A 115,343-nucleotide genomic window follows, 5' to 3' on the forward strand; every position below is an offset into this window, starting at 1 on the left:
ATGGTACAATAGGAAAAGAAGACATTCGGCACTTGATTACAGAACCCCAGTTCAGGTTGAAAGAGCAATGCTGAAAAATAAAACAGAAGCGGCATAAAATGTCTCCACTTTTATATTGCAATTCCAGATCGCAGAAATAGGGCGTTCGACATCTCCGGAAAGTATGGTATTGAAGCCAGCCGAAAATCCATGCGATCTTTTGACCGGAATGATCTTCCTGCTTTTGGCTTCTGCTTCGGCCAGTTTCAGAGCCCGTTCTTTTTCAATATTCTCCTTTACAGCGGGATCATTAGCTTTCCCCATACTGTCGACAAGAGCCATCTGCGCCCGAAAAAGCTGCATGGGATCGGATGGGTTTTTAGAGTTATCAACCTCCTTAGTTACCCTGTTCTCCTGCATTTTTATCTTCGAGAGTGCCGAGGCGAGTGCGATGTCCTGCTCAGTTCTGGAAGGATTCCGCGACTTTACAAAGCTCTGTCCTGCCGCAGAATATCCATGGTTTACATTTTCCGGTCTGCCTGGCAGACCATATTTTGCCTTCATTACCTGGTCAATGGAATCTAGCATATGCTTTTCCCTCAAATTGTAGGATGAGCTTATCTCTGCCAGCTGTTGGTTTTCTTCACCAATACTACCAACAGCAGTGTATCCATCGGCCTGCTTGAATTTATTTCTAAAGGCATCCAGCTTTCCCGAAAGCTCCTGGTTCCTCACCTGCTCGGAAACATTTGCCACGTTGGTCTGTAGCGAATCTCTTCCCAGGACTATTTTACCTTCTTTTCCAAAACTGCTTTTATAGACATAAAAGAAGAGAAAAAGAAAAGGCAGACAGATTATGGGAAGAGCGTACCTGGGCTTTTTTAAATCTATTTTTTTCATATAATTTAATTAATTCTTCGTGTGGCCGGCACGCTCAAGCTCGGCTACCATACTGACCATGAGCAGGCTGTCCTGGCTATTTAGCGTTTCCTTGGCCAATAAAACTTTCAGCGCTTCCCTAATTTCCAGAGTTCTTTTAAGCTTACTTACAGTTGTTCCTATTTCGCTAAGCCCACTCTCAACTTTTAGCAGTGCTTTTTTTTCTAAAGGGGCTTTTTTTGAATCCATTCTCAGCAGCGTAAAGCACAAGAGAAAGGAACTGGCTAGTAGCAGCACCATAGATGAGAAGATAACCTTCGGATATTTTTTGAAAAAACCTGATATGGAGGCCAGGAGGCGTTCGATCAGATCAGAGAACTCATTTCTGAGTTCTGAAAACACAGTTGTCTTTTTCATTGGAATGCATTTTTATCTATAGTTGAAATATCCCTGTTCTCTAATGTCTTCCATCTGGTAATTAAGACCGCGTGGGGATTATTGTCAGATCTTGTTTCAAGATCGACCAGGCTTCCCTCCGTGATAAGCGAGCGGGTGACGCTTGAACTTCTCCTGTCTATTTTCTGTGTACCATAATACCGGAAATACATTCTTTTTTCATCTAAAAAAATAGAATCGGTACGGAGCGTGAGTACAGCAGAGGAGGAGAGAATAGAGGTGAAAAAACCTTTTTCCTTCAGATTATTATACTGAAGGGCACCACTTTCATCAATAAGGTACATGGCCTGTTTCATCTGATATTCTATGAACTTATCATCTGGTACCAGCGAAAAGAAAAGAGAATGGAATTTTGCAATATGTGCGCGATATTCTGCTGCTCTGTTTAGCTGCACATCGGTCTGTTTTGCCAGGATTGGTATTCCCGAGGGGTCAAGAATATAAATACTTTTACGAGAATCCCTAACATATCCATAGGCAAAAAAAGAAACAACAGCGACTACCGATAGACAGAGCAAAAAACTTCCCAGCGAAAGGAATGTGGCTAGACGGATTTTGGATTCGATACTTTTTATCATCATCTCTCTATCCTCCCATTATCTGTCCAGCAACCCTGGTCATGCTTGATGCACCTCTTCCCATAGAACTTGCGGCAGAAGATACACCCGATGTGGATACTATCCATGTTGAAATGCTCGGCACGGTAAGCATGGTTAGTGCACCGATGATAAAGGTTACGATTACCATTCCAAAGGAGAGAACTCCATTGCTGGCAAACCAGCCGAGCTTTTCAAGGCTTGCCCCGCCAGTCCCAACAAGCTCCTGATAACGGGTAATTTCCGCCTCAAGTGCATAATGCTGGAAAAGGGACGCTACATACATCACCAGATATGCAATCCCTGAATAAAGGTTTACGGAAATGAACCTGGCGACCCATGTCGAAAAGGAATCCCTGAAAGCTGGCAGAATAGAGACGGCTACTGAAAAGGGGCCTAAAATAATCAGTATCGTGGAAAAGATGATCTGAATGATAAAAATAATGTAGGTGCAGACCCTGAGTATCCATATAGCGAGTGTTTCCAAAAGAGAGGTAGCCAAAAGTTGCAGACCAACCTCCAGCCGGTTTCTCATTTCCACTATCGGGTTCCAGACTTCGGAAAACCCTTCCTTTACCGAAGACTTAACAGATTCCCATGCATTTTCATACCAGGTATCCGCTTCTGTTTTTGCTGTCTGCGTCTCGGCCTGAATTTTATAGAGCTGATCAGAAACCTCTACCATGAGCTTCGCCCGCTGTAGCCTGAGATCATTGATCTCTGCCTGGCTGCCATCGAACATTGCTGAGGTCTTCTGTTCTACAACATCGGTTGGATACGCAAGGACCCGGGTAAAGATGCTCCACCATAGAATCACCATGGTCAGACCGAAAGGACGGAGCAGCGGCATAATTTCAAGCTGTTTATCCCCGGAGATCATTTCATAGCTTTTGATAGCAAAAAAGATGAGCATAAAAATTGCCGCCAGTGCCTGCGCATCTGCAATAAAGGCATCATAATGAGTCCAGATCGTACTTTTCATCTCATGCAGAAAATGCATCATCCCCTCTTCATACACGCCGTTGCCCTGAAGAAAATTAAAAGTGTCCTTGAACGAATCGGGCACTGCCTGCACAAAAAAACCGGCTGTGCCGGTTATAACATTTAAAATATCCATTGCTTATAGTTTTGATTTTTTAAGAATATCATTGGCAATCTGGATATCGCTCTTTGGGGATGCTGGTCTTTGAACTTCACCGGCCCGTAACTTCTGGACAGATGAGCGGATAGAGAGATAGGTTTTTGCCCTGGATTTCTTGGTTTCCCAGCTTGCCGAGAGTTTTCTGAATTCAGATAGCATCCTGTGGTAGGCCATTATCCTTGATCCCCGGTCTAAGGTAGTCGACCTCGCGATTTCCAGCCTTTCAAGAAGTGCACTGCTTTCCTCCCTGTACCAGTCAAACAGACCCACAGATATTATGTATTTCTGTTCTGCAAGCGAAAGGCCTGCAAGCATATCGGCATCTGCCTGATTTAATAATCCTTCAAACTCGTTGCGATAGTACATTAGCCAAAGGGGATCGGCAAAAGAAAGTGCCGAAGAATAATTGGAGGCCTCGCTCAGCGCAGTATTGCGAAGGGTATCCGCATGCAGTTTGTAGAGATTATCTGTGTTCTGCATGGCTGCTGCCAACATCAGCCGTTGCGTTTGTGGACCGAGCGGGCCAAGGGGTCTTAGATCCGTTTTGGGATAATTGGGGTGAAGCGCCCAAGTAATCCAGTAATCAGGGTTGAGCCCTAAAAATCCTGGTTTGGGCGTAAACTTATCCGCATCCCATTGCTTGAAGACCATTCGTTCCTGCTGGTAGGTAATGTGTTTGTCGGTAATTTTCTTCTGTGACCAGAGGAGCGTTGAGAGCAAACAGAGGAAAAGAAGCAAAAAAGGTTTTTTCATGGTTTTAAAAGTTTTGATTTGAATAAAATATCACTCCCGAGACGCAGATCCTGATTGATAAAGCCCTGATAGGGATTAAGCGAACGGAAGACTCCATTCATTTTTGTCCAGTACATGGATTTTTTCATGCTGAATACCAGGGCACGGATGACGCGGAGCTCTAGGGCAATTTTCTTAAGCAGCGCATCGCGCTTTTCGAAATCCATGAGGACGTTTTCGCCTTCCTTCAATACAAAAGCAGAGACTTCTGAAAATAGGTTTACCCCCCTATCTTTTACCTGGCGGGAAACGTCTTCTGCAAAAAGCAGCAGATGGGGATCTGATTTGGCGATATCAATCATCCCGGCACTTTCCGATGAAATCTCGGCAACCAGTGAGCCGATCTGTCTGACCGCGATTGCTGTTTTGAGCCCCTGATCAACTTCTCTTAAGGAAGACAGGATTAATGACTGAACCATAACGACCGCGCCCAGATTGAGATTAATATCCGAAAGGCGGTTGTTGATCGTATTTAAATAACTGTTATACGTATTTTCAGCTGCCAGACGTACTGCTCCATTTTCATTTACGATATTAAAATGCCCGCGGTCAAAAACTAGCCTTTGAGCTTTACTACAATAATGACCAATCAGCATTAAAAAAATTAAAATAAGCAATTTCATAACATCAGTTTTTTAGGATATCTTTTTTTCGCAGGATTTCATCTACCAATTTTTTATCGGTATTGATAAATTCTGAGAAAGGGTTTAGCTGATTGAAGACCTTTTTTCTTGAAGAATATTGAAGGGTTACCGCCAGTCCTCTGGATGCCCCGGCTATCAGGCGGAGTTCAGTGAGCACATGGGAAAAAAGCATTTTGCGGTCGCTCTGCTTCATCTGGTTGATGTCCTGCATAGAAAGAGCAAGTCCGTACAAAAAATTCAGCAGTGCATGTGCCCGATCCCCCATATCCAGCTCTGCCTGTATGGCCAGAACGGAAAGTATAGAATCGTCCTTGCATAAATCAAAAATCATCCCCTGGCTTTCGGTAATATCAGCAATCAATGGATAGGCTTCGATTCCGATCTGCACCGCATCAATGGCAAGTCCCAAAGTCTTGAACCGGGACTGGATATCCCTGTATTTATTCTTTAATCTTACCATCAGGGTTTTGTTTGCCTCCTCATTTGCAGTGGATCCCGCCTGCCTGTCCCTCGCATCAGACTGTTTTCCGTGTTCTGTTTTGCTATTACCCACAAGCTGGTGCAAAAGCCCGACATTCAACTGCGCATGAGCAGCTATTGATATGAAAATCATAGCCGTGAAAAATGCTGCGCTTTTCATTGCTTGAGCATCTTGGCATTCCTGATAATATCGTCCGCTATGCGTTTATCAATATTGATATATCCTGCATAAGGGTTTAGGGAATTTAAGATTCCGCGCTGCTTTGCCCAGTACATCGTACGGTACATGCCATAGGCCACTCCCCGGAGGATGGTAAGTTCTGTGACGATCCTATTGAGAAGCTTTGCCCGTTCACCGGAATCCATCAGCGCGTCCCTCCCGTCTTTTAATACAAAAGAGCTAACCTCGGTAGCAAGGTTGATCGAACGGGTTTTGAACTCCCTAGCACCTCCTTCGGCAAACAGCAGTAATACCGGGTCACCAGAGGCTAGATTAATCGCCTTATTCACATCAATGACAATATCCTGAGAAATCGCATAAATATCCTTAACAGAAAGCAGAGACCTCATTACTCCTGAAACCTCAGATAAGCCTCTGTAAATAGTGGATTGAAGGTCATTTACAATTCCAAGCTGACCAGTTACCGCGAGCTGTGCCCTTTGCACAAGAGTAAGGTTGTCGCTGGTTCGGGACAGACCGCTGTTCATCACCCCTGCATGGGCAGCCGTGGCCGCAGCGGTTGTTGGGTCAACGTATATTTGTGCGGAGGCCGATTGCACGAAGATTCCAAATAAAAAATAGATGAATATTTTTCGCATAAAAATAGAATTTAACTTGTGATGGATGAATTGACTTTCTTGACAAATTCGGGAAGAGAGATTGCGCTCATTTTCATATCGGCAACGAAATGTTCCAGTCCCAGAGGATAAGAACCGTAACGCTTGACATAAGATTCGACAGCAGTCTTTTCGGGTTTTTCGGTTGTGAAGGTTAAATACTGAAAAAGCGACACTTCAACGCCATAGACCTCCCCTATACTTCCGCGCTTAATGTAAACCTCCTTGAATTTCCCGCGTCCGGCCTTATTTTCAAGCGCATTGATGGTAAATATCTTTCGCTGCTCTACCTCACTGAGCGCCAGGAGCTTTGCTACCTCTGCATAATTCCCCCTGAACTTGGATTGATCGAGCAGGCAGATGGTGTCGGAACTGGCCAGAATGGAATCCTTTATTACAGCATTTCCGATAATATCGCCCAGTTCCTGCGTCACCACAATTGGCTCTCCCCAGAATTTCCTCATCGTTTTATAGAGGTAAAGAATGTAGTTAGCCATTAGCGGAGATGCGATTGCCTTCCACGCTTCTTCCAAAATCATCGCTTTTCGCTGGCCTGTACGGTGCCTCATTTTCTGCAGTACCAAATCCATAATCACCAGCGTCACGATTGGAAAAAGAACCCTATTTTCCTTGATTGAATCAATTTCGTAGACAATAAAACGCTCTGTAAAATCTGAAAGATCAGCGCTTTCGTTGAGCAGCCTACCGTACTCTCCGCCAAGACAGAATTTTTTAAGTACATAACGGTACTCATCAAGATCGAAACTGATCTTCTCATTTTCCTTGATCTCCGAAATCTTAACGATCGAATAATGGTAGAAAGAATCAAAACACAGCGCATAATCAGCCTCTCCTAAAAAGAAGTCTGAATAGTAGGCCGAGAGTACATTTGAGAAAACCGTATCCTCAATCTGCGATACGCTTCCCTCTGCACCCTTTAAAAGAAGTCCGATAAGTGTTTTGAGGAAATCCTTCTTTTCGATGTTATATTCTGCTTCAGAAATAAGAAAGGGATTCATCGTGATCGGATTCTCCTCGGTATAGGTGTAATACTTTCCTCCAAAATAATTGCATAGCCCGGAATAGGAATGTCCTACATCAACGATCACGATGTCGTAATTATAAAGCATATACTGTTCAAGCAGGCTGTTCATAAAAAAGGATTTACCAGTACCAGAGCTGCCCAGAACAAATTTTGAACGGTTGGTAATCCTGCCAGATTCCATAGGAAGATCTGCTGGATCTATGCCTACAGGGATTCCTCTCCTATCGGTAAAGCGCATGAGAAACTTGGAGGGCTCATCCCGCATCAGCCGTTCCTTGTAGAACAGGCAAAGGGCCGCATCCGAAGTGGTGAGGAACCAGTCGTATTTTTTCAGTTCCACTGCATTTCCAGGCAAGGCACTCCTAAAGAGTTCCATCTGGTTATAGGCATTCTTGGAGGGGATAATCCCCTGCTGAAATAGGGAAGCTTCAATAAAGTTACAGCTGGTATCCAGAAGTGGAAGTTCGCAGCAGACCAATAAAGAATAGTGCGCATTGACGAGCAACTGGTTTTCCCTTGCCACATCTATGAGCAACTTATCAATATCCTCCACACACATCTGATTGGCTGGATCAGGAACTCCGGAATGCCGCTTGCGTTTCAGCTGCAGTTTGTTCAGGGTAATGCCCTGGGAAGGAATTTCAATTAATTGGTTATAAACAAGACTTTCAATACCCGGAACTGATGACAGGAAAGAAAGGTTGTCCATCGGAAATTCCTGTAGTCCTTTCCCGTCGTTCGCCATTAAATATGGCCCAATGGATTCAGGCATGTCAATGGAATCGATATTGACCAGGCTCATGCAGCGGATCACCTTTTTCCCAATACCTATTTCAGTATCCCCGGCCCTTAAGTTATTGAGCGAAAAATGGTCTGAGGAGAAATCCATGGCAAGCATCCGCGAAATATAGCGTTCTATCTCACCCTGGGGCAGTACTTTTGGTGATACCGATGCTCCTTTCAATAGTTCACAGACCTTGGCAATATTGGATACAAAATCCAAAAGGGCTTTCCTGTCATAAACGTACATTGCCCTTCGTTTGACCTGACGGGTTATAACCAGATAACTAGAGTGCTCAATATATTCCCTCCCTGAAAAATGCTCATCGTATTTTTGCTGAAGGGGTTCACTTTGCACTTTCGCCTGATAAGTTCTTTTAGAGAACACATCCTGTTTCTGAATGATATACCCTTCACTCAATATCTTGATCACATTGAGAAGCAGAAGATGAAAGGCCTGGTAGCCTGCCGGATCAGCGGAATAAATAAGCACCGGATTTTCGATAGAAAGAATTACTGAAAAATCGCCTGACTCACCATAAAGAACGGAAAGTCCGCCTATCTCTTCTATTCCGGCATATGGCAGTTTAAATTCCTGTTTTCCCATAACCTCGCCTTAAATAAATACGATGAATGAATATCTCCCTGGATCTGGTCTTATCATGAAGACCGGATGCCTGCTTGGAATATGTGTAGAGGAGCCCACCGGCTATTGAAAGAATGGTTAAGAGGCCACCGATATACATATTGAGGAGCGGACCGGCTAGGCCTCCTGTGACCAGCCCAAGACCTAAGGAAGAAATTCCATAAGCAATAAACTTCCCTTTGAAACCGCGATAAACAAGGGGCTTTTGAAGCCCCTTGTAAACTGGATACATCCTCATGCTATACGCCAAAGAAAGCCTTGATCACTACCGATACCAGAACCAGAAAAAGGCAGGAACCTCCCCAGCCCATAATTTCTTTGTTGATGTCCTGATCTCCGGAATTCCATTTGATGTAGACACGTACCCCGCCGATAATACCTACCACGGCACCAATCGCAAGGGTGAGTGTAGAAACTGGATCTACATAAGAGGTCAGCGAGGAAGTCGCCGCATTGATTCCTGTTGTTCCTCCCCCAGTCTGGGCGGAAACTGCCTGCACTAAACCCAATAGCGCGGCCAATGACAAAAGTCTTTTGCTTTTTCTTGTCATAAAAAAATTGATTTAAATTGAATAAAATTGTATTTACAGTCCGAAAAGACCGCGGAGGAATACACCGATGAGAGATAAAAAGAGGCATGAAAAGAACCATCCCATAACCTGCGCATCGATGTGGTGCTTGCCCATCTGCCAATTGGCATAAACCCTAAGTCCACCTAGGATTCCTGCGATTGCGCCAATAACCAGTACCAGATCCGAGAGCGAAAAATACCAGCCTTTCACCTCTGCCGAGGCGGAATAAAACTCTGAGATTCCTGGTTGAGCATTAGCGGAAAAAGTAGAGAGCAAAAAAAAAGAAGCTGACGCTGCCCTTAAAAAGAATAAAGAAAACCTCATGGAGTTTAGTAAGGTATTGCCCGCGTATGTTCGATGAGGTTGTCTTTCGCAAGGGAAAAAAGCTGTTTTAGTCCAATGCCTCCACTTGAGCTAATTGGACCTGTTGGCAAATAAGGGGCTGGTTTTTCCTTTTTTTGTGAATCCGTAGGCACAGCCTCCTCTGCTTTCTCTTCCAGGGTAATCAGCTCAGGGGTAAATGTTTGTGCAAAGAAAAGCTCGTCTACCGCAGTTTCATCTACAGTGCCTCTTTGAGATAGAAAAAGATCAAAAAATAAGTTCAGTAAATAATAAACCAGATATACAATAAAGATTATGGTCAAGAAATTAGTCCAGCTCATGGGTCATTTTTTTTAGGGTTTGTGAAATATATTCATTTAGCCAGGGGTGGCTTTTTAAAAACTGGTGGAGGGAAAAAACAATGACCCGCGTCATATCTATATTGGATGCGGCCTTTAATTGCCTCAGCTTGCTCATTGTACGATTATCAATCCGGATAAGGATTTTCTCCTGCCCATCCATATTAAAGTCCCGCAGGGATGAGAGAAAACTAGCTAGACGCTTGGCGTTCACGGCCGTTTCTTTGGATTCAGTTTTTTTTACACCAATCTTTTCAGCGCCATGACTGGCCTGGGATTTTTCCGGCAATCCCTTTTCTTCTTGGATCCTTGATTTCAATTGATCGGCAAGGGACTTGATTTCGCTCATGTCGATATACCTTTCTTCATAAAGCTGCCATAGATAAAGTCCATTGCCGGCATAAAAACTGGAATTAAAGAGGCCGGGACATGGATGGTTCCTACCCGCTGAAAATCGATGCGGTCAGAAATACCGGGAGAAATCTTTCCAAATCTGGATAGTACCTTGTCTACCTCTTCCCTGGTTTCATACTTTACGGTTGTTTTAATCCTATTTGGCACATACACCATGGGTGATAAATTATTGATCTCCCGACATACAAGCGAAAAGAGCACTGTACTGTCTACAGAAAATTCATCATAATTAAACGGGCAGATAATGAGTTCCGCGGAACTGATAATGGGAATCAATAGGTCATCGTCCATTTTACCCGGAAGATCAATGAGTACAAACTCATCCCTATTTTGGTTAAGCAGTTCCAGCAGAGCCGGGAAGTACTTAAGATCAGAGGGAATAACCTCGTAGAGGGGATCGTTCTCCAGAATTTTTGCCTTTTCAAACTTGCCTGAAATCGAAGCCTGGTAGTCCATATCCAGAACGGTAACCTTCTTTTTTTTAAGCATTGAGAGGAAATAGGCCAGTAACAGGCAGAGTGTACTTTTACCGGCTCCCCCTTTCTGATTTCCAATTAATATAACCATAAGCATAAAAATTTAACGTGTATTGGTTCTTGCTTTTTTTTGCCTGCGCCTATTCCGTCCGAGGATCTGCTCATCATCAATATCATCAGAGATGTCTATATCCAAAGAGAATTCGCCAATGGATATACAATCATGCATTTCAACCTCGTCAGCAGGAAATATTGACTCTGATGGATTTTCAAGGAGCATCTCTTCCTTTGGAGAAAACTGATTTTCATAAATACCCTCCGAAATGGGTATTAACGTTTTTAAGTCTTCGGTTTGGCGTAAAGTCTCCATAAACTTAGTTAGAGACATAATATCGCCACCTTTAAAAACTTCCTTGGTGGAATGGTCTAAAATGGTATAGCCATATGGCGGCTTGTCACCTTTAAAATGAAATACAAACTTAAGGCCGAATGAAGAAGATAGTTTTTCGCTTAACTCAGAGGTATAGCCTATTACTTTTCCCTTCTCGCCACCTGGAAGATCTTCCCTGATCGCTTGGATTCTGGAATCGGTAATTGGCCTATATTTTTCAAAAACCTGTTTTAACTGTTCCTTTCTTTTCTGGTCAGGTGAAAACCGGGCAATTTTTTGTTCTATTTTATCTAAGCTTACACTGCCCACTTTTTCACCATATTTTGAGAGATCAAGCGTATCCTCCAGAACTTTTAATGCATATCCCTGTCTTTCAAGCAACATCATAAACTGCGCCTTATTGGAGAAGCTGTATTGAAGTGCCCTCGTCAAAGCTTTTTCAGCAGCATGTTTCTCATCATTACCGATAAGTTTATTCAGTACCTTATAAGCCCTGATCTTCTCAAAGCTGTCCGAAATCTTTTTCCCTTCCAGGTCTATTCTTGAAGAGACCATGTGGATGTGATTATTCTGCGTGTCCTTGTGGAAAATGAGAAGATACGGCTGATTTCCATAACCCATGCCCTCTAGCCAGCCTTCGGCCAGCGTAACTAGTTCCCCCTTGTCCAAGCTTCTGCCCTTTGAAGATATCATTGCATGAAATTGCGGATATACAACCCTGCGGTTTCTGCTCGCTAGGGATGAGAGGTAGTTTATATAATCTCCAGGCCTGATCTCAGATAGCCCTTGCAGCGCCCCAAAACCGGACACCTTTACCAGTTCTCCCTTATTTTTTTCAACTTTATTGGTATTATACCTAATTGCCCTAAAAGTCTTTGATTTCCAAAGAATTTTTACAATCATAAATTAAGCCTTTAATAACCTGAGTAATTCCCTGGTTGCTCTCTCCATTCCTCTAAATATTGAAATGTAATCAGTAAAAATCGTGTTGAACTGAAGTACAATTTCAGCAGAGAGCATTCCTCGTTTATTTAAAAAGTTCGCATGCCGGGCAAGCTGGTTAATGTTGTTTCCTGACCTACCGATCTCTGCACCGATCTGGTTCAGGTGTTTTAAAACTTCAACAGCATTGATTTTATTTGAAACCGCAGAGGAGATTAAAAGCCTTTGCCGCAAGAAATCACTTTCTTTCAATCCAAGGGAAAGCCAAAGGTTTCGGAGTAAAGCATATTCTTCCTCGGTAAATCTGGCCTTAATGAACCTGGTTCTTTTACCATCTAATTTTAAAGGCCTCCCATTCTTTTTCTTGGTCATATTCAACAATTAAGGGACATCCTCCGAAGAAGAAAAAACTAGTTGCGACGTTTTTTCCATCCCGCTACGCCCCCAAGGCGAAAAAAAGCGGGCAAGTTATAGGGTTTTTGAGCAACAAAAACACAACTTGCAGGCTAAAAAACCAAAATACACCTACAATAACGAAAGGATAAAAACCAAAAAATTTAAGCTTGGTTTATTAGGATTTTGTTAAAAAGTATTCCGGCAAAAGAGGAAGCCTAAAGCTATCTTTGCCAGATGGAGCTGCAGGAATTAGAAGAGTTTTTCAAGAATTGCCAGAGACCGGAAATGCCGGTGTTTTTAAATGAGGCAACAAAAGTAACTGACTTTGATTTATTTCTAGAGAGCCATTTCGGGCCACTTAGAGCTAATCCGGAAAGTAAAATCAATAAGCCACTATTAGTAAGACTAAAAATGATGAAACTTATCATTGAGTCTAACTAGCTAAATCTATATCCACATATTTCTATATAAGAATATCCACATATACCGATAGAGGCATATGCTCAATATTTACAATAGTTATATATTCATATATCAACGTGTTATACCAAAACCATTCTCTACACTAAAAGGCATAGGCTTAACAATAGATTTTTCAATTTGCCTTAGATCAGCCACAAGCTTTTCATTATAATCCTTAAACCCTGCATATTTGAACGAACAGTCTATACTTCCATGTACATCTCGGATAAATTCCTGCGCAGCAGATTTTCCTGCTTTATCATGGTCAAAATAAAGTTCAATAGAACCAAACTGGTTTGACCTACCCTTGGCAGCCTGTAGAAACGAAAGGGAATTTAACACCAATATGGATGCAGGATCCTGTGGATGTTCGACTTTCCAGCTCAGAAAATCAAAGTAACCTTCAAAGACACCTAGCCTGTCAACAGCCCCCTGCAAAAAACTCATTCCCTTGTGCCCCAGGCAACCCTTAAAATATTTGTTGCGTACCTCCCAGCCACCATTCTCATTTGGCCATGCAGAAGCAAAGTAATTCCTGCGCTTATTGCTGCTGTCCATGACCGAATAATAAAGTTCATATAAATAACCACCTGCAACGCTGTGTACTCCCCTGCCTTTAAGATATGAGCTGATGACATCGTTGCCGATTGATTCATTTACTACTTCTACTTCATATCTTGGAACTTTGAAGGGCAAGGGCCTTCGGGAATTATCAACAGGCACATCCGCGGTTTTCTCAAGGTTTATTTTTGCATACTCTACGATTTTTTTAAGAACCTCAGGAAAGCTTGAGGGATACCAATATGCAAGGCCAAAATCGATTATGCTTCCGCTTTTTATTCCCGATACTCCTGCACCGCCATGGTCAAACCAGACCCCCAGATTATCATTTACACAAAGTGAGGCAGTATATTCTTCACGCAACATACTTAGAAAAAAATACTCTCCCCCCGATACTTTCTGGGGACTGAACCCCAAGTTCTTCAAAAGATCGAGGAGCGATACTTTCTCCTTGATCTCATTAACGTTTAAAAAAGCTGACATACCGATTTAGTTTTAGAATTTTCAGAAACAAAAAAGGGGCTTATCGCCCCTTTAAAATAGAACCCAAAAAGAAGGGCCTCTATATATTGTAATTTTGGAACTACTCGCGTCGATTTCTACAAACCGGACTTATCGTCTGCCAATGCGCTTTCACCTTTTTGACGTCATCTCAAAGCTTCGCAAAATTCCCTTCAATTCAAAGGGTAATGTTTCATTCCTGAATGTCAAAGACCAACTCTTTTGTTGGCTCAAAATTCAGTATGTGCAAGACGATTTATTGACACTATGAAAATAGTGTGAGCGATTTTTATAAGGCTATTTTTGCCTTGATCTGAAAGTTATTTAATGGAGATCAGATTTGTTATAAATTTTACATTCATCAGTTTAGTTGATTACTGTTCCATTTTTATTAAACAGAAGAGAATTTTCATTAAATCACTAGCATTTTATTTACAAAAACTATAACACTTTTATTTAGGTGTGTAATTTTTTTAATCTGGATTATTTTGAGGATATCCTGCGATATGAGAAAAATTATACAAAGTGAAATTGGCAATTTGGTTGATTATCAATTAAACTTAAGTTTTCTGGCAATATGATCGTTTATGGCATTTCTCATACTGTCTAAATAAACAGTATATCCCTTGCTTTTCCTTCTAGAAATATCAATGAACTTGCGATAAGCGACACCCAGATCTACATTTAAGCTCTTTTCAAGAATATCAACGACCTGGGATATATCTGCTTTTCCATTATTCAATGACCCCATAAAATATATGCCATAGGCAAGTTCTACAAGCTTCACTTTATCGTCTGTCCATCTCAGGTTTGAGTTTTTTGACAACAATTGAAATATTGAGGATTCTGGATTGCTGTATACCAGTCTGATGCGTGTCAATATAAACTCCCGCAAATGTTCATACGCACGGAATTTAGCAAAGGTATAATCTCCCTTTGTCTCGAATTCACCAAAATTCATTGCGGGAAGTATTTTCTGCCTATTGCGCCTTAAAAAGTATTCTTCATCTAGTGCGCTCTGGTCATTGAGATAATATTGGTAAAGAAATTGATTTTGTTCAAAATATCTTCTTAAGAAATCCATTTCTCTTATGTAATAAGTTCGGATTGCCTCATCCGTATCTACTGGAATATTCGAGACAATATTGAACTGTTCTACAATAAAAATTTTCCAACTGTAAAACTTGGGCTTGATCTGTTTAAAGAAAAAAATCTCTTCTGCTTCCGAGGAAAAACCTAATCGGTTTGCCAGGGAATTTAAACGGATTGTGCTGCTTTCTATCATTTCAAGGGAGGAGGATAACCTAAGCAGATCACTTATAAGTTCATTTTTTCCAGCATGAAGCTTAGAGGTCATTTCCAGGTACAGGTGTTCGGATTGGGGGATTAACATACACAAAGGATTTAGATGAAAAATAGGTTTATTTTAGGCAGCTAAAATTCAGCCTGCGTTGCTGCAAATTGAATTATTGCAGGCATAGAATCAAGTTGCCTATCGGTTGCACAAATTCTCAACCCCCTGAAAAAATAGTATTTACAAAGAATCCGATTACTATTTCCTTCTTGAAATTAAGGCCTGAAAATATCTTCGTCCTTGTTAAAAGCCTATTGGTGTAACTCCAATAGGCCCCGGTGTAAAAACCTTTAACAGCAACATTATTGAACCTAAATTGTAGATAAAAATCACGTATGAACTATCAATTTACTTTTTTTGAGGAGCATTTTCAGAGCTTACAGACCAAGACCAGCTTTGCAAAAAACTATACCGTAGAATCGAAGAAAAACCTCGAAAGAGAATATGCCAGACTGATCAGATTTTTTAAGGATATTGCTATAGATCTAAACAATAGGGAAAAAGTTAAGACATATTTTAATTTCCACCAGCAGAATATCACCTTATTGATGGATAAGGTCAGTGCTGAAATTTCGGAACAGGGAGCCAAAACGAATAAAAAAATAATAGTGGGCTCACTGGAAATTCTGTTGGACAAATTGGAAAGTCTTATAAACTGGATGAGAGAAATTTTTCCCGGAATTTTCGATCACAAAGGTAAAGTGCCCAAAAGAATTATTTATTCAGAGGAATCTGGAATAAAAGAGGTGTTGAGTCTAATTCTCGACGAGCTTCAGCAACGGTGTTTCACCAAAGAAGTATTGAAATTGACCAGCGCTATATTAGACGTGGGGCAAATAGTTAGTTTTAGGGATCTGGGATTTTGGAAGAGTAGTTTTAGAGAAATACATAGAAAAATTATTGAAACCAATTCTACCAATGAATTTGGATTAGTAAAAATCTTTCTAGAAAACGGTATAAATCATAGCCAATTGTACAATCATGCAAAACTCTTAATATCAAAGGAGATCGAAAACAAAACAACATTAGGTGAGCAAATCTCATCAGTTTGCCTTTTTCGAAAAGAAATGCGCGTTTTATTCATTCAGGATCATAAGCTTCAATTTGAGAATAGCCCTGATGTTAAAAGGGCAATCAAGAGATTCTTGAGGGAAGAACTGCTTTTACTTAGAGCGATGGAGTTTGTCAATCATGAAGTTGAGGAAGCCGGAATTATGAATGCCAACTATAAGGTATCATTCTCAGTAAAACAATTGGCATTTTTTGTCCATCTGCAGATGGAAACTGGAATAATTATATGGCAAAGGGCAAAATTTGCGCACCAGTATATAGCTCGACATTTTAGCACTGTAGAACGCGAATCAATCTCAGAAAAGAGCGCAAGAAACGCGCATTATAATCATGCGAGTGAAGATATCAAAAAAGTTATCGCAAAACTAAGCGAAATGTTGGCTCTGGCCCAGGAGCGATATTAAGGCTAATAGAGGAAAACTGGTGTATTGATATGTGCAGTGGGGGTTGCACTCGGCTAAAAATTCTGCAACTTGACAAAATATTAAAATCACCGTTCTTTATCCCAAAAAGATTATGAACGGTGAAGATTACACATTGAAACTAAGTGCTTTCAATCCCCTCTCAGCAGGTCTCAAAGCATACATTGCTACTATCGCACAAAAAATACCTTATTTAAAAGGTCAAGCGCTTTTTATATCGCGGGAGAAGAATCTGTTTTTTCCCCTAATTGAAAAAGGGACACTGCACATAATTGCCATTGATAAAGACACGGATGAGGAGATTATTATTGGTACTAACCGCACAAACGATTTTTTGTATCACTTTGCTAAAATAATTCCTGGATCAAGGTATGAGCTTTATGTAGAATTTTTAGAAGATTGTTCTATAATCGCAATAAGCGAAAAGCACTTCTCCAATCTGATGAAATTGTTCTTCGATGCATACTTGCTTGACCTAAACTTCACATCATTTCATTTCAACAGACTATTTACAATCCTGTTTAAAATTAATAAAACTGAGTAGCCGGTTCAAAAAAAGTATCACGTCCGCTAAAACTTATTAATTATCATTTTATCGCACCCACAAAAGGTTCACTAAAAATCATTTATCAAATGAAACGACTCATCGAAAAACTTCAAAGCCTTCAAAATGCCAACGTAAATCTTGCAATGCAGATTGCCGAAATGTTTGTTCCCAAGTTTTTTAACAAGGGTCTACTACTTAGCACACCCGACCACTCCTATCCGGAACTTTATTTTATAGAAGATGGTTTAGCCCGAGGGTACTTTATACATGAGGGGCAGGAACATACATCATGGATACTAGAGCATGGATTCATACTACCCACAACTTCTTTTTTTTCGTTTAGCCAATCAATTGAATATATAAATTTTCTAAAAGATAGTTCAGGTTACGCTTTAAATCTTATCCAATGGAATGAGCATGCAAAAGTAAATCCCAAATTTTCACTAATACTACTAGAAATATACGAGGAAAACATACAGAATGTAAAGCAGAGAGAGCAAATGCTAAGGATCAGGCATGCAGAAACAAGATTTCTGCATTTCCGAAATCTACATCCAGAGCTAATCAACCTCCCCATCCATAAAATACTGGCCTCGTTACTTGCTATAGAGTCAAAATACCTCTTTAAGATTAAACGCAAATACAGAAAGCAATGAATTGACAATCATATAAATACACAAATAACAATATCATTATTACACTTACTATGGGGTGCAAAAAGAGCAAAAATCACCGAATTCGGGTAGCGATTCATACTTCTATTGTTTCGAACTTTAATCGACAATCTGATGGTTGTTAGAAAGGATAAAGAAAAATGGAAAATACTTATTTAAATAGAGGGGCGCAAACGAACAACGCAAGATTAGTTTCATACCTGAATTCAAGCGGGTTATTTCTTTTAACATTACTTTGGTCGTATGCTGTATTTGCAAAACTGGCAGATTTGCAACTTTATCAGCGCCAGATGGAGGAGCAGCCTTTCTCTAATGTTATTACTATTGCACTGACATACCTAATTCCAACCCTTGAGTTAATTTCTGCTACCCTACTAATTTTAAATAGACACAGATTGGGGTTATGGATTTCACTTTCCCTTCTCTTAGGATTTACAATCTATATAATTCTGATCTTAAGTCACGTTTTCCCAAAAGTACCCTGTAGTTGTGGCGGTCTTATTTCCAAGATGAGCTGGAAAAACCATCTATATTTTAATCTGCTATTAATTTCCATAAATGTACTCTGTTTAGTTCATACCGAGAAGAGAGAAAGGAGGTTAACCGGCAAAGAAAAAAATAAAAGTACCTAAACTAATTAACACAATTAACCAGGGCATAGTGCCCAAATCTTAAACTAACTTTTTCGCTTGTTTTTTCAAAGTAAAAAGCATCCTTAAATTATGCAAACATTAGTAAAAAATTTAAGCAAAGGCCTAATGGCCGCCGCTTTAGGATTAGTATTAGTAGTTGGTGGTTCTGCGTTCAAATCGGACTCAATTGGTAAAAGAGTTCAGTACCAATTCCGTTATAACGCAATTCCTCATGCTGAAGGTGATGTAGAAACGTTAAGCAACTGGACTTATGATCCTTCGGCTCCCAGCTGTGAAGAAGATCTACAAGCACCATGTACTATCAAGGTAGATCAGGCGTTTGTCAACACAGGAGGTACGCCCACTCTTAAATCAACCTTAAACCTTAATGCGTCTCCATACACAACCAGTTCAGCCTACGTAATTGGAAGTGCTGATGAAGACATGGAAATTATCAATCGCGCAGATCAATAATTTTTCTGTCTAGTGAATTTAACATGGGGCAGAAAAAGATCCTCCCCATGTTAAACAATTAGTTTTGAGTCATACCAGACAATTCGATTACGTCTGTGGGAAGCGGCAAAGCATAATACCGCGAATCTGGCGGAAGGCTGTAAACTTTGCCGTCGATAATCCGTCTTAAAATTATATTCGCCCCTTCTTTGTTATATCGCTTGATATCTGCAAAACGAAGCCCCCTCATTAACAGTTCTTTTCTTCTTTCCAATCGGATTTTGGACAAAGCATCCTGCTTATCGCTTGCAACAATTGGAGAATATATAGTCGTACTTTTCCAGCGTGACTTTAGCAATTTATTTAAATCATCCATTGCTCCAGGTAAATCGTTTAGCCAGGCCTTGCATTCCGCACTTGTGAGGTAGAGTTCATCGGTCGCTAGGCCAGAAAAATAAACCGTTGCGTTCGCCGTATAGTTCCCTTTAAACTGCTGATACGGCGCAGCGGATTTGAAAAATGCAACTTTTCTAAGGTCGTTTGCGGAATAAGATGAATACAGGTTAGAGTCGATACGTGATCTCGACACAGTATTTACACCAAAATTGCTTGAAAGTTCCGCATACCAGATGGTTTCCTTATTGAACTTTTTCACTGGTACTGCACTGGTAAGAGCCAGTAAATCAGCGTCACCATTGAAGTCCATGAGCTTATTATTTAATGCCAGCGCTTCAATAGTGTATTTCATCGCAAGATCATACTTCCGCATATACAGAAAGCATCGTGAGAGCAAAGCCGCAGTCGCAACTTTAGATGGCCTCATGACATGCTGAGGGTAATCTGGCAATAATCTAAGTGCCTGACTCGCATCTTCTATAATTCGGCTATAACAATCACTGACTGAGGATCTAATTGAGGGAATATTAAAATCTGAATTTAGGCGAAGCGCTATTCCCAAATCGGTTTTAGATGACTGCTCATCATATGCCAATCCAAATTGATTCGTCAGCATTAAGAAATAATACGCTCTGAAAAACAATGCACTACCCTTCACATTGTCCCAGGCGGCAGAATTAGAAGATGTCCTGTCTATCTTTTCCAGTAATTCTAAACTTAAATTACAGTTGAAAACTGCCGTGTAAGCCAAACTCCAGTCATTTTGAAATCTATAGGGTGTTGGCTGCCAGGTGTAGGCCTCCTGCCCCCTTGTGATCAGTGATTTATAATTCTCCGAGGGGAGAAAAAAATCATCGCTCGAAGCCTCTCCGAAAGAGGGTGATGTACGGATGTTCATCAAATTTGCATCATCCAATAGTCCTTGAATGTCTACAAGGGTATTTGGAACGACAAGCTGCTTATCTGACTTCACATCGAGAAATTTTTTACAACCTGAGAATATGGCAAGAATACCAATACCTGTAATAAATATTCTCAAAACTTTTAATCTTTTCATCTCTTTTTATTTTTTATAACAGATCTATTAAAATGCGCCCTTTATACCGAAAGAAAATTGAAGTGAAGGGGAAATTACATTTGCATAATCGGGATCATAACCATCCTTATTTGCTCTCCATAAGATTCCTATATTCTGCATACCTGAATAGAGTTCAAGGTTTCGGAACGGGGATTTCCATTGCGAGGTATTCAAGGTATACCCTATGCGCAAATAATCCATTCTAACATGGTCTCCACGCATTACATTAGGTTCTGATGAATAGAAAAATGCATCCCTTAATGATGAATTAGGATATATGAATGAAGGGACATTGGTTTTTTGCTCATCCCCAGGATTCTGCCATCGGTTGGAAAACTGAGCATTACCAATTCCATTACTAATCAACTGTGAATAACTTATCGTTGGCTTTTTGACCCTGTAACCCAATTTATAATTGAGATTGAAAGAGAAGCTTAGCCCCTTGAATCTGAAAGTATTGATTATCGATCCAAAATAAGCTGGACTTGAAGCTCCAAGGTAGACTAAATTGCTTCCCGTGTTGCTAGCTTCATTTAACATAGCTGCGTAATCGGTACTTAAGGATCCATTCAGATACCCTTGCGGGTTTCCTTTATTGTCGAGTCCTCCCCACTTATATGCCGCAACAGCATATAGCGGATATCCCTCTAAAGGCGTTATATAATTACCACCAGATATCATCGAATAAATACTTGCCATAGTTTTAGAGTAATATTTTTTTGTCTTGCTTAGGTTATAGCTAAAGAAAAGATCGCTGTTCCAGCTAAAATTTTTACCCTGGATATTGCGGCTATGAAAATCGGCATCAAAACCATGTCCAACCATATCCGCTACGTTCCTAACAATTTCGTCATTCGCCCCCCAAGATGTATAATCGTAAGAATCCCTTCCATATAGATCAGATCCCCTTTTGACATACCATGCCAGAGATCCACTTAGAACTTGTTTTTTTAGCTCGAAATCTATCTTTAGGTTAAGCTGTGAGAGCTGTTCCCAGCGCAAATCAGGATTGTTTATAGTATTGATCCTTGTAATTGGAAAACGGGTAATTGAATTCGTTCCATATCCGGCAATTGGTAGCGCTGTTTTGCTTAGATCGACATTTCCACTATAGCCAAATGTACCTGTTAGGCGGAGAACAGGTAGCCAGTCGATGTTATAAAAACTCTCATCAGAGACCTTCCAGCCCAAACCAGCTGACCATAACGGTTTCCATTTATCATTTGTATTTGCACCAAAAATATTGGAACCATCTCTACGGACACTTCCAGAAATCAGGTATTTCCCTTTATAACTGTATGCAACATTGCTGTACATACTTAAAAAACGATAGGCAGTTTCAAGTAAAGTGTTTACTCCACCAATCTGGTTAGTATTGCCTGTAAGATATTCAGGGTAATATCCAACTTCGTCGACGGGACTAAAATAAAGGGGATCGGATTGATATCCAAGCCGCCTGTTTCCCATTGCAGAAGTATTTGAGGATCTTACCTCACTCCCAGCAATGGCGGTAATACTGTGCACTCCAAAAATCCTGTTATAATTGAACTGTGCTCGCCCAGTCTGTGAATTCACAACTGATGTATTAGCTAACAGAATTCCTCCTTTCGGAACGGGATAAGTCACTATCCCAGTTGCCCTATTGAATTGGCTAAAAGTGTTTACCAGGTTTCTGGCAGCATAACTTTCAGCGTCTGAGGTTCTTTCATCACTTGAGTTTTGCCGCTGGTATTGGTAATTTAACTGTAGGTTTAACCCATCTAAAATTTGATACTTTAGACCGAAATTTGCATAAAGTTCTTGAGTTTTACGCCTATTGTAATCATGTTTATAATCTTCAGTTGGATAGTATTTCCAGTCTAAAAATTTTCCAGAGGCTAAAGTATCCGTGTAAATGCTACGATAGCTCGTCGCCATACCGCCCAGCGAACTAAAGTCCATATAGGTTGGGTAACGACTTCCAATGTTTAGCGAATTGAAACTTGGCCTTCCTGTTTTGCTATCAACATTTGTGAAATAGATATTTGTATTAAGGTCAAGTTTTTTTATAAGTTTGAAATCATTCGCAAGATGCAGATTTAACTTATCGGTATTACTATAAGTCTCTCCTTTAACATGATCGTAAGCTGCAGAAAATAAATAGCTATTTCTTTCTCCCCCACCTTTAATGTTAAGATTGTATTGCTGGGTTAGGGCACGAGTGTAAAAGTTATCCAAATAGGATTGCTGAGTATTATTCTTCAGCAAATTTTGTACTTGTTCATCGGCAGTCGATTGCGAAATTTTGCCATCCCGCTGGGCTAACAAAATTTCCACAACTGGAGTAATGGCTGCCCACGGTGTGGAGGTTATCCTGTCATTAAAATAGCCTGCATTAAAGAGCTGTTTTTCTACCGCGATATAATCACTGTTTTCCATTTGTCCTACCGCAGTAAGTTTTGGAAGATCCTGTAAAAGAAAGTTAGCGTTAAATGAAAGCTGCATGGCTTGGTTTAGTTTACCTTTCTTAGTTGTAATAATGATGACCCCATTTCCAGCTCTTGCACCCCAAATAGAAGCTGAGGCCGCATCCTTTAATATCGAGACGTTCTCAACATCATTTGGATTTATGTTGGCAATATCGCCCTCATAAATAAAACCGTCTAAAACAATAAGGGGATCTAGGGGACCATTAATCGTTCCAAGCCCCCTTATACTGATATTAGTATTGTTTTGAGGATTGTTATTACTTTTCCCTACTTGCAACATCAACCCGCTACTCTGTCCTATGAGGCGGTCAAGTATACTGGTACCGGATCGAGCATTCAGAGCTTTTTCATCGATTAAGGAAATTGTTCCATTTATTTCATTTGGCTTCGCACTCTGATAACCAGTCTGCACTAAAACTTCCTCCAGTTGCTGGATTTCCTCTGTCATTTTGATGGACATAAAAGAGCCAGGTTTCTCATTGGTCCTGGTCACACTTTTGAATCCTGTGGCAGTAAAACGAATAGTATCACCAAGTTTTAACCCTTTTATAGCAAAGCTTCCGTCTCTATCAGCAAGGGTTACCCCCCCCTTAAAACGAATTGAAACGATAATAGACTTGCCGTCAAGATCAGTCACCTTCCCACGAACTTCTTGGTTATCTTGCGCGCAGGCAGTAAATGCAGAAAGCATGATAAGTAATATTGCCACAACTAATAGGAAGAAATTCCATTTCATTTTTCTGGCGTTAAAATTATTTATTTTCATTTTTAATCTGTTTTGATTTTTAAGTTGAGGGACAGTCCTGCAATCAACCGTTCAATATTTGGAGCAGTAACCTGTTCGGCTCGAGTGATTGCTTTGATTCTTCCGTCAGATCCTACCCATATATAATGAGGCATGCTTTTGATGGGGAAGATCTCGCGTAGTGTACTATCACTTTGAGCAATCGGCAAAGAAAAACCCGACAATTTAGACTTTTGGTGTACCAGAAAATCGCCAAGTACTTTTTCGGTATCTTTCGAATAAGTATTGATCAATATCACCTGTAGGTTTTTGTTATACTGCTTTTGGAAGCTATCCATTTTAGGAAATTCTATCAAACAAGCGGAGCAAAACGTAGCCCAAAAATCGAGAATTACCGCTTTACCTTTTAAGTCTGAAAGACGGATTCCGGTCGCTGAATAGTTAATAACCTTCGAGAGAAACACATTAGGGATCTTTTTATCTATACCTATGGAATAATTCTGACTTTTTTCTTGTGCTTGGATCGAAATACTGTTGATTAAAAGAAAAACTAAAACGAGAATTTTTTTTCTTTTTAACCGTTCGAGCTTAATTTCGTTAAAGGAAAGGGCTGCTACACTTTTGATCAGCTTTTCGCTTTCTGTAAAATCGAGGACGTGTTTAGAAAACTTATTCAGTGCATTTTCAGAAAAATTAGTCTCTATGCTAATTTTAGGTTTAAAAAAATTACATAGCAATGCCTTAGCGATAAAATATATCGTTTTTTTCATCATGGTTGGTTTAGTTAGTTGATTCGGAAATTAAATGAGGAAACTCAAATATTGAAGAAAACTAAGGCAGGTGCATTATTAAAGAACCTATTTTTTATCATTAACCACTAAGGTGACCTGCCCTAGCCTGGTATCCTATTCAGGAGAACAAATTACCAAGCTGATAAGAATTATGAACGCTACACCAATAACAACAACCCTTCTACCACGAAAATTTTGAAAACGGTAGTTTCCACCTTTCTCGTAAGATAGGGATGTTAGAAGAAATGAATTTTCAACTTGGTCTTTCACGTTTCTTGGTTTGCACCAAAAAACCTTTAGAAAATAAAAAGGGCCGCCCTTAGCTTTTCTGAGACGAAGGTGTAGGACCACCACCGCTTTACAGCGGTCGAACACAGAATAGCAGGCGACCCAAGTCCTTATGCTATGCAAAGATAGCACAGGATTTGAGTTTTCACCTACTGCTTGTGTTCAAACGTCCTACTTTTCGTCACAAGGTTTTTCAGTAATAAAAAAATCAAATCTTGTAGTTAAATGTCTTTTAACCAACAATAAATTTATTAAGCTAATATAAATAAAAACTTTCACTTCCACATGCACCTGTGATAAAATTTTCATTTTATTGTTCCTTGCAAAACAATGCAGAACCGGAATTCCAACCCAGAAATTGTAACTATTGAAATTTCTCATTTGGATTATTTAATTATTGTCAATGTCAAGAACTTAAGATTAGAGTTAGGTCTTTCTCAAGTTTCACTCACACAAAAGATGGGTTTATCTGAAGGTTTTGTAGGAAAAGTTGAACTTTATACCGAAAGGGCCAAATACAGTATAAGGCACATTCACTTGTTAGCTATCGCTCTCAATTGCAAGATTCAAGATGTCCTTCCACTAGAGCAACCGCAATATGATATGGTTAGATTAACTCTAAAAAGGACAAATAAAATTAACAGAGACGGTTCCATCTCCCAGAAGAAAACTACTGAGGTAATAAAAATCGAACCAAAAGAAGAATCAGAACGTTAATTTGAAAATGCAAAGTAATTGAGAGGTCAAGAAGGACTGAACAATTTAAACTTTGACATATGGAACAATTACGTTGCGTCGTTATCGATGATGAAAAACATTCTATTTCTATCTTATCAGATTATATAGAAACAAATCAAAATCTTACTTTAGTCAAGACCTACACAGATCCGCTGGTAGCCCTATCCGAAATTAGCATAAAGGATAAGATCGACTTTATCTTTCTAGATATAGACATGCCTGATATTACTGGCATTGAACTTGCAAAAAAATTGGTGAATAGAGCTAGGTTTATAGTATTTACTACGGCATTTACTAAATATGCAGTAGAAGCTTTTGAGGTGGATGCATCCCGTTATTTAGTCAAACCCATATCTAAACCCAAGTTTATAAAAACTGTCTGGGACATCCTCGAATCGGAAACAAAAAAAATAGAAAAGTCTAAACAGTCAGGAAGAAAATTTTTCTTCGTAAGTATTGGCGACAGGGGGCAGAGGCTTAAAATCAAAAAATCCAAAATACTGTTTTTTGAAAGCGAAAAGAATTATATCAACATCGTCACAGAGGATACTAAATACATGGTTTATCTGACCATGAAGGAGGTAGAAAAGGATTTTTGGGGAACACTTTTTTATAGGGTGCATCGATCATTTTTTGTCAATGCAGAGAAGGTGGAGAAAGTCATTGGAAATACGTTAAAAATGGGTTCTTATGTTGTTCCAATGGGCAATAGTTACAAAGATAGCTTTAATGAATTTTTAGAACGAAAAACCTTAAGATCCGGCCGGTAGTCTTATTGTCTTCAGTCTACTTTTTCAATGCAACGAAAGTTTCAGTTGCAATAATCGTAATACTGGAATTGGTTGGATCGGTTGATGACAACCTCTGGTTTTTCTGTGATTTAAAAACAAATGCTGTTTTTTTAATCAGTTTTTGAGGGATGTGTTTCATGTTTTTTATTTTGAAACTAGCCCAATTGGATATGGTAAAAAAAGTTATTACACCGTGATAATATGGAGTTACACCAATACAGTTTATAGCATGACAAAGAAAATTTTTGAGTGGTCAAAAACCCAGAGAATCCATTTAATCGGATGGGCGCTTTTTATCTTTTTTGAAATAACGCTTATAGGTCTTGCGGCGGGAGCATTTGGCAAACCATTAAATTATTTGCTCCATTACGTGCTAAATATCATCCTCTTTTATACAAATGCACATTTGGTCCTCGGGAAAAGCTTTAAGATGAGAAACTCGTGGACAAGGGTATGTTTTCTGATGGTGGTTCAGATTGGCTTATATATATTTTTAAGATCCATTCTTAATTATATTTTATCAGATTCGAGTAAGGAGTTTAATGTGGTTACCATTGTTGAAAATTATCGAAGCTTCTTCCAATCGCTATGGAGAGGATTGTTCTTTATTGGGCTTTCCTGCTTTTACTTTTTATTTATAGAATATAAGGAAGAGCGAAACAAACGTGAGCAGGCAGAAAAGCAAGAATACTTAAATAATATTCGAACGAAGGAAATACAGAACGAATTGAATGTTGCTCAATATGAATATCTCCGGGCTCAGATTAACCCGCACCTTTTGTTCAATACATTGAGTTTTTTATATGATAGTGTGCGAAAGTTCAACGAGGATGCAGGTGAGGCTGTCCTTAATCTTGCTGAACTTATGCGGTTCAGTTTAGATACAAGAGAATCAAACGACAACTTTCCAAAGTTGGAAGAAGAGCTCAATCAGATCTACAACTTAATTTCACTGAATAAAATCAGAAAAGATAAGGAACAGTACATTGATTTTTCATTTCCCGAGGAAGTGAAAAACCTTCGCTTTATTCCACTGGTCATAATAACACTGGTCGAAAATATGCTTAAACATGGGAATTTACAAAAACCTAGCAACCCTGGAATACTAACTATTAATTTAAGCAAAGGGAAGCTGTTAATAGAAACATCGAATCTTATTAACACCAAAATCCACCAATCAGGTTTCAATAAGGGGATGGAGAATATTGAGAAGCGACTTAGTCTAGCATATGGTGATAAATTCTCATTTATGTTTGGCAAAAGAGATAAAAATTACTTTGATGTGAAGCTGATGTTGAATCTGTAAGTTTTAAAGAAGGAACCCTAGAAGTGTTGTTGAGTCAATAGATAAATTGAAAGAAACTAGCGATCTATTTTCAGGAGTACTTGGTAAGGGAATGGATATTATCCATGTGCTTTCTATTGCACAACAGCATTTCATCTAATAGTTAATTGTATGGCAACTTCACTTTTGCAAACTTAACTTCAAAATGCATTGTTTATTTAGAAAAAACCATTGAGAGATATGGATAAATCTTTTAAATTCGACAAAAAGACATTTATCATTGGCACACTAGCTGGGCTAGCTAGGAGTTGCATTGTATTGGATAATTGCTAAAAGAAAGTTGGAGCCCAGGGAGCGTCTTCACAAAATCATAACTCAGAAAATTTAGGAATGGAACGATATGAATTTATCCTGGCGAGCGATGAGGGAACCATCGAAGCCGTTGTAGAACAGGCTGGCGATTGTTATAGCGTAAACCTGAACGGTAAATATGCCGGCACGATGTGGCAGGATGAATCCAAGGGCATGCAATGGAAAACTGAAGATAAAAATTTAGAGCCTAACATGTGGGAAATTTCTGTGCATCTTTCTGAAGCGTTTTCGCGGAAAGGGTTTCCTTCACTTCTGATGGGTACCTATCCAGAAATACTTGCGACGGACTGGAAGACAAGTGAAACTCTTGAAGTAATTCTCAAGGAGAATACGGATATGGAAGTATTCACTGCCTTTTTAAAAGATGAGGTTCTGAATCTTGTAACGTTTGAAGAACATCTAGACCTCATTATTAAGAAAGAAAACGACGCCTACTTTGTAATTGTTGGTATAAATTAACCTGTCAATACCAGCGCTGTAAAATAGACTCCGTTTTCATGCATTAAAGAAGACTTTTAATTTCCAAACAGAAAATTTCTCATAGTTGCTTTTTCGAAAAAGAATCCCTTACTAATTTAAAGTATTCTAATCCTGTTTCTAGATTTTCAATAATGTTATTTGCGAGATCTTCTGGATCATCAAAAAGTTCGAGAGAATTTTCATCATCTGAAAGCCATTGAATATCTAAATTTGTTTTTTCTCTTGATATTATCTCATCATAGCTGAACTTTCTCCATCTACCCTCTGGATTTGTAATCGCATCATATTCCTGAACACGTCTCTTTATATCCCCTGGACAGAATTTTTTCACAAAATCTGACAAATCATCATTTCTCAGAGGGTTCTTCTTAAGTGTATGATGAATATTAGTTCTATAATCATAAATCCAGATTGCGTCGGTCGACGGTTTGGCCGAAACAGGTACTTTTGTAAAAAACAATACGTTTGCCTTAACACCCTGCGCGTAAAATAAACCGGTGGGTAACCTTAAAATTGTGTGAAGGTTAGTATCCGATAACAACCTCTTTCTGATAGTTTCCCCAGCTCCGCCTTCAAAAAGAACATTATCAGGAAGTACAACAGCGGCTTCACCATTTTCCTTCAACATTGTAAAAATGTGCTGTAGGAATGCCAGTTGTTTGTTACCAGTTGTTATCCAAAAGTCATTCCGAAATGTATATCCACTTTGCTTAGCTTTCTTCTCATCATTTGTTGCAATATCGCTACTGCTTTTCCCAAATGGAGGATTTGCAAGAATAATATCAAACTGTTTCGATGGAACCTTTTTAAGACTATCAACTATTTCAATTTCGGGAGTAGTTTTTAGATCTCCAATTCCATGAAGAAACAGATTCATCAAGCAAAGTCTGGCTGTTGAAGGGACTATTTCCCATCCATGAAAAGTATCAAATTTGAGAAATCTTTTTTCTTCCTCTGTAAACTTCTTCTTATGCTTTGTAATATAATTTAGCGCCCCAAGAAAAAAACCACCAGTTCCACAAGACGGATCTGCAATAGTCTGTAAGGGTTCTGGTTGCAAACACTCCACCATCGTTTGTATTACTGCTCGAGGAGTGAAATACTGGCCAGCACCACTACTCTCGGCATTTTTTTGTAAAAGTGATTCATATATTTCGCCTTTTACGTCAAAGGTTTCGTCTACCCAGTTTTCTGCATTAATTAATTCTATTAATTTTTTTAATTTATTCTGATCGTGAATTTTATTTTGAGCCCCATCAAAGATTTTTGTTAACATACCACCAGCAAAAGAAAGTATTTTAAGATTAGCGCTATAAAAGCTAATGAGCTGATCTTCCTCTTTAATTAAAAGTGAATTCCAATCACATCCTTCAGGTAAATTGAATTCCTTTAGGAAGTTTGGACCAGAATACTCGTCCACCATTTTTAAAAATAACAAATAAGTAATTTGTTCGAGGTAGTCCCCATAACTTACTCCGTCATCTCTAAGGGTATCACAAAAATTCCAAACTTTTTGAACTATATTATTATTGTTTGTCATAAATATTCTAACTGTTTAACTGAGCTAAAATGGTGTTGTAATAAATGGCATCACCACAAGCTGCAAGATACGTAAATAGTGCGCTTTTAATAATATGAGCTTCGATTAAGGGCTGTTTAGAAAACAGGTCTGCTTCGTCGTTAAGATGTGCTATCAACTGTTGATGAGTAGTAATCACAACGTTATTTCTCTTCTTAACATCTATAAAATATCCCAGCCAATCATCGAAATATCGCATTAACATTGTTTCGGAATATCGTTTCTTGATATCAAAAACTTGATCCCAGGTTGACGTGAATTTATTTGCGGGACTTAGGGTAATGCTCCAGTTTCCATAAGCTGCAGTGGTTCTGTTTGGTAATATGCTGCCATTTAAATCAATGCTTATATTAGCAAATGTTTTGTACGGATTTGCAAATGCTCTGCGAGTTGCCCCATCATATATCGAATCTTTTCTACCTTTAAAAATTTGGTTGCAATCTCTTCCCATAGGAACCAAATTCTTCATATTTAATGACGCAAATGGATAGGTTTCTTGCTTTAGGATGTGATCATAATCCTGTCGTCTTATCTTAGGCGGATATAATGGCTCTATACTACAAAAAGGGCAAACTTTTAACTTCCTAACCCCGAATATTTCACCATAAATTTGTTGCCAGTGATCACTTAAATTCCCAATGCTATTTAAAGTACTTGGGTACATGTGCGCAAATAGTTCCTTAATCGATTTGCGAATAGAAGCAGGCATTGCACTAATTTTTAAGTGGCTTGCATCGAAGAGTTCATCCTCTATTATTTTGGAAATCGACTGGCAATCAAAAAAACATTTAATAACAATGCCTTTGTTTGTTGCAGAAAGATTTCTAAATGCATTGAAAAAACTTTGAAACTTCTCTACCAACGTTGGAGAGTTGTCTAGATGTAGAACAAAGTCTGGATGAAAATAAGTATTATACGGCAGGAAAGAACTTGTCCTACTGACCTTCCTTAGTTGTCGAAAAAAAAATATTAGATGCTGATTAAGCTTATTGGCAGAATGATTGCGTAAAAATGGATAGAGAAAGAGCATTATTCTTCAGATTTTAATTCTTCAATTCGCCTCAATAGATAAAATTTTTCTGCTGATTCACCAAAATCATTTATCTCACTTTCAATTTTATCAATATCAGTAGATTTTTGTAGTTTCTGGATTTCCAACAAAGATTTTTCGGCTATTGTTGATTCCATTCCAAATGCCATTTTTAGAATATAATCAGAGTTTGAACCATACGTTTCATTATCAGGTTGCTTGACAATTAATTTTTTCGTGTCTCTTTTAAAAATAAAAACCTTTTCTTTTCGGCTATCGGCTACAATAAAAGGAGAATGGCTTGTTAAGAAAAAATCCTGTTTGCGCTTTAACGTTATAGTATTTAGAATTTGAATAAATTCTCTTCGCCATTTAGGGTTGAAATGGGTTTCCGGTTCATCTAAAAGATACAATGCATTTTCAAATCCAGTCATCAGAATTGTGCCAAAAACATTCATATATTGATGTTGCCCGTCGCTCAACTCTAAATAATTAATGACCTGCCCTGTAGATAAGCCAAGTTTAATCTCAGAATAATTTAATACTTTATCCTTGTCCTGTACGCTAGGATTTTTTATCATCGATTTCCGCAAACGTCGTTTTCTTTTAATTTCTTTTAAATAGTTATCATCTATAATAAGATTATTCAGAAGTTCAATTTTGTAAAGAGCTGTATAAAAGTCTATTGGATGTTTAAAATATAACTTTATTGCATCTCTTGTGCTTGGATCGTTATAAAAATCTAGAACATAACGGTTTTCGGAGCTGACATATTCGTAACAACTTGCTACTTTGACTAATGATTCAATCCAAGTTTGTAATTCTTCAGTGAGCCGAATCCCTTTTTGTGGCGCTGCAGAATGTTTTGTTTGAATGACTAATTGAAATGACTTCAGGTTTTTAATGCCAATTACCTTTAATACTGACGCTACGTTTTTTTCTTGGGGATAAAGTAAATTTGCAATCACGACACCAATATTGGTGGTATAATCCATCAAATAAAAACGAGGATCATAATCCTCTTTGTAATCTTTATTTCCGAATGCTCGCTTTGCAGTATAATCTGCGTATTCATCATAGTAGTCCATAAATGGAAAACTTAAAGTCTCATTGGCGCCCGAAGTATATCCAATTATCTTCGATGGTAAAAAGTCTTTAAATGTTTCTACGAACCATTCTATTTCTTTTCCATTATGCGTTATGGTAATTTTTGGGGCTTTAGCTTTAATTTCCAATTGTTTGATTTCTACTAAATATTCCTTTTTCTGGAACGTTATAACATAATCCAGTTCAAACAATGAAGGTGAATTTGCATATAAGATTAGTCTAGGACCCCCATAAAGTTTATCTAAATAGTAAAATATCTCGGCGATAGTTTCCAAAACCTGTGATTTCCCTGATCCGTTAACTCCGATGAAACAATTTGGACTATTTTCTCCAGGAAATTTTTCTTCCGGATTAAAAAATAACTCAAGATTGTCTAATAGAGGGCGGTGGGCGATACTATGAATTTTTAACCGGAGTATTTTCATAAACAATAATTTTATATTTCATTACCTCTTCATTCTCATCAAAATACTTTTCAACGCTACCATTCTCTAACAAAGCATAGAGATCGTCCCTCAAGTCTTCGTATTCCAATTCTGATCTTACTTTTAGGTCCTTAAATTCAAAAGAATCATATGAAAATGATTCATAAATCAAATCGATAGTACTTTTATTGGGTAAAATCTTTACGGGTTTTTTAGCCATTTTTTTCTTTGATTTATTTTTTGACTTTAAATGCAATTCGCGTTTAGTTAAAGCCTTTTCTATTAATTTGTATCCAGATAACTCTTCTGTCATTTCTTCCACAAGCTTTCCTTGAAAAGCTTGTTTTAGTATATTTTTTTTTAAAATTTCTGCCGATTGAAAGTGACGGGAAAGCGTTTCTTCTACTTTTTCAATGAAGCTAAACCTACTTTCAATAATTTTTACAATTTCCAATTGCTCCTCTTCACTACAAATCACCATCGGAACATCTCTCATATTTTGCAAATTTAAAACTGGCCGTCCTACACCATAGACCATGTTCTCGACGAAAGTTTTTCCAAAATCTGTAGTCTGAAAATAATAATAGGCAAATTTTGAAAAAGATTTTATGCGATATTTCATTAATGCCACGGATTGGCTAACATAGGCTTCCTCAATTTCTGTATCTATATGAGCAACTTTCCCCACATTTGCCCCCGTTATCGTCATTAGCAAATCAAATTGTTCTACAAGGCTCCTCTTCCCCTCGATTGTGTCTGGTAGCTTCACGTGCGCAATATTCTCTTTCGATAAAGCATTCGTATTGATATCTTGAGTCCTAATAAACAACGCACCTGTAGAGCTATAATATTTTTTCCAATCACGCGAACCACTTGTTACATATCGAAGCATTAAGTCATTATATACGTAACCCCAATTTTCAGGTAGTTTCGGCCACCGTTCCCAATCCGTCCTTTTCGGGGTTAGAAAATCCGCATTTAACAACACCTGTTTCTTTCCAACATATTTTTTTCCTCCAACATAATTATCATAGTTGAGCAAATTTGAAACGATTGTTCTAAAGCCCGTAAAACCTGGATTATTCACTCGCCAATCAGCAGTAAGATCTCCTTGAAATGCTTTCTTCAATATCAACTGTTTATACGGTGAAATTTGTTGCTGCGCCTTTTCTAAGATTCGCTTTCCATTATCTAAATCGCTAAAAAGCTCGTCAATTTTATCTACTATTGCTTTTTGTTCTAACAATGGCGGTAAGGGCACTAACAATTCCCGAACAGCTCCTAGATTAACTCTTGAACGGGTTGTTCCTTTGGTAATTTCTTCAAATTGTCGCTGCAATACTGCACTATTGATAGCATATACAAGATAGTCAGAATTTATAATCTCTGAATTTGGCCTTAACCTAATTAAATCAGCAACAATAATTCCGTAGGGATATTTTGTAGGAACTTTACAACACAATCCTAGGGGTTCCCCTAGCTTTGTTATTATTATATCTCCAATATTAAAGCTATGTCTAGAAAGCTCCACCGCTTTTTCTTCAGTTACAAAATCAATTTTCTTATCTAAAAAATATCCTGCTTTTATATTCTGGATTTTAAAAACAGGTATTCCGGCTTTTTTAAAGTCTTTTGCCTTCAAGTTTGAGCCAAACGGGCCGTCAACTAGATCGACGGTTGGATCGACTACCAAATCGCTCATTTTAGCTATAGCCCAGTGTTTAGGAATCAAATTTAGTGAGTGCGGGTTATTAGCAATATTCATTTTGGTTTTTGAACGCGTATTAAGTTTTATTATCAAAGTAAGTATATTTATTTAAGATTTCACATATCCGCGAGAAAGTATGTTGTTTACATTTTTATATCGATTTAATTATCAAAGCAAATACAATGGAATAAAAATAATTCTATGACGATGATTTGCTTCCTAATGTCAACAACTTGTAAATAGAATTCATTTAACATTTTAACTAGGGTTTATTTGAAATTGCGACCCCCATGAAATGCATCCTTCGGCGTTTCTTTACGAACCTGCGCTCTTTTGTTTTGCGAAGTATATGGTGCACTTTTTTCATCCCCCTTAGCCAAAGTCAGCACAGGCAGGTCATCAACTTCACCCTGCACCAGCTTTCCAAGCATCTTCGTGAAATCAAAACATTTGCTAACTATCACGTGTACTACCTTTCCCTCTCGCTGCAATCGGCCTTCTACCATCAGCAGCCTTGCATGCAATATTTCCTTGCGATAGGTTTCAAACAATTTTTCAAAGACCACCAGATTAGAATACCCAGTCTCGTCTTCGATAGTGATAAAGCAAACTCCACCCGCAGTTCCTGGACGCTGGCGTACCAGTACCAATCCCGCCACTTTTACCAATTGGCCATCTGTAGAATCATTGTTGATATGGTGGCAACTGCGGATATTGAGCATATCCAGTTGCGGCCTCACAAAACTCACCGGATGAGCTTTGAGCGAAAGTCCAACCGTTCCATAATCCTGCACCACGTGTTCTCCCTTTCCCATAAGCGGAAGCTCGACCTGCGTTTCCAGCACGCTTTCAGATGCCTGTCCCTTGAAAAGTTCCACCGGCATGTCCTGCAAAGCCGAAACTTCCCATAGGGCCTTTCTCCGATCCATTCCCATGGATCGGAAAGCATCCGCATCGGCCAGTCTCTCAAGCGCCGCTAGTGAAACGCCAGCATCGCGAAGCGCGGTAATGCATTTATATCTTTCGCCACGACCATTCACCAGGGTCTCAATATCATCAGACCGGATGCCACTGATCTGCCGGAATCCCAACCTCAGCGCGAAATATTTGCCCGATTTTTCTTCGAGCTTATTATCCCACAGCGAATGGTTAACATCCACCTCGCGCACCGCTACGGTATGTTTCTGCGCATCGATAACGATCTGCGCGGGCTGGTAAAAGCCCATCGGCATACTGTTAAGCAATGCCGTAGCAAAAACATCCGGATAATAATGCTTTAGCCAGCAGGATACATATACCAGCAGCGCAAAACTTGCCGCATGGTACTCAGGAAAACCATAGCTTCCAAATCCCTCCAGCTGTTTGAATATTCGCTTAGCAAATTCTAAAGTATATCCCTTGGCCAGCATTCCATCTATTAGCTTCTGCTCGTATTGATTAACCAGGCCCTTGAATTTGAACGTTGCCATACTCCGCCGCAGTCCATCTGCTTCGGCCGGGGTAAATCCAGCTGCGACAATAGCAATTTTCATCGCCTGTTCCTGGAACAGCGGAACGCCCAATGTCCGTCCCAATATTTCTTCGAGTTCCGGCGATGGATACACCACGGGTTCTTCGCCATTTCGCCTGCGCAGATATGGATGTACCATATCTCCCTGTATTGGCCCGGGCCTGACAATTGCGACCTCGATCACCAGATCATAAAATTCCCTAGGCTTAAGCCTTGGAAGCATCGACATCTGCGCCCGGCTCTCAATTTGAAATACCCCTAATGTATCAGCCAGACAGATCATATCATAGACTTCGGGGTCGTCTTGCGGGATATTTGCCAGGGTAAACTGCTTTCCATAGTGGTCACGGCAAAGGTCAAATGCCTTTCGTATGCAGGTAAGCATGCCAAGCGCCAATACATCCACTTTTAAAAAGCCCAGCGCATCAATATCATCTTTATTCCACTCGATATTTGTTCGGTCCTCCATCCGCGCATTTAGGATAGGGCACAGGTCGGTAAGCTTGCCTTGCGTTACCACAAATCCCCCGGTGTGCTGGCCGAGCTGCCGAGGAAAGCCCATCATCTGGGAAGTAAGCTCCAGCGTTTTTTTAAGGTGCGGATCATCCGGGTTTAAGCCCTGTTCTGTAACCCGTTTTCCCTCGAACCATTCATCGGTAAACTCCCAAATAGAACTCGACAACCTATTGATTGTATCCACTGAAAGTCCCATCGCTTTTCCCACATCCCTCATTGCGCCCTTCTGGTGCTGCTGGGTGACTGTCGCTACGATTGCCGCCCGGTCACGCCCGTACTTATTGTAGATATACTGGATGATTTCTTCCCTACGCTCATGCTCAAAATCCACATCGATATCGGGTGGCTCGTTTCTGGCGGGCGAAATAAAGCGCTCAAAAAGCAGATCGAATTTCATGGGATTAACCGAAGTAATTCCCAGAACAAAACATATCGCAGAATTGGCCGCAGAACCCCTTCCCTGGCAAAGAATCCCTCTCGATCTGGCTTCGCGTACAATATCTTCAACAAAAAGAAAATAATTGGCATAATCCATCTGCCTCACAAATTCCATTTCATGGTGGATCATTTTAACCACCTTTTCAGGGATTTCTTCACCGTAAAACTCATGCGCTCCTTTCCATGTCAGGAACTCTAGTTCTTCCATTGGACTTCTGCGCTTTGATTGATCTCTTCGGGATAAACATATTTTAGCTCATCCAATGAAAAATTACAGGCCTCGGCAATGATCATCGTATTTTTGATAGCACTTGGGTATTTTCTAAACAATCGCTCCATCTCGGCGATCTCTTTCATATATCGCTCTGCATTCTGATGCAAGCGAAACCCGGCATCTTGGATGGTGCATTTCTCCCGTACGCATGTTAGCACATCCTGCAATTCCCTGCGCGAGGGATCATGGTAATGGATATCGCCCGTTGCTACAACAGGAATTCCGTAAAAATCTGAAAGCTGCGAGGTCCGGAAGATAAGCTTATCATCGTTTCCCATATAAGATCTGGTAGCTGCTAAATATAACTGGCCATTCAGTGCCTGACTGTATTCTGCAAGCGCACTAATAAAACCAGCCTCATATTCAAACCTCCGGTTGAGCTCGCCGGGCATCACTACACAGAAGATGATCCCCTTGCTATGGGCATAAACATCCGCCCTTGAAATATGGCAGGAACCTTTATCGGCGCGCATATTGCCAAGGGTAAGCAGCGCCGACAATCTGCCGTACGCTTCCTTGTCGGTTGGATATGCCAAAAGGCTTTGCCCATCCAGCAGATCCAGCCTGCAAGCCGGAATAAGCTTCACGTTTTTTTCCCTGCAAGCCGCATGTGCGCGGACAATCCCCGCCAAGGTATTACGGTCCGTGATCGCTATTTTTTGATAGCCAAAGGTCTCCGCCTGTTCCACCAGCTCATGTGCATGGGATGCACCCCGCAAGAAACTAAAATTTGATGTAACCTGTAATTCGCTATACGCCATAACTTATCTTCCTTACGCAAAAAATCCATGGATAAACCATTTGTACTTATTTTCTCCGCCATAGTGCCCCGAACGGAACAGCCAATAACGGCCGCCCTGCTCATCCTCTACCTGATAGTAATCCCTGTGCTCGCCCTCGTCCAGCCACCATTCCTGTTCGATCCGCTCCGGACCATCGGCTTTTGTAACGATATGGCGAACACCCTTATAGATAAAAAACTTAGGGGGATGATCTGGGATAATTGCCATTACCTCAATTGCAACCGGAGTTTTTAGCAGCTCTGTAGGCCTTGGCTTATCCACCCGCCATGGCGCATTTGGTTTTTCGGTTACTGAAACCGCTTTGAGTATCGCCCGTTCTGGCCAGTATCTTTTGGCAGGCAAATAGCGATGTATCACCTGAAAACCTACCTTGCCAGCTACGCGGTCAAGCAATTTGATTACGCTCTGATCATCCAGGCCCGGCTTTGATGTCCACATCTCCTCCTGGGGAACTTCAACATCATCCACCTTCGGCGCATCCAGCACAAAAAGTTCGATACCAAGGGCTGGCCTAATCTGATCGATCTTCAGCTGAAAAAGCTTGAACAGGTGGCCGACGCTATGCGATGCTCCACTTGTACCGATATCAACCTGTACCACTTTACCATCGATACGGTAGCAGGTAAGCACGCCGGATCTTAGCCCCTTTCCCTCGGCCTGCATTCGCTTGCACAGGTTTTCCAGTAATTTATTGATGGCAATTTCTATCCCGTTTCTTGTTTTGATAGGCTCTAGGCAAGCCAGTCTCTCGCTGAAAGGCACAGGTACCTGCAGGGGAATGAGTACTTCGTTTTCTGTGCCTATCGCCTGGGCCAAGCGTAGCAGAAATTCCTCGCCAAAGCGCCTGCGCAATACGGATCTGGGCATTCCAATAAAACTCTTGATCTGATAGAATCCGAGTTTTCGAAGTTTCGCTAATGTGGTCTCCTCAAGGCGCAGCGCATCTGGCACCAGATTGAGCAAAGCATCTACATGCTCGCCTATCGGGATCAACGGGGTCACTTTTCCGTAATGGGATACCGCCCATGCGGCTCCGGGCGTATCGGCTATCGCTACGCGGACGGTATAACCCTTGCTTTTTAACCTGGAAGCGATTTCTTTTAGATATCCGCGTTCCCCGCCCCAAAGATGGCTGCATCCGGTTACCTCAAGCAGCAGCCCATCCATCGCAAATTCATCGATTGCAACTATAGGAGAATAGCGCACGCACCATTCGCCAAGCCCTTTGAGCAGTTTTCTGGGTCTTCCGGGTTTATCATCCAACACCTCAAGTCCGGGACAAATGGCCTTTGCATCTGCAGCACGCATTCCAACCTCGACACCAAATCCATGGCCCAGCTCGCTCACCGCGGTGATCATCATTCGGCCGTGGTCGGGCGCAGCAAAAACAAAGGGCACGCCAGAAAGCTCGGGCCTGCGGATAAGCTGCCAGTCAGCCAGCAGCTGGCGGAACCATATGGAAACAAAACGCCTTTGCATGATATCTATCCAATCTGCCTGCCCTCCATTTCAGACCAAACAATTTCTTTTTTGACTTTCTTAACTTCCTCGAATTTGTCTCCCGCCCATTCCAGCACGAAGTTTCCAGGATTCCCATTGCGCACCTTTAGCAGCTCGACCTGCCAGCGTGGAAAACCCAGGCCTGGCATTCCATCTTCTGTTTGCGAAGGCAGGGGACTGATCCTCCATCTCGCGGTGGCCACTGTACTTGCGGTTTTATTTTCATCTTTTCGAAGGATAAATCCTGTTACGCCACTTGACTCTACAGCCAGCTGCAATCTTCGAGATTCAATAAGTGATAGATTATTTACCTCTGCGACTACGGCCGCGAGCCCCTCGCACTTGAGGGCCTCTTCTGTAATCCATAGCACATCCTTTTCGGTCTGTACATCCATAAAAATAATGCGCTCGGGCTCGACATTGAACAGGCCGAGCGAGGCAGGGAAAAGACGACGCGAAGTACTTGCCCATACGCATGCCGCGCCGTTTTCCATAAGCACTGCCAGCAGACCTGCGATGAAGCCATCGCTTGCCGCGGATTGTTCCGGAACTACAGTAATAAACTCATGGATCGCTTTTTTGGGAAATACTCCACCTGGGAAAGCATCTTCAATCTCTCCTAGGCCGATTCGCTCAACCTTGCCAGAGGCAACGGGCTTAAAGCCCTGCCACAACAGGATATCCTGCTGCAATTTTTGAAACAATTCCCTTTTAGCATCCATGGTATTCGAGTTAATTTTATACTATTATTTTTAGTATTATAAAATTATACAACAAACATAAAGCTAAAATTGTTAGTAAAATACAAAATGTTGAAAAGATTGTGCTTTTGGTGGAGAACTCCAATTAGGACATAGCCTAATGTTGCGCACACAGATTGCTTATTTTATCTTGCAAATAAGAAAAAATAAGTATTCCCTTGTGTTGCCAAATAAGGAAAACTAGTAAAATTAGATATCCGATGGCTCCAATCCAACGAAACCCTGTGCTTTAAGAATTGCCGCCGTTTCTTCCTGGTATCGCTTGTAGCCTTCCGGATCAGCGTACCTGGTTTCTACGATACTGCCATTTTCCAAAGAGGTGGAACCCGTGCAATATAGACTGGACAGAACATTGGGCTGATAGGTGTTTTTCAAAAGCGCTAAGATGTCAAAGGCAAACTCGGAAAAATGCTGTTCCCAGAATGTCAGCAGCAGGCTGAAATATTGATCATCCTTATACTTTAGGCATTTCGATGTTGTCCAAAAGGATAACGATGAGTTGTTGTTTGGCTTAGAATCGACATTTTCATTTCTGAAGCTTATTTTTCCGCTGCTGTATCTATCAAGCGTTTCGGCCCGGAGTATAGTTCCCCCGTAGAATCTTCGAATCATTGTGGCATTAACTAGTTCATCCATAGCTGCAAAATCTTTATCATGCTCTTTACGGAGTTCAAAAAATACAGTTGCACAGAAGAAATTGGCAGGAAGATACATCTTGGCGCGACTGGTCGGCGGGTCTACCCGCGCCAATAATGGCTTAAGCTTGGAAAGCTGGTCGACCGCTTCCTTCGCTGACTGCCTGTTAAATGCGGATTTCACCTCAAATACCACATGAACATACTCAACAGGTATTGCCAGCGACTTTCCCTGACCGGAAGAATCTGGATTATCCTCGACCCAAAGCACAGGAGATTCCAACTGGTCATATATGATCACATCATAATGCACCATGTGCTCCTTGCTGGAAATCCCGGGTGAAATGATATATCCAGATGTTACCGCATATCTTTTTGGCAGAAATTCGCTTAGCCATTTTCGAAATTCGGCCTCTGCTACAAGACCATGTCTGACTTTTACCAGCTTATTGTTTTCCAGATCCTTCGCTAGATCATAGGCAGCAAGCATTCGGGTTTTTGCGGCGAGGAACTGTTTCCATCCCTGGCTTGCCATCTGTGGTTGGAGCGGCTTTTGGCTTGACATTTCGTTTCTATCTTTTGCGCTAAATTAAAAAAGAACCGCTAGTTTCTCCAATGATCAAAATCCAGTTGTTCCTGATCCACAAAGGTAAGGTCGAGAGCTGGATGATCGGGATAATCAGCCGGCGTAGCCTCGCCTGCAAAACGGTAATCCTTATCGATGGTACATGCCTCCATTAATTTTGATGGGATTTGGGTAAGTGCAATTTCGGTCAGGCGTTCTTCGCTCGGTTCCTCCATTAGCCACTCCCAGGCCAAATCATCCGTAAGGATAGTTGGCATTCTTTTTTTAGAATTATGGATTTGCTGCATGATTCCATTTGCCGCGGTAGTTCCAAAGGCAACCGTACGCACCCATTGCCCGGCTTCCTTATCAAACCAATCATTATATACTCCGGGAAACCAGAAATATTCTTTATCCACAATACCAATCATATAGGGAACTTTATCTGTTGCCTTCAGCAACTGGCCCTTCTTACCATAGGTAGGTACATGCATGGATTCGATGATACCAGTTGAGAGTACCAGACATCGACGCTGGCGCGCAGCCTCTGCCCACATGGATTTTTTACCAGCCTCATTAGTAAAAAGATTCTCCGCCTTAAAGTTGAGCGTGGTATACATGCCCCTAAACTTTTTGGCCTCTTCGCGGTCTTTTGCATAACCTGGGATAAATCCCCATTCGGCCTGCTGGATCTCAAAATCCCTGCGGTCATCAGTCGCAACAACAATTGCACATGGCGCATAGTTGAACCCATTATGTACGCCCTTGTCCAAAAAATCATAGTTTCTGACCGCTTTTTCCAATTGCTTGAGTTGGATAAACTCGGCTCTGGTCACTTTCTGTCCGTTGTAATAACACATGATTATTTCCTATTAGCGCGGATATGCTCCGCAATTAATTTCCCTATCTCCTGCGCTTCGGCCTGCCTCCCCTGGGGGATTGAAGTCCAGAACTTCTGATCCCGGATACCAATTCCGATAGCAATCACCAGCGGCTTTTTCCAACCGCCAAAGTTAACATGGAACACCCTGTTCGAACCGAACTCATGTTCAGAGACCATAATCTGCCGCCCATCAAGCACTAGTTCAAATGGTGGTTCAATTTTCCTCACGATTAAAATTAAGGAAAAAATCCAAGAAACTAATAGTAGTCAAGCGCCTAACTTTCAGACACAAAATAAAAAACGGGGAACAATCGTGATGATCATTCCCCGTTCTAAATTAACGCTCTCATATATAAAGACGTAACTTGAGCAGATTTATTATAAATGCCATTAATTTTTTTCCATTTCTCTCTGTTGATTCTTTCCTGCTTCTAGATACGTGATCACTAGGTTTTTACTAAACTTGGGCCTTTTAAGGTTTACTTGTTCAGCCCTAGCCTTTCCATACATTGAAGAAAAGCCTCATTCAGTATTTGATTTTTTGATGTTACATGACAATGTTGTAAATAAGTAGCGATAGACCATCGGACGGCACCAGTGTCCGCAACTTTCTTGCCCATGAGCTCATTTAGGTTGAATCCTTGTTCCAATGCACTGCCCATCATTTCAATATCAGCGATACTGGCGAGCTGAAGATCATAAGAGATTTCCTTGTGTGCTGTGGTTAGATCTGGAAGAATAGCAGAGTTTAAAACATATACCTGATCATATCCGACTATGATATTTAGGATTCTTGTTACTTTTCCAAACCTAACATCTTTAACTTTTTTTTCTAATATAGCCTTCCTAAATGAATCCAATTGCCGTACGGCCTTTTTTAGGTTACCAGCCTGAACCTCCCCTTTGATGATTTCAGGTTCAAAATAACTCCTTGCCGGAAGTTTTAATAAGGTTGTTTTAACTTCCACAAGCAAACATACTTCAGCATTAATAAGTGCAAAATCAGGAAGAAGTCCAGTCCAAGGCTCGGAAAAATCAACGTCTAGATCAATAAATGTGTGTGATTTGCTTGGCGTCTTGAGGTGCCGTCCAATATATTCCCTGAAAACGATTCCAAACGCATTCCGAAAGGGATTTTCTCCCGTTTTTCCAGCAACGTTTGCGATTTGTTGTTCTTTATTTGCCAATAAATAAAATATCCCAGCACTTGCCTTTTCCAGAAAATATTTAGGCTGAGGGACGACTACGGTACCAGCCCTGAGAACGCTGGATCTATCTACGCGTATTGCGGGCATGGCGGTGAAGGGGTCATTTCCATAAATGTCTTTTAATTTATCCATCTGATTGCCTCGACCTGGACCACGAACCATCTCCCTGTATTGTTTTGCAGTTCCTGTTGCCAATTCTGTGAAAATAGATATTGCTTCCGGGGTGACGATGTCTTTTAATTTGGAGATCTCTATGGTCATTTCGTAGTCTAATATCCCATTTACCAATAACCACATCGCAATACCTGTAGCCATAAACTGAAAACAATCCAGTTTGTAAAACTCCATTAGCTTTCTGTTAAAGTCATATGCAGAAGTTGCAATAGAAGGATTCGATATGAACATGGCATAACCTCTTCCAATAACGGTATGCTGCCTTGCTTGCAGGGGGAACTGGATTTGACCAATGCGAGAGAAATATTGAGATATGGCCTCCGGACCTTGGTCGATTGAAATGTCAACGTCTGTATCATAAAGCTCTATTACCATTTCGTAAGCCTTATGAAAAGCTGGGGTATCAAGCAACATACGTTGTCCTTTATGATCATTCGCCCCGCTCAAGATCATAAATCTTGCCATCCGGGTCAGATTTAATCCAACAAACTTTCTTTCCTGCTCTGTCAACCGACCTATCCATCTATACAGATGCTCTGGAACATTCGAGCTGTGGAGCTTTTGCTCACCATATTTCAAAACAGCATTAATTGCCCCGAATAAATAGAGCGTATCAGATAAATGGAATTTTTTAAAGTAGTCATACAACTCTTCCAGAGATCCTTTCTTCATATCGTTTGTTATTGGTTTTGCAAATCAGTATTATATATAATCCGCATGGAGGCAAATTTTACTGCAGGCTAGTTCTTAGCCAGTACCATACTGCTTTAGCTTCAGGGTATCAGTTTGACCGAAGTATATCCATATGTTAATGCTAAATATGGTGGCTTTTTGAATTCTTCAATTTCATTCTCAACCAGAAAGGCTCTTCTGTAATTTGTCTTCTTAATTGAATTACCTTTTTCGTCTAGCTGGTCCTCTACGACTCCACTGATTTTAAAATTTTCACCATAAAAGTTTCCGCGCTGCATGTTTCCACCTACCGCAGCATCGGCCTTGGATTCAATTACCTTTTTTAATATCTGCAATGGATCTAGAGTTTCGTTTTCCTTAAAGACCTGTTCAGCATACGCTTTACCCGAGCCGAAAAACATCATTCCATGCTCTGGCAGTATCTCTTCAAATTGGTACTCGACTTGATCTTCCTTTATATCCGGATAAAAACGCACTATACGCACCCGCTTCTTGACGATGCAGTAGCCTCCAAGTAGAATTTCCGAAAGGCCTGTTTTTCCCAGAACAGCGGTTAGCTCCTGAGAAACCTCCCTATAGTATTTAAGAACAAGGGAACTGATCCCTATGATAGATACATCAGACATGTTTGTTAGATAGGTTACATTCGGGAGAATTTCGGCAATGGAGTCTTTAACTGTATTCGCATTAATGGAACTTCCCACGACCGCAAGCCCATAGCTTAGCTCTTGTTCATACTTATTGAAATCCTCTCTGGATTTTGCAGGCCCTTTTAATTTAAAAGGAACAATAAATATCTTGATCCCCTTATCAAAGAAACCAGCCTCACCAAACGAAATCCTGGAATCTGAAGAGAACGATACACCTTTGTCGTTCCTCTGTGCAATTACTAGCGTCATAAAAAGTCAAATCTGAGGTAAGCGTGAATCCCAATCTAGGAAATATTAAACAGAATTAGTTGTTTAGGCAACAAAAAACTGTTCGTAAAACAGAGCTGTCCAATAGGATTATTACAAGCCCGGTTTTATTTTTGCAGCTTTTTTACTCTAATGAGTAGCCATTTAGTACCCCAGCATAAGTTTTGATGTCGTAAATTCCCTCCACTCCAACCATAAATTGCTTTTGAAAATCATTCCAGCACATAAACCTATAGATGTCTTTATAAGAATTATTCAGCTTTCTTAGAAAAAGCTACCAACCTGTTCTTTATCGTTGATTTATTAAGTGACTTGAAAAACTCCAAAATGGCAAAATAATTTTCTGCAAAATACGGAAAGCAAACGTTCCATGCCTCATGATTTTTTTCTTTCTTTTTGCAATTTGTATGCCTGTTCCCGAAGCTTATCCAACTCGTTAATGTTAAATGGAGTCCAAGACTTTAATTCTTTATCGGACATTACCTCAATGGATCTCATAAGTTTAGCAATGTCTTTTTGGAAAAGATTGACATAAGCTTTAGCTACCTGATAGTCGCCAGCCGTAATAGTAGAGGGATCGACAATTGAATTAATAAAGTCAACATAGAAAGCCCTCTGTTTCAAACTATCGGCATTGCTCCACCAAAAGTAATTAGCTGTAGCCATGGCAGTATTCATTAATGCTGCCCCTAAAAAGGAGAATATTCCAGTTGGCCTTAAGTTTGTAGACGAAGAAAAGCGAAACAAAAGATACATCGAAAAAAAATCCTTAACCAGATCATGCCTTACCTTGTGATGAAGGAAAATCTTCTTAAACCATGATTGCTGTCTCAGGGGTACTTTTCTAGACATTAACAAACAGGCAAAAGCTTTTATGAGTTCTTCTGTACCCAAAATCAAATGAGCGATTGCATTCTGAGGTTCGTCAGATTTCCCAAGTATTTCAGCGCAGCGGAAATGCCTATTTGCATTTTCCTCTATGACAGGATATATTGATTTAAATTCTTGTAGGGTCAGGTCGTTCCACCCACGTGGTTTTGAAGGCGTATCCAAGGTATGCATATATTTGAGCGTAGCTTTCTAAAATAAGCTAAGTATAAGCTTTGTGCAAAAAATCTTTTGCACATATTCTCTTAAACTCTGAGATAAATTCAGCATGTCAACCATAAAATAAAAAAGCCATCAGTTTATACACTAATGGCCTTATTTCCCAAAACAGTCTCTTGTTTATTTATCGTTATTTTTTTTCTCTGTAACTTCAGCCCTTATCTCTTGAGCCAAAACCTTAAGGTCCTGCATTGCCTTACGTACGTGGCTGTTGCACAACTACGATTCTATGAATTACTTTTAGAAAAGCACATTAGCGGTACTTTTTATCCCAACTTTTTCATATATCATTTTCAATGCGGCAGCCCTTAAAGTTGCCGCATTTTTATTTAGTTAAAAATTTGTATTTAAGTAAATGCTTAAATACATATCTTTGATTTTATTTGACTATGAACGTTTGCAAGAGAATATTCGCCGATCAAGGGCAGATCAATAACTGTAGGGAGGTTCTGGATGAGAAGGGAAATCTATTTTCACACCTGTCTATACTGCTTTCGCTAACAGGAAATGAGGTTAGACTAAAGATACTTTTCCTTTTGGATAGAGAAGGCAAGCTATGTCCGTGCGACCTTAGCGATATATTGGATATGACCATCCCTGCCATATCACAGCACCTTCGTAAGCTGAAGGATGGTGGTATGATCCATTCGGTAAAATCTGGCCAGACCATATTCTATTCCATTGAGGATTCCCAACTTGACCTGCTTCGTCCGTTCTTCAATCAACTACAAAAACATTTAACAACGATACAACCATGAGTATAGGATCACCAAAAAGCTGGATAGCAGGCTTGTTTGCCGCCTTTACGGCATCTCTTTGCTGCATTGCCCCTTTATTTGCGGTCATCGGGGGCGCAGGGAGCGCGTCAACCTACTTTGGTTGGATAGAACCTTATCGCCCCTATATTATCGGGCTGACCATTCTGGTGTTCGCACTGGCCTGGTACAAGCTGCTGAAAGCAGGGGATGTACAAAAAGACAATTGTGGATGTGAGGTGCAGCAAAAAAGCTTTATGGGGTCAAAAAAGTTTCTAATAGTTGTAACGGTAATCTCTGCACTGTTGATCACGTTTCCTTACTATTCAAGTTTGCTTTATGCAAGCCCAAAGACAGCGCCCACAACCAGAACAGTGAGGAAAAAACTGGCCAACGTGAAGTTTTCCATAGCGGGAATGAGCTGCGAAGGCTGTACCAGCCACATCGACGGGGGATTAAATGGAATTAGCGGTATTGCCAGTTCCACTACCTCATTTGAACAAAGAATGGCTTTGGTCAGCTACGACCCAGACAGTATAACCGCTGACAGCATCAGCAAAAAAATAAGGAAAATAGGATACAGGAATACCATCATAACCAAAAACTAAATGGAAACAGCAATCATACCCAGTTCTACGATCACCTGCCCGGCTTGCGGCTTTGCAAAAAAAGAAGAAATGCCTACCGAATCCTGTCAATATTTTTACGAATGTGAAAACTGCAAAACAGTGCTAAAACCACTTGCAGGAGACTGCTGCGTATTCTGTAGCTACGGTACGGCCAAATGTCCGCCCATACAGGCAGGGAGTTCCTGCTGTGGCTAACTTACCACTTCGTAAAAGGTGATAAGGTTTCCGTAAAGATCCAGTGTGGCCAGATCGCGGTGTCCCCAATGTTGCTCCTCGACGACCGAATGTTCTCCGTGCAATACTCCCTGTGCTTTGTATTCGTTGTAAAGTTCATCAATGCCCTGGACTTCAACCCGACAGCTTGCCGTTCCAGCGATGAACGTTTCCGCCCCGCTCCAGATCGGCCTTAGAAAAAGTAGCAGGCTCCTGAACTTCCAGCTCCTGTCGCAGGCCTGCCAAAGATGGATTTCAACATCTCCCCTGACCAAAATGGCAAAAGTTTCTTCTTGGTGCCGTGCATTGAACCCCATTTTATTTTGATAGAAGTCGATGGCTTTCTTTACGCTGATTACAGGAAGTGCCGGGATGGTATTCTTGAACTTGATCATATACTATAATTTAGCGGTACTAACACCACATTTAATCAAAGACTAAATTAGCAATTTTTTGACATGATTGAGTTCCTGTGCCAATCAGTTAAAAAAGGATAAATTATTTGTCATAAAATATAATAAATAATTGATAGTCAGATAATTATGTATTATTTTTGCTTATGCAAGGCAAGAAGACATATCAAGAAAAGTTATTCATCAGCTTTCAGCTTTCGGACTACATCCCAGCAGATAATTTTTATAAACGTTTAAATGATACGATTGACCTAAACTTTGTTTACGGAGCTACTGCAAAGTATTATGGTAGTGAAGGACAGAAAAGCATAGACCCAGTTATATTCATGAAATTGATGCTCATAGGGTATCTCGAAAACCTTTCTAGCGACAGAAAGATCGTGTCCACTTCCAGGATGAGAATGGATATCTTATATTTCCTAGGTTACGATCTAGATGAAGAATTACCTTGGCATTCCACTTTGAGCAGGACTAGGCAATTGTATGGAATGGAACTGTTCGAAACATTGTTTAAACAGGTGCTAAAGCTTTGTATCGATAAGGGAATGGTCTCTGGCAAAAGACAGGCGGTTGATAGCGCCTACATCCACGCCAATGCCTCAATGGATAGTTTGGTGGAACGTGAAATCCTAAAAGATGCATCACAATACAGCAGGGAACTTAACGATAATGTGGAGGAAAGTTCGATGCGCATCGTGCCGATTACAAAGAAGCCCACAAAAAGGCTTTTCGACAAGTCTATGCCAATGGAAAAACGCAGCAATAAGACCCATGGCAGTATTTCGGATCCCGAAGCGAGGATTTCCTTCAAGCCTGGAAAAGCCTATCGGTTGACCTACACCAGTCAGGTAAGCGTAGATACGGCCAAGCATGTGATTACGGGAATAGAAGCGGTGCTCTCGGACAGGCGTGATAGCCAATGCCTTCCAAATCTGGTGGAGCGTACCGTTTCCAATTTAAAAGAGAATGGACTAGTGGTTGATGCGATACTGGCGGACACCAATTATAGCAGTATGGAAGCTCTGAAATTCATGCACACATGGGCTTGATGCCTTTATCCCAAATGCAGGCGCATATAAGGTGAATAGGGAGGGCTTTGTTTACGATAGGGAAAATGACCGCTACCAATGTCATCAGGGCAAATACCTTCCATTCTCTTATTATGTTACCGACAGGATTGGAAACCGTAATAAGATGTATTCTTCAAGAGTTGGAGATTGCAGGGATTGTCCTTTCAAACTGACCTGTATCGGCAAGAGTTCAAGAAAGGTATTAGAAAATGGCGAAGATAGATGGCTGTTCGAGCAGATGCATGAAAAAATGCTGTCTAAAAAAGGAAGGAAGATGAGAAAAATAAGGCAGAGCACCGTTGAACCAGTTCTGGGGTCGTTGATCAATTTTACGGGCATGAAAAGAGTAAATACAAGAGGGCTAAAACAGGCAAACAAATGCATGGTTATGGCCGCAATTGCCTACAACCTTAAAAAATTGATGAAGTTTAAGACCAAATCAGTTCTGGCGAACATTCAGGCAATCGCTAAAACCCCCGATAAATATATTGGGGGTTTTATACAGTGCATAAATAACGTTTTATCGATCAATATTCGCCTGACGACTTAAATATATATCGAAATAAAATTGCCCACCAATTAAATAAAATTGATGGGCAAGTAAGATATTATTCAAAAAAGTAGTTGCGCATCAGCCACGTGCTCGCGTACCAGCCGCTGCGTTTCCACCATCATAAAATTTTGTTACATCGGCTTCTATTGAAGCAATAACTTCCTGCACCTGCTTGAATTTGTCCATAACTGTTTTTTTTAAAGGGCCCGATGACCACGGTATTGTTTTTTATCTAGGAAATCGTATTCCAGCCCTAAAACTAAACATTTCAACCAAAATTCGAAAAGAACTTTAAAAATTCCGAATCCTGCATCATTGCCTTGCCTTATTGCATCTGCTTACAATGGATAAACCGTAGCATCCGCCAACAAAATACCCTATCCGGTGAAGTTCCTGATTTGAAAGCGATAGATGATTTACTGTTTCGGTTTATAATATTGCATTCCGTGCTCATGTTAAAAAAGTAGCTCATTTTGGGAGCCGTGAATTATAATTCTGACATCATTAAAATCAATCTAAAAATAAATTTAGACAAATCTAAATTTATTTTTAGTCTTTTCTATTTTTATTATTAGATTTACAAAAAATCAGATAACATGCAGAAAAGATTACCCATTGTCCTGCTTTCACTTATGAGCCTGGTTGCTATAATGGTGTCCTGTGAGAAGATAATCCCTTCTTCTCCAAAAGAAAACGAAATTCTTGATGGGCCGGTAGAGGGACTCAGCTATGAACAGCTCAGACGGTTCGCTTTGGGAGATGCAGCCTTCAATAATGAGATATTTAGTCCTGCGAATGGTCTTGGACCAGGCTTTGTTGCAACCAGCTGCGGAAGCTGCCATGCTGGAGACGGCAAAGGCCATCCCTTTACTACGCTGGTCCGTTTCGGGCAGACCGATGAGACAGGCAATAAATTTTTGGACCAGGGAGGCCCTCAACTACAGAACAGGGCTATTCCGGGTTACAAACCTGAGCAAATCCCATCAGGGGCCACCTTTTCAAAATTTACTCCGCCTGCCAATACCGGCCTTGGCTTTCTCGAACTGGTAGCCGATGCAGATATACTAGCTATGGCTGACCCGCAAGATCTGGATAATGACGGCATTTCTGGTGTCCCAAACTACGCAGCACTTCCCGCATATGTTCAGGCCCTTGACAATGCTATTGCACTGAAGGGAAAATATATCCATCGTTTTGGGAAAAAGGCGGCAGCATATAACCTCCTCCATCAGACCGTGAATGCCTACAACCAGGATATCGGGATCACTTCAAGCTTTGATCCTGTGGATGCCTATACGCGGATGGTGATTGATCCTGAAATTTCCACACTTACAGTGAATAACGTGGTGTTTTATCTACAGACTCTAAAAGCGCCCATACAGCGCGATGCCGGAAATGCGGAAGTTGAAACTGGCAGGAAACTGTTCGAAAAGATCAACTGCGCAGGCTGTCACAAGCCTACCCTAAAAACAGGTTTTTCCCCAGTGGTTGCTCTGTCCAACAAAGAATTTCACCCCTATACCGACCTGTTGCTCCATGATATGGGACCTGGCCTGGATGATGGTTACACGGAAGGATCGGCAAAAACCTTCGAATGGAGAACCCCGCCCCTATGGGGACTGGGACTTTCGATGAACTCGCAGGGGGGATCTTATCATCTGCTGCATGACGGAAGGGCAAAAAGCATCGAAGAGGCGGTAACCCTTCATGGAGGAGAGGCATCTGCAAGCCGCAACAGGTTCAACCAGCTGTCTGGAGCAGAAAAACATGCCATGCTGAGATTTTTAGAATCACTATAGAAATGAAAAGAAAAGATTTTATAAAAGGCTGTGGAATGGCCTGCCTTGGAGGCCTTGGGATCACCACGTTGATCAGTGGATGCAGCAGCCTGGTACCGGCGACGGGCGAGATTGCAGGGGATAACCTGGTCGTAGAAATGAAGGACTTTGAGCTCAGACAGGGAAAAAATGTCCAGTTCAAAAGATACATTGTAGTCAGCAATGACCTGCTCCGATATCCCATCTGTATCTACCGGCATGATGAACTGAATTATTCTGCACTGTGGATGCAGTGCACCCACCAGGGAACCGAGCTCCAGGCTTTCGGAGACAGGCTTCAATGTCCGGCCCATGGAAGTGAATTTGACAATAAGGGCAGAATGACCAATGGTCCGGCAGAAGCAAACTTAAGAACCTTCCCCATCACCATAGAAAAAACCAGGATCAAAATTTCACTGAAGGCAGTATGAAAAAACTCTTTACGCTAATTATATCTATTGGTATCGGTCAGATGGCTTTTGCCCAGATCGACCCGAAACTTTTAAGGGCCAAACCCGGTGATACCGCAAAAAACTCGCTCAATATGGATGCAGTTTATGAACGGCCTTTTATTGCCGTGGGAAAACTTCCGGTGTCGGTGGGCGGATACATGGAAGCCAACTGGCAGTATCAGGGTACAGACGGGATCTCTGAAGGACAGCAGTTCCAGTTCAGAAGGATGACGCTATTTGTAGCCTCAACCATTTCCAAGCGCATCAAGTTCCTTTCCGAGATCGAATTTGAACCTGCTGAAAAAGAAATAGCGGTTGAATTTGCTGCGCTGGATCTGGAACTGCACCCCTTGCTTAATTTAAGGGGTGGAATGATATTGAATCCCATTGGTGCATTCAACCAGAACCATGACGGTCCAAAATGGGAATTCACCGACCGTCCGATCGCCATGACACAGATGCTGCCTGCAACCTGGAGCAGTGCAGGATTCGGGATTTATGGCAAGAACTATAGTGGTGACTGGATGCTGGGCTACGAGTTATATGCCACAAGCAGCTTTGACGATTCCATTATTGCAAACCCTGAAAACAGAACCTCCCTGGCTGCTTCAAAAAGAAATCCGGAAAGGTTTGAAGAAATTGCAAGCGGGCAGCCACTTCTAACTGGAAAAGTTGCGGTACGCAGGAACAATATAGGCGAACTCGGCGTATCCTATATGGGAGGGGTTTACAATAAATGGCAGTCGGACGGAATCGTGATCGATGATAAACGCAGGCTAAATGTTTTTGCCATAGACTTTAATACCACACTGCCAAAGCTTAAGACCTTTATCACAGCTGAGTGGGCATGGATCAGGGTAGATGTTCCCGACACCTATTCCCAGCAGTTCGGGAGCCGTCAGATGGGCGGATATATCGATATTGTTCAACCTGTGATCAAAAAAACGATCCTGGGCTGGCAGCATTCTGTTGTAAGTTTAGCCTGCAGGGTAGAGTATGTGGACTGGAATGTGGGGAAGTTCAGGGAGACCGGTGGGAATATTGGTGATGAGCTTTTCAGCGTAATGCCCGGCATCAGTTTCAGGCCGAGGCAACAGACTGTACTGAGGTTTTCCTACCGAAAACAGTGGCAGAAGGATATTCTTGGAAACCCGGCTGCCAGAACCGGAGCATTCCAGTTAGGTGTATCAACCTATTTTTAATTCTGTCATCTATTTTAGCCGGAATCTAAAGAGGATTTCCCGATGTATATCTGAGAGGCCACAGCAGGCAGCATTTATCAACAAACCCCAGGGAATGGACGGTTTGTGTCCCAAAAACACGATTTCGTGGATGAGTAGCAAAACTGAAAAACCATACTGCGTCAATAGCGGGTTCAACCGCTGCCGAGTACCCAGAGACAGGCTAACAAACCGACTGCGAACTTTTCTTATCTTCCTAGGAATTTTTAACCTAAACGAATAAATGGATGCCAATGAGGATGCAATAAAGTAATTTGAGTATTGGGAATGCCCCAATTAGAGCTATATTTCTTGACCCTGCCCACCATTTGTTAGAAGGTGCCAAAGAAGCCTATCTACGGATTCCATTTCTGGAGGTGACTGACCTGGCAATTTGTTTCCTTTGACCCGCACTTTGGGAAACTTTTAGATCGACACAAATTTTCTGGACTGTAAAATCAGTCGCGTACTGTTTGGTATGCATTGGCGGTACTCTCAATCAGGCGCCAAAATAATGTTATCGATGCTCTGTTTGGATTCACAATAGGACTCTGCATGATAATAAGTGCCGCATGAGCTGCTCTACATCGTATGCGTTACAGGTTTTTACTGCCCAATCTCTTTACGCTGTATTCTTACTGCATTGAGAACAGCTAAGAAAGCTACACCCACATCTGCAATTACAGCCTCCCAGAGATTCGCAACACCGAAGGCCCCAAGAGAGAGCACGGCGATCTTCACTGCCATTGCCAAAATAATGTTCTGCCAGACGATGTTACGGGTCAGCTTGCCTATCTTCAAAGCTAAAACAATCTTTGTTATCTGGTCATTTTGTATTACGATATCAGCCGTTTCAATGGCTGCATCACTTCCAAGCCCACCCATGGCAATACCCGCATCGGCCAGGGCAATTACAGGGGCATCATTTACCCCGTCGCCCACAAAAGCAATATGGCGTCCCTCCTTTATCAAAGCCTCCATCTTTTCTACTTTTCCTTCAGGCAAAAGATCGCCAAAAGCATAGTCAATATTAAGTCTGTTTGCAACCTGATCTACTACAGCTTTTTTGTCGCCGGACAACATAACAGTCCTTATATTTAAGGCCTGCATCTGCTTAACACCTTCTCCCGCATCTTCTTTTATTTCATCTGCTATAGTAATATAACCGGCATATTTTTCATCCACCGCGATCACAACAATGGTATCTAAGATCTCCTCAACATCCTTTGGAAAATCCACCTTATATTTTTTTAGTAGCTTAAGGTTCCCTGCGAGCACATGCTTTCCATCTACTACTCCTTTAAGTCCGTGTCCGGATATTTCTTCAATTGAAGTTGCAGTGCCCTCGCTTGCGTCCTTTCCTGCATATTCAATAATTGCCTGTCCAACGGGATGGGTTGAATTCTTTTCCAGAATTGCTGCCAGTCTGATTAAATCTTTTTCGGCAAGCCCTGAGGGCACTATTTTTTGAACTTTGAAAACCCCTTTGGTCAATGTTCCCGTCTTATCCATTACTATGGTATCTATCTTGGTCATTACGTCCAAAAAGTTACCTCCCTTGAATAGAATCCCATTTTTCGAAGCCAGGCCAATCCCGCCAAAATATCCTAAAGGAATAGATACGACAAGTGCGCATGGGCAGCTGATCACCAGAAATACCAGCGCGCGATAAAGCCAGTCATTAAAGACATAATTTTCAACAAACAGATACGGAACCAGCGCTAGCGCTAAGGCCAAAAAGAAAACTATGGGCGTATATATCTTTGCAAATTTTGAAATAAAAAGCTGCGTCTGCGACTTTCTTGAGGATGCATCCTGTACCATTTCCAGAATCCTGCTAAGCTTACTGTCCCTGAACAGTGCAGTTACCTTGATCTCTGAGACGGTGTTTATATTGATCATTCCTGCCAGCACAGTTTCACCTTTATATTTACTGTCAGGACGACTCTCTCCAGTTAATGCAGCGGTATTAAAGGATCCTTTTTCTGAGAGTAGCTCGCCGTCCAATCCAACTTTTTCACCAGCTTTCACCTGTATGGTATCTCCGAGCTCTACATCAGCAGAGCCAGCGAGCTCAGCTTTCCCATCTCTGATTACGGTAACCTTATCGGGCCTTATGTCCAGCAGGGCTTTTATGCTTGCTTTCGCACGGTCCACTGCTGCATCCTGGAACCATTCACCAATTGAGTAAAAGACCATTACAGCAACACCTTCGGAATATTCCCCTATAAAGAAGGCGCCTAAGGTTGCCACACTCATCAGCACAAACTCATTGAAGATATCCCCCCTTATCGCTTTTCTAAAAGCTAAAACAAGTACTCCCCATCCAGCGAGAAGATAGGCGATACTGTTGACGGCTAATGAAACCCATCTAGAAAGTTTAATATTAAATCCATAGTCCATCACCAGAACGCATATCAATATCGCCAGGCCCGATAGCAGTCCAAGATGCTGTTGCCATTGTGGCTTATCACCGGCACCCGTTTTGCGATCATGATCCGCAACGCTATCTTCGTTAATATGAAGCGCGCCGGCTTCCGCCTTATAAGCTGGAGCAGTTTGCCGAATATTATTTTTCGGTGCTTCTGCCTTAATATCATCGTTTTCGCAACAGTCCTTCATAATATGATTTTTTATTGTACTTTTTCAGTGATAAACCTCTCCATGTATCATGCCAAATATTACTCTGATAACAAGGTGCTGTGCATTGTCTATCTTCAGTTTCAACCTATCCGATTCGAAGCCTTGGTGCTGAGAAGCGTACGGCAAAGGTATTGTCAAACAGCGTCTTTGGCCTACAATGGCTTACTTCATTCCAGGAATTGAAAATGTAAGTCTGTGGCGATCTATTTTATCGGAGTTTTTTATTTTACTTCTATCTTTTACCCTGCCCGGAATAACTTTAGTGTAACCAGACAAAAATCAAAATAACTTTCGAACATAGGTTTCAAAATACTGATAAAAGAAACATTCACACAAAAATAAAATAAAAGGCCGGAGAATAATAATCAATATTAACAGAAAGTCTTTACAGCTATACCGATATTATCAAACTTGACGTTCACCATACATAAATAGCTGCCGGCGCTCCTATATAAGTCATGATAAAACGTGAGTAACAATGCCTCACAGATTGGAAGACACACTTTTTCGTTGCACTATTTTGGTTATAGATTAAGTACCAAGGGTCAGCAGCAGTCTTCCCATTCGCACGAAAATACATCAACATTTTTTAAACTAATTCGCTTCACTGTTGTTTTTATAATAACAAAACATCAGTTTATAATGAAAAATGTGGAAACTGTTATTCCGGCTGCCCTATACCTTCATACTATACGATTTTGCTACAGGGATTATATTAATTTGGCTATAGCCCTGGAAACCGGGCTTTCGGCCTCTGATGTACTACTGGCAAACACAATTCAAAAATTAAAAAGCTGGAAAGGGTTTTCTTTATTCGATGATGACGGTCATCCAACAAACAAAGTCTTCGTGGCTGGCCGATGGAGGTTAGAATTACCAATAAATAAAGGTATACGTAAGCTCAACGCAATAAACTTATCAACAAAAAGCCATCACTTTCCTACCATCCAGTTAGATAGGGTGATGAAAGCATTTGCTGACACTTTTTTTCTCAAAAACACCTCTAAAATCAAGCGCTCTGGTAAATAATTTTTAATCACTAAAATTTAAAGTCATGAACACAGAAAATTCAAAAAAAGAGAGTCAAAAGCATCCGGAACACCATGAACATCAGGAGCATCACCCCCACAAAGAGCATCATGAAGGGCCTGAGCATGCGGATGAAATGGAACATCACAAAGAGAAAGAACACCATTCTGAGGCTGAACACCATAACGATGATGAACATAAGAACACAAAAAAAAGTTAATATGGCAGTTTGGAAAGGAATGTGCGAGCCGATATTCCTTTCCACTTATTAACTATCAAAGTAATAGGTTTGTAAAGATCAACCTCATCTATTATCAGTATCCCTGTCTGAATAGGGGCCTTGGCAGTTTTGTATCCAATAAAATATACCATCTAATATCTGTAGAAAATTCCTGATATTGCCATTACATAATAAAGTATGTGTTATCAGCTTTTGGCTGCGCCATCGGTGGGTGTTCTATCATCTCCATCAGATTCCGCTCTATGGTCATGCAGATTGCTGTCATCGGCGTATCGGTGGGAATATTTTCGAATGGATCCTGCATAATGATTGCTGTTTTTTCGATCATAATAAAGAGAATCGGAACAAGAAATATCAACATTATTTCTACAACTGGTGTTTCATCTTCCAGTCCAAAAGGCATAATAGTCATTAGGACATAGATCAGAAAATGAATGAGTACACTATATGAGCGTGGAAAGATCGTGTTTTTAATTCGTTCGCATTTTCCCATTGAATCGCACAGGCGGGCAATGGTGGAATCGATTTGTACAACTTTGTTGGGATCCATCTGACCACGTTCACTGGCCGAGGCCAGCGCTGAGCTGTGGCGGATGAGTAATAAATTTGCTTGGTTTTCACTGTTGAGATTATGCTTGATAAAATAATTCTTCACTTTTGTAGAAGGAGCAGTCTTCCTCAGCGACTCTGAGAGCGCAAAACACCAAATCACCTGACGAGTCGCAAATGATTCAAGTAAATCAGCTCTATCCTTGTGTTTTGGAAGGAATAGGGTCAATTGCCTTATCAGTGTCCTGCTATCGTTCACTATTGCGCCCCAAACCACTCTTGCTTCCCACCAGCGTTCATAAGACTGCGAGGTCCTGAAAGCAAGCAAGAGCGAAAGGGTCGTACCCACAAAGGCAGAAAGCGCCAAAGGGATTTTAATTTGTTCGAAGAAACCATAATGATCGAGCGTTCCAGCAACTATGGCATATATTCCAATTGTTATGATATCCCATTTTATTAACCTAATGAAGTATAGCACTGATATTTTTTTATTTATAAGCATGTTCTTATTTTGTCTATTTAGCATGAAATGCACGTTGTGCAGTGATTGATATTTTGTTATTATCCAAATAAATATATAGTTTCCGCTTTCACTTTGCAAATTCATTTTATGGTTGTTTCGTTTTGCAAAAAGAATTTTAATTGGTGTTTGGCATTTGATCTAGCCGACTCTTCAAGGGATATAATTCTGGCAGAAATAGACCAGAAATTTTCTTACCGGTCTTCCGTTTCTGAAAATTACAATTGGCCGGAGCTGCCTGACACTTGTAAAATGGCCATTTATTGCAGGTGGATCTCCAGCTTTCCTTGCCAGGTTTTTAAACGATGGCTCTGAATCCAGAAATATTGCGTTTTTACCTTTTAGCTTGGAAAGATCCGTTCCAATGTAGCTGAAATGTAGTGCGTGCTCGCCGATCACGTTTTGCCCATATATAAATTCCCGGCTTAAGAGATTGAGTTCAGCTGATGTTTTATAACTGTCAGCAGAAAAGATGAAGTCGGCTTTATATTGTGTTTTAAGGATTTGTGATTTCCTATGGAGTTCTTCCCATCCTACCCATGTATCATCTGAACGAACCGGTACGGGATAGAATACTATCTCCACGAAAAGCCCTGCATGGATAATCAGTGAAATGATAAGCTGAATCTTTATCCAACGGTCCGGGATTATCCCACCTACCAGAATAATGCCTGTGATATAAGCCGGCATCATCCAGTTAATCTTTACCCAGTAAAAAGGCGAGAGCGAGAGAAAAATCATGAAAATGGGCAGAAAGAAAGCGAGCAAAAAGATCTGCCCTGCAGAAAGCTTGAATCTACCTTTTTCTTTCAGGCTGAACATCAGATAAGTAGCGCGAAACAAAAAGGCAAAAGCGACAGGGATAAGCAGCGCGAGTTGATGGCCAAAGAGACCAAAGATAAACCTTGGGCTAAACTGAAGTTCAGAAACAGAATTCATGCGTTTTGTACCCTGAAAAGCGAAAGATGCAAAGTTGTTATTCCAGTTCCATATAATCACCGGTGAAGAAACCATTATCATCAGCAACACTGATAGCCAGGGCCATATGGTCAGAAGTTGTTTCCTGTTTGAGGAGGAAAACAATAAGAAAATGAACATTCCTGCAGGAAGGAAGACGGCTGTATATTTGCTATCAAAAGCGAGTCCCATAAGTATACCGGCATAAATCCAGTCTATTTTTCTTTTTCTGAACACTGCATCATGGATTTTGCAAAGGGCAAGTGCCCAGAAGAAAAGCAGCGGGGTATCCGGGGTGGAAATCAAGGAAAGGATGCTTACCATTAAGGTGGATAAAAATAGCACAATTACTTTTTTTGACTGACCTGAAGGATAGAACCGAAGTGACAGATTGAAAACGGCAATGGAGGTAAGAACGGTGAGTACCGAATCCCCGAGCTTAATGGCAGTTGGATTTTTGCCAAAAATTTCTGTAAAAATCCTGATTAACCAGGAAATGGCCGGAGGGTGGTCAAAATAGGAAAGACTGGGGTGGCTGGCATAAAAAAAGTAATACGCATCCTGCGGCATTGGTCCCATTGAAAACACAGCAATAACACGAATGACCAGGATAGCACATAGCATATAAAAAACAGCTGGAGATAGGCCGGCAGTTAGGTTTTTTCGCATGACATGTAAAAAAGATTTAGACGGCAGGCAACATTAGGCCTGCTGTTCGGGTAAACAGTTATGTAAAAAGTAATATTGGCCAGTAACGCCGCGGCAAGGGGTTTGAAAGTTCTCCTTAAGACATGCTTTGCAAGTCAGAGAGGCTGGCCAAAGTATTATAAACGGATTTCGGTGGTCCTCGAAAACAGGGAGATTTAAGAAAATAAGGACGTATTGAGGAATTTTGGAGAACCGGTTTCGCCTGCAACAGGTGGGAGGTCAGAAAAAAATACGGATGGTTGAGTGTTCTGAAAGTGTCGAAACTAAATTTATCTTTTTCCTGATTAACTTCCTGATGGCTTGAAGATAAAATGATGGCATGCAGGACAGTTTCAAACTCCCCGGCACCGTGTTTAGCATGCTGATTATACTGTGAAATTTTATTGTGTGGATTCTCGAGCACGAGGCACTGATCCAGCAGGAAACTGAATGCAAGTAAAAGAACGGTGTAGACCAGGCGGAAGTTCATAATGAATTTATTTACATTGCTTTCAACCGCGATCGATTTGAACCTGGAACTGACTTACTTTCAATACGACCCTTATGCCCATGTCCTTTAGGGGATATCAAGGCCATGAACCATAAAAGTATTGTAAAGAGTGTCACTGCCGCTATAATCAACACCCTGAGTAGCATTTTTCTTCGGCCAGAGACATGGGGAGGGACTGCTTGGGTATATGGGTTCTTTTTATTTTTTCTCATGAATTCCTTAATCTATTTTTACTGGAAATCTCCTGTGCTTATCACCTTTTTTTGGTAACTTTATAGCCTAACAAGTACTATAAGAAGATGTCCTACTTTTAATTTATTTTGTTTATTGCTTGATGTTTTCAGCATCCTGTGCATTATTGCGATTCTACGTTTGACTTTACGCGCAGCGGTGCAACCTATTTTGAAATTGCAGCGGTAACGAAATTATATTCTAACCGCACTGTTTTTAAAAGTAACTGAACATACCGGCTCCAATTGCTCCGTGACTGTAGCTAGGCATTACTACTGAACGCCCGATTTCCTTTCGTGTAAAGATTTTTTTAATCTTTGGATATAGCCAGTAAGATGCCCGCGTGGAAAGAAAACCTATCCCTGCTCCTGCTACAACATCACTGAGCCAGTGCTTATTATTATACATCCGGTAATATGCGGTTGCCACTGCGGCAGCATAGCCTGAAATGGGGTAAATAACTGATCTTTCCTTATATTCCTGACTGAGCAGTTCTGCCGATGCGAATGCCTCTGCGGTATGCCCTGAAGGAAATGCGTTGCTGGATCCGTCCGGCCTGGTCACCTGGGTGATCCTTTTAAGGGATTGGCAGGTGGCGGTAAGTATGATATTGCTCAGCAGATAGACCCCGGCCTGGTCAATGGTTTTATTTCTTCCTTGTATGCCAGCCGTGCTCAGGCCTAGCGCCAATACCCCGGGGGCGAACTGCAGATAGTCATCTATCCTAAACTTATTGTGCGGATGCTCAAGTGCAAACTCCTGCCTGGCGGCAATATCAAGGTCTGTGAGTTCGTGGCTTCCCAGCTTTACAAATCCGTAAACTATACTTGCTGAGGCTGCAGCTCCCACTATTGGTGACATCCGAATCTTAAAGTCGCCGTGTTCTGTTTTGCCGTCCGCAAGGGTCTGTTTTTTCATCAGCAACGTATCCCCTGGTTTTTGTGAAAAGGATGCAAAGGGATGCAGGAATGTGAACAGCAACCAAAATAATATTCTAAAAAAACTCATCTTATATATATTTTAATCATCAGCGGTATGCGAGTCATTCTCATGTTTAAATTTCTTTTTCCATTTTACGTACCATTTCTGGTGATGAAGACTCAGCAGGAAATAGATTCCCAGGGCAGCAGCTACTGCGATGAGGAACATGTTAAGTCCTACGGCCACACCGATTCCCGCGGTACACCACAGGGTAGCTGCGGTAGTGAGGCCTTGTGAAGTGTTGGTTTGATCATTCTTGTAAATGATTCCTGCACCCAAAAAACCAATGCCCACCAGAACGTTGGCAATGATTCTAGAGGCTGCCGCTGTGTCCCCCATATGCTCGCCAATGGCGGTGAAGAGTGCGGCGCCGAGACACACCGCGGCATAAGTACGTATTCCGGCACTCCTGCCATGTTTTTCACGGTCAAGACCGATGATGCATCCAAGAATGAAAGCTACAAGAAGCCTTAGGATTATATCCCATTCGTTTTCCATTTCCATTTTTTAGTGTTGTTTTTTCTTTATCCGCGCTTTGACCGTTTCAATATTTGCTTGTTTTCCTGTTGCCAGTAAAGACCTGCAGTATGGAGTAAAAAAACGATGTGCAGTTAAGAAGTTGAGTGTTTTATTATCCCATTCTGTCAAATCCATTCCGCTTCTTTTATTGACCTCTCTTGCCACCTTCTCATCAGTTATCAGGAATTCCTCGTTTCCAAGGTTATAGGTGTCCGCATCACAGATGATCTCCTGGATCGTATTCCTGGGATCATGAGGTATTGTAGTTGCCCGAATGCAAGCCGCTATATCGAAAATAACATCTAGTTCAATTCCTCTATCGAGCATAAACTCTTGCATTAAAATCACGCTTCTCTCTTCATGACCAGCGGGGCTGCCCAAAAGCTGCCCGGTGTCGTGAAACCAAGCTGCGGCGAAGAGTACAAACTCACGGAGCTTGTCCAGGCGGTAGTTCGAAGCAATTTCGCGTGTTCGGCTAACTACAAGCTTTGTGTGTTCGAGGTCATGGTATACCAGATCGGTATGCCAGTGCTGTTGAAAGAGTTGACTAACGTAAGCCTCGGTCTCCTCCAAAAGCAGATCAAATACATTTTTCCTTCTTAACTTGAAAAAATAGTTTCCTATTAAGAGCGCCAGTAGCCCTAAAAACAAACCAATTAGCAATAAAAAATAATTGTTCATATGATTGTTATTGTTTTAATCCACCATTTTTAAAAAGATGATAGGCGCTCTGGTATAGCGAGATGGCTTCCAGACTTATCTTTTTTGGCGTCTTTACGGGCGTTTGTACGTTTGTAGTGAAATCGTACCTATAACTCTGGGGGGCTTTTCGTGGGCTGAGTACCACAAGCGTGTCATTGCGGAGATAGCCAAGTTTTTGATAGGTCCCCAGCATGATCCTTGGGCGATAGGCTACTGAGCGTACATCCATTCCGTAGTTATTGCCCTGGAAATCCCATTTGAGCAATCCAAACAAGGTTGGGTAGAGGTCGATCTGAGAACAGAGGGTTGAAATTGTCAAAGGGACCTGTCCTTTAAGATTATAGATCATAGCGGGAATATGGTACCGGGAGATATCGATTTCATTTTTCCCTGCACTTTCAGCGCAGTGATCAGCAATGAATATAAATATCGTATTGTCGAACCAAGGTTTTTTCCGGGCTTTTTCTAAAAATTCACCGATGGCAAAGTCAGTGTACTTCACGGCCCCCTCCCTCCCCGTTCCCGGGGCGATATCAATTTTTCCTCCGGGATAGGTAAAAGGACGATGGTTGGATGTGGTCATCACAAAATCGTAGAACGGCTTTTTTGTCTGGAAACGTTTGTCCGCATCACGGATCACTGCAGAAAGCAGGTCCCCGTCAGAAATGCCCCAGGCATTTTCAAAGGCAACCTGATCATCCTTTAGGATCGTTCGTTTTACCTTATAGGTATCTCCCACTGTTAGTTTTCGGCCCCTATCGGTTATCTCGTATCCATTGTTACCAAAGAACTGATTCATATTGTCGAAGTAGCCATCCCCACCATAAAAAAAAGAAGTTGAATACCCGCGTTTAGAAAATATACTTCCAATGGTGGTTAGATTTGCATTATTTTCTCTTCTGACAATGCTGTTTCCAGGGGTTGGCGGAAGGGCTAGGGAAAGCGCTTCCATACCGCGTACCGTTCGTGTGCCAGTGGCATACATCCGCTTAAATAAAACGCTTTGTTTTGCGAGGGTATCAAGTGTTGGCGTAAGTCCCTGTGCATTACCAAAGGTTCCCATATAATCCGCACTAAAACTTTCCATTACCACCATGATCACGTTCGATCTGCTTTGGCCATTGCCATTGGAAACGATTCGGCGAATCGAACCTTCCCCTGGCATAAATCTTGCCAATGGAGATGACAGCTCTTTTCTTGTGGTATTAAATGCGACCATCTCTGATGTCATGGGATAAAACTGGTCATAGTTCAGCTCATTTGAGCGGAACGCTGCAATGAATGAATATATCCCCGCTTTGGAAATTTCGCTTACATATCGGTTACTGCTACGCTCGGCCCAGGAATTGTCCACCTTCTGGCCATAAAATATTGCCATCAAAACAATCAGTAGGGTAAATAAAAACCTGTGGAGAACAGGGGTAACTGAACGGAAACTGATCCTGAAGGCTGCACGCATGAGATAGTTCCATAGCAGGGAAATGAGTACAACGCCTGCAATTAAAAGCGGGAGTGGGTAAGACTCATTGATGTTGTGCAGTACCTCGTAAGTGTAGATCAAATAATCTACTGCTATGAAATTGAAGCGGCTTTCAAATTCCAGCCAGAAGGTAAATTCAGCAAAGAAAGAGAATACCGATATCAGTACCATTAGAAACAATAATATCCTGGTAAAGGTGCGGTCAAAAGCTGACCCGTTCCATTTTTGGGGAAGGCAAAGCAGATAAACGGCATAAAATAAGCAAAAATAGATACTCACCCCCAGGTCGAAAACCACGCCCTTTGCAAGTGCAGTAAATATGTCTATGGTTTTGAGCCCTCCCTTGCTGAAGGACATCGCGATTAAAATGATCCTGAAGAAACTGGAGACGACAAGAAAACTTAGCATAAAATAATGCAGGAGGCTGTAGCGACTTTTGATGAAAATAGATCTTATCATTTTTCGGTTTTTTGATTGGGGGAGGCTGATTGGGTTATTGGCTTTTTATCTTTGTTCCAGTGGATCCTGAAAAAATGCCTAGCTTTCGAATAAACGCCAAGCATAAGGAGCAGTGTCATTATCCAATAAAAAACCATTCGATATATGGAAGTCCTTGGGGTTTTCAACTTTTTCTTCCTTGCGGCGTTTCCGCCAGTCTCGGCAGCAGCGGGCCGGGCCTTTATGTTTCTTTTGTTCTGCATTTGATTAAATTCTTTTGAATGGCCCGAAGATTTCTGAACTCCTGACCACTTTTTAAATCATATTGTATTTGATCGGTTATTATTACCCCTCAAGGTTCATGAACCATTGCTGAGCCCTGTCGATGGCGACTTCCACTATATGTAGTTCGCTTACTTCTCTTGTATTTTTAAGTTCATTGGCAATCTCTAGTGCTTTCTCTCTCACCCTTGGGTCGAGGTCTTTCATTTCCATCGGAAAATTCTGTTCTGTCCAGGCCATTTTATATATTTTTTGTTGTTTAAATTATTTTTGAACCATGCCCGAGAGCACATTAATTGTTAGGGCCACAATGACCGTATTGAAAGCAAAAGAAAGTACCCCATGCATCCAGGCAAGTCTGCGGATACGTTTGGCGGAAATTTCTACATCGGATACCTGAAAGGTCATTCCAACCACGAAGGCGAAGTAAACAAAGTCCATGTAATCCGGATCTTGCCCGCCAGGAAAGATGAGTCCGCCCGGCTTTTCTACTTTCCCTTTCTTCTCATGGTCGATGTCACAGTAATAAAAATGTGCATATCGCATCGTAAAGACGGTATGGACAAGCCACCACGAGCTGACCACGCAAAGCAGGGGAACGATGATCTCCGTCAACATGCTCTGATCAGTCTTATCAGAATTCTCCCGCAGCAGCATGATAATGGAAAAAAGACTGGCGAAAGCAGCGGCAACGGCAAATAAAAAAATAAATGTTCTGCTTGAATCCTGGGCATGGGCATCGTGTTTGATCTGACTGGGATGAGCGGAACGAATCGTTATCCAGACAAGGATGATGCTCGTGAGCGCATAACTAAGCCATGCAATCATCCACCTGAGCGAATTCTCCAGTTCCACAGCATAGCATATTCCGAGGGCAGTAATGGCAACGCCAAGCGAGATGTAAAGCTTATGATGGGCATCGAGTTGGCTGATTTTTTTTACGTTTTGCATTGGCATTGATTAAATGATGAGTCCCAGAACCATAAATAATAGAAATCCGGCGAAAAAGGCGGCTGTGAAAAATGGGGAGTCCTTTTCTTCATGGGCTTCCACCAGCAGTTCCTCAGTAACTAAAAACAATAAGGCTGCGCTGCCAAAGGAGAGCACGAGCTCTAACACTTTTTCTCCTGTAAAATGCAGCATGAAAAAACCACCTGCGGTTCCCAATAAAAAAACGAGTCCAAAAATCAAAAGGATGCGCATCAGCCTGCTTTTGGAACTTCCAAGTTTGGTCAGCCTGGTTCCTACCGCAAGGCCAAGCGAAAGGCATTCCATGGCAAGCGCCAGTGCAAGCAGGGTTCCTTCTTTTGATCCTGCTGCAAATCCGATCCCGAGGAGAAGCCCATCCAGCAACAGGTCAATGCCTACTGCAATTAGCATTCCCCATGGCAAAAGCTTTCCATCATTTGATCCGCCCATTTTAAGTTCAAGCCTGGCGGTATACCATTTGATGACTAGCATGGCCGAAATACCCAGGGTAAAGCCTATTATGATTGCGGTGGTATCATGGATCCTGATCATATCAGGCAAAAGTTCCACTGCAACCACAGAAAAGACCACTCCCGCGGCGAAGTGAAGGATCGTACTCTGCAGCGCGACTGTTGGCTTTTTCCAGGTAACAATCATGCCTCCGATCAATAGCAGAATAACCGGAACGACTGCAAACAGCAGTATATTAACTGATATCAGTTGATTAACCTGCATAGCTCTTTTTTAAATAAAGGTTATAGGCATAAAAGGAAAGATATCCAAGGGCGAGGCTAAAGCCTGCACCGAAAATAATTTCGCTGGGATAGTTCCAGCTATTATAGGCCCTGCTATACATGTAAAGCAAAGCCCAAAGTCCAATCACCCCATTTAGAATCAAATGGCGCCTGCCAAAGAACAGGACCATGAGAATCGCGAGACCTGCTGCAATAGAAGGAATCGGAAGACAACCGTAAAGCTCACCCGCACCATTGATACTGATTTTAAGTTCGGTTTTGAAAGATTGGTCGTATAGGGGCCTCAGATGACCAAAAATCCTATTTAAAGCCGTCAGGCTTCCTATTGAAACCAATAAATAAATAAGAATAAAAATGACTTTTCTTAAGAATCTGACCCGGTCATAAGCGAGTAGCATTAGTAAGAGGAAACAATAAAAGGGTATCCAGAACCAAAAGCTAGCTGACTCCTTTAATACCAGGTCCCAGAAACGAGAATGCTTTTCATTGGCCAGAAAAAGCAGAAGCTCATCTTGGTTTTTAAGATAGCTTAAAATATGGGTATCGGCAAACGTAAACATAGCCATCAGACCTAAAAAAACTAAGCCTGTAATTAGAACCGGAAATGGAATCTTATCTTTCATGTTTTTATCGAAGGTTGTGGCTGCCTGTTATTTATGAGGTAAATTGGAGGTAGATCAGGAATATTGCCGATACTGCCATCAGCAGAAATGTTGCCAGGCCAAGGATATTGGAAATTCTGCCGTTGGTAAATTCTCCCATAACCTTTCGGTTATTGGAAATGTGCAACAATATGGCAATGATCACCGGCGAGGTCACACCATAAAGTATAGCCGTGTAGAGCAGTGCATCCACGGGGCTGATTCCAATATAGTTCATTAGTAAGCCCAGAATTACCGATACAATAATAACTGCGTAGAATGGCTTTGCCTGATTGAACTTCCTGTCCAGGTTGCCTTTCCATCCGAATGTCTCAGAGATGATATAGGACAAGCTTCCGCTGAGTACGGGGATTGCAAGAAACCCTGTTCCGATCACCCCGAGGGCAAAAAGAAGGTAAGATGCTTTCCCTGCAACGGGTTCAAGTGCTTTGGCAGCCTGCTCCACGGTATCGATCTGACGAATACCCTGGTTATACAAAGCAGTTCCGGTAGCCAGGATGGTAAAAAACATAATCATGTTGGAAAGCAACATACCCAGGTTCACGTCCAGCGACATCTTGCTGATGAGTAGTCCGAGGAGTTTGTTTTCTTTTTTCTTATGTTCCTCGCCTGTGAGTTTTTCCCCATTGATACTGACCAGTCTTTTATTGACCATCATCTGCCTTTTTACAGACTTTACATCCTCAGCTTCCATTGCAGTCTGCCAGAAAAAAAGATATGGTGATATGGTCGTTCCCAGAATCGCTACCAACATGCCAATAAACTCCTTGTTCCATTTGATAGTTGGAATAAAGGTAGCCTTCATCACGGCTGCCCAATCGGGCTTGGTAAAAAAGGGAACGATAATATAAAGCATTAGTGTCAGGCACAGATACTTTAACACCGAGACGAATGTTGAATAAGGCAGGTAGATGATAAAAAATAGCAGAATCCCGGTAAACAGCACACTGAAAATTATGGCATGGATACCAGGAAATATAAGATGTGCCACTGCGCCCATTCCAGCGATATCAGCGCCTATGTTTAGCACAATAGCGGGAACACTGAATATAATCATCAGGTACAGTACCCATTTGGGATAGTGGTTTTTAAGCGTAGTGGTCAGGCCGACCGTTGTGATCAGCCCGATCCGAGCACAGATCTCCTGAATTGCTGCCATCAGGGGAAATGTGATGATCACTGTCCAAAGTGTTGCAAGGCCATATTTCGCTCCAGCCTGCGAATAGGTGGCAATACCTGATGGGTCATCGTCACTCGCACCGGTAACGATGCCCGGCCCAAGGGCCTTCAGGAATTTTTTAACCTTTTTAAACATGCTTTATTTTTTCTTCCCTTTTGGAGTTTTCTTATTATAGCTATTATTATAAGCGAGAAGCCTTAGCGCATTGAATACAACAACAAGGGTTGAACCCTCGTGGGCAATCACCGCAGGACCGATTGTGGCGATCCCTGCAATAGTCAAGGGAATCAAAGCACCAACAACGCCAAGGGAAATCCATAGGTTCTGCTTAATGATACCTTTAGCTTTGCGACTGAGTCCGATAGCAAAGGGAAGGCTTTCCAGCTTGTCGCCCATCAGGGCGATATCGGCCGTTTCCAGTGCTACATCAGATCCTGCAGCACCCATAGCGATCCCAACTGTGCTTTTGGCCATGGCTGGAGCATCGTTCACGCCATCCCCCACCATGGCGACCATCTTTTCTGATTTGGCAAGCTTCTGTACCGCCTTCACTTTATCCTCGGGCATCAGGTTCCCCCAGGCCTCGGTTACCCCAATCTGCTTGGCTACCGCCTCGGCAACCTGTTGATTATCACCGGTAAGCATGATCATCTTTTTGATCCCTAGCTCGGAAAGCTCTTTAAGCACATTCTTGGCTTCATCCCTGGGAACGTCCATGAGAGAAAGTATACCAATGAAATTCTTTTCCACTCTGACCAGCATCGAAGTATGTCCACCCTTTTCCAGATCTTCAACCTGCTTTCTGATATCGTCCGGAATGCCATCTTTTTCAAAGAGCGCTTTGTTCCCAATGAATACCTTTTTGCCGTCCACCTCTGCCTGAACGCCCCTACCCGTGATCCCTTTCACGTTATGGGCCTGGGGAAGCGTTTTTTTCTTCATTCGCTCACCTGCCCCCTTAACAATAGCTTCGGCGAGCGGGTGATCGCTTAGTTTCTCTACGGCTATGGAGATAGCCATTAAATCCTGCTCATCAACACCGTTGAGCGGAATGACGTTTGTGAGCTGGGGTTTTCCTTCGGTAAGTGTGCCGGTTTTGTCAAATGCAATGGCATTAAGTGCACCCAGATCCTCGAGAGGTCTGCCGCCTTTTATCAGAACGCCACCACGTGCTGCCCGGGCGACGCCACTGAGCACCGCACTAGGCGTAGAGATTGCCAATGCACATGGGCTTGCGGCCACCAATACCGACATTGCCCTGTAAAAGCTTTTGCTAAACGGTTCATCGATCACCAAAAAGGCAAAACATAGTAGTGCTACCAGCACCAATACTGTTGGAACAAAATATTTTTCGAACTTATCGGTAAAAAGCTGGGTAGGTGATTTTTGTTTTTCCGCCTCGTTGACCATTTTCACCAAACGGGAAATGGTGGAGTCCTTAGCCTCGCGAATGACTTTTACTTCAAGAACCGAAGCGCCGTTTATGGTTCCTGCAAAAACGCGGAATTGCGGCTTAATCTTCTTATCGGTGGTGTAGTCGGTATCGGGGTCAGGAACGGGAGATTTATCTACAGGAACACTTTCCCCTGTGATTGGCGCCTGGTTAACGCTACCTTCCCCCTTCACAACAACCCCATCTGCCGGGATCTTGCTGTTTGGTTTAATGATAATGACATCCCCGAGCTCGAGTTCCTCGATTCTCACTTCGGATTCTTTACCACCTCTGACTACCAGAGCTGTAGGTGGTGCGAGGCTGGTCAAAGCTTCGATACTTTTCCTGGCCTTGCCCATAGCATAATGCTCCAGGGCATGTCCCAAGCTAAATAAAAACAGCAGCAGTGCACCTTCAGCCCATGAACCCAAAATAGCCGCGCCTATTGCTGCAACCAGCATTAAAAAATCAATTTCAAACCCACCTTTCAGTATGGTCTCCACAGCTTCCTTGGCCGTAAAGAAACCACCAAAGAAATAGGCCGTTATGTAGAGCACCAGGCTTGCCCATTCTGGCACACCTTCGATGAAGGAAATCCCAAATCCTGTCCCTAAGGCCACCCCACAGATGATGGCAAAGATCATTTCGGTGTTTTTACCGAAAATCCCGCCATGTTCATGATCTTCGCCTTCTTCATGAGTATGGTCTTTATGTGAATACTTTTTCTTAGTCGTTTCTTTTTTTCTATTAGGTTGCGTTTCCGGAGTGATGCGTTTTGCAGTTTTACTGTCTTGCTGAGTCTCCTCCTTTTTAACTTCTTTGGCATCAGGACCTTTTTCCCGGATTACGGGCTTTTTGCCAGTTGATTTAGTTTCAGATTTTTTATTCTTGTTTTCCATGTCGGGTAGATTGATTTAATTGGATATTCAGTGCAAGAACTTGAGGTATACTTATCGCCTTTTTAATTTCGTAATGTTCCTTAAAAAGATGCCTCCCTAACGAGGCACCTTATTCAAATGTGTGTACTAAAAAGTGTGTCCGGGAAGTGCTACTCTTCCTCGCTGTTCTTCATTTTTGAAAGGAGATCATAGGTTCCCTTTAATACGACCTTACCCATAAAATCTCTTCCAGCGGGCAGGGTTACCTCTATATATCCACCATCTGATATTCCAGTTGTCACCTCTACCATTTCAAAATGATACCCTGATCCACTAGCAGTGTCGGCAGCGGTATTCGCTCCTTTTGCAGGCTCATTCATTTTTTTGTCCGCTGCATTCCTGACGAATATGTATTTTTTGCCCTCAAAGTCTACAACAGCAGCAGATGGCAAGGCGGTAACCTGCATGGCACCGGTCTCGATTAAAGCCTTCAGGTAAGTACCAGGTATAAATCCAGTACTTCCTTGTGCAATCGCATGAACGGTTACCGTTTTGTCGGCATTGATCTCGCCGCCCACCAGTTGTACCACAGCGGTCCGCTGGGTTGAATCATTGGTCAGGGTAAAAAGTACTTTCTGACCTTTTTTGACCATCTGTGCATCCTTCTCAAACACATTGAGCTCGACGTGAAGGTTTGAGCTGTTAACGATTTCGAACATCACGTCATTGGCTGCAACGAACTTTCCGGTATTCACGTTTACCTTGGTTACATATCCGCTGATTGGGGAATAGATATTCACCTGACTGCGGATGTTGTTGGCCTTAAGGGAGGAAGGATTGATGTTGATAAGCTGGAGGCGTTGTCTCAACGCATTTTCCCTGGCAAGATTCCCTTGATAAGCTGCTTTTGCCTGCTGCAGGGTCTTTTGTGCATTAACGTTCTGCTGAGCAAGAGTCTGCTGTCTTTTGTATTCTGAATCTGACAGCTCCAGTTGGCTCTTACTTTCAAGGTAGTCCTGCTGCATCTGAACAAATTCCTGGTTTTGAAGTATAGCGATCACCTGGCCCTTACTTACCTTTGTTCCCTGTAATAATGGAGTTGATTTTACGATGCCGCCCATCTGGGTCGTTATGCTAACCAGATTTTGCGGGGGAACGTCTATAAATCCGTTGACTTTGAGCATACCGCTGAGTGCGCGGAGTTCGGGACTTCCAAGTTCTACACCCACAGTCTTGAACTGTGACTGGCTGAGCTCTACAGAATTGCTTTCTTCAGTTGCCGTACTATCCGCAGCGCCTTCCGTTCCAGCGCCATCTTTTTCCTTGCTACCGCAGGAAGAGAGAAGCACCGCTAGTGCGGCTACATAAGATAATCGGCTTAGGATTTTAAATAATTTTTTCATTTTAATATTGTTATTGACCTTTTAGGTACTGTAATGTGTATACGGATTGATTGTATTGGTTGATGGCTCCCAGATAACTGAAACGGATATCTGAGTAAGTCCTAAGGGCCTGGAGATATTCCACATAGCCGATCTCTCCTGCCTGGAAGGCAATCTGAGATTGTTTTAAAATCAAGTTGGCATTTGGAAGGGCACTATTCTTATAATAGGCTATACTTCTGGAATTCTTTTGGAGGTCCTGAAAAGCCTGCTCATACCGCCCGCGCAGGTCAGTTTGGGAGAGGACAAAATCACTTTCTGCTACTTGTTTATCAATCTTTGCCGCCTTTATCCTGGAGGCAAAGGGTTTAAAGAAAAGTGGAATGGATATTCCAGCTGAAACACCCTGAAAACGCTTGCCACCATTGAAATAAAGGTCCTGGCCGCCAACGTTCTGGGCACCAATAATGGATTGATTGAAATAACCAACACTGAAATCGGGACCTGAACGTGAACGTTCCAGCCTGATGGCTTTATCGGCAATTTGAATCTGCTGGGCCTGAAGTGCGAGAATTGGATTTTCAGCAGTAACGCTATCCATTGGATTGTTGTTCCAGGCTACCTGATTAAATTCTGCATTCATAATGCTGATCTGTTCCCGGGTATTCAGCAAACGCCTAAGTTCTGCTGTGTAAGCTAAGATATCAGCTTCATTTTTGCTCATTTGGTTACGGACCTCGTTGTATTGCGTTTCGGCGGTTGTTTTTTCAAGTAGATTGGTTTCCCCCGCCTGATACCTTAATGAGGCTGCCTTAAGGAAATTGCTGTACACACTATCCTGACTTTTATAAAGCTTTTGGAGGGCAATAAAATATTCCAGCTGAGCGTAGACGCTTTTTACCTGATAGGATAGTTCCCTCTGGGTCACCTGCAGGCTGATCTCCGCTCCCCTGATTTGCGCATCATACAGATTACGCTGGCTTTTAAATAGCCCAGGGTAGGGAATGTTCTGGGATGCTGAGAAGTTATTGTCACGTTTAATGGTATTGATCTGTCCGTACTGTAGTTCGACAGTCGTTTTCCCCAGATCCGTTGAAGATCCGCGGAGTGCCTGTTGACGGCCAATCTGCAGGGTAGAGGACTTGACAGCCTGATTATTGTTCAAAGCGGTGTTCAGAGCCTGTTCGAGGCTCATGCCCTGATTGGGAATGGTCTGCGCTTGCGTCTGAGGAGACATTGAAAGCAGTCCGATGAACATTGCAATGGCAACTACAGTTGTTGGAAGGGCAGTTTTCTTGCTTTTCCAACCTTCAAAATAAGTATAAAGCACGGGAAGTACGATTAGGGTTAATATTGTTGAGGTAATCAATCCACCGATCACGACGGTAGCCAGCGGCTTTTGCACCTCCGCACCTGCTGCGCTTGATATCGCCATGGGAAGAAATCCAAGAGAGGCAACTGTTGCAGTCATCAACACTGGTCGCAAACGTATGGAAGTTCCCTCGAGTACAATATCGCGGATACTGTATTTATTCATTTTCTTGAGCCTGTTGAATTCCGTAATCAGAACAATTCCGTTTAGTACCGCCACCCCAAAGAGCGCAATGAAACCTACGCCTGCTGAGATACTAAAAGGCATTCCCCTTAAAAGAAGGCCAAGTATACCACCAATTGCCGCCATGGGAATAGCCGAGAAGATGAGTATGGATTGTTTCACAGACCCGAAAGAGAAATATAGCAACAGTAGGATCAGTAAAAGCGCTACAGGTACTGCGACAGAGAGTCTTGAGGTTGCTTCCTTCAGGTTTTCAAACTGGCCGCCATAAGTGATATAGTATCCTGCCGGAAGCTTGATCTGCTGATTGATCTTGGATTCAATCTCCGTAACCACACTCTGGATATCCCGACCGCGGACGTTAAGGCCTACGATAATCCTTCGCTTGGTATCTTCCCGCTGAATCTGGTTTGGACCGATCTTGAATTCGATTTGTGCCAGCTGATCCAGTGGTACCTGGTTGCCATTCGGTGCGGTTACGTATACGTTTTTAACATCATCTATCCCTTGACGATTTTGCTGGGAAAGACGCACAACGATATCATAACGCTGTTCACCTTCATAGACTAGCCCGGCGGACTGACCTGCGAATGCCGTGTTAAGAGCTTGGTTGACCGTGCCTACACTCAGCCCATATTGGGCGATGCGATCACGGTTGATTTTTACGACGATCTGCGGAAGACCGGTTGCCTGTTCAAGGTACAGATCCTTTGCTCCTTCCACACCTGAAACGATCTTACCTATCTTTTGGGAAATGCTGGTTAGTGCTTCAAGGTCATCGCCAAAGACCTTTATCCCGATATCCTGTCTTACCCCGGAGATCAGTTCATTTGATCGGAGCTGGATCGGCTGAGAGAAACCAAAGCTAACGCCGGGAACTTCTTCAAGTGCCTTGCTCATCATCTCTGCCAGTTCCTCCCTATCGTGGGTTGTTGTCCAATCTTTTTTATCCTTTAATACAATCGTCAGATCGCAGGCTTCCATGGGCATGGGATCTGTGGGAATTTCTGCTGCACCAACCTTTCCGATCACTTCTTTAACCTCAGGAAATTTTTCAACCAGGATCTTGGACGCCTGATTTACTTTGTCAATGGTCTGTGATAGCGAACTACCGGTCAATAACCGGGTCTCTACCGCGAAATCGCCTTCTTCTAAAGTGGGAATAAACTCTCCTCCCATTTTCGTAAATATGAAAACACTGATGGCCAACAGCACAACAGAGAATGCAACGACTAAAAAACGTCTGTTCAGCGCACCCTTGATCATCGGAGAATACTTACGCTGGAAAAAATCCATCATACGGTCTGAAAAATTCCTTTTATGTGCGCCCTTCTTACTCAAGAAAATAGAAGACACCATCGGCACATAGGTAAGGGATAATATAAAGGCACCCATGATGGCGAATGATACCGTTTGTGCCATCGGTCCGAACATCTTACCTTCAATACCTACCAGGGCAAGAATAGGAAGATAAACGATCAGAATAATGATCTGTCCAAATGCAGCAGCGCTCATCATCCTTACGGCAGATTTTTCAACCTGCTCATTCATCTCGGTTTGGGTATATGCCCTGCCCAATTTGTTTTCCGAAAGTATGTGCATGGTAGCTTCCACGATAATTACCGCGCCATCCACAATGAGTCCGAAATCAATCGCACCAAGGCTCATCAGATTACCCGAGACCCCAAAAAGGTTCATCATAGAAATCGCAAATAGCATGGCAAGCGGGATGACCGATGCAACCACCAGTCCGGCTCTGAAATTCCCAAGGAACAAGACCAGAACGAAAATTACAATTAACGCTCCTTCGATCAGGTTTTTGGCAACCGTGCCCATGGCCCGGTCAACAAGTGCACTTCTGTCCAAGAAAGGTTCAATGGTTACGCCCTGAGGGAGGGTTTTGCCGATACGAGCAATTTTTTCCTTTACCTGTTTAACAACATTGTTTGCATTTGCACCTTTCAGCATCATCACAATGCCTCCGACAGCTTCTCCTTCACCTTGTTTAGTCGCCCGGGTCAGAGCGCCATAGCGGATAGAACTTCCGATCTGCACGGTGGCAATATCATGTATGAGCACGGGTATACCATTTGCATTGTTTTTGACAACGATCTTATTAATGTCATCCAGATTACCGACCAAGCCCTCACTCCTGATAAAATAAGCATTAGGTTTTTTGTCTATATAAGCCCCCCCGGTATTCTGGTTATTTTGTTCAAGCACAGCAAAAACATCACTGATGCTCAGGTTTAAACTTCTTAGTTTATCGGGATCTAGGGCAATTTCATACTGTTTTAGAAGGCCTCCGAAACTGTTGACCTCGGCAATGCCCGGAGTTCCCAGAAGCTGTCTCCTTACAATCCAGTCCTGTATGCTTCGGAGTTCACGGGCATTGAATTTCTTTTCGAAACCAGGCTTGGCATGGATTACATATTGGTAAATCTCCCCGAGTCCTGTTGATATCGGTGAGATTTCAGGATTGCCAAGTCCTGAGGGAATATTATTTTTGGCTTCAGCTAACTTTTCGTTTACCTGCTGACGTGCCCAATAAATGTCAACATCATCATGGAAAACGATGGTAACTACAGAGAGTCCGAATCTAGAAATGGAACGTACCTGTTCGATCTCAGGTATGGTGGACATGGTCTGTTCTACCGGATAGGAAATGAGTCTTTCTACCTCCTGGGTAGCTAGTGATGGGCTAAGGGTAATGACCTGAACCTGATTATTGGTAATATCGGGTACAGCATCAATAGGAAGTTGTCTTAGGGAATAAATTCCCCATGCGATCAGGCCCAATGTAAACAGTGCTACAACTAGCTTGTTCGCTATGGAAAACTGAATAATTTTTTTCAGCATTATTTGTTTAATTAAGTAAAAAATAAAAAAAAACAGATCAACGCAAGAGATTGCCCAGCAAACAATTATGCAGGCAAAAATCAGCATCGAAATGAAAATCGATTTTTAACTTAATTTTGGCGGTTGCCAAACAGATAAAGGCAATGAGATAACCTCTCCCTTGTAAGCCTCATCAAATTCAGTGCTCACAGATGTAGAAATGATGACAAGACTATTGATAAGTAAAACTTCAGATGTTGTATTACAACAAGAACAAACACAGAATGGAGAGCATAAATCGCTGGTTTGATCACTTTTAGAATGTGTGGATACACTCTTTTCAGTAGAAGGAATATTCGACATTTTACCCATAGCAAATATGTCACTGCAAGGCATGCAGCTCATAGATACGATAATGAAGGATAAAAACAGAATATATTTTTTCATTCTGAAAAATTTAAGCAAATATATGCATTTATTTGCAAATACAAATTTTATGTTAAAAAACGAGATAGAAAATTAATGTGCTGTGTCGGGATGCACCCAAAAGGAATTTAAATATTTAATAATTTAATTACTGCGGGCTATCTATGGAGGCAAATAACACGCTTTATCTCTTTATCAACCACCTAAATCAAAACATTTTCTCAAAAAATTGAACTGAAGAAAAACTGATAACTATCAGTTTATTGAAGATAATAGTGACGATAACCAACTTGTGAGTTTTTTGAGATGGAAAGAAGTAAAAAAAATTTTCGGACAATAAAAGTTAATAAATATAGCGTTAAATATAAAATATCAGATTGCGTCAGTTACGAAGGTCGCTTTTTAAGCTACACGATTAACTTTTGCAATAGGACCCGATAAAACATCAAATATCCAGCCCCTTTACCTATAGGTGTATTATGCTATCTGTGCAAAAAAAATTAAATAATTTATGCGCATCAGTATTTTCATTGCGAGGTTCCGCTCACATTTAAGCTGGTCTATCATTTGCATTGATGGGCTGCGGATTGGCTTGAAAAGGCAAGTGAATAATGTACTTTTTATTTCACTTATTTTAGGATTTAAGACGGAAAACGAATAAAGCAATTTTCCACCTCTCTAAGTCGAGAGGTGAAAATCTATAATTGTTTTTTGTTAATTTATGCCTTAAGACCTAATAGATATAGAGCGTGATTACAATTTGCAGGTCAAAAGCTAAATTTGTTACTGGTTGTAAGCTGCTGGATGTTGCTTAAACCTGGATTTGCGGCTGCCCGAGCAAAAGCCGTAGATATTACCCTTATAATGGACTGTATCTCTCACACCGGAGGCAACAGCCATCTGACAAACTGGGTCGGCCTTATTATCAATAGCATAGCCAGTTTTCATTGATTGAGGATGCAGTACAGCTTCCATTCCCCCATCGTACATTTCCTTCATGTCCTTTACAACGAAGGGGTCAGTATTATCCGTTCTTCCACCTTTAACTGGTGGCTGGGGATCATATTCCAGATCTAGCATAACCATCTGCGTATATTTTTCGCCCATGATATCCTTTATCACTGCAAGGCTCATGTCGATCCCGGCAGAAACACCTGCGCTGGTTCAGTACTTACCACTTTTTACGTAACGCTTATTTTGAGAACTAATCCCGAACTCATCTTTTAACAATGATTTCCCGTACCAGTGTGTTGTAGCCTGTTGGTTCTTTAATAGTCCTGTTGCGGCAAGTAACCACGCACCGGTACATACGCTGGTTGTGTATTTCGAGCGTTTGTCGATGTTCCTGATCCAAGTCAGCAAGGTAGTATCCTTTGTCAATGAATAGGTATCTGTTAAGCCCCCCGGGATGACCAGAATATCAAGTTGCTTGACCTCATTAATGGAACTATCGCATTGCACGCTCATACCGGAAGTATAGATCATTCCCTTATGACGGCCGACGAAGAACACCTTTGCTCCCATCAGTTCACTAAATATATGATAGGGACCCATTGCATCCAGCAACGCGTAATTATCATACAGCAGAATACCCACAGTTTTTATCTTTGACTTAGGTGCAGGAAAATCAATCCTTTGCTTTTCTGCACCTTTACCGTCTTGTTTTGTTTCCTTTTTTTTATCTGTGCAAGCTGCCATAATAATTGTCAGCAATGCAGCTAAAATTACTTTCTTCATTTGGATAGAATTAAAATTTTGCGGTAAATGTTGTTCCATAAGTTTTAGGGCTTCCAAGCATGAAGGATCTGAATGAGCCGTAGGCTACATACTTCGCGTTGGATGCGTTTCTCATCCAGCCACTAAGCTCAAATCTCCTAGTCGTAATACCTGTCTTGAAGTTAAAAAGAGTGTATCCTGGCTGGCTCAGGCCGTTAATAAAATCAAAATAATACCTGCCCAAGTATCGATACTCTCCCCTGCCAAAAACAGATAGCCCTGGTTTACTTCTGGCAAAATTGTAGGTATATTGTGCAGCAAGCATAGAACTAAGGGGTGGAGTATTAATTGGCTGGTTTCCCTTGAAGTTAACCACTGCATTTTGATCTGCACTATAAAGTAACAGCGAGGAATAACGTGCGCGGGAAAAGCTTGCATTATAGTCGATCTGCAAGCCTTTAACAGGCAACGCAGTAAGTTCCAGTTCCAGACCCTTATTTCGCATCTCACCCACATTTAAGATGAGTGCGTTGATGCCATCCATTGCAATACTAATCTGCTGATTGTGCTGTTCTAGATAAAATGCAGTCAGGTTAAGCTTTAGCTTGTGATCAAAGAACATATTCTTCCAACCGATCTCAAAATTGTCTGAATTCTCTGGTGCATAAGGAACCTGAGCCGGATCGGTAGCATTTGTATTCAATCCCCCGGCACGGAAACCTCGTGCATAGCTTCCATATAAGAGCATGTCCTGGTCTAATTTATAGCTCAAAACAAATTTTGGGGTAAGGCTTAATACATCCGTTTACCAAGAATTTGCCAATGTCTTCTAATTTTTGCAAAAATAAGGTTCGGTATATCCCTTATGCCTATTTTGCAAGCCTCAAGGCATCAGCGAACTCATCGGGGAGGGGGCTGTTTATGATAGCTATGGCGGATGCTTCCACATCGTACTCAACACGTCTGAATTCAATTTCGATACTATTTTTATCGGTTGTGGAACTGCCTGCATTTAAGTGAACTATAACGTAACATCCCTTTAGGTCACCGTCTTTAGGCTTTCCGACGGATCCCAGGTTGATCAAATGTTTAAGCCGTCCATCTCGTGTCTCTAAGATTCGGTGATACGGTTTATGGGAGTGCCCGACAAAAAGCAGATCTGCCTCAGCTTCTTTAAGCATTTCCAAAACATAGTCTGCATCTGTGTCTATCAGGATATATTCATCTATGCTCCTGGTACTGCCGTGCGCAAAAACAAGGTTTAGTTTTTCACCGTTCAGTTTATATTCTAACCTGATATGTGCCGGAAGCGTTGTCAGATATTCCCTGTTATCCTCACGAATCAGGTGATAAGCATATTTTTTTTCCGGTTCATTTAAACTTTCAGGAGTGGTAATGATATTTTCAACTTTTTCGTCATGGTTGCCTTTTAAGGTTGCAATCCCTCTTCTGCGGATTTCATCAATGACTTCATTGGGATAGATATGGTAGCCTACAAGATCCCCCAGACAATATACGGCATCGGGCTTTTGGCTGTCCATATCTTGCAGCATGGCTTCAAAAGCGGGGAAATTGGCATGGACGTCAGAAAATAATGCAATTCTCATATCTGAAAAGGTGTTTAGAATTGTTTGTTAGTTAGTAGCCTCTGTTGTGGTATAATATTTTTTCCTGAACCAGAAGGCCAGATTAACCAAGGCAATCAATGCGGGTACTTCCACCAAAGGTCCGATTACTCCGGCAAATGCCTGTCCCGAATTGATTCCAAACACACCAATGGCCACGGCGATCGCCAGTTCAAAATTGTTACCAGTGGCAGTAAAGGCAATGGAAGTACTTCTAGAATAATCTGCCCCGAAATACCTGCCTGCAAAAAAGCTGACGATGAACATGATAGAGAAATAGATCACCAGCGGTATGGCAATACGAACCACGTCCATTGGTATCTGTACGATCAGGTTACCTTTCAGGCTGAACATAATGACAATGGTAAACAGCAAAGCGATCAGGGTTATAGGAGATATAAATGGGATAAACCTGTTCTGGAACCAGTCTTCACCTTTGAGTTTGATCAGTGCATATCTGCTGATAACACCCATTGCAAATGGCAATCCTAAATAAATGCCCACGCTTTTTGCGATCTCACCAATGGTTATATTTACCTCAAGGCTTTTCAGGCCAAAGAAAGGTGGCAATACGGTAATGAATATATAGGCAAACACGCTGTATAACAATACCTGGAAGATGCTGTTCAATGCGATCAGGCCAGCGGCATATTCGCGGTTACCTTCTGCCAGCTCGTTCCATACCACCACCATGGCGATACAACGTGCTAGCCCGATCAGGATCAGGCCAACCATATATTCAGGATAGTCCCTTAAAAAAGTAATGGCCAGAAAGAACATCAACAGCGGACCGACCACCCAGTTCAGCACCAGGGAAACGCTCAACACTTTGGTATCCTTAAACACTTCGCCCATATTTTCATATTTTACCTTGGCAAGTGGCGGGTACATCATCAGGATCAGGCCGATGGCCAGTGGGATGTTGGTTGTACCGCTGGAAAAGGAATTGATAAAACCGGAAGATGATGGGATAAAATAGCCGATGCCAACCCCTATCGCCATCGCGATAAAGATCCATAGGGTCAGGTAACGGTCAAGGAATCCCAGTTTTTTTCGTTCTTCAACGGGGGCACAATTGTTTGCACTCATGGTTTATCTGTTTATATACTGGTTTACAAAATCTGCTGAATAGGCTTTGATCAGCTCACGTACCCTTCTGAATTCGTCCATCATTTCCTCTGGCGTTCCTGTAGCCTTTGCAGGGTCAGGGAAATTCTTGTGGAAACGGTCTACTTTTCCCGGAAAGAAAGGACAGGCTTCATTGGCATTATCGCAAACAGTGATTACTGCATCAAAATCAATTCCGCCATATTCATCTACATGGTTCGAGGTATGTCCCGAAATATCGATATGATCTTCTGCCATGACTGCGATAGCTTTTGGATTTACGCCATGTGTTTCAATCCCTGCGCTGTATATTTCCACCTGATCTCCGGCAAAATGCCTTAAATAACCTTCTGCCAACTGGCTTCTACAGCTGTTTCCTGTGCAGAGTACTAATATTTTTTTCATGTTTTTATTCTTGTCCTATTATTTTACTTCTTCGTTCCATCAGCACTGTATCCCGCCATACCCCGTCCATCTTGCCGATCTTTTCGCGATAACCGATTTCTCTAAAACCGAGCTTTTCGTGCAGGGCGATACTACCCGTATTTTCAGGAAAGATGCCTGATTGCAGCGTCCAGATGTTACTGGCCTCACTTTCGGTAACCAGCTTTTGCAATAGCGCCCCACCTATCCCTTTACCTCGATAGCCTTCATGTATATAAACGCTCACTTCTGTTACCCCTGCATAGACACATCTGCCTGAAACAGGGGTTAAAGCTGCCCAGCCTGCCACGTTACCATCAATGATAGCAACATAGCGGAGACCAGCCAGGTGGCCTTTGTCCCATTCTTCCCATGCCGGGGCATCGGTCTGAAAGGTAGCCTGCTTAGTGGCGATACCTTGTAGATAAATAATTCTAACCTCTTCCCAGTGCAAGGGGAGTAATTCTATAATTTCCATACGCTGATTAGCAGCAGCCCGAACCGGGTTCACAGGTCTGTCCCGCCCCAGCAAGGTTTACCATCTGTAATTTTGGTTTTTCTTCTTTCACCGCTGGTGCACAGCATTCTTCCCCTGTTTCTGTTGTTCCACAACTTCCCCCACGTCCGATTGCTTTGCACTGCGTAAAATCAGGGATCAGGTTAACGATCAGGTTATCGCCATCGATCAAAAATTCGCCGGGATACATCTGTCTGGTATCAAACTGTGAGTTTCCAAACTCTATCTTAACGGTTCCCAGGGGGTTAAGTGGTAAAGATTTTTCTACCAGACTTACAATCGACAACGCTTTGCTAACCTGCATGGCCCTTTCGCTTTCCTGTACGGATGGCTCCCAAAGCTGTACGATAATTTCTGTCCAGGTATTCATTTTTCCTCCGCAATCCACAGATACGATCGGTGCCTGTTTGATTTCGGTAATATGGTATGAAGCGTCTACCCACTTACCTTCCGCATACTGGAATTGAAGGATCAGTTCTGGATGTTGTTCTAATGTGGCTTTGAATGTTTGCCAGTTAGTCAATTCTGCATTGTTCATAATATTGCAATTTAACGATTGATATAAATAAAAAAAGGTTAGCAGCAGCTGGTTTCGCCTTTGTACGAGCCAAAGAATGTACCCAACTGTTCTTCCAATAATTTCCAGGTTTTAGGGTTGATACAATAGCAGACACTCACGCCTTCGATCGTTCCCTGAATGATCCCGGCTGTTTTAAGTTCTTTAAGGTGTTGCGAAATGGTTGCCTGTGCTAAGCCCAATTCCTCTACCAGATCCCCGCAGATACAGGTATTGGATATAAGGATCCTTTGCAGGATGGCGATGCGGGCAGGATGCGCAATTGCTTTCAGCAGGGTGGAAAGCTGGTTCTGCTCGTCGGTGAATATTTCTGATCTTGTAAGTCCCATAATTTTATATCGCAATATTACGATATAAAATCAATAACCCAAAATTAATTTGATTTTTATTTGTGCTGACTAGAAAATCAAAAAGCTGCATTTTACGTTTTCATCCGCTTGAAAAAACCAAAGCCTGCGATCTATTAGGTACTTCAATAACGTCCATCGGTAACAGCATCTACCTTATTTCTTAATTAAAAAATATCAGTCGATTTTGGCATTTCTCAATCTCAGGGAATTTAATATAACTGAAACCGAGCTAAAGCTCATCGCGAGTGCAGCGATCATTGGAGAAAGTAAAATTCCAAAAAACGGATATAAAATACCTGCCGCTATCGGAATGCCCAATATATTGTATCCCAGGGCAAAAAACAGGTTTCCTTTGATATTTGCCATAACGTTATGGCTTAACAACCTTGCTTTTGCGATCCCGTTTAAATCTCCCTTCACCAATGTAATCGCGGCGCTCTGGATCGCTACATCCGTTCCCGTGCCCATCGCAATCCCGATATCAGCCTGGGAAAGTGCAGGGGCATCATTGATGCCGTCACCTGCCATGGCTACCTTTTTGCCTTGGGCCTGTAGTTTTTTTATTTCATTCAGCTTATCTTCCGGTAACATCTGAGCTTTGAAACCATCCAGATTTAAAGTTGAGCTTACTGCCCTCGCTGTATCCTCATTGTCTCCGGTAAACATAATCACCTTGATGCCTTCCTGCTGGAGCTTTAGAATCGCAGCTGCGCTGGAAGGCTTGATCTTATCCGAAATCACGACAAACCCCACTGCCTGATTTTCAACCGCCAAATAAGAAACTGTTTTACCCTGCCTTTGAGCGGCACTAACCTGCTCGGCCAGACTTGGATCAATCACCGCTTTAACATGCTCCATCAGTTTTTGGTTCCCCAAAGCCAGTCTTTCCCCATTCAGACTGCCTGTTACTCCCTTCCCGGTAACGGCCTCAAAGTCAGATATAGCCTTAACGGATATTTCGTTTTCCTCCCCATAACGCAAAGTTGCCTGAGCCAATGGATGTTCGCTGCTGCTGTTCAAAGCCACAATTTTTTCGAGTATATTCTTCTGAGAAAAATCTGGATTTACACTGACCACCTTTTCTACCGAAGGTTTACCTTCTGTAACCGTACCCGTCTTGTCGATGACCACTACATCAATCGCATTCATTTTCTCAAGGGATTCCGCATTTTTGATCAGTATCCCAGACTGGGCGCCCTTCCCTACTCCCACCATTACCGACATTGGGGTAGCCAGGCCCAGCGCACATGGACATGCAATAATCAATACCGCGATTGCATTTACAAAAGCATAAACGTAGGCTGGATCGGGGCCGTATACTGCCCACACCACGAACGTTGCGATGGAAATCAATACCACAACAGGCACGAAATAACCTGAGATTTTATCCGCCATCTTTTGGATGGGCGCTTTTGAGCGGCTGGCGGAATTGACCATTTCGATGATCTGTGACAGCAGTGTTTCTGAGCCCACTTTTTCGGCAAGCATCACAAAAGTCTTATTGCCGTTGATGGTGCCTGAACTTACCTTGTCGCCTATTTTTTTCTCAACAGGAACGGGTTCTCCTGTGATCATTGATTCATCAATTATAGCTTCCCCGGTCTTAATACTACCATCCACCGCAATTTTGTCACCAGGCTTGACCCTCAGCAGATCTCCTTTCTGAATATCATCAATAGATACTGATATTTCCTTGTCCCCAACCACTTTTGTTGCTGAATTAGGGGCCAGCTTCAACAGCTCCTTAATGGCGCTGTTGGTTTTGCCATGCGCCCGGGCTTCCAAAAGCTGACCGAGCAGTACCAGCGTAAGAATCACGGTTGCCGCCTCAAAATAAACGAAAACGGTGCCATGATGTGTTTTAAACTGATCAGGAAAAACTCCGGGGAATAGAAGGGCAACAATACTGAAGCCCCAGGCAACCCCGGCACCAATCCCAATCAGTGTAAACATGTTCAGTTTCCAGGTTATTATAGATTGCCATGCCCGCTGAAAGAACATCCAGGTTGCATAAAAGACCACCGGAATAGAAAGAAAAAACTGAACCCAATTCCAGTATTTAAGTTCCAATAGATCAAACAATGGATTATTTGGAATCATTTCAGTCATGGCTATAACAAAAATGGGTATGGTAAAACCTGCTGCTATCTTGAACTTTTTGAGCAGGGTTTCATAAGTTTTATCTTCTTCTTCAAGGTTTGTCCCAGTAGGCACCAGGTCCATTCCGCAGAGCGGACATGATCCTGATTTGTCCCTGATAATCTCGGGATGCATGGGGCAGGTAAATTGAGATGCCTGTTTCTTGGCAGGCTGTTTTACCAGGTCCATCCCGCATACAGGGCAGTGACCTGGCTTATCATAAGTCTTCTGACTTTCACAGTGCATAGGACAATAAAACAGGCCTCCCTCTTCATTTTTATCATCATTTTGAGCCGCGGGATTTTGCTCATTGGCTGAATGATCCTGATTATGATGTTCTGACGAATTTAGAACATGTTTTCCCTGAACTGCCATTTCAATACCATAATGTCCGGCGGCAGAAAGAGCCTCCTGCAGCTTTTCTATGGGGATATGTTCTTGCATAGTTATGACGGCTTCAGCAGGTTCAAGGGTTACCTGTGCAGAAACGCCATCAATCGCATTCAGCACATTTTCAACTTTGCTCCGACAGCCCTGACAGCTCATTCCGGTTATTTTATAGGTGTGTTCCATGTTTTTGATTTGTTAGTAGCTTAATGTCAATCCGGCGCCATAGCCCATATCACTGTCGTAATGTGTTGAAAGCCCAAAGTACTTCGTAACGATGTACCTGAATCCGGCCATATATTCCTTATCGGTATTGACCATAAACTGGAAGCGCAGTCTTTTGGAAACAGGGATATCTTCCCTCATCAGCTGAAACCTGACATTCCCCTTGTGATCGAGGGAAGCATCTGCAACGATCAACAGCGGTAGGGTATATTGAACTCCCAAATGAAATACCTGCCTGAAATTTTTGGTATTTCCCTGCCCGAAAAGATTGTTTCCCGGCGAAAGTGATTGCCCGAAAACATTCTTGTCCAAGGGATCAACCGTTCTTTTTCTAAAATCCCATCCGACATAGGGCAATAGCCATTGGTTTCGCCCGATATATCTTCCAAAATGACTTTCACTTTCATAGCCCATTTCCTTGTCAAACCCAATCCGCCATTCAGTGGTAAAGCGGTAACGGGTATTGGCGAGCATAAACTCACCATCACTTCCGTTTGTTTCAATCCCAACCCGTGCCATTGGATGAAATGCCCTGTCATCACTGAAAAGTTTTCGCTGTGCCAGCTTGGGGTCCGGAATTTCGGGATTAGGCGGAGAATTCTCATAACTGAATACCCTTCCCATACCGCTCATCATATGGTAGAGAATATGGCAGTGGAAGAACCAGTCGCCTCCTGGCTCTGTTGCTGCAAATTCAAGGGTATCCCGCTCCATGGGCATGATGTCGATAATGTTCTTCATTGGGGCATATTCTCCCTGCCGGTTAATTACCCTGAAGTCATGGCCGTGAAGGTGCATAGGATGGCGCATCATACTGTTGTTGTAAAGGATTATCCTAACATTTTCGCCCTTTTTTATCAGTATCTTATCGCTTTCAGAAACAGTTTTGTTATCCAGCGTCCAGACGTAACGGTTCATATTTCCCGTAAGGTCAAACTTGAGTTCCTTCCATGGGCCTTTTGGCAGGGTTGTTTTCTTTGGATCTCGAAGCATATTATAGTTCAGAGTAACGATATCGGCGGTTTCTGCCTCCATATTCATCCCTGCCATGGTCTTGTCAACAGACATCTGCATACCCGGCATCCCTTTCATTTTTTTCTCTGTTTTCGGATTTTCTTCGCCGGTTACCTCCGGGTACATCACCGTATTCATATCCATAAGCTGGTTCTGCATCTTCATGCCTTCCATCTGTACCATATTGCCGCTCATATCCATCATATCGTTCATCATCTTCATTCCGGCAAAATATTTCAGTTTGGGCATTTTCTCTGCATGCACCTTTTCTCCCTTGCCCAGCCATAGCGATGCTGATCCCGTACGGTCTTCAGGAGTGACCAAAAATTCATAGCTCTTATTTTCCGGAATCGTGACCACTACATCATAGGTTTCGGAAACCGCTATAATCAGCCTGTCGACCTCTACAGGCTCCACATCATTTCCATCAGTCGCCACAACGGTAATCTTGCCCCCTGCATATTTAAGCCAGAAATAATCTGAGGCACCCCCATTTGCAATACGCAGCCTTACCTTGTCCCCAGCCTTGAACTGCGGCTGTTCGTTCTGATTTTTCCCATTGATGAGAAAGGCTTCATAATACACATCGCTCACATCCATGGCATTCATGCGCTTCCATTCATTGGCTACCTTTGTTTTAAAATGTCCGGTCCTGATCGCTTCTGCATAACTCTGGGTAGTCCCTTTTTTGATTGCAAACCAGTCGTTGGCATTTTTCAGGCTTCTATGAACCTCCTCGGGCTTCATATCTGTCCATTCGCTAATGACTACTGGAAGGGTTGGAATATCCCACTCCGTACGTTTGTTCATTATAAATGCCCCATACATACCTATCTGTTCCTGAAGGCCGCTATGGCTGTGGTACCAGTGCGTTCCATGCTGGACGATGGGGAACTTATAGATGTAAGTAGCGTGCGGTTTGATCGGCATTTGGGTCAGAAAAGGAACACCGTCCATCTTGTTCGGAAGAAAAAGTCCGTGCCAGTGCAGTGCGGTTTCCTCGTCAAGATTATTATGCACGTAGATCAGTGCGGTATCGCCTTGCGTAAAGGTCAGTGTCGGCATAGGAATCTGTCCGTTTACCGCAATTGCCCGCTTTGATTTTTTTCCATAAGTTACCGTTGTATCGGCTATGTAAAGATCATAACGCACGGTGCGTGGCGGAAATTTATTCGAAACGGTTCTAATCGGGCCCAAATTAGCCTTTGCAGTTTTGATATTTTCCATGTCAGAACCGTTATCATCCATTGCCATGCCCGCCATATCACCCATATCCTCACTCTTTTTGGAACTTTCCTTTATTTCCCCATTCTTCTCAGGGTTAGCCTTGGGCTTTTCCTTAACAAGCTTCATCCCACATTTGGGACAGTTGCCAGGTTTGGAATCATGGATCTCGGGGTGCATTGGGCAGGTATAGGTTACTGATTCTGGTTTCGGCTTACTTTCCAATTTTTCTGCCGGCATTTTCATGACTTCCATAGCCCCCTTTTTTGCTTCCTGTTTCTTATTGAGTAGATCAGCTGTCTTTGCCTTATCCGCTTTACCTTTCTGCAGGATAAGCTTCATTCCGCACTTTGGACAGTTCCCGGGTTTTTCCGATTGTATTTCCGGGTGCATCACACAGGTATAGATCACCCTGGACTGACCAGCACTGCCGTTCTTGTCCGTTTTCATTCCCTTCATATCCTGGGCGGAAACCACAGAATAGAGTATCAATAAAAAGACTGTTAATATATTTTTCATTTCTTTGTTAATTTAAAGAGCAGTGAGATTCTTTCTGGTCAAACTATCCCTTGAATCCTGTACCCACTTTATGAGTATCGACTTTTCCCTCGGATCTAATATTGCATTTCTGTGGATCATGATATAAGAAGAAAGCGGCATTGTACCATCTTTTAAGCTATTTTCTATGGCCCGAAGTTTGTTCTGACGCCTTCGCAAGGTATAGCCGGCGAATTCATTAAAGTTCAGCTCCTCTTTTCCCGATCGTATGTGACTGTTAAGGTACCAGTGAAGCGGCTGAACATAGGCATACCATGGATATTCTGTGTTGTTGCTATGACAGTCATAACATGATTTTTTAAGTATCCCCTGTACATCATCAGGCACAGGAACAAGTGTGGATATATCCTGAGGCATAACCTGCGCGCTTTTATTGCGTGCAGGCTGTAAGATCTGCATAAGCAGGAAGATAACTAATAGCCCAAGAAAGATTTTCTTTATGCCCGTCATTTTTGTGCTATTTCAGTTCTTCCTTAACAGTACCACAGGTCGGCATCGTTTTTCCAAGGTAAGGGTTTTTGATCTCCTTTACCTCACTCACCCACATCGCACCCTTGTTGTTGTTGTACATGGGACAACGGTCAACATACAGGGGCTTGTCAGTGCCAAGGAGCCTGATCATGTCGTACATGTCTTTGCTCAGCATATCGAAATGCTCACGTTGATGGGCAATATTGCCTGCATTGGAACCGATATGCTCTGCGTGCTCCTTGGCATCATCCCGAATATCGCTATATGCCCTGGCCTGCTCCGAGGTCAATGATTTTTCATCAAAACTGGCGAACCCTGCGACCATTTCACTGCCTGCGGCAGCAGCTTGTTTATCATCGTCCGTGGTAAGGGCATTTTTCAGTTTCAGATAGCCGGATAAAAGCGCAGCCGTTTGGTTTTTTTTTACCTTATTGGTTTCCCTAGAAACATTTTTGGTCGTGGAATCCGCTACAGCAGAATCTTGCTTTTCATTTTTGCCATTTGTACAGGCGGCAAGGAAAAATAGTGGGCCCAGAAGGCTATATATTAATGTTTTCATTGTTATTGATATATTTTGAATAAATTATTTCGAGCTGTATGTAGAATATATGCACAGCTATATTGAACGGACCAAAACATCTCAATGCTAAATGTCCGTTCAATAACAATATGAATTATTTGATAGTCTCTTTTACTGCACCACAGGTCAGCATCTGCTTACCGAAATAAGGGTTTTTGATGCCAGCGTTATCAGAAAGCCAATAGCTCTTTTTCATCGGACAGTAGGCATAATAAACAGGCGCTTTGGTGAGTTTAACCGCTTTCGCCAGTTTAAAAAGATTGGCAGAAAAAGTTGCGAAATGTTCTCTCTGATGGGCAATATCCTTACTCTCCAATATGTGTTTGGCATCAAAGGCAAGCTTATCCTTCAAACCCATAAATATATTCATATCGGCTTCTGCCATTGATTTCATGTCCATATTGACCAACTCTTTGGAAAACTCAGCGGCTTTTGAGGCGGCGACTGTCGCATCTGCATTTATCAATGCATTTTTGATATCGTAATAAGAAGTTAAAAGTGACTGTGTCTGGCTATTTTGCGCAATGACGCGGCCAGTGAAAACGATTGCCAATAGGACAACCAGAAGAAATATTTTTTTCATGATTTTAAGATTAAATGTTTACGCTATTTCCGCAGGAGTTTTGTCCGCGCGAAAGTCAGGCACCATGTCAATGTAACACGGGCTCTATTGGTAATTCGTGGTGAAATCTTATATCTGAAAGCTATTGATGGTTATCCGGATGTCCCTATTGGGTGGCCGCTCCCGCTGTCCGGCGTAAACACTCTTTTTGAGAACCAGTTTGACAGAAGGAATTAAAAAATTGTAATGATAATCTGGAAGCAATAGAACAGGTAGGATAACCTGGTTTTTAACGCTTTGGGGAACAAGCTTCCCCTGAACCACAAGGTCGTTGACCAGAGTCTTGCAACAGGGTTCTTCTTTTGAAAGATTCGGTCCATTTGAAGCGCTGTGTTTATGCACATGTGCCCCTTTATGCTGATGATCATGTTTGTGATTATTCTTTTTAGAGGAAACATGTACATCACTTTCTCCATGATTATCTCTTTCCATTCCAACTGCACAGGCAAAGCCAACAACAGTGTTGAGCAGAAAAATCACTAAAAGAAAGATGGCTTTGGTTTTCATCAGACTACAAATCTATATAAAGATGCGAAATTAAATTTATATAATTTTCCATATCTTTTATATAATTATATTAGAAAATCACCTCAAATTTCTGACATTGAACTTGTTTCAATATTTTTCGGCCCCTCGAAAAGTAATTTCGTTTCGCCGACTCCGACCTGTCAAATGCTGGATTTGCTTTTCTACAAAGTCCAGACAGTATTTAGCGCAATCAAGTTACATACTATGCCAAATTTTACTTACCATGGGTATTTATCCATAACATATGACGCACCAAATCATAACCTTACCCTCCATTTTTAAATATCGATTCACTCTCCAACAGGTAGGCTCCAGTTGTGACCACTATTTCACCTGGTGAAATGCCGGACAATACCTGCACATAACCCTCGTTCCCTGCTCCGGTACTGACCTTTCTTCCAGAAAAACTTCCATCACTATTTTTGATCCATACCTTATTGCCTTTACCTCCTGCGAGTATTGAAGATCTGGGCACAGCAACAGCATTCTGTTTTCCATTATCAATGGAAATGTATGCCAACATCCCCGGCCTGATCAGCCCTTGCGTATTTGGAACTGCGATCCGGATGAGCACAACCTTAGATTCATCTGATAGTTCAGGATTTAAAAATCCGACCTTACCTTTAATAACCTGTCCGTTCAGGTCTGGAAAAGAGACATTCACCATGTCATTTTCCTTATAGTTTCCGCTTTCGCTGGCATATAACTGCGCCTCTATCCATAGACTGTTCAACCCTTGGGTTTTTAATATAGCCATCCCTTCGGTTACATAGTCACCTTCATGGACCGCTATATCACTTACCGTTCCATTGACCTTACTGTATATGGTAGCTGTTGCCGATGCTTTGGATAAAGAAGAAAGGCTTTTGATCTGGGCGGTGTTCAGCCCCCACAATAATAATTTGTGCTCTACTGTCTTGATCAGGGCCTCATAATCTACATCGGGATTATTTAAAACTTTCTGTTGCTGTCTTGCCAAAAGGTATTCTTTTTCGGCCGATAAGAGGTCTTCACTATAAATGGAATACACTGCCTGACCAATTGTTATTTTCTCTCCTACAGACCTAACAAATAAACGCTGTATCCGTCCGGCTATTCTTGCACTGATCTCTTCTGCCCTACTTTCATCTGTAACAACAGTTCCGGTCAGCAGTTTTTCACCCCCTGTATTTTCTTTCCTTACTGTATCAACCATTATTCCGGCTAACTGGATCTGACTTGCGGTTAATGTTATTTTTTCCGTGGCTGAATTCCCTGAACCAGTAAGCTCAACTTTGATCAGCTTCATACCACAGATCGGACAGTTGCCCGGATGGTCTTCATGTATCTGTGGATGCATCGAACAGGTATAGTAAAATTTGCTTTTTACTTTTACCACCGGCTGTACTTTTTGTTTACAGCTGTTGAATATACTTACTGAAAGCACCACAAACAGCAAGACACAGATCCTTTTCAGGTTAATTCTTTTTATATTATTCATGACCCTTTGTTTTGATGAAACTCTCGCTGTCTGTTAAATACCCTGCATCTACTGCCAGCGTATCGGTTGCGGAAAGGCCTCTTGTTATCTGTATTTCGTTCCCATTGAAAGTCCCAATATTTACGCTATGTGCATAATATGAGCCGCCTTTTTTTAACCAGATTATTTTTGTCTGCCCAAGATCCTGCAGAGCAGACCTCGGTATCCAAAGCCCTTTGGATTTTCCCGTCCCTATCGAGGCATTGATTAAACTGTTTACCTTCAGCTGATGTTCCATATTGTCCAGATAAACCCTGACGCTAACTGTTTTGTCACCTTGCTGAAGGGTAGGTTCAATAAAATCTACTTTCCCATATAGCGTTTTACCTGGCAGATCGGGTAGTGTAATCTTAACCGGTTGATTTAACTGTAAGCTGGCCAGTGAATTTCTGTCAATCTTGATAATGGCCCACAGCCTATGGGGGTCAACAACATTGAACAAAGTCTGTCCTTTTTCTACATATATCCCCTCTTTTATAGCAAGGGGCATGTTACGACTGAAATCAGGGCCTTGGTCTGAACCCACTGCCCCAGCCATCTGGCTATGTGCAGCATCATGGACATGCCCTTCGTAGGCACTGTATACTGGTAAGCTATAAAATGCTTTGCCCGTTCTGACTACCTGCTCAACCTGGACAGCTGTCATTCCAAGCAGCAATAGTTTTTGCTTAGCAGCCCTGAGCAACTCGGTTTCGCCTGAAGAATTCTTTGCGATATAGATCAGGTCCTGTTGAGCGGTTACCATATCTGCACTGTATATATCAAAGATGCGCTGTCCCGGATGGATCTTCTGAAAGGCGAATTTGATGTACACCTTTTCGATGCGTCCGGAAAAACGCGAGGCGATATTGTTAAATGTCCGGGTATCAAAATCCAGATAACCTTCTGCGGAGACCTGCGTGGCCACTTCTTTTTCCTGGGGCAAGGCAAAAGCCACCGAGGAGATCACCGTACTGTTAACAGGCTCCAAAACTGTTTTTAAGCTGATGCCCGAACCCTCGCTTGCCTGACCTGCTTTTTTTACCAGTGTCATCCCACAGATCGGACAATTACCAGGATGATCCTCCAGTACTTGTGGATGCATCGGGCAGGTATATTGTACAGCGGTTTTGGATTGAGACCCGACCGGTGCCTGGTTAGGATTGGAACAGGCGGCGATCAGCAACATACCAAAAAGAATGACCGGTAATATGATCTTAATGCATTTCATTTTCTTTTTCATAAGCTACCTGTATTAATAATATTTCCCCTAACCGTTCTAAAGCATCTATCCTTGCTGTCTGCAGACTTTTTATGCTTTCCAGTACTGGCAGCAGTTCACCGGTATTCTGTTCATAGACGAGGAGCGATGTTTTATAACTGTTCTGCAGGGCGGGAATAATGTTCTGCCGGTAGTTTTTCAACTGCCTGGATTTACCTGTCCATGCAGCCTTCAGTCCAGCCAGCTCTCCTTCTGCCTGGTTGAGGAGCGAGATCTTGCGTTCGCGCTGCTGATCTATTTCGTATTGATTGCCCTTCAGGTTTGCTTTATAGCTCTTGGAAGACCAGGGTGCAATTGGGATGGTGATTGAACCCATTAAAATGTACTGGTTGGGCATCCCGCCATAACTGAACATATGTCCCGCCTGCAGCCCGAAGTCGGGTTTACGTTTACTGTATTCTACTTTGGCATTAAGCTGTTGCAGTTCTATACTGCGATCAATCCCCCTGATATCGCTCCGTACCGATGCAAGTGTAGCCGTATCGGTCACTGTAGCCGCATAATCCCTGACCACAAGACTCGTGTCTACCATAAAATCCTGCCCCTTGTCCCGGTTCATCAGTGTATTGAGCAGGATATTTTTCTGTTTGATTTCACTTTTAATTTCTTCCCGGCTATTGTCCAGTTGAAACAGTTCAGCTTTGGTCTTATAGATATTATCCAGTTTTTCCTTTCCATAGGTAAGCCGGATATTGGAAGCCTTTAACATGTATTCCAGTAAGCCACTGGTGTTATCCAAAAGTGCCAGTTTCTTTTCCAGGATTGCCCGCTCAAAATAATATTGTTTGGCCTGTGCGTTCAACTGGTTGTTCATGTATTTCTTTTCTTCGGCGGTAACCCTGGATATGCTTTTCATGTAGTTTTCGTTAGCTCGGAGCTTGGCCGGGTTGGTGAACATCTGTTCGGCAGTAACCATAAAGGAACCGCCATCGGGCTTAAGCTGATAAGGCGTCTGGTACTGTCCTGCGCTCAGCTTTGGGGCATCCAGGCTTCTGGCAGAGCCCGCGTAGGCATTCTGCGCATTGATCTGCGCGTCGTAAGTCCGCAATAAGGGGTTGGCCGCAACCCTTGCCAGCACGCTGTCCAATGATAGGTATTCCTGCTGTGCCTTAACCGTTAAGCTAAGGGTACACAACAATAGGCCGTATATTATTCGATGATTTATTTTCATGGCTTTATTCTTTTACGTCCAGCACTTCCAGTTTGCCATACTTCCTGAGTTCGTGCTCTTTGACCATTAGAAAAATGAGTGGGGTAACAAGGAGTATATGCGTTGAAGAGGTTAATACACCGCCAATCATGGGAAGCACGATCGGCAGCATCACGTCACTTCCTGTCCCTGTAGCCCATAATACCGGAACCAGACCAAATAGGGCGACGCAGACAGTCATCAGTTTTGGGCGCAGCCGCTTTACCGCGCCGTTCATCACATAGGTCCGCAGGTCTTCTTTACTGATTGTTTCGCTGGAATTACCTTTCTCCGCGACCAGCCGCTGCATGGCATCATTGAGGTATATGACCATCACGATCCCCGTTTCAACGGCAATACCGAACAGGGCAATAAAACCTACTGCAACAGCAACAGATAAATGCACACCAAAAAAATAAACCATATATGCCCCGCCGATCAGGGCAAAGGGGATAGAGATAAGACTGAAGAAGGCTTCCCTTATCGAATGAAAAGCAAAATACAGGCAGGCGAAAATGATCAGCAGCACAATGGGCATAACGAGCTTCAACGTACGTTCGGCACGGATCAGGTTCTCGTACTGTCCGCTCCATTCTATAAAATATCCCTTGGGCAGGGTTTTCGCCATACCGTTCAGTTTATCCTGCGCTTCTTTGACTGTACTGCCCAGATCACGGCCACGTACATTAAAGAGTACCGTTCCGCGCAGCAGTGCGTTTTCTGACTGGATCATCGCCGGCCCGTCACTGATGGTAATATGGGCAACCGAAGATAGCGGGACAGGCCCGCATGATGGGGTCTGCACCAGTGTGCGCCTGATCTCATCCAGGCTGCTCCGATAATCCTGTGCCAGCCTTAGGTTTACGCTGAAGCGCCTCCGGCCCTCAATGGTTGGCGTAACGTTCATGCCGCCCAGGGCACTTTCTACCACCTGGTTTACATCGTCTACACTGAGTCCATATCTTCCTATTGCTTCCTTATCAACCTGTATATCCAAGTAGCGCCCGCCGGTAATCGGATCCACATATAGATCCTTGACCCCGTTCAGTCCCTGTAGTGCCTGCTTCATCCTGCCGGATAAAGCGTAGAGGGTATCCAGGTTCTGTCCATAAACTTTTAAACCTACATCTGTACGGATACCGGTAGAGAGCATATTGATGCGGTTAATGATCGGTTGTGTCCAGCCGTTTACCACCCCGGGAATTTGGAGCTTCGCATTGAGTTCATTAATAATGTCTTCTTTTTTAATGCCTTTGCGCCATTCGCTCCTTGGCTTTAGAAGAACAATCGTTTCTACCATACTAATGGGGGAATTGTCTGTGGCCGTATTTGCCCTACCGGCCTTGCCCAGTACATTTTTGACTTCGGGTACACTTTTTATGATCCTGTCCTGTACCTGCAATAACTGTTTGGCCTGAGAATTGGAAATATCGGGCAGCGTTACCGGCATAAACAGGATCGATCCTTCGTCAAGCGGAGGCATAAATTCACTGCCCAGACTGAGCAGTAATGGGACACTGATCAGAAGCGCAATGATATTGATCCCGATTGTTGTCTTCCTCCATTTCATGCACCAGCTGAGGATGGGCTGATAGAGTTTTTCAAGGGTACGGTTCAATGGATTGTGTGCGTCCGTCCTTAGTTTGCCTTTTAAGAAAAACGAGATCAGCACAGGTGCCAGTGTTACTGCCAGAACAGCATCTATGGCGAGTATAAATGTTTTTGTCCATGCCAATGGGCCAAACAGTTTGCCTTCCTGCCCTTCGAGCAAAAATACCGGCAGAAAAGAAGCGACAATGATCAGGGTTGAGAAAAAGACACCCCGGCCAACCTGTTTACAGGAGGCTTCTATAATTTTGATTCTTTCGGATGTGGTCATAATGTTCCTTTTTCTTGTGCAATGGATAGATTGCGGTGTGAATTTTCGACCATGACAATGCCGTTGTCTACAATAACACCTATGGCAAGTGCAATACCTGTCAGGGACATAATATTGGAGCTGATGCCAAATGCATTGAGCAGGATAAAGCTTGCTGCGATGGTAATGGGTATCTGGATGATGATGCTCAGGGCACTTCTCCAGCTGAACAGGAACAGGATAACAATAATGGATACGGTGATCATCTCCTCGATCAGCGTATTCTTTACCGAGCTGATGGCGCTTTCGATCAGTTCGCTCCTGTCGTAGGCAATCTTAAACTTTACACCTGAGGGCAGGCCGCGCTCGATCTCCTTCATCTTGTCCTTGACCGCATGGATAACCTGATCGGCGTTTTCGCCGTAACGCATTACGACAATCCCCCCAACGGCTTCACCTGTGCCGTTCTCATCAAAGATGCCCAGGCGCAGGTCTCCTCCCATCTGAACGGTTGCAATATCGCGTACCCTGACAGGGACACTTTTTATCGTGCCGATTGAGATATCCTCAACATCCTTCAGGGTTTTGATATAACCAAGACCACGGACAATGTACCCTGTTCCGTTCATTTCAAACTTGCGGCCTCCGACATCGTTATTGTTGCTCTTGACCGCCTTAAGTACCTGGGATAAGGGAATGTTATAGTAATTGAGTTTATGTGGGTCAATATTGATCTGGTACTGTTTTTCAAACCCTCCGAAGGAAGCGATTTCACTTACACCAGGAACTGTCTGCAGGCCGAGCTTGATATACCAGTCCTGGAGTGCTCGCTGCTCGCCAAGATCTATGCCCTTGGCATCAAGGGTATACCAGAGCACATGACCAACCCCAGTTCCGTCAGGACCGAGTGTCGGGGTAATTCCTTCAGGCAATAAGCGCTGTGCGTAATTTAACCGTTCCAGCACACGGCTCCGTGCCCAGTAGACATCTGCCTTATCATCAAAAACAATGTAAACAAAGCTCATCCCGAACATGGATGTAGCACGGATCGCCTTGACCTTTGGAATGCCCTGAAGGTTGCTCATCAAGGGATAGGTCACCTGGTCTTCCATAATCTGGGGACTCCGGCCCTGCCACTCGGTAAAAACAATTACCTGGTTTTCCGAAAGATCGGGTATGGCATCGATGGGATTTTCGCGGATGGCATAACTGCCCCATGCAAATAAGGCTATTGCGATCAGCAGGACAATGTACCTGTTCTTTAAGGACAGGGAAATAAGTTGATTGATCATCTTAATTATAATTGGCCCGGAACATACCGTTCCGGGCATGATGAAGTTACATTTTCATTTTACCTGTTTTCTTTTTAGGCGCTTCCTTTTTTACGAGCGTCATGCCGCATTTGGGACATTTCCCGGGTTTGTCGCTTAAAACTTCTGGGTGCATCGTGCAGGTGTACTGCACTTTCGGGGCAACAGCCTTTTTTGTTTTTACTGTAGCCTGTTTAGTGGGCTTGGAGGGAGTCTGCGCAAATAGGGAGATACTGGAAAACAGCATGGCAAATGCCACGAAAACTAATTTTTTCATTTGTTGGAATTTTAGGAATTGAATAATGGCATAGAGCCAAACAATGACCTACGCGTGATTTATAATTAAGATAATTGATTATAGAGGGAATACTCCGCAATCTTCCCAAGATAGGGAAAGGCAGAAAAGAGGATTAAATCCGGTAAGTGCAGTTGAGGATATAGATCGGTGTCTCGGGCTGCCCGGACGGGGCATTGGCCTGATAAGGCTGAACGTCGGCACGATCAGTAAAGAGATTTACCTGTGAAAACCGGATCGGTTCGGGAAGTAATGCAGGCATTGGAGCATCCAGTATGAGCACATCAGCACTGAAATGGGTGTCCTTAATTTTAAGGCTTTTCCTTTCATTCTTACAGCAGTTATCCTTTGTTTTGGCCTTAACATCGTTCTGGTCCGGTAAGGCAAGGATCAGTTTTACCGAAGCCAGTCTTCCACAGCAATAAAAACGGTTTACGGCCATCCCCAGCGAGGATAGCATGTAGATCATTGTTATTATCAGGACTGCAGTGCGTTTCACAAAACTAATATAAGGATAACGCCAATATAATTACAAAATATTCTTTCCCTTGTTACATTATTAAGAAAATATGTTCTATAACTATTGGATTCTCCGCCAATATAATTAACCCCAATTAATTTAATTAATCTGAGATTTTGACAAAGCTCAAAACCAATGGCGGTAATTGAGCAAAACACCACTAAAAAGAAGATGGCTTTACTTTTCATGGCTACGCATAGTATAAAATGCAGAAATAAGTGTAAATAATTCTAGGCTTTTTTCACATCTTTATTGATTTATCATAAAGCTCATCCATTTAAAAAGCTAATAGATGACTTTATGATATCCAGTTTTATTAGTCGATTATAGAATTTATTGCTTATTTAATTTTTGAGCAAAAAGTAACGCAATCACTAATATCCCCAATGAAATGAGGCCACCATAAAAGAAATCATTTCCTGGAAAATGGCTTCCTGTAAACCCGGCAATGGGATAAGCAATCGCCCACCATAAGTGGGAAAAGGCAAAATGGGAACCGAATACTTTTCCCTGCTCATCTGAAGCTATATTTCCCCCTATCAACGTTTCGGAGGGCATTTCTGCTAAGCTTTGACCCAATCCTGCAAACAGCCAAAGAACCAGCAAAACAGCGTAACTGACATAATTTGCTCCAGCGATAGCCAATCCAAGCAGCAAGACGCCAACTATTAACGATGCACGCCTACTTTTTGACTTGTCCAGATTGCCGGCAACAAAAGCTGCTATGGTTGCACCGATACCAAATGCAGCCATTGCCCAGCCATATTGTTTATCACCTAATAATAGTCCACTTTTTATATGGCCTACGGTGTTCACTAAGATCTGTGCCCCTGCAATTGCAGAAATAAATTCAATGGCTAGGGCAAATCGGATCAGCTTATTTCCAAAGAGTAATTTTGCTCCTTTAACAACATCTGCCCATGCAGATAACGGCTTCTTTGATATTAGACGAACGGGCCTGCTGATCTGTTGAGCTGGAAGCATAAGGATCAAGATACCTGCAAGAATAAACGATGCGGCATCCACAAAGAATATATCCCTTGCTCCAAACCATACGGCAATAATACCTGCAAGGCCTGGCCCAAGTACCCCCAGCAATTGAAATGTAGATGTAGATAGCCCAATGGCCTGTCGGTAATTCTTCTGGTCAACTACTTGTGGAATTATGGACTTATAAGTGGGCGTAAAAAAAGCATTAAACACATTTAATAGAAAAACCAGTACATATATCTGCCATTCTGCATTTACAAAAGGCAGACAGCAAATGATTCCCATTCTGATAAAATGCGTGATATATAATATTTTTTTCCGGTCAACCCGATCCGCTAATACTCCGGCAAAGGGAGAAAAAATGATGAAGGCAATCACTCTGAGTGTTAATGCTGAGGCTAGAATTACAGCTGAGTTTTCCTTACCAAACTGATAGGACAACAACGCAAGTCCTACCCAGGTAAAAGCATCACCCAGCAAACTGATGGTCTGTGCGAAGTACAGGGTAGCAAATGCCTTATCCCTTAGTGCCTGAAAAGGCTCCTTTAACACTGTTATGAGTTTTGCCTGCGTCATTATTCCTCTACATTTTTCATTGCGGAAAGCAAGGTATAAGCCCCTTTAAGTACAACAGCGGAGTTGCGGTCGAAATTCTCTGGCAATAAGACCTCTGTGTACCCTTCCTGTTCAATACCTTTTTTCACCGGGATCATCTTAAACATAAATTCTTTTGTCTTTGAAGAAGGGGGCTGAATGAAGATATAGTCCATACCATCAGATTGCACAATAGACTCATTGGGTAGGGACGGAACAGTCTGATTTGTCATTTCAATCATTGCCTTGGCGTACATGCCCGGGAAAAGACTTGTATTTCCGTCATCAAGCAAATGACAATGGACAGGCACCGTTCCCTCGGTACCAGTCGATTTTCCGATTAAAAAAACTCTGGCATTACGGTTGTATCCCGTTTCATTTGCCAACGCAAATTTTATGGATTGGCCCACCTTAATTTTAGCTGCATCCTTTTCGTAAACGTCCAGTGCAAGGTGCATTTCACTTTTATTGGCCAGTTCAAAGATTACGTCTGTTGGATTGACATATTTTCCGGTAGTTGCGTTGTTGAGCGTTACATATCCGTTAATAGGTGAATACAAATTGCTGGTTTTAGAAATCTTTCCAGATTGAAGGCTCCTCGCATTGATCCCAATTAGGGATAGTTTTTGCTCTAATCCACTCATTCTGGCCTGGATCATTTTATACTCGGAATTTACCTGCTGGAAAGTTTTAGCCGAATTTACATCTTCTTTTCTAAGCTGTTCCTGTCTTTTATATTCCAGTACCAGGAACTCAAAACGGCTTTTACTTTCCAGGTATTCCTGTTGAATGTCGATAAATTCAGGATTTTCAATGATGGCAATCACTTGTCCTTTGTGGATCTGCTGACCCAATAACAAACCGGAACTTTTAATATACCCACCTAAAGGAGCGGATATAGAAACCATATTTTCTGGTGGCACATCAATAGCACCATTGGCCTTGATCACGTCACTCAATGACCGCATTTCCAGTTTACCAGTTTGCAGGTCAGCCAGGTTATACTGATCTTTAGATAAGATTACTTCATCGCCTGGTTTAGCGGTAGCCTCTTCCTTATTTTCTTCTTTGGCAGCCTGATTACAGGCCGTTAGGATTAAAAGTGACAGCATGAAAGCTGTAATATAATTTAGTGTCTTCATTTTGCTATTTCCTGTTTTTACTTCTTACCGATGATATTTTCTATATCCAATAGATTCTGGTTGTAAGCAAATAGCTCATCCAGATAATCAGATTTAATTTTAATGGCCAGTGCCAGACTTTGAAGGTATTGCAGATAAGCAATTTCACCTCCCCTAAACCCTGCATCCGCATTTTTAATGATCAGATCAGCTTGTTTTAAAGCACCTTGTTCATAGTAATCCAGTGTGCTGGCATGCTTTTGATTTTGCTCCAAAAGCTGACTAAAATTTCCCTTCAAAATACTTTGCTGATCCTGTAAATTCGCAGATGCAATCTGCTGGTTTACTTTAGCTGCATTTACTTTTGCCTTATTTCCACCAGGTAGCAAGGGAATACCAATACCTACCTGAAAGCCACTGAAACGGTCAGATCCGGCATAGCTCTGTGTAGCTCCATTAAAGTTCTGTATCCCATTAAAAGACTGGTTAAAATACCCGACTGAAAAATCAGGCAGTCCCTTTGCTTTTTGGAGACGGGTTTCCTGTTGTTTTACCTTTATCTCCTGTTTTAAATAATTCAGGTAAGGATTGTCTGAAAGTATTACACTGTCCTGTGCAGAGATAAAAGGCTTTCTCTGAAGTTTATTTTCAAGGACAATAACCTGCTGGTTCGTGTTGAGCAGGGTTTGCAGTTCTTTTTCAGCGATATGAATATCTGATTCAACTTGTCGCTGTGCATTTTTAAGTTCCATTGACTGGGTTTCTGATGTTACCTTTTCCAATCGGTTACTTTCTCCTGTACGGTAACGCAGGTCACTGGCCTTTAGCAGATTGGTATACAGGCTATCCTGGTAGTGGATCAGGTTCTTCTTTTCTCCAAGATATACCAGCTTATAGTAGACACGTTTAACCTTGTTGATCAGCAACAATACCTGTACATCAAATTGCCCCTGCGCCATTGTTACATGTTCTGCTGCTAATTTGGACTGCTGAGAATAAGCGGTAGGAAATTCGATTTTTTGGTTGACGCTGATATGGTTATCCCTTGCATTACTGTTGATCTGTCCCTGTTGATAGATCACATTTGCACGTTCAAGCGTGAGGCTTCCTTTTTTGAGTTCCTTTTGATAATCAACTCCAAAGGCTGCCGCCTTAATGCTATTATTATTTTTTAAGGCAAGATCAATCGCTTGTTGAAGACTTAACTTTTCGGGCTTACTGTCTTGAGCAAATGTTCGCGAAGGCATCAACAAAACAGATGACAATACCAGAACAAGAAGTATGTTCAGCGCAGTATTTGATTTGAGTTTGTTGAATTTTTTCTCAAAAAAGATGTATAACACCGGAAGCACCAAAAGGGTAAGCAATGTAGCGGTCAGCAATCCGCCAATCACCACGGTAGCTAAAGGACGCTGAATTTCTGCCCCTGAGGAATTAGAAATGGCCATAGGCAGAAAGCCCAATGAAGCAACTGCTGCCGTCATGAGTACCGGACGCAACCTGATTTTAGTTCCTATAAGCACTCTTTCATTTATATCAGTCATTCCTTCTTCTTTTAATCGGTTAAATTCAGAAATCAGCACAATTCCATTTAAGACTGCAACACCAAAGAGAGCAATAAAACCAACACCTGCAGAGATACTGAAAGGCATATCCCTGATCAGCAAGGCAAAGACACCGCCAATAGCGGATAGCGGGATGGCGGTAAAGATCAATAAGGTCTGTTTCATAGAATTAAAAGTGAAATAGAGCAGACAAAGGATCAGTAATAAAGCTACCGGAAGTGCAAACGCCAATCTTTTGTTTGCTGCCTGAAGGTTTTCAAATTGGCCGCCATAGGTAACATAGTAACCAGCGGGGAACTTTATCTTTTGGTCAATTTTGGTTTGGATTTCTTTTACAATACTGGCCACATCACGGTCACGAACATTAAAGCCAACAGTAATCCTTCGTTTGGTATCATCACGCTGGATTTGATTTGGTCCATTTTTAAATTCCACTGACGCTACTTCTTCCAAAGGGATTTGCTTACCCATAGGTGTAGAAATATACAGTCCACGGACATTCCCAATATCCTGCCTATCTTGCTTATCCAACCTCACAACCATATCAAAGCGCTTTTCTCCCTCATAAACCAATCCTGCGGTTTCGCCAGCAAATGCAGTCTTAATTGTCCGGTTGATCTCTTCAATATTTAAGCCGTACTGCGCAATTTTATCACGGTTAAACTTGATCTGTATTTGTGGCAGTCCCGTTACTTCTTCTACATAGGTATCATAAACGCCTTCAATTGGCTTGATAAGTTTCCCAATCTTTGAAGCCTCGCCTGTCAACACATCAAGGTCTTCACCATAAATTTTTAGCACTACATCCTGTTTAGCTCCGGTGATCAGCTCATTAAAGCGCATTTGAATAGGCTGCTGAAATCCAAAGGTTGCACCTGATATTACAGAGAGCGCTTTTTGCATGGTATCAGCAAGCTCATCTCGCGTTTTGGCAGTAGTCCATTCGCCCTTTTCCTTCAGGATTACCATCATATCGCCTGCTTCAATTGGCATGGGGTCCGTAGGAATTTCTCCCGATCCGATCTTATTTACCACCTGCTTTACTTCCGGGAAACCGAGGATGATCTTTTGTGCTTTACGGGACACCTCGATCATCTGGTCAATTGAACTTCCTGTCAATACCCGTGTTTCCACTGCGAAATCCCCTTCATCCAGCTGAGGGATAAACTCACCGCCCAAACGGTTAAAGATGATGATACTGACTACAAAAAGCACAACTGCGGCGATGACCACAATTGCTTTGTGCTGGATAGCGCTCTTAATCAGTGGGCTGTAAAGTTTCTGGAAATAATCCATCATTCTGTCCGAAAAATTACGCTTATGGCTGCTATTCTTGCTCAAACCCAAAGCAGCCATCATAGGTACATAGGTAAGAGAAAGGATAAATGCCCCCAAAATGGCAAACATTACCGTTTCTGCCATTGGCCTGAACATCTTACCCTCAATACCTACCAGTACCAACAGCGGCAGGTAAACAATCAAAATGATGATCTCTCCAAACGCGGCGCTATTCCTAATTTTGGATGAGGCCTGATAGACCTCTTCATCCATTTGCTGTTGACTGAGGCGGGCGATTCCCTTAGCGGCAAAGTTTCCAATTGCAATCCGGTGGACAATACTTTCGACAATAATCACTGCCCCATCTACAATGAGCCCGAAATCTATGGCTCCAAGGCTCATTAAATTGCCGGAAACCCCAAAAAGGTTCATCATACAGATGGCAAATAACATTGATAAGGGAATAACAGATGCTACAACCAAGCCTGCCCGCAAATTCCCCAGAAATAAAATCAAAATGAAGACCACAATCAAGGCTCCTTCAATCAGATTTTTAGATACGGTACCAATAGCATTATCTACGAGTTTTTTACGATCGAGAAAAGGTTCAATCGTAACACCTTCTGGTAAGGTCTTTTTGATCTGTTCAATTCTTTCTTTGACATTATTGATCACTTCAGAGGAATTGGCGCCTTTCAGCATCATCACAATACCGGTAACGGTTTCTCCCTGGGCATTACGGGTGGCGGCACCATAACGCACACTGTTTCCAAACTGAACGGTAGCCACATCACGGATCAGTACAGGGGTTCCATTATTGGTTTTGATTACTATCTTGCCAATATCTTCCAAACCACCAACCAGACCTTCACTTCGGATAAAGTAGGCATTGGGTGATTTATTGATATAAGCACCACCAGTGTTCTGGTTGTTGGTTTCCAGCGCTTTAAAGATGTCGGCAATACTAACCTTAACACTGCGCAACCGGTCGGGATTTACAGCAATTTCATACTGTTTAACGAAACCGCCAAAGCCGCTGACCTCGGCAACTCCGGGAGTCCCTAATAGCTGACGTTTCACGATCCAGTCCTGAATGGTGCGTAACTCGGTGGCATCGTATTTTTTTTCATAACCTTTTTTAGGGTGTACCACATATTGGTATATTTCTCCAAGCCCCGTAGTCACGGGAGCCATTTCCGGTTTCCCAACACCTTCTGGAATTTGTTTGGCAGCATCATTTAGGCGCTCACTGATCTGCTGACGTGCCCAGTAGATGTCTATATCTTCTTTAAAGACGACAGTAACTATAGATAGGCCAAAACGGGAAAAGGAACGGATTTGACTAATACCGGGAATGCTGGCCATCGTCTGCTCTACCGGAAAAGTAATTAACCTTTCGGCTTCCTGGGCGGCCAGATTTGGGGTAACAGTGATCACCATTACCTGATTATCTGTAATATCAGGTACGGCATCAATAGGTAATCGGGTAATGGAATAAGTACCCCATGCGATCAATGCAAGGGTAAATAAACCAATAACGAGCTTATTCTTAATAGAAAATTCTATGATCTTATTGAGCATTTTGAAAGTTTATTGTAAAAAATCAGAAAAAAGAGATTGCATAGGCAATCCTATTCATTTACTTCAACAGCAAATAATTCCGGTATTTAACAATAAACAGGTGGGCCTCTAAGTGAGGCGGCATCTATAGGAAATAGCGCCGGGGGATGCTCAGGTGGTGGTGTACAATACTGTTGAACAATTACAATGGGTTCCTGGGTAAAATTATACAGCACCAAAACCAAATTTACAGGTACACTGACATCTAAGTGCTGGAAATCTAGTTTCTGAACAAAGTCACCATCAAGTTTTACATTATCAAAAGGGGTCGCTGAACGGTCTTCATGATGATCCTGATGATCGTGGTGATCTCCGGCATACTCAATTGCTTCTTCATCATGATGGTGCGACATGAGGTTATGAGCCAATAAAAGGCTGAACGCAAAGCCAATAAAAACACGGGCAATCCATAATCTCATTTTGCAAATATATACTTAACTGTTAGAAATCCTGTGCAATTGTATTAATTATCTTAATAACCGGAGTCCGCTCAAAATAACAAGTACCGTGCTTCCTTCATGACCTACGACGCCTTCAGGAAGATTGATCATTCCTCCAATAAAATTTAAAGTGACCAATATAAGTGCTACAGCAATCGCAAATGCGATATTTTGTTTAATTACCCTGTCTGTCCTTCGGCCTAATCCGATGGCGAATGGTATGTTTTCAATATTGTCCTTCATTAAGATAACATCAGCTGTTTCCATAGCAATGTCTGTACCACCGCTACCGATAGCTATTCCAACTGAAGCCGTCGCCAATGCTGGAGCATCATTGACACCATCACCCACCATAGCAACTTTACCATATAGATTTTCCAGCTTTTGCACAACTTCCACTTTTTGCTGAGGCATTAACTCTGAATAAACATCCTCAATTCCTGCCTGTTGTGCTATGGCCATTGCCGTAGTATTGCTGTCTCCGGTTAACATGGCCGTTCTGATACCCATGTCACGAAGGTCACTTATTATTTTCTTTGCCCAGGGCCTTATTTTATCCTGAATGGTCATCAGACCTATCAACTGCTTACCCGCGGCAATAAAAATGACGGTTTTCCCTTCCGCTTCAAATTGCGATGCCGTTTCCTCCTGTGCCTGGTCAATAGAAATACCAGAAAGCATATTTCTTTTTCCAATGTTATATTCAACCTGCTCTAGTGAAGCCTGAACACCCAAACCGTGAATTGCCTGTAACCCTACCGGCCTTGTTAAAGGAATATTTTTTTCAATAGCAGCCTGAACAATTGCTTTTGCAATTGGATGCTCTGAGAGTGTTTCAACGCTTGCCGTCACACGAAGTAATTCATCTTCCGAATAAGAACCAAACGGTAAAATATCTACTAATTTTGGCTGTCCAAGGGTAAGCGTACCTGTTTTATCAAAGGCAACTACCTTTACCCCTGCTATATTTTGCAGGTGTACACCACCTTTAAATAAAACGCCATGTCTGGCCGCATTAGATATTGCAGATAGCATCGCAGGCATGATAGAAGACACGAGGGCGCACGGTGAGGCGACTACCACAAAAATCATTGCCCGGTATATGGTCTGATCCCAATTCCAACCTAAGAGATACGGCGGCAAAACCATTAACAGAATAGCAGTTAACACCACAACCTTTGCATATATACCTTCAAACTTTTCTAAGAAAAGCTGTGCAGGTGGCTTTTCATTCTTTGCCTCCTGAACCAAATGGATGATCTTCGCCAGAACAGTTTCCTCTGCCGGACTTGTAACCTTAATTTCAATTGCGCCCTGACCATTAATGGTTCCTGCAAAAACTTCATCACCTTTTATTTTATCTACTGGCAAAGGTTCTCCTGTAATAGAAGACTGGTTGATTGCAGAATATCCTTCTATAATAATCCCATCGGCAGAGATTCTTTCACCGGGACGCACCAATATCATATCTCCCGGCTTTAGCGCATCTACTTTCACAATTCTTTCTTTGCCATTTTCCAAAAGAGCGGCTTGTTCAGGCCGAAGGTTCATGATTGACTCTATGTCCCGGTTTGTCCGCTCCATGGTATAGCCCTCCAAAGCGCCACTTAGGGAAAAGATAAAGATCAGTATCGCTCCATCCATCCAATATCCAATTACGGCAGCTCCGATTGCAGCAACAACCATTAACAGGTCAACATCAAGGTCTTTTTCTTTAAAAAGTGTTTCTAAACCTTCCCATGCTTTTTGGTACCCACCTACAAGGTAAGCAAGAACGAAAAAGGTAATCTCAATTCCATTCATCCCATTCTTGCCTGCTAGCCATGCGAGAACAATAAATACCAAACATGCACCTGTTACAACTGCGGCTCCGTGCTTTTTCCATAATTCAGATGATAAGCGGTTTTCAGGTTCAGGTATAACTAGCTCTGCCATGATATCAGTTTTAATTCAAATGTAAAATTACAATAGAGTCAGAAAATACAACAGGTAAGAAACCGATGTTTTTCGGTAACTTTAAGACATGAAAACTCTACAGCTGTTTCAGGATGTTGAAGTCACTATTAAAGAAATCACATCAAACAAATCAGGTTTACACAAACATCATTTCTTTGAAATGATCTATGTTTTGGAAGGATCGGGAATCCATAACATTAATGATAACCACTTTGCATTTTTCAAAGGGGATATATTTCTATTGACTCCCGATGACGCACATACTTTTAGGATTGACAGCTATACCAAATTCTGCATTATAGATTTTACAGAGAATTTTTTCTCTAGAAGTCCTTTTAGAAAGGAAGAAAAAATGGATGTCGGTGACTTTTTTAAACGCCTTGAATATATATTCCATAACCACCATGGTATAACCGGAAATCTTGTCGCAGACTCGGACAAGAACTTATTTGAGGTTCTGATTACCCAGCTGATAGAAGAGCAGGAAAGAAAGCTTTCCTTTTCGAACATCATCACCCAAAACATCGTTTTTTTACTATTGCATTTAATTGCACGAAATATTCAGCAAAATATCATCAGTATTTCTAAAATCCATAACCCAAAAGATAGGATTCATGAGATTACGGTGTATATTCAACAACATATCTATGATAAGGAACTGATTAAGATTGAAAATATATCGGCCCACTTCAACAAATCCCCAGATCATTTAAATAGATATTTCAAACAACAAACCGGAAGCACCATTAAAGACTACATTACCAAATACAAATTAGAACTTATTAAAACCCGTCTGAAATATAGTGATCTTACGATTTCTGAGATTGCAAATGAAATGAACTTTACTGATGAAAGCCATTTGAATAAAACCTTTAAAAGTGTATTTGGGCAAACTGCGTCACAATTTAAAAAATGGCAATTTTAATTGCTGACATTTCATTCTTTAAATGATAAACCAACTTGACTGGCCGCATCAAACCAATTTCGGAATACCACAAACAAAAGGCTTATCAGAAATAATTGTTATTTTATTTTCGGTGAAGAAGGGATTAATAGCTTTTTGTTTTCCAAAATACTGATTCGCTAATAAATTAATCTTCGACATTACGTTTTACTACATCAACCATGTGGTCAATATCAAAAGGTTTTTGAATGTAGTCGTCTGCTTTACATGCTTCTGCCTGTTCCGGTAGTTTATCTGATGTTGAAGTTAAAATAACAGGTACATCTTGAGTTTCAGGATCTGCTTTTAAGTCTTTAACAACCTCAGATCCCCTAACTCCTCCCTTAATGTGCTCATCGATTACAACTACATCAGGATCAATTTTATCAATATTTTTAATAGGTTCCGTTGTTAGAGATGAAGTGACATTAAACCCTTCTTCCTCCAAAACCTGATCCATAATGTTTAAGATATCTTCATTATCCTGAACAAGCACAACTTTTTTCTTCATAAATACAATCAATCCATCAAAGATACAAACATCTTGGCTACATGACGAAAACGTATAAGGTGGGCAATCTACAGTAAAGAATAATTGCATAAATCAATTCTGTTAAAGCTGTTATCGATGTATTTCTTATCACTTATAAAGCACTTAGGGCTATTTTCTAAAAGCGTAATATTATTGGAGTCGCCATCAATTGGAAAGCTCCACAAAAAAAACGAAAACTGTTATGTGGGATTATATGGCTGATTGGACAAACCAATCCATTTGACCCCTTCTCGCCAATTTACTAACATAAAGGCAAGCAACAATTTACAATAAATTTATTTCCGGTGAGACGGGGTCAATATACTCTGGTTTATCCAGTCTAGTATACTATCATACTCTACTGAAGCTTTCGCAGAATGTTTTGATTTGACAATGCATGCTCAAAAAACATCTTTCCATAAACCTAAAGATTTAAACTGCAAGACAATGAAGTCTGCGATAGGACACTAAAGGGATTTAAAACGAGCGCTCGATTCTATATCCAAAAATATATTCCGATCCATATTTTAAAGAATTTTGGCGCAGGCCCGGAGTATAGCTATCTTTAAAATCCAAAACAGCTAAAATCAAGGATATGACCATTGCGGAATACATCGATAGACTTTTTCCCCAGTTTGAACCTGCTCTTCAGAACATAATTATCGAGAATGCCACGCTTCGGGATTTTCGGCGAGGCGATATGCTCATGCAAACCGGGCAAAATATGCGCTCCACAGTGCTTATAATAGAAGGCATGGTAAAGCTCTATAGGGAGGGAGAGGATGGGGAGGAATTCTTTATGTATTATCTCCAGCCGGGAAATGCATGCGCGCTTTCCATGATATGCGCAACCAAACAGGAAACCAGCCAGGTAATGGCAAAGGCAATTGAACAGACCAAGGTACTCATGATTCCCATTGCGCTGATGGATACCCTGATGCGGGATTACAGAACATGGTATTATTTCGTAATCGAAACCTACCGTATGCGCTTTGAAGAACTTCTCTTTGTCATCGATAATATCGCCTTTAAGGCTATGGATGAGCGTCTGGCATTTTACCTGAAAAAACAAGCTGGAGATTTAAAAACAAAACAACTTCATCTTACCCACAGTGAAATTGCATCTGATTTGAACACCTCCAGGGAAGTAATTTCAAGGTTGCTTAAAAAAATGGAGCAGGCCGGAGAAATTAAAATGTACCGTAATTACATCGAATACTTAGCCTAAGTCCATAATAAAAAATTAGCGGTATTTTTACCTCGAAAGAGATCGTTTCTCAAAATATAACGGGTGTGACAAAAGTCACCAACATTAGTATATGATAACCCGATTTTTGTTAAAAAATAACAGAAATGGAAATCATTGCATACGTTGCTTCTGCCTTAATTGGAATTTCGCTTGGACTGATCGGCGGTGGCGGTTCTATCCTCACCATGCCGGTACTGGTTTACCTGTTTGGGGTTAATCCGCTATTGGCTACTTCTTATTCATTGTTCATCGTTGGCTCTACCAGTTTAGCAGGTACAGTCGGGAATTTTAAGCGTGGGCTGGTGAATATTAAAACAGCTTTGCTGTTTGGAAGTGCATCCATCTCAACTGTATTCTTAACCCGTAAATTCATTATCCCCCTTATCCCTAAGACAATAATAAAAATCGGCGATTTTGAGTTAACAGAAAACATGTTTATGATGGTACTCTTTGCAGTTTTGATGGTAGCAGCCGCAACAGCGATGATTAAAGGTGCAAGAGCAGAAAGTAGCATCCGAATTGTAAAACCCCAACTTCACATCGGTAAACTGTTGTTATACGGAATTGCCATTGGCCTTGCTACTGGTTTTTTGGGTGCTGGTGGCGGCTTTCTACTTATTCCAACTCTTGTAATTTTAGTGGGCTTACCCATGAAAGAGGCCGTAGGGACTTCACTTTTCATCATATCGCTTAATTCGCTCATCGGTTTCACCGGCGATCTTGGACATTTCCATATCGACTGGATCTTTCTCACCAAAATTACTACCGTTGCCATCGCCGGTATTGTGGTCGGTGGGATGATAAACAAAAAAATAGATGGAGGAAAGCTGAAAAAAGGTTTCGGATGGTTTGTACTGGTTATGGGATGTTACATCATTTTAAAAGAGGTGGTATTCAAGTGACCTTCACCAATAAACTATTTGTGTGACCAAAGTCACAAATAACCAGATCGTTAAGCATTAATTTTAATATACCAATTTACTTATGATCATAGAACTAATTTACACAGGATGTCGGGCACAGGGCGCCTATTATATCCAAAGCAATGGAGATGCGGCCATTATCGATCCGCTTCGAGAGGTTAGTTCACATATTGAACGTGCAGCGAAAAACAACGCAAGAATTAAATACTTCCTCGAAACACATTTCAATACTGATTTTGTGTCCGGACACATTGATCTGCCCAAGGAAAGCGGCGCATAAATCGGTTACGGGCCGAATGCAAAGTCGTTATCAATCTGGCATGAGCTTTTATTAACAACAACAAAAAACCCCATCTTAACATTTCATTTAAAACAACATGATTGATTTTATTAAACAACCCTGGCCCTGGTATTTCTCGGGCAGCATGATCGTACTCATTATGCTCATCCTACTTTTTTTCGGGAAGTCTTTTGGCTTTTCATCAAACCTGCGAACGATGTGCAGTATAGCCGGAGCCGGCAGAAAAGTAAAGTTTTTTGATTTTAAATGGAAGGACCAGATCTGGAACCTGATGTTCCTTATTGGCTCGGTAATAGGTGGATTTGTTGCTACAAAATACCTTAGCAGTCCATCTCCCGTAAAATTATCTGCCGCCGCAATTACCGATTTAAATCAATTGGGCATTAAGTTCGATGGCGGACTAAATCCAACCGGCCTGTTTTCACTGGAAGCCATGAAAGATTTAAAAACGCCGGCTATTTTGCTCATCGGTGGTTTACTAGTCGGTTTTGGATCTCGTTATGCAGGTGGCTGTACTTCCGGCCATGCCATATCCGGGCTTTCGAATCTGCAAGTACCATCGCTGGTTGCCGTAATAGGCTTCTTTGTCGGTGGGCTGATCATGACTTTCCTAATCATGCCCCTTATCTTTTAAATCCCTAAAACATGAAGTTCATAAAATATATTCTTGCAGGAACACTTTTCGGAATCATTATGACCAAGTCTGAGGCTGTTTCCTGGTACAGGATCCAGGAAATGTTCCGTTTCCGGTCTTTCCATATGTATGGAATTATTGGTACAGCCGTTGTACTTGGCGTAATTGCAGTATTCCTGATTAAAAAATTCAAAGCCAAAGACATAGCCGGAAATCCGATTGTCTTCCACGATAAGGACAAGGCCTATATTAAGTACATATTAGGCGGCACTATTTTTGGCCTGGGCTGGGCACTCACCGGCGCGTGTCCCGGCCCCATGTTCGTTAACCTTGGAAGCGGATATGCCGGTATGGCGGTGGTAATTCTTGGCGCGCTGCTGGGCACCTATATATACGGAGCGATGAAAAGCAAGCTCCCTCATTAATAAAATAGAACATGATGAGCAAACTAAGGGCTATAATAAACCATACATGTCCAAGGTGCCGAAAGGGAAAATTATATACCCATTCCATGTTCCACTGGAAATATGATAAAATGAATAAAAAATGTGCCTGCTGCAACCTGAACTATGAGATAGAGCCGGGCTTCTTTATCGGAGCGATGTATGTGAGTTATGTTTTCATTGTCGCACAACTTGTCAATGCAGGCATTCTGGCATTCATGATCTTTGGCGAAGAAGATCAGTGGGCAATCATCGCAACCACTATTGCACCGGTTATCCTTCTATTCACCTTCAACTACCGCTATGCCAGAACCCTTTTGCTCCATATACTCTCTCCGATCAAGTATGATAAAAGTGCAGGCACAAAATGCTGGCAAGATTTCGGGGCTCTGTGACAAAAGTTACAGAGCGAAAAACCGCTAATGGGTAAATTTGATGTAACAAGTAAAGGCAGGAACCATACCGTAAACACATTAAACAAAAATAAAAACACATGAAAATAGAACAGTTTGAAGACAAGCACCTCTCCCATTACAGTTACGCGGTACTGAGCGAATGCCGGAACGAAATCATCTTGATCGATCCCTCCAGGGATCCGTCTGCATATTACCATTTTGCGGAAGAACATCAGGCTAAAATAGTTGGTGTTATTGAGACGCACCCTCATGCAGATTTTGTGAGTGCTCATCTGGAAATCCATAATAAGACCGGCGCAACAATATATTGCAGTAAGCTCAATACTCCGTCCTACCTGTTTTCCCCATTTGATGAAGACCAGATGATAACCCTGGGAAAGATTACCTTAAGGGCAATCAATACCCCGGGGCACTCTCCGGATAGTATTAGTATTTTGCTCGAACACGAAGGGAAACAAAAAGCGCTGTTTTCCGGAGATACCCTTTTTATCGGTGATTGCGGAAGGCCCGACTTACGGGAAAGTGGGGGTGATGCACAGGCAGAACGTAATTTCCTTGCCTCGCAGATGTACCATTCATTAAGGGACAAACTGATGAAGCTCTCAGATGAAGTGATTCTGTATCCGGCACACGGGGCAGGTACGCTCTGCGGAAAAGCGTTGAGCGAGGCCAATAGCAGTACCATTGGTGCTGAAAAAAGAAGTAACTGGTCACTGCAGGAAATGACTGAGGCCGATTTTGTGAGCGCATTAAATGAAAACCAGCCCTTTATTCCATTCTACTTCCCTTTTGATGTGGCGTTGAACAAGAAAGGCGCAGCACCGTTTGAAGATTCGGTAAGTTTGGTTCAGATCATGGAATCCGGTGAAAACTTAAAACCAAATGCCCTAATTATCGATACGCGAAGAGAAGATGTTTTTAAGAAGGGACATATAGAAGGCGCTGTAAATATCATGGATGGAAATAAATTTGAAACCTGGCTGGGCAGCATTGTGAAGCCTGAAGAGCCTTATTATCTTATGGCAGAAAATCTTGCTACATTGCATCGTCTTATCGCGAGGACCGCATCCATCGGATATGAAATGCAGCTTGCCGGCGGTTTTATAAACGCAGTAGAAACTGTCCGGGATGAGGTTATCGATATCCAAAATTTTAAAGAGAACCAAAATGGATATACCATTGTGGATGTGAGGAACAAGACAGAGCGGATGGAAAACAGTATTTTTGAGAACAGCATAAATATTCCACTGGGAAATTTAAGGGAAA

The 115,343-nt window shown here is 42.0% G+C and carries 110 protein-coding genes and 2 pseudogenes (1 of these 112 running past the window's edge); 28 read left to right on the plus strand and 84 right to left on the minus strand.

Features of this window, described 5'->3' with window-relative positions:
- Positions 1–51 precede the first annotated feature (51 nt).
- From EHC72_RS14895 to EHC72_RS14975, 16 genes are all read right to left on the minus strand, one after another.
- Positions 52–879, minus strand: coding sequence for a hypothetical protein (locus EHC72_RS14895; protein ID WP_131538516.1), 828 nt, complete (start codon positions 877–879; stop codon positions 52–54).
- A gap of 9 nt (positions 880–888) precedes the next feature.
- A complete protein-coding gene (locus tag EHC72_RS14900) occupies positions 889–1,275 on the minus strand; it encodes a hypothetical protein (RefSeq protein WP_131538517.1) in 387 nt (128 codons plus the stop codon).
- On the minus strand, positions 1,272–1,895 hold the full coding sequence (traK, locus tag EHC72_RS14905; RefSeq protein WP_131538518.1) for a conjugative transposon protein TraK: 624 nt from the start codon (positions 1,893–1,895) through the stop codon (positions 1,272–1,274). The genes EHC72_RS14900 and traK overlap by 4 nt, the downstream gene beginning before the upstream one ends.
- A 4-nt stretch (positions 1,896–1,899) precedes the next feature.
- On the minus strand, positions 1,900–3,027 hold the full coding sequence (locus EHC72_RS14910) for a hypothetical protein (protein WP_056095048.1): 1,128 nt from the start codon (positions 3,025–3,027) through the stop codon (positions 1,900–1,902).
- A 3-nt stretch (positions 3,028–3,030) separates the two neighbouring features.
- Positions 3,031–3,804 (minus strand): hypothetical protein, encoded by a 774-nt coding sequence (locus tag EHC72_RS14915; protein ID WP_056095051.1) that lies wholly within the window; start codon positions 3,802–3,804, stop codon positions 3,031–3,033.
- Positions 3,801–4,466, minus strand: a complete 666-nt coding sequence (locus EHC72_RS14920; protein ID WP_131538519.1) for a hypothetical protein — start codon at positions 4,464–4,466, stop codon at positions 3,801–3,803. Before EHC72_RS14920 ends, EHC72_RS14915 begins: the two co-directional genes overlap by 4 nt.
- 4 nt (positions 4,467–4,470) lie before the next feature.
- Positions 4,471–5,127, minus strand: coding sequence for a hypothetical protein (locus EHC72_RS14925; protein WP_056095057.1), 657 nt, complete (start codon positions 5,125–5,127; stop codon positions 4,471–4,473).
- Positions 5,124–5,786, minus strand: coding sequence for a hypothetical protein (locus EHC72_RS14930; protein WP_056095060.1), 663 nt, complete (start codon positions 5,784–5,786; stop codon positions 5,124–5,126). Before EHC72_RS14930 ends, EHC72_RS14925 begins: the two co-directional genes overlap by 4 nt.
- An 11-nt stretch (positions 5,787–5,797) precedes the next feature.
- Positions 5,798–8,236 (minus strand): TraG family conjugative transposon ATPase, encoded by a 2,439-nt coding sequence (locus EHC72_RS14935; RefSeq protein WP_056095063.1) that lies wholly within the window; start codon positions 8,234–8,236, stop codon positions 5,798–5,800.
- Between the two features lie 278 nt (positions 8,237–8,514).
- Positions 8,515–8,826: a DUF4134 domain-containing protein gene (locus EHC72_RS14945; protein ID WP_056095071.1), complete on the minus strand. Its 312-nt coding sequence runs from the start codon at positions 8,824–8,826 to the stop codon at positions 8,515–8,517.
- A gap of 33 nt (positions 8,827–8,859) precedes the next feature.
- The gene (locus EHC72_RS14950; RefSeq protein WP_056095073.1) at positions 8,860–9,171 is read right to left on the minus strand and encodes a DUF4134 family protein; all 312 of its coding nucleotides are present in this window, start codon (positions 9,169–9,171) and stop codon (positions 8,860–8,862) included.
- A gap of 5 nt (positions 9,172–9,176) precedes the next feature.
- Entirely contained in the window at positions 9,177–9,509 is a 333-nt protein-coding gene (locus tag EHC72_RS14955) for a hypothetical protein (RefSeq protein ID WP_131538521.1), read from the minus strand.
- The gene (locus tag EHC72_RS14960; protein WP_131538522.1) at positions 9,496–9,876 is read right to left on the minus strand and encodes a hypothetical protein; all 381 of its coding nucleotides are present in this window, start codon (positions 9,874–9,876) and stop codon (positions 9,496–9,498) included. Before EHC72_RS14960 ends, EHC72_RS14955 begins: the two co-directional genes overlap by 14 nt.
- Positions 9,873–10,508, minus strand: a complete 636-nt coding sequence (locus EHC72_RS14965; RefSeq protein ID WP_131538523.1) for a ParA family protein — start codon at positions 10,506–10,508, stop codon at positions 9,873–9,875. Before EHC72_RS14965 ends, EHC72_RS14960 begins: the two co-directional genes overlap by 4 nt.
- Before the next feature lie 12 nt (positions 10,509–10,520).
- Entirely contained in the window at positions 10,521–11,711 is a 1,191-nt protein-coding gene (locus EHC72_RS14970) for a relaxase/mobilization nuclease domain-containing protein (protein WP_131538524.1), read from the minus strand.
- A 3-nt stretch (positions 11,712–11,714) separates the two neighbouring features.
- Positions 11,715–12,122, minus strand: a complete 408-nt coding sequence (locus tag EHC72_RS14975; RefSeq protein WP_056095082.1) for a plasmid mobilization protein — start codon at positions 12,120–12,122, stop codon at positions 11,715–11,717.
- Between the two features lie 258 nt (positions 12,123–12,380).
- Here EHC72_RS14975 and EHC72_RS23295 point away from each other — a divergent pair, with 258 nt between their 5' ends.
- Positions 12,381–12,587 carry a DUF6965 family protein gene (locus tag EHC72_RS23295; protein ID WP_131538525.1) on the plus strand — a complete coding sequence of 69 codons (207 nt, stop codon included), beginning with the start codon at positions 12,381–12,383 and terminating at the stop codon, positions 12,585–12,587.
- A gap of 93 nt (positions 12,588–12,680) precedes the next feature.
- Here EHC72_RS23295 and EHC72_RS14985 read toward each other — a convergent pair whose 3' ends face one another.
- Positions 12,681–13,652 carry a toprim domain-containing protein gene (locus EHC72_RS14985; RefSeq protein WP_131538526.1) on the minus strand — a complete coding sequence of 324 codons (972 nt, stop codon included), beginning with the start codon at positions 13,650–13,652 and terminating at the stop codon, positions 12,681–12,683.
- A gap of 568 nt (positions 13,653–14,220) precedes the next feature.
- Positions 14,221–15,063 carry an RteC domain-containing protein gene (locus EHC72_RS14990; protein ID WP_131538527.1) on the minus strand — a complete coding sequence of 281 codons (843 nt, stop codon included), beginning with the start codon at positions 15,061–15,063 and terminating at the stop codon, positions 14,221–14,223.
- 296 nt (positions 15,064–15,359) lie between these two features.
- Here EHC72_RS14990 and EHC72_RS14995 point away from each other — a divergent pair, with 296 nt between their 5' ends.
- From EHC72_RS14995 to EHC72_RS15010, 5 genes are all read left to right on the plus strand, one after another.
- Positions 15,360–16,499, plus strand: coding sequence for a hypothetical protein (locus EHC72_RS14995; RefSeq protein ID WP_131538528.1), 1,140 nt, complete (start codon positions 15,360–15,362; stop codon positions 16,497–16,499).
- A gap of 112 nt (positions 16,500–16,611) precedes the next feature.
- On the plus strand, positions 16,612–17,061 hold the full coding sequence (locus EHC72_RS15000) for a cyclic nucleotide-binding domain-containing protein (RefSeq protein ID WP_131538529.1): 450 nt from the start codon (positions 16,612–16,614) through the stop codon (positions 17,059–17,061).
- A gap of 89 nt (positions 17,062–17,150) precedes the next feature.
- A complete protein-coding gene (locus EHC72_RS15005) occupies positions 17,151–17,720 on the plus strand; it encodes a Crp/Fnr family transcriptional regulator (protein WP_131538530.1) in 570 nt (189 codons plus the stop codon).
- A 158-nt stretch (positions 17,721–17,878) separates the two neighbouring features.
- Positions 17,879–18,370, plus strand: a complete 492-nt coding sequence (locus EHC72_RS23300; RefSeq protein WP_394346884.1) for a MauE/DoxX family redox-associated membrane protein — start codon at positions 17,879–17,881, stop codon at positions 18,368–18,370.
- A gap of 126 nt (positions 18,371–18,496) precedes the next feature.
- Positions 18,497–18,844 carry a hypothetical protein gene (locus tag EHC72_RS15010; protein ID WP_131538531.1) on the plus strand — a complete coding sequence of 116 codons (348 nt, stop codon included), beginning with the start codon at positions 18,497–18,499 and terminating at the stop codon, positions 18,842–18,844.
- A 58-nt stretch (positions 18,845–18,902) separates the two neighbouring features.
- Here the strand turns inward: EHC72_RS15010 and EHC72_RS15015 are convergent, their stop codons facing one another.
- The 3 genes from EHC72_RS15015 to EHC72_RS15025 are packed head-to-tail and all read right to left on the minus strand — an operon-like array spanning position 18,903 to position 24,283.
- The gene (locus EHC72_RS15015; RefSeq protein ID WP_131538532.1) at positions 18,903–20,276 is read right to left on the minus strand and encodes a RagB/SusD family nutrient uptake outer membrane protein; all 1,374 of its coding nucleotides are present in this window, start codon (positions 20,274–20,276) and stop codon (positions 18,903–18,905) included.
- 27 nt (positions 20,277–20,303) lie between these two features.
- Positions 20,304–23,531 carry a SusC/RagA family TonB-linked outer membrane protein gene (locus EHC72_RS15020; RefSeq protein WP_131538533.1) on the minus strand — a complete coding sequence of 1,076 codons (3,228 nt, stop codon included), beginning with the start codon at positions 23,529–23,531 and terminating at the stop codon, positions 20,304–20,306.
- A 2-nt stretch (positions 23,532–23,533) separates the two neighbouring features.
- The gene (locus EHC72_RS15025; RefSeq protein ID WP_131538534.1) at positions 23,534–24,283 is read right to left on the minus strand and encodes a TlpA family protein disulfide reductase; all 750 of its coding nucleotides are present in this window, start codon (positions 24,281–24,283) and stop codon (positions 23,534–23,536) included.
- Between the two features lie 636 nt (positions 24,284–24,919).
- Between EHC72_RS15025 and EHC72_RS15030 the strand changes: the two genes are divergently transcribed.
- On the plus strand, positions 24,920–25,306 hold the full coding sequence (locus EHC72_RS15030) for a helix-turn-helix domain-containing protein (RefSeq protein ID WP_131538535.1): 387 nt from the start codon (positions 24,920–24,922) through the stop codon (positions 25,304–25,306).
- Positions 25,307–25,365: 59 nt separating this feature from the next.
- On the plus strand, positions 25,366–26,097 hold the full coding sequence (locus tag EHC72_RS15035; protein WP_131538536.1) for a LytR/AlgR family response regulator transcription factor: 732 nt from the start codon (positions 25,366–25,368) through the stop codon (positions 26,095–26,097).
- A 16-nt stretch (positions 26,098–26,113) separates the two neighbouring features.
- On the opposite strand, the gene EHC72_RS22955 is transcribed toward EHC72_RS15035, so the two are convergent.
- Complete coding sequence (locus EHC72_RS22955) at positions 26,114–26,257, minus strand: hypothetical protein (protein ID WP_186462339.1); 144 nt, start codon at positions 26,255–26,257, stop codon at positions 26,114–26,116.
- A gap of 90 nt (positions 26,258–26,347) precedes the next feature.
- On the opposite strand from EHC72_RS22955, the gene EHC72_RS15040 reads away from it, so the two are divergent.
- On the plus strand, positions 26,348–27,424 hold the full coding sequence (locus EHC72_RS15040; protein ID WP_131538537.1) for a sensor histidine kinase: 1,077 nt from the start codon (positions 26,348–26,350) through the stop codon (positions 27,422–27,424).
- Between the two features lie 369 nt (positions 27,425–27,793).
- The gene (locus tag EHC72_RS15045; protein ID WP_131538538.1) at positions 27,794–28,234 is read left to right on the plus strand and encodes a hypothetical protein; all 441 of its coding nucleotides are present in this window, start codon (positions 27,794–27,796) and stop codon (positions 28,232–28,234) included.
- 79 nt (positions 28,235–28,313) lie between these two features.
- Here the strand turns inward: EHC72_RS15045 and EHC72_RS15050 are convergent, their stop codons facing one another.
- The 15 genes and pseudogenes from EHC72_RS15050 to EHC72_RS23250 form a co-directional block, all read right to left on the minus strand.
- Complete coding sequence (locus EHC72_RS15050; protein WP_131538539.1) at positions 28,314–29,795, minus strand: class I SAM-dependent DNA methyltransferase; 1,482 nt, start codon at positions 29,793–29,795, stop codon at positions 28,314–28,316.
- 7 nt (positions 29,796–29,802) lie between these two features.
- A complete protein-coding gene (locus EHC72_RS15055) occupies positions 29,803–30,696 on the minus strand; it encodes a hypothetical protein (protein ID WP_131538540.1) in 894 nt (297 codons plus the stop codon).
- A gap of 167 nt (positions 30,697–30,863) precedes the next feature.
- Positions 30,864–32,396, minus strand: coding sequence for a restriction system-associated AAA family ATPase (locus EHC72_RS15060; protein ID WP_131538541.1), 1,533 nt, complete (start codon positions 32,394–32,396; stop codon positions 30,864–30,866).
- Positions 32,368–34,161, minus strand: a complete 1,794-nt coding sequence (locus tag EHC72_RS15065; RefSeq protein ID WP_131538542.1) for a restriction endonuclease subunit S — start codon at positions 34,159–34,161, stop codon at positions 32,368–32,370. The genes EHC72_RS15060 and EHC72_RS15065 overlap by 29 nt, the downstream gene beginning before the upstream one ends.
- A gap of 212 nt (positions 34,162–34,373) precedes the next feature.
- On the minus strand, positions 34,374–36,776 hold the full coding sequence (locus tag EHC72_RS15070; protein WP_246029435.1) for an error-prone DNA polymerase: 2,403 nt from the start codon (positions 36,774–36,776) through the stop codon (positions 34,374–34,376).
- Positions 36,764–37,603, minus strand: coding sequence for a PHP domain-containing protein (locus tag EHC72_RS23125; RefSeq protein WP_246029436.1), 840 nt, complete (start codon positions 37,601–37,603; stop codon positions 36,764–36,766). Before EHC72_RS23125 ends, EHC72_RS15070 begins: the two co-directional genes overlap by 13 nt.
- A 12-nt stretch (positions 37,604–37,615) precedes the next feature.
- Positions 37,616–39,124, minus strand: a complete 1,509-nt coding sequence (locus EHC72_RS15075) for a Y-family DNA polymerase (protein WP_131538543.1) — start codon at positions 39,122–39,124, stop codon at positions 37,616–37,618.
- A gap of 5 nt (positions 39,125–39,129) precedes the next feature.
- Positions 39,130–39,867 carry an ImuA family protein gene (locus EHC72_RS15080; protein WP_131538544.1) on the minus strand — a complete coding sequence of 246 codons (738 nt, stop codon included), beginning with the start codon at positions 39,865–39,867 and terminating at the stop codon, positions 39,130–39,132.
- Between the two features lie 228 nt (positions 39,868–40,095).
- On the minus strand, positions 40,096–41,106 hold the full coding sequence (locus EHC72_RS15085; RefSeq protein ID WP_131538545.1) for a DUF6602 domain-containing protein: 1,011 nt from the start codon (positions 41,104–41,106) through the stop codon (positions 40,096–40,098).
- A 38-nt stretch (positions 41,107–41,144) separates the two neighbouring features.
- Positions 41,145–41,966, minus strand: a complete 822-nt coding sequence (locus tag EHC72_RS15090; protein ID WP_131538546.1) for an SOS response-associated peptidase — start codon at positions 41,964–41,966, stop codon at positions 41,145–41,147.
- Between the two features lie 2 nt (positions 41,967–41,968).
- A complete protein-coding gene (locus tag EHC72_RS15095; RefSeq protein WP_131538547.1) occupies positions 41,969–42,217 on the minus strand; it encodes a hypothetical protein in 249 nt (82 codons plus the stop codon).
- Between the two features lie 251 nt (positions 42,218–42,468).
- On the minus strand, positions 42,469–44,043 hold the full coding sequence (locus tag EHC72_RS15100; RefSeq protein WP_131538548.1) for a hypothetical protein: 1,575 nt from the start codon (positions 44,041–44,043) through the stop codon (positions 42,469–42,471).
- 101 nt (positions 44,044–44,144) lie between these two features.
- Positions 44,145–44,963: a hypothetical protein gene (locus tag EHC72_RS15105; protein WP_131538549.1), complete on the minus strand. Its 819-nt coding sequence runs from the start codon at positions 44,961–44,963 to the stop codon at positions 44,145–44,147.
- A 393-nt stretch (positions 44,964–45,356) separates the two neighbouring features.
- Positions 45,357–46,043 carry an AbiV family abortive infection protein gene (locus tag EHC72_RS15110; protein ID WP_131538550.1) on the minus strand — a complete coding sequence of 229 codons (687 nt, stop codon included), beginning with the start codon at positions 46,041–46,043 and terminating at the stop codon, positions 45,357–45,359.
- Positions 46,044–46,208: 165 nt separating this feature from the next.
- Positions 46,209–46,298: pseudogene (locus tag EHC72_RS23250) on the minus strand (histone H1); the annotation flags it as partial.
- Positions 46,299–46,477: 179 nt separating this feature from the next.
- On the opposite strand from EHC72_RS23250, the gene EHC72_RS15115 reads away from it, so the two are divergent.
- The 3 genes from EHC72_RS15115 to EHC72_RS23255 are packed head-to-tail and all read left to right on the plus strand — an operon-like array spanning position 46,478 to position 47,667.
- Entirely contained in the window at positions 46,478–46,846 is a 369-nt protein-coding gene (locus EHC72_RS15115) for an ArsR/SmtB family transcription factor (RefSeq protein WP_131538551.1), read from the plus strand.
- Positions 46,843–47,451 carry a mercuric transport protein MerTP gene (gene merTP / locus EHC72_RS15120; RefSeq protein ID WP_131538552.1) on the plus strand — a complete coding sequence of 203 codons (609 nt, stop codon included), beginning with the start codon at positions 46,843–46,845 and terminating at the stop codon, positions 47,449–47,451. The genes EHC72_RS15115 and merTP overlap by 4 nt, the downstream gene beginning before the upstream one ends.
- Positions 47,452–47,667 (plus strand): GDCCVxC domain-containing (seleno)protein, encoded by a 216-nt coding sequence (locus EHC72_RS23255; protein ID WP_131538553.1) that lies wholly within the window; start codon positions 47,452–47,454, stop codon positions 47,665–47,667.
- On the opposite strand, the gene EHC72_RS15130 is transcribed toward EHC72_RS23255, so the two are convergent.
- The gene (locus EHC72_RS15130) at positions 47,664–48,080 is read right to left on the minus strand and encodes a VOC family protein (protein ID WP_131538554.1); all 417 of its coding nucleotides are present in this window, start codon (positions 48,078–48,080) and stop codon (positions 47,664–47,666) included. The two genes, EHC72_RS23255 and EHC72_RS15130, sit on opposite strands and share 4 nt — an antisense overlap.
- A 164-nt stretch (positions 48,081–48,244) precedes the next feature.
- Here EHC72_RS15130 and EHC72_RS15135 point away from each other — a divergent pair, with 164 nt between their 5' ends.
- On the plus strand, positions 48,245–49,147 hold the full coding sequence (locus EHC72_RS15135) for a transposase (RefSeq protein WP_131538555.1): 903 nt from the start codon (positions 48,245–48,247) through the stop codon (positions 49,145–49,147).
- Positions 49,148–49,178: 31 nt separating this feature from the next.
- Positions 49,179–49,718 (plus strand): transposase, encoded by a 540-nt coding sequence (locus EHC72_RS15140; RefSeq protein ID WP_165585839.1) that lies wholly within the window; start codon positions 49,179–49,181, stop codon positions 49,716–49,718.
- A gap of 81 nt (positions 49,719–49,799) precedes the next feature.
- On the opposite strand, the gene EHC72_RS23130 is transcribed toward EHC72_RS15140, so the two are convergent.
- Complete coding sequence (locus EHC72_RS23130) at positions 49,800–49,907, minus strand: hypothetical protein (protein ID WP_317126350.1); 108 nt, start codon at positions 49,905–49,907, stop codon at positions 49,800–49,802.
- 410 nt (positions 49,908–50,317) lie between these two features.
- Between EHC72_RS23130 and EHC72_RS15145 the strand changes: the two genes are divergently transcribed.
- From EHC72_RS15145 to EHC72_RS15155, 3 genes are read left to right on the plus strand one after another with little or no spacing between them, the layout of a single operon-like run.
- Positions 50,318–51,520, plus strand: a complete 1,203-nt coding sequence (locus tag EHC72_RS15145; RefSeq protein WP_131538557.1) for a di-heme oxidoredictase family protein — start codon at positions 50,318–50,320, stop codon at positions 51,518–51,520.
- 2 nt (positions 51,521–51,522) lie between these two features.
- The gene (locus EHC72_RS15150; RefSeq protein WP_090985871.1) at positions 51,523–51,969 is read left to right on the plus strand and encodes a QcrA and Rieske domain-containing protein; all 447 of its coding nucleotides are present in this window, start codon (positions 51,523–51,525) and stop codon (positions 51,967–51,969) included.
- Complete coding sequence (locus tag EHC72_RS15155; RefSeq protein ID WP_131538558.1) at positions 51,966–53,192, plus strand: hypothetical protein; 1,227 nt, start codon at positions 51,966–51,968, stop codon at positions 53,190–53,192. Before EHC72_RS15150 ends, EHC72_RS15155 begins: the two co-directional genes overlap by 4 nt.
- A 624-nt stretch (positions 53,193–53,816) precedes the next feature.
- On the opposite strand, the gene EHC72_RS15160 is transcribed toward EHC72_RS15155, so the two are convergent.
- A complete protein-coding gene (locus EHC72_RS15160; RefSeq protein WP_131538559.1) occupies positions 53,817–55,832 on the minus strand; it encodes a heavy metal translocating P-type ATPase in 2,016 nt (671 codons plus the stop codon).
- 663 nt (positions 55,833–56,495) lie between these two features.
- On the opposite strand from EHC72_RS15160, the gene EHC72_RS15165 reads away from it, so the two are divergent.
- Positions 56,496–56,882: a hypothetical protein gene (locus EHC72_RS15165; RefSeq protein ID WP_131538560.1), complete on the plus strand. Its 387-nt coding sequence runs from the start codon at positions 56,496–56,498 to the stop codon at positions 56,880–56,882.
- A gap of 25 nt (positions 56,883–56,907) precedes the next feature.
- Positions 56,908–57,102 (plus strand): hypothetical protein, encoded by a 195-nt coding sequence (locus EHC72_RS15170; protein ID WP_131538561.1) that lies wholly within the window; start codon positions 56,908–56,910, stop codon positions 57,100–57,102.
- Between the two features lie 184 nt (positions 57,103–57,286).
- Here EHC72_RS15170 and EHC72_RS15175 read toward each other — a convergent pair whose 3' ends face one another.
- The 43 genes and pseudogenes from EHC72_RS15175 to EHC72_RS15375 all read right to left on the minus strand — a co-directional run bounded on the left by EHC72_RS15175 (position 57,287) and on the right by EHC72_RS15375 (position 108,615).
- Positions 57,287–58,279 (minus strand): bestrophin family protein, encoded by a 993-nt coding sequence (locus EHC72_RS15175; protein ID WP_246029437.1) that lies wholly within the window; start codon positions 58,277–58,279, stop codon positions 57,287–57,289.
- 66 nt (positions 58,280–58,345) lie between these two features.
- On the minus strand, positions 58,346–59,818 hold the full coding sequence (locus EHC72_RS15180; protein WP_039474376.1) for an ArnT family glycosyltransferase: 1,473 nt from the start codon (positions 59,816–59,818) through the stop codon (positions 58,346–58,348).
- Between the two features lie 115 nt (positions 59,819–59,933).
- Positions 59,934–60,326: a hypothetical protein gene (locus EHC72_RS15185; protein WP_131538562.1), complete on the minus strand. Its 393-nt coding sequence runs from the start codon at positions 60,324–60,326 to the stop codon at positions 59,934–59,936.
- A 468-nt stretch (positions 60,327–60,794) separates the two neighbouring features.
- Positions 60,795–61,586 carry a phosphatase PAP2 family protein gene (locus tag EHC72_RS15190; RefSeq protein ID WP_131538563.1) on the minus strand — a complete coding sequence of 264 codons (792 nt, stop codon included), beginning with the start codon at positions 61,584–61,586 and terminating at the stop codon, positions 60,795–60,797.
- A gap of 12 nt (positions 61,587–61,598) precedes the next feature.
- Complete coding sequence (locus tag EHC72_RS15195) at positions 61,599–62,057, minus strand: MgtC/SapB family protein (protein WP_231491317.1); 459 nt, start codon at positions 62,055–62,057, stop codon at positions 61,599–61,601.
- Between the two features lie 9 nt (positions 62,058–62,066).
- Positions 62,067–62,759, minus strand: a complete 693-nt coding sequence (locus tag EHC72_RS15200) for an HD domain-containing protein (RefSeq protein ID WP_131538564.1) — start codon at positions 62,757–62,759, stop codon at positions 62,067–62,069.
- Positions 62,760–62,766: 7 nt separating this feature from the next.
- Positions 62,767–64,719, minus strand: a complete 1,953-nt coding sequence (locus tag EHC72_RS15205) for an LTA synthase family protein (RefSeq protein WP_131538565.1) — start codon at positions 64,717–64,719, stop codon at positions 62,767–62,769.
- A gap of 324 nt (positions 64,720–65,043) precedes the next feature.
- A complete protein-coding gene (locus tag EHC72_RS22695; protein WP_165585840.1) occupies positions 65,044–65,220 on the minus strand; it encodes a DUF2188 domain-containing protein in 177 nt (58 codons plus the stop codon).
- A 24-nt stretch (positions 65,221–65,244) separates the two neighbouring features.
- A complete protein-coding gene (locus tag EHC72_RS15210) occupies positions 65,245–65,931 on the minus strand; it encodes a DUF1345 domain-containing protein (protein ID WP_052266086.1) in 687 nt (228 codons plus the stop codon).
- Between the two features lie 9 nt (positions 65,932–65,940).
- Positions 65,941–66,684 carry a ZIP family metal transporter gene (locus EHC72_RS15215; protein WP_039474389.1) on the minus strand — a complete coding sequence of 248 codons (744 nt, stop codon included), beginning with the start codon at positions 66,682–66,684 and terminating at the stop codon, positions 65,941–65,943.
- A complete protein-coding gene (locus EHC72_RS15220; RefSeq protein ID WP_039474392.1) occupies positions 66,674–67,327 on the minus strand; it encodes a phosphatase PAP2 family protein in 654 nt (217 codons plus the stop codon). The genes EHC72_RS15215 and EHC72_RS15220 overlap by 11 nt, the downstream gene beginning before the upstream one ends.
- A 31-nt stretch (positions 67,328–67,358) precedes the next feature.
- Positions 67,359–68,681, minus strand: coding sequence for an NRAMP family divalent metal transporter (locus tag EHC72_RS15225; RefSeq protein ID WP_039474395.1), 1,323 nt, complete (start codon positions 68,679–68,681; stop codon positions 67,359–67,361).
- A 3-nt stretch (positions 68,682–68,684) separates the two neighbouring features.
- Positions 68,685–70,877, minus strand: a complete 2,193-nt coding sequence (locus tag EHC72_RS15230; protein WP_131538566.1) for a heavy metal translocating P-type ATPase — start codon at positions 70,875–70,877, stop codon at positions 68,685–68,687.
- Between the two features lie 149 nt (positions 70,878–71,026).
- Positions 71,027–72,259, minus strand: coding sequence for an efflux RND transporter periplasmic adaptor subunit (locus tag EHC72_RS15235; RefSeq protein WP_131538567.1), 1,233 nt, complete (start codon positions 72,257–72,259; stop codon positions 71,027–71,029).
- Between the two features lie 10 nt (positions 72,260–72,269).
- Positions 72,270–76,652 (minus strand): CusA/CzcA family heavy metal efflux RND transporter, encoded by a 4,383-nt coding sequence (locus EHC72_RS15240; protein ID WP_131538568.1) that lies wholly within the window; start codon positions 76,650–76,652, stop codon positions 72,270–72,272.
- A gap of 105 nt (positions 76,653–76,757) precedes the next feature.
- Positions 76,758–77,078, minus strand: a complete 321-nt coding sequence (locus tag EHC72_RS15245) for a DUF6660 family protein (RefSeq protein WP_131538569.1) — start codon at positions 77,076–77,078, stop codon at positions 76,758–76,760.
- A gap of 762 nt (positions 77,079–77,840) precedes the next feature.
- The gene (locus EHC72_RS23135; protein ID WP_246029438.1) at positions 77,841–78,191 is read right to left on the minus strand and encodes a YHS domain-containing protein; all 351 of its coding nucleotides are present in this window, start codon (positions 78,189–78,191) and stop codon (positions 77,841–77,843) included.
- 30 nt (positions 78,192–78,221) lie between these two features.
- Positions 78,222–78,794: a DJ-1/PfpI family protein gene (locus EHC72_RS23140; protein ID WP_246029439.1), complete on the minus strand. Its 573-nt coding sequence runs from the start codon at positions 78,792–78,794 to the stop codon at positions 78,222–78,224.
- Between the two features lie 10 nt (positions 78,795–78,804).
- Positions 78,805–79,551, minus strand: a pseudogene (locus tag EHC72_RS15255) (TonB-dependent receptor domain-containing protein); the annotation flags it as partial.
- A gap of 91 nt (positions 79,552–79,642) precedes the next feature.
- Positions 79,643–80,380, minus strand: coding sequence for a metallophosphoesterase family protein (locus EHC72_RS15260; protein ID WP_039474405.1), 738 nt, complete (start codon positions 80,378–80,380; stop codon positions 79,643–79,645).
- A gap of 27 nt (positions 80,381–80,407) precedes the next feature.
- The gene (gene arsB, locus EHC72_RS15265) at positions 80,408–81,487 is read right to left on the minus strand and encodes an ACR3 family arsenite efflux transporter (RefSeq protein WP_131538571.1); all 1,080 of its coding nucleotides are present in this window, start codon (positions 81,485–81,487) and stop codon (positions 80,408–80,410) included.
- Between the two features lie 3 nt (positions 81,488–81,490).
- A complete protein-coding gene (locus tag EHC72_RS15270) occupies positions 81,491–81,910 on the minus strand; it encodes an arsenate reductase ArsC (protein WP_039474411.1) in 420 nt (139 codons plus the stop codon).
- Positions 81,911–81,914: 4 nt separating this feature from the next.
- Complete coding sequence (locus tag EHC72_RS15275; protein WP_039474415.1) at positions 81,915–82,406, minus strand: GNAT family N-acetyltransferase; 492 nt, start codon at positions 82,404–82,406, stop codon at positions 81,915–81,917.
- Positions 82,407–82,413: 7 nt separating this feature from the next.
- The gene (locus EHC72_RS15280; protein ID WP_039474418.1) at positions 82,414–82,983 is read right to left on the minus strand and encodes a DUF6428 family protein; all 570 of its coding nucleotides are present in this window, start codon (positions 82,981–82,983) and stop codon (positions 82,414–82,416) included.
- 38 nt (positions 82,984–83,021) lie between these two features.
- A complete protein-coding gene (locus EHC72_RS15285; protein ID WP_039474421.1) occupies positions 83,022–83,351 on the minus strand; it encodes an ArsR/SmtB family transcription factor in 330 nt (109 codons plus the stop codon).
- A gap of 195 nt (positions 83,352–83,546) precedes the next feature.
- On the minus strand, positions 83,547–86,084 hold the full coding sequence (locus EHC72_RS15290; RefSeq protein ID WP_131538572.1) for a heavy metal translocating P-type ATPase: 2,538 nt from the start codon (positions 86,082–86,084) through the stop codon (positions 83,547–83,549).
- Positions 86,085–86,096: 12 nt separating this feature from the next.
- Positions 86,097–88,880 carry a multicopper oxidase domain-containing protein gene (locus tag EHC72_RS15295; protein ID WP_082018555.1) on the minus strand — a complete coding sequence of 928 codons (2,784 nt, stop codon included), beginning with the start codon at positions 88,878–88,880 and terminating at the stop codon, positions 86,097–86,099.
- Positions 88,881–88,892: 12 nt separating this feature from the next.
- Positions 88,893–89,369: a heme-binding domain-containing protein gene (locus EHC72_RS15300; RefSeq protein WP_039474427.1), complete on the minus strand. Its 477-nt coding sequence runs from the start codon at positions 89,367–89,369 to the stop codon at positions 88,893–88,895.
- A 7-nt stretch (positions 89,370–89,376) separates the two neighbouring features.
- Positions 89,377–89,949: a DUF3347 domain-containing protein gene (locus EHC72_RS15305; protein ID WP_131538573.1), complete on the minus strand. Its 573-nt coding sequence runs from the start codon at positions 89,947–89,949 to the stop codon at positions 89,377–89,379.
- A 115-nt stretch (positions 89,950–90,064) separates the two neighbouring features.
- Positions 90,065–90,553, minus strand: a complete 489-nt coding sequence (locus EHC72_RS15310; RefSeq protein WP_039474432.1) for a DUF3347 domain-containing protein — start codon at positions 90,551–90,553, stop codon at positions 90,065–90,067.
- A gap of 108 nt (positions 90,554–90,661) precedes the next feature.
- Positions 90,662–91,099 carry a hypothetical protein gene (locus tag EHC72_RS15315; RefSeq protein WP_131538574.1) on the minus strand — a complete coding sequence of 146 codons (438 nt, stop codon included), beginning with the start codon at positions 91,097–91,099 and terminating at the stop codon, positions 90,662–90,664.
- A 286-nt stretch (positions 91,100–91,385) separates the two neighbouring features.
- Positions 91,386–92,600, minus strand: a complete 1,215-nt coding sequence (locus EHC72_RS15320; protein WP_052266075.1) for an efflux RND transporter periplasmic adaptor subunit — start codon at positions 92,598–92,600, stop codon at positions 91,386–91,388.
- Positions 92,593–93,861: an efflux RND transporter periplasmic adaptor subunit gene (locus tag EHC72_RS15325; RefSeq protein WP_039474437.1), complete on the minus strand. Its 1,269-nt coding sequence runs from the start codon at positions 93,859–93,861 to the stop codon at positions 92,593–92,595. The genes EHC72_RS15320 and EHC72_RS15325 overlap by 8 nt, the downstream gene beginning before the upstream one ends.
- Entirely contained in the window at positions 93,836–95,071 is a 1,236-nt protein-coding gene (locus EHC72_RS15330; protein WP_131538575.1) for a TolC family protein, read from the minus strand. The genes EHC72_RS15325 and EHC72_RS15330 overlap by 26 nt, the downstream gene beginning before the upstream one ends.
- A gap of 4 nt (positions 95,072–95,075) precedes the next feature.
- Positions 95,076–96,968, minus strand: coding sequence for an efflux RND transporter permease subunit (locus EHC72_RS15335; protein WP_131538576.1), 1,893 nt, complete (start codon positions 96,966–96,968; stop codon positions 95,076–95,078).
- Positions 96,965–98,239, minus strand: coding sequence for an efflux RND transporter permease subunit (locus EHC72_RS15340; protein WP_131538577.1), 1,275 nt, complete (start codon positions 98,237–98,239; stop codon positions 96,965–96,967). Before EHC72_RS15340 ends, EHC72_RS15335 begins: the two co-directional genes overlap by 4 nt.
- A 46-nt stretch (positions 98,240–98,285) precedes the next feature.
- Entirely contained in the window at positions 98,286–98,534 is a 249-nt protein-coding gene (locus EHC72_RS15345; RefSeq protein ID WP_131538578.1) for a heavy metal-binding domain-containing protein, read from the minus strand.
- A 133-nt stretch (positions 98,535–98,667) separates the two neighbouring features.
- A complete protein-coding gene (locus EHC72_RS15350; RefSeq protein WP_449415926.1) occupies positions 98,668–99,051 on the minus strand; it encodes an HYC_CC_PP family protein in 384 nt (127 codons plus the stop codon).
- A gap of 354 nt (positions 99,052–99,405) precedes the next feature.
- Complete coding sequence (locus EHC72_RS15355; protein WP_170311732.1) at positions 99,406–100,638, minus strand: MFS transporter; 1,233 nt, start codon at positions 100,636–100,638, stop codon at positions 99,406–99,408.
- A complete protein-coding gene (locus tag EHC72_RS15360) occupies positions 100,638–101,798 on the minus strand; it encodes an efflux RND transporter periplasmic adaptor subunit (RefSeq protein ID WP_131538581.1) in 1,161 nt (386 codons plus the stop codon). Before EHC72_RS15360 ends, EHC72_RS15355 begins: the two co-directional genes overlap by 1 nt.
- Positions 101,799–101,815: 17 nt before the next feature.
- On the minus strand, positions 101,816–106,201 hold the full coding sequence (locus EHC72_RS15365; protein ID WP_131538582.1) for a CusA/CzcA family heavy metal efflux RND transporter: 4,386 nt from the start codon (positions 106,199–106,201) through the stop codon (positions 101,816–101,818).
- A gap of 86 nt (positions 106,202–106,287) precedes the next feature.
- Positions 106,288–106,593 (minus strand): hypothetical protein, encoded by a 306-nt coding sequence (locus EHC72_RS15370; protein ID WP_131538583.1) that lies wholly within the window; start codon positions 106,591–106,593, stop codon positions 106,288–106,290.
- Positions 106,594–106,707: 114 nt separating this feature from the next.
- Complete coding sequence (locus EHC72_RS15375; RefSeq protein WP_131538584.1) at positions 106,708–108,615, minus strand: heavy metal translocating P-type ATPase; 1,908 nt, start codon at positions 108,613–108,615, stop codon at positions 106,708–106,710.
- Positions 108,616–108,703: 88 nt separating this feature from the next.
- Between EHC72_RS15375 and EHC72_RS15380 the strand changes: the two genes are divergently transcribed.
- Positions 108,704–109,561 (plus strand): AraC family transcriptional regulator, encoded by an 858-nt coding sequence (locus tag EHC72_RS15380; protein ID WP_131538585.1) that lies wholly within the window; start codon positions 108,704–108,706, stop codon positions 109,559–109,561.
- Between the two features lie 166 nt (positions 109,562–109,727).
- Here EHC72_RS15380 and EHC72_RS15385 read toward each other — a convergent pair whose 3' ends face one another.
- Complete coding sequence (locus EHC72_RS15385) at positions 109,728–110,180, minus strand: response regulator (protein WP_131538586.1); 453 nt, start codon at positions 110,178–110,180, stop codon at positions 109,728–109,730.
- Positions 110,181–110,706: 526 nt separating this feature from the next.
- Between EHC72_RS15385 and EHC72_RS15390 the strand changes: the two genes are divergently transcribed.
- The 7 genes from EHC72_RS15390 to EHC72_RS15420 form a co-directional block, all read left to right on the plus strand.
- Positions 110,707–111,339 carry a Crp/Fnr family transcriptional regulator gene (locus tag EHC72_RS15390; protein ID WP_131538587.1) on the plus strand — a complete coding sequence of 211 codons (633 nt, stop codon included), beginning with the start codon at positions 110,707–110,709 and terminating at the stop codon, positions 111,337–111,339.
- Between the two features lie 125 nt (positions 111,340–111,464).
- Positions 111,465–112,262, plus strand: coding sequence for a sulfite exporter TauE/SafE family protein (locus EHC72_RS15395; RefSeq protein WP_131538588.1), 798 nt, complete (start codon positions 111,465–111,467; stop codon positions 112,260–112,262).
- Positions 112,263–112,344: 82 nt separating this feature from the next.
- Positions 112,345–112,563, plus strand: coding sequence for an MBL fold metallo-hydrolase (locus EHC72_RS15400; protein WP_211660316.1), 219 nt, complete (start codon positions 112,345–112,347; stop codon positions 112,561–112,563).
- Positions 112,564–112,660: 97 nt separating this feature from the next.
- Positions 112,661–113,218 (plus strand): YeeE/YedE family protein, encoded by a 558-nt coding sequence (locus tag EHC72_RS15405; protein ID WP_131538589.1) that lies wholly within the window; start codon positions 112,661–112,663, stop codon positions 113,216–113,218.
- A gap of 11 nt (positions 113,219–113,229) precedes the next feature.
- Positions 113,230–113,643 carry a DUF6691 family protein gene (locus tag EHC72_RS15410; RefSeq protein ID WP_131538590.1) on the plus strand — a complete coding sequence of 138 codons (414 nt, stop codon included), beginning with the start codon at positions 113,230–113,232 and terminating at the stop codon, positions 113,641–113,643.
- Between the two features lie 86 nt (positions 113,644–113,729).
- A complete protein-coding gene (locus tag EHC72_RS15415) occupies positions 113,730–114,056 on the plus strand; it encodes a DUF983 domain-containing protein (protein ID WP_165585841.1) in 327 nt (108 codons plus the stop codon).
- 98 nt (positions 114,057–114,154) lie between these two features.
- Positions 114,155–115,343 carry the 5' portion of an MBL fold metallo-hydrolase gene (locus tag EHC72_RS15420; RefSeq protein ID WP_131538592.1) on the plus strand. Its footprint extends 152 nt past the window's final position, so only the first 1,189 of its 1,341 coding nucleotides appear in the window; it begins with the start codon at positions 114,155–114,157; the stop codon falls past the right edge of the window.

This window comes from Pedobacter nototheniae (assembly GCF_004335085.1).
Lineage (GTDB): Bacteria > Bacteroidota > Bacteroidia > Sphingobacteriales > Sphingobacteriaceae > Pedobacter > Pedobacter nototheniae.

Bases quoted from the DNA above. Each gene is read 5' to 3' on its own strand.
- EHC72_RS15100 (WP_131538548.1), bottom strand. From the start codon at position 44,043: ATGAAGAAAGGATCTCTGGAAGAGTTGTATGACTACTTTAAAAAATTC.
- EHC72_RS15230 (WP_131538566.1), bottom strand. From the start codon at position 70,877: ATGGAAAACAAGAATAAAAAATCTGAAACTAAATCAACTGGCAAAAAG.
- traK (WP_131538518.1), bottom strand. From the start codon at position 1,895: ATGATGATAAAAAGTATCGAATCCAAAATCCGTCTAGCCACATTCCTT.
- EHC72_RS15165 (WP_131538560.1), top strand. From the start codon at position 56,496: ATGAAAAATGTGGAAACTGTTATTCCGGCTGCCCTATACCTTCATACT.
- EHC72_RS15040 (WP_131538537.1), top strand. From the start codon at position 26,348: ATGACAAAGAAAATTTTTGAGTGGTCAAAAACCCAGAGAATCCATTTA.
- EHC72_RS15145 (WP_131538557.1), top strand. From the start codon at position 50,318: ATGCAGAAAAGATTACCCATTGTCCTGCTTTCACTTATGAGCCTGGTT.
- EHC72_RS15085 (WP_131538545.1), bottom strand. From the start codon at position 41,106: ATGTCAAGCCAAAAGCCGCTCCAACCACAGATGGCAAGCCAGGGATGG.
- EHC72_RS15300 (WP_039474427.1), bottom strand. From the start codon at position 89,369: ATGACGGGCATAAAGAAAATCTTTCTTGGGCTATTAGTTATCTTCCTG.
- EHC72_RS23140 (WP_246029439.1), bottom strand. From the start codon at position 78,794: ATGAAGAAAGTAATTTTAGCTGCATTGCTGACAATTATTATGGCAGCT.
- EHC72_RS22695 (WP_165585840.1), bottom strand. From the start codon at position 65,220: ATGGCCTGGACAGAACAGAATTTTCCGATGGAAATGAAAGACCTCGAC.
- EHC72_RS14915 (WP_056095051.1), bottom strand. From the start codon at position 3,804: ATGAAAAAACCTTTTTTGCTTCTTTTCCTCTGTTTGCTCTCAACGCTC.
- EHC72_RS15325 (WP_039474437.1), bottom strand. From the start codon at position 93,861: ATGAAAAAGAAAATGAAATGCATTAAGATCATATTACCGGTCATTCTT.
- EHC72_RS15160 (WP_131538559.1), bottom strand. From the start codon at position 55,832: ATGAAGGACTGTTGCGAAAACGATGATATTAAGGCAGAAGCACCGAAA.
- EHC72_RS23135 (WP_246029438.1), bottom strand. From the start codon at position 78,191: ATGAGCCTTGCAGTGATAAAGGATATCATGGGCGAAAAATATACGCAG.
- EHC72_RS14965 (WP_131538523.1), bottom strand. From the start codon at position 10,508: ATGGTTATATTAATTGGAAATCAGAAAGGGGGAGCCGGTAAAAGTACA.
- EHC72_RS15015 (WP_131538532.1), bottom strand. From the start codon at position 20,276: ATGAAAAGATTAAAAGTTTTGAGAATATTTATTACAGGTATTGGTATT.
- EHC72_RS15415 (WP_165585841.1), top strand. From the start codon at position 113,730: ATGTTCCACTGGAAATATGATAAAATGAATAAAAAATGTGCCTGCTGC.
- EHC72_RS15365 (WP_131538582.1), bottom strand. From the start codon at position 106,201: ATGCTCAATAAGATCATAGAATTTTCTATTAAGAATAAGCTCGTTATT.
- EHC72_RS15305 (WP_131538573.1), bottom strand. From the start codon at position 89,949: ATGAAAACATTAATATATAGCCTTCTGGGCCCACTATTTTTCCTTGCC.
- EHC72_RS15280 (WP_039474418.1), bottom strand. From the start codon at position 82,983: ATGAACAATGCAGAATTGACTAACTGGCAAACATTCAAAGCCACATTA.
- EHC72_RS15235 (WP_131538567.1), bottom strand. From the start codon at position 72,259: ATGAAAAAATTATTTAAAATCCTAAGCCGATTATCTTATGTAGCCGCA.
- EHC72_RS15065 (WP_131538542.1), bottom strand. From the start codon at position 34,161: ATGAATATTGCTAATAACCCGCACTCACTAAATTTGATTCCTAAACAC.
- EHC72_RS15395 (WP_131538588.1), top strand. From the start codon at position 111,465: ATGGAAATCATTGCATACGTTGCTTCTGCCTTAATTGGAATTTCGCTT.
- EHC72_RS15285 (WP_039474421.1), bottom strand. From the start codon at position 83,351: ATGGGACTTACAAGATCAGAAATATTCACCGACGAGCAGAACCAGCTT.
- EHC72_RS15205 (WP_131538565.1), bottom strand. From the start codon at position 64,719: ATGATAAGATCTATTTTCATCAAAAGTCGCTACAGCCTCCTGCATTAT.
- EHC72_RS15390 (WP_131538587.1), top strand. From the start codon at position 110,707: ATGACCATTGCGGAATACATCGATAGACTTTTTCCCCAGTTTGAACCT.
- EHC72_RS15045 (WP_131538538.1), top strand. From the start codon at position 27,794: ATGGAACGATATGAATTTATCCTGGCGAGCGATGAGGGAACCATCGAA.
- EHC72_RS15355 (WP_170311732.1), bottom strand. From the start codon at position 100,638: ATGACGCAGGCAAAACTCATAACAGTGTTAAAGGAGCCTTTTCAGGCA.
- EHC72_RS15320 (WP_052266075.1), bottom strand. From the start codon at position 92,600: ATGAATAATATAAAAAGAATTAACCTGAAAAGGATCTGTGTCTTGCTG.
- EHC72_RS15105 (WP_131538549.1), bottom strand. From the start codon at position 44,963: ATGACGCTAGTAATTGCACAGAGGAACGACAAAGGTGTATCGTTCTCT.
- EHC72_RS14945 (WP_056095071.1), bottom strand. From the start codon at position 8,826: ATGACAAGAAAAAGCAAAAGACTTTTGTCATTGGCCGCGCTATTGGGT.
- EHC72_RS15090 (WP_131538546.1), bottom strand. From the start codon at position 41,966: ATGTGTTATTACAACGGACAGAAAGTGACCAGAGCCGAGTTTATCCAA.
- EHC72_RS15345 (WP_131538578.1), bottom strand. From the start codon at position 98,534: ATGAAAAAATTAGTTTTCGTGGCATTTGCCATGCTGTTTTCCAGTATC.
- EHC72_RS15130 (WP_131538554.1), bottom strand. From the start codon at position 48,080: ATGATCAAGTTCAAGAATACCATCCCGGCACTTCCTGTAATCAGCGTA.
- EHC72_RS15410 (WP_131538590.1), top strand. From the start codon at position 113,230: ATGAAGTTCATAAAATATATTCTTGCAGGAACACTTTTCGGAATCATT.
- EHC72_RS15360 (WP_131538581.1), bottom strand. From the start codon at position 101,798: ATGAAGACACTAAATTATATTACAGCTTTCATGCTGTCACTTTTAATC.
- EHC72_RS15035 (WP_131538536.1), top strand. From the start codon at position 25,366: ATGGAACAATTACGTTGCGTCGTTATCGATGATGAAAAACATTCTATT.
- EHC72_RS15245 (WP_131538569.1), bottom strand. From the start codon at position 77,078: ATGAAAAAATATATTCTGTTTTTATCCTTCATTATCGTATCTATGAGC.
- EHC72_RS15070 (WP_246029435.1), bottom strand. From the start codon at position 36,776: ATGGAAGAACTAGAGTTCCTGACATGGAAAGGAGCGCATGAGTTTTAC.
- EHC72_RS15195 (WP_231491317.1), bottom strand. From the start codon at position 62,057: ATGGAAAACGAATGGGATATAATCCTAAGGCTTCTTGTAGCTTTCATT.
- EHC72_RS15315 (WP_131538574.1), bottom strand. From the start codon at position 91,099: ATGAAAACCAAAGCCATCTTTCTTTTAGTGATTTTTCTGCTCAACACT.
- EHC72_RS15010 (WP_131538531.1), top strand. From the start codon at position 18,497: ATGGCCGCCGCTTTAGGATTAGTATTAGTAGTTGGTGGTTCTGCGTTC.
- EHC72_RS15110 (WP_131538550.1), bottom strand. From the start codon at position 46,043: ATGCATACCTTGGATACGCCTTCAAAACCACGTGGGTGGAACGACCTG.
- EHC72_RS22955 (WP_186462339.1), bottom strand. From the start codon at position 26,257: ATGAAACACATCCCTCAAAAACTGATTAAAAAAACAGCATTTGTTTTT.
- EHC72_RS15270 (WP_039474411.1), bottom strand. From the start codon at position 81,910: ATGAAAAAAATATTAGTACTCTGCACAGGAAACAGCTGTAGAAGCCAG.
- EHC72_RS23255 (WP_131538553.1), top strand. From the start codon at position 47,452: ATGGAAACAGCAATCATACCCAGTTCTACGATCACCTGCCCGGCTTGC.
- EHC72_RS15185 (WP_131538562.1), bottom strand. From the start codon at position 60,326: ATGAACTTCCGCCTGGTCTACACCGTTCTTTTACTTGCATTCAGTTTC.
- EHC72_RS15180 (WP_039474376.1), bottom strand. From the start codon at position 59,818: ATGCGAAAAAACCTAACTGCCGGCCTATCTCCAGCTGTTTTTTATATG.
- EHC72_RS14955 (WP_131538521.1), bottom strand. From the start codon at position 9,509: ATGAGCTGGACTAATTTCTTGACCATAATCTTTATTGTATATCTGGTT.
- EHC72_RS15370 (WP_131538583.1), bottom strand. From the start codon at position 106,593: ATGTCGCACCATCATGATGAAGAAGCAATTGAGTATGCCGGAGATCAC.
- EHC72_RS15025 (WP_131538534.1), bottom strand. From the start codon at position 24,283: ATGATGAAAAAAACGATATATTTTATCGCTAAGGCATTGCTATGTAAT.
- EHC72_RS15060 (WP_131538541.1), bottom strand. From the start codon at position 32,396: ATGAAAATACTCCGGTTAAAAATTCATAGTATCGCCCACCGCCCTCTA.
- EHC72_RS15260 (WP_039474405.1), bottom strand. From the start codon at position 80,380: ATGAGAATTGCATTATTTTCTGACGTCCATGCCAATTTCCCCGCTTTT.
- EHC72_RS14975 (WP_056095082.1), bottom strand. From the start codon at position 12,122: ATGACCAAGAAAAAGAATGGGAGGCCTTTAAAATTAGATGGTAAAAGA.
- EHC72_RS14970 (WP_131538524.1), bottom strand. From the start codon at position 11,711: ATGATTGTAAAAATTCTTTGGAAATCAAAGACTTTTAGGGCAATTAGG.
- EHC72_RS14900 (WP_131538517.1), bottom strand. From the start codon at position 1,275: ATGAAAAAGACAACTGTGTTTTCAGAACTCAGAAATGAGTTCTCTGAT.
- EHC72_RS14960 (WP_131538522.1), bottom strand. From the start codon at position 9,876: ATGAGCGAAATCAAGTCCCTTGCCGATCAATTGAAATCAAGGATCCAA.
- EHC72_RS14995 (WP_131538528.1), top strand. From the start codon at position 15,360: ATGAACTATCAATTTACTTTTTTTGAGGAGCATTTTCAGAGCTTACAG.
- EHC72_RS14895 (WP_131538516.1), bottom strand. From the start codon at position 879: ATGAAAAAAATAGATTTAAAAAAGCCCAGGTACGCTCTTCCCATAATC.
- EHC72_RS15020 (WP_131538533.1), bottom strand. From the start codon at position 23,531: ATGAAAATAAATAATTTTAACGCCAGAAAAATGAAATGGAATTTCTTC.
- EHC72_RS15295 (WP_082018555.1), bottom strand. From the start codon at position 88,880: ATGAAAAATATATTAACAGTCTTTTTATTGATACTCTATTCTGTGGTT.
- EHC72_RS23130 (WP_317126350.1), bottom strand. From the start codon at position 49,907: ATGGACAAATTCAAGCAGGTGCAGGAAGTTATTGCTTCAATAGAAGCC.
- EHC72_RS15330 (WP_131538575.1), bottom strand. From the start codon at position 95,071: ATGAAAATAAATCATCGAATAATATACGGCCTATTGTTGTGTACCCTT.
- EHC72_RS14925 (WP_056095057.1), bottom strand. From the start codon at position 5,127: ATGAAAAGCGCAGCATTTTTCACGGCTATGATTTTCATATCAATAGCT.
- EHC72_RS15405 (WP_131538589.1), top strand. From the start codon at position 112,661: ATGATTGATTTTATTAAACAACCCTGGCCCTGGTATTTCTCGGGCAGC.
- EHC72_RS23295 (WP_131538525.1), top strand. From the start codon at position 12,381: ATGGAGCTGCAGGAATTAGAAGAGTTTTTCAAGAATTGCCAGAGACCG.
- EHC72_RS15080 (WP_131538544.1), bottom strand. From the start codon at position 39,867: ATGGATGCTAAAAGGGAATTGTTTCAAAAATTGCAGCAGGATATCCTG.
- EHC72_RS15225 (WP_039474395.1), bottom strand. From the start codon at position 68,681: ATGTTTAAAAAGGTTAAAAAATTCCTGAAGGCCCTTGGGCCGGGCATC.
- EHC72_RS23125 (WP_246029436.1), bottom strand. From the start codon at position 37,603: ATGGCGTATAGCGAATTACAGGTTACATCAAATTTTAGTTTCTTGCGG.
- EHC72_RS14920 (WP_131538519.1), bottom strand. From the start codon at position 4,466: ATGAAATTGCTTATTTTAATTTTTTTAATGCTGATTGGTCATTATTGT.
- EHC72_RS15000 (WP_131538529.1), top strand. From the start codon at position 16,612: ATGAACGGTGAAGATTACACATTGAAACTAAGTGCTTTCAATCCCCTC.
- EHC72_RS15170 (WP_131538561.1), top strand. From the start codon at position 56,908: ATGAACACAGAAAATTCAAAAAAAGAGAGTCAAAAGCATCCGGAACAC.
- EHC72_RS15115 (WP_131538551.1), top strand. From the start codon at position 46,478: ATGAACGTTTGCAAGAGAATATTCGCCGATCAAGGGCAGATCAATAAC.
- EHC72_RS14950 (WP_056095073.1), bottom strand. From the start codon at position 9,171: ATGAGGTTTTCTTTATTCTTTTTAAGGGCAGCGTCAGCTTCTTTTTTT.
- EHC72_RS15155 (WP_131538558.1), top strand. From the start codon at position 51,966: ATGAAAAAACTCTTTACGCTAATTATATCTATTGGTATCGGTCAGATG.
- EHC72_RS15310 (WP_039474432.1), bottom strand. From the start codon at position 90,553: ATGAAAAAAATATTTCTTCTGGTTGTCCTATTGGCAATCGTTTTCACT.
- EHC72_RS15135 (WP_131538555.1), top strand. From the start codon at position 48,245: ATGCAAGGCAAGAAGACATATCAAGAAAAGTTATTCATCAGCTTTCAG.
- EHC72_RS15215 (WP_039474389.1), bottom strand. From the start codon at position 66,684: ATGCAGGTTAATCAACTGATATCAGTTAATATACTGCTGTTTGCAGTC.
- EHC72_RS15375 (WP_131538584.1), bottom strand. From the start codon at position 108,615: ATGGCAGAGCTAGTTATACCTGAACCTGAAAACCGCTTATCATCTGAA.
- EHC72_RS15200 (WP_131538564.1), bottom strand. From the start codon at position 62,759: ATGAACAATTATTTTTTATTGCTAATTGGTTTGTTTTTAGGGCTACTG.
- EHC72_RS15220 (WP_039474392.1), bottom strand. From the start codon at position 67,327: ATGAAAGATAAGATTCCATTTCCGGTTCTAATTACAGGCTTAGTTTTT.
- EHC72_RS15335 (WP_131538576.1), bottom strand. From the start codon at position 96,968: ATGACCACATCCGAAAGAATCAAAATTATAGAAGCCTCCTGTAAACAG.
- EHC72_RS15380 (WP_131538585.1), top strand. From the start codon at position 108,704: ATGAAAACTCTACAGCTGTTTCAGGATGTTGAAGTCACTATTAAAGAA.
- EHC72_RS15240 (WP_131538568.1), bottom strand. From the start codon at position 76,652: ATGCTGAAAAAAATTATTCAGTTTTCCATAGCGAACAAGCTAGTTGTA.
- EHC72_RS15210 (WP_052266086.1), bottom strand. From the start codon at position 65,931: ATGCAAAACGTAAAAAAAATCAGCCAACTCGATGCCCATCATAAGCTT.
- EHC72_RS15340 (WP_131538577.1), bottom strand. From the start codon at position 98,239: ATGATCAATCAACTTATTTCCCTGTCCTTAAAGAACAGGTACATTGTC.
- merTP (WP_131538552.1), top strand. From the start codon at position 46,843: ATGAGTATAGGATCACCAAAAAGCTGGATAGCAGGCTTGTTTGCCGCC.
- EHC72_RS15075 (WP_131538543.1), bottom strand. From the start codon at position 39,124: ATGCAAAGGCGTTTTGTTTCCATATGGTTCCGCCAGCTGCTGGCTGAC.
- EHC72_RS15050 (WP_131538539.1), bottom strand. From the start codon at position 29,795: ATGACAAACAATAATAATATAGTTCAAAAAGTTTGGAATTTTTGTGAT.
- EHC72_RS15385 (WP_131538586.1), bottom strand. From the start codon at position 110,180: ATGCAATTATTCTTTACTGTAGATTGCCCACCTTATACGTTTTCGTCA.
- EHC72_RS15005 (WP_131538530.1), top strand. From the start codon at position 17,151: ATGAAACGACTCATCGAAAAACTTCAAAGCCTTCAAAATGCCAACGTA.
- EHC72_RS14930 (WP_056095060.1), bottom strand. From the start codon at position 5,786: ATGCGAAAAATATTCATCTATTTTTTATTTGGAATCTTCGTGCAATCG.
- EHC72_RS23300 (WP_394346884.1), top strand. From the start codon at position 17,879: ATGGAAAATACTTATTTAAATAGAGGGGCGCAAACGAACAACGCAAGA.
- EHC72_RS15190 (WP_131538563.1), bottom strand. From the start codon at position 61,586: ATGAGTTTTTTTAGAATATTATTTTGGTTGCTGTTCACATTCCTGCAT.
- EHC72_RS15275 (WP_039474415.1), bottom strand. From the start codon at position 82,406: ATGGAAATTATAGAATTACTCCCCTTGCACTGGGAAGAGGTTAGAATT.
- EHC72_RS14935 (WP_056095063.1), bottom strand. From the start codon at position 8,236: ATGGGAAAACAGGAATTTAAACTGCCATATGCCGGAATAGAAGAGATA.
- arsB (WP_131538571.1), bottom strand. From the start codon at position 81,487: ATGAGTGCAAACAATTGTGCCCCCGTTGAAGAACGAAAAAAACTGGGA.
- EHC72_RS15290 (WP_131538572.1), bottom strand. From the start codon at position 86,084: ATGGAACACACCTATAAAATAACCGGAATGAGCTGTCAGGGCTGTCGG.
- EHC72_RS15030 (WP_131538535.1), top strand. From the start codon at position 24,920: ATGCAGAACCGGAATTCCAACCCAGAAATTGTAACTATTGAAATTTCT.
- EHC72_RS15400 (WP_211660316.1), top strand. From the start codon at position 112,345: ATGATCATAGAACTAATTTACACAGGATGTCGGGCACAGGGCGCCTAT.
- EHC72_RS14910 (WP_056095048.1), bottom strand. From the start codon at position 3,027: ATGGATATTTTAAATGTTATAACCGGCACAGCCGGTTTTTTTGTGCAG.
- EHC72_RS15150 (WP_090985871.1), top strand. From the start codon at position 51,523: ATGAAAAGAAAAGATTTTATAAAAGGCTGTGGAATGGCCTGCCTTGGA.
- EHC72_RS15175 (WP_246029437.1), bottom strand. From the start codon at position 58,279: ATGAATTTGCAAAGTGAAAGCGGAAACTATATATTTATTTGGATAATA.
- EHC72_RS14990 (WP_131538527.1), bottom strand. From the start codon at position 15,063: ATGTTAATCCCCCAATCCGAACACCTGTACCTGGAAATGACCTCTAAG.
- EHC72_RS14985 (WP_131538526.1), bottom strand. From the start codon at position 13,652: ATGTCAGCTTTTTTAAACGTTAATGAGATCAAGGAGAAAGTATCGCTC.